Raw genomic sequence first — 115,343 nt, 5'->3', positions numbered from 1 at the left:
GGCCTGCGCGCCCACCGCGACCTGGCCGAGTCAGCGGCCGTGTGGGAGTCGCTGGACCGCGATCCCGGCGCGCTCATCCGGGGTGCGCGCCTTGCGTCGTTCCGCGACTGGCGCCCGCCCAACCCGCTCACCGTCCGCGAAAGCGAGTTCCTCACCGCGAGCCTCACGATGGAGTCGGCGGAGCTCGCCGCGACTCGCAAGGACCGGCGAAGACTCCGGGTCGGCGTCGCACTCCTGAGCGTGCTGCTCGTGGCGACGACCGCGGTCGGCATCACCGCTCTGCAGGCCAGTTCCGAGGCGACCCGGCAACGCAACACCGCGCTCTCGCAGAAGGTCGCCCAGGACGTCCAACGGCTGCGTGGCGCCGACCCGGCCCTGGCGGCTCAGCTCGCGCTCGCGGCGTACCGGCTCTCCCCCACGCCCGAGGCGCGCAGCCAGCTGCTCAGCTCGTTCACGCCGTTCTACGCCACCCGGCTGACGGGCCACCGCGGCCACGTCAACGCCGTCGCGTACTCCTCCGCACGGCAGCTGATCGCCAGCGCCAGCCACGACCGCACGGTGCGGCTGATCGACATCGCCGACCCGCACCACCCGCGTGAGCTGTCCACCCTCACCGCCCACACCGAGAGCGTCGTGCACGTCGCGTTCAACTCCGACGGCACGGTGCTCGCGACCGCCGGATGGGACCGCACGGCCCGATTGTGGGACACCACCACCGGCAACGTGCTCGCGACGCTGACCCACGCCGATCTCGTCAACGCCGTGGCTTTCGACCGGAACAGCAAGCTCCTCGCCACCGCGGGCAAGGACCGGACCGTCCGCCTGTGGGATCTCACCGACATGCGCGAGGTAGCGGTCCTGCCGCACAGCGACGCCGTTGTCTCGCTGGCCTTCAACCCGGCCGCCGACCAGCTCGTCACGGGCTCCTGGGACGGCACCGCACGACTGTGGGACCTCAACGGCAATGCCCGCCCGCTGCCCGGCCACACCGGCGCGGTGCAGGCCGTCGCGTTCAGCCCAGACGGCCAGACGGTGGCCACGGCAGGCCAGGACCGCGTGGTGCGGCTGTCACCCGTCGGCGGTGGCGAACCGCGCGTGCTGTCCGGGCACACGGATGCCGTGCGCGGGCTGGCGTTCAGCGCGGACGGCCGGCTCGCGAGCACTGGTGTCGACCGCACCGTCCGCGTGTGGGACCTAGCCAAGCCCGCCGACCCGCTGGTGCTCACCGGCCACACCGCGCCGGTCGTCGCGGCCACGTTCGCCGGCGGCGCGCTGGCGACCGCGAGCGACGATCACACCGTCCGGCTGTGGGACCTGCCCGGTGGCCTCCTGCAGGCGCACAGCGACTCCGTCTACGCCGTCGCCACGTCCGGGAAGCTCGTCGCCACCGGCAGCTACGACCGCGAAGTCCGGCTGTGGCAGGACGGCAGGCTGCTCACCGTGCTCACCGGACCTGGTGACGCCGTGAACTCCGTCGCGTTCAGCCCGGACGGCAAGGTCCTGCTGGCCGCGAGCGCCGACCACCGCGTGCACCGCTGGGACATCATCGATCCCGCGACCCCGCGGCCACTGCCCGCGCTAGCCGGCCACACCGACGCGGTGAACGCCATGGCCGTCAGCCCGGACGGCACCACGATCGCCACCGGCAGCACCGACCGCGCGATCATCCTGTGGGACGCGAAGACCGGTGCCTCCCTCGGCACCCTGTCCGGTCACGCGGACTCGGTGCAGACCCTCGCCTTCAGCCCGGACGGCCGCCGCCTGGCCAGCGGGTCCGGCGACTTCAGCGCCAGGATCTGGGACGTCGGATCGCGCCAGGTCGTGACCCACCTGACCGGCCACACCCACGCCATCAAGTCGGTCGCTTTCAGTCCGGACGGCAAGCTGCTCGCCACCGGGAGCACCGACTACGTCGTGCGCGTCTGGGACCTCACCACCGGCACCCGCACGACCGAACTGACCGGGCACACCGACACCGTGCACGCCGTCGCGTTCTCTCCGGACAGCCGCACACTCGCCAGCGCGAGCGCCGATCAGGAGGTGCGGCTGTGGCGCCTTGCCGACCACACTCCGCTTGCCACGCTGGCCGGGCACGGCGAGCGGGTTTATGCGCTGGCGTTCTCCTCGGACGGCCGCACGTTGCTCAGTGCTGGTGGTGATCGGACGGTTCGGGTGTGGGAGGCCGATGCCGAGCATGCTGCTGAACGGGTTTGCTCGACGGCGTTTCCTGCACTGTCCGAACAGGACTGGAACCGGTACTTCCCCGATGTCGGCCGCGTCCCGATCTGCCCTGCTTGAGCGGCGACAGGTTCGGCGTTGTCTAATCCTCGCCGTGGGTGGAACAACGTTGAGCGTCCTGACCCCGTACACCGCTGATCGTGTCGAGCCGGTCGTGGTGGCGGAGATGACGGCCGAAGGCATCGAGCGGGATGCCGCCAGCCCGGAGAACTGGTACTCCGCTGATGGACGGCCCTACGGCTACTCCCTCGATCGACCGGACAGTGAGACCGATCCGGCGGAACTGGATCTCATCGAGCGGGTCGCCGGCAAGGCGATGCGTTGCGACATCGGGTTGCACATCTTCGTCAGCAACCTCGAAGGTCGGCCTGTCCTGGGCAGGCTGGCGCAGCGCGTCGCGGAGCGGACCGAGGGCTGGGTCCTGGTCGAGTTCCGGACTCCGCCGTCCGCGGACTTGCTCGGGTACCTGGAGAACGCGGGCCGCTGCATCCGGGTCGACGACTACGTCTACCTCGACGCACCGGCGATGGCAGCGTGGTACGCCCACCCGAATTTCCACGTGATCAAGTAGCTGCCCTGGATCAACACGACGAGCGCGGTAGATCCACCCCGGCAAACCTCAACCCCACTCCGCTAACCACAACCCAGGTCTATCGGAATGCGGTTCTTCACGATCGACCAACGCGAACTGAAGAAAGAAAGGCTGAAGAACCGGTCAGGCACAGGGCGGCTGGAACGCCACCCCAGGCAAGTAGTGGTTCCACTCGACTTCGGTGATACGAGGCAACGCGAGCGAGCAGATCCGGTCAGCCACCCGCCCCTCGTCGACATCCCACAACCGGGTAGTCCGATCCATGCCCGCCGTCACCAGCTGACGCCCGTCCGGCCGGAACGCCACCGACCACACAGTGTTGGTGTGGCCGGTGAGCATGGCTTCCTGCTGCGGCTGACGGGGGTCGGAGATGTGCCACAGCCGAACGGTCATGTCCGCGCCGGCACTGGCGAGGGTGCGGCCATCCGGGCTGAACGCCAGCGCGTAGACGCTTTCCGTGTGACCACGCATCGACGACAGCTCGGTGCCGGTCGCGTCCCAGAGCCTCAGCGTGAGATCGGCGCCGGCCGTGGCCACCATGCCGTTCGGACCGAACGCCACTGCCTCAGCCGCGCCGGGCAACGTCTGCCTCCCTGTGAAGCCCCGGTTCCACAGCGAGATCTGGCGGTCCGGACCCATCGTCGCGATCCGGCCGTCCTGGCTGAACGACAGAAACTCGCTGACCTCGTCAGGCGCCGGGTAGGTGGCGGTGAGGGTGCCGCTCTCGACGTCCCACTCCTTCCAGGTGCGGTCACGTCCGGCGCTGTGCAGGGTGCGGCCGTCGAACACGACCGCAGAGACCCCGGCGGCGTGGCCGGGCAGCTCGATCAGCCGGCCAGACGGTTCGGTCATGTCGCGGACGAGAATGCGCTCGCCATCGCCCGCTATGGCGATCCAGCGGTTGTCGGGGCTGAACGCCACCGCGGTCACGCTGCCGAGATCGCCGGGGAACAGCGTGATCTTCTGCATGGTCTTGGCGTCCCACAGCGTGGGGATCGTGTCCTTGCCGGTCGCGGTCGCCACGCGCCGGCCGTCCGGGGAGAACGTGGCCTGGTAGGCGAAGCCGGTGTGGCCGGCGAAGTCGAGTTCGGCCATGTCCTCGACGCGGGCGGTCCGGTCCCGGCTGGTCGTGACGAGCCGTAGGCCGTCGGGGCTGAACGCCACCGCCAGCACGTCGCCGGTGTGGCCGGGGACCTGGCCGATCTCGGTCGGCGTGGCGCGGACGTCCCACAGGCGCACGCCACGGTTGACGCCGCCGGTGACGAGGGTGCCGCCCTTCCCGAACGCCAGGGCGTTGACCGCGCCCGCGTCCAGCGTGGCGACCTTCGTGCTGCCGCGCCACAGGATGGTGGTGCGGTCGGCGTCGGCTGAGGCCAGCAGGCCGTCTTCGCTGAACGCGAGCGCGACGGCGTCCCCGGTGTGACCGGTCAGCACCGCGATCTCCTTGCCGTCGCGCCACAGGCGGACGGTGTTGTCCCAGCTCGCGGTGGCGAGGGTGCCGTCGGGTCCGAACGCCACGGCCGCCACGACGTCGGTGTGGCCGGTCAGGGTCGCGATGAGTGCGCCGGTGGCCGGGTCCCACAGCCGGACCGCGCCGTCGTAGCCGCCGGTGGCGAGCAGCTTGCCGTCGCGGCTGAACGCGACCGCCTCCACCGCGTCCGGGTGCTGCAGGACCGTGACGCCGCCGGGTTTGCGCAGGCGGACGGTCCGGTCCGAGCTCGCGGTGGCGAGCGTGCCGTCCGGTCCGAACGCCACGGCGCGGACGTTGCCGGTGTGGTCGGAGAGCACGGCCTTCTCGTGTGGCTGCTCCCCCATGTCCCACAGGCGGACCGTGCGATCGTGGCCGCCGGTGGCGAGGGTCTTGCCGTCCGGGCTGAACGCCGCCGCCGCGACGGCGTCGGTGTGGCCGGCGAGCCTGGTCGCGTACGGCGTGGCGAACGAGCTCAGCAGGTGATCACGCGTGTCGGGGGACGGGGCGAGGCGGTGGGCGGCCAGGCCGAGCTGCAGCGACAGGGCCGGGTTGGCACTGCGCAACGAATCAGCTTCCGCCAGCACCTTCCGCACGAGTGCGATGTCGCGCTGGGCGGCGGCCGAGCGCTGGGCCTGCACCGCGACGACCACGGCGGTGGTCGTGAGCAGAAGCAGCACGGTCAGCACCGCCACGAGTTGGCGCAGACGGCGGGTACGGCGGGCTTGCACCTTGCGGCTCGCCTTGAGGAACGTGCGTTCGCGGCCTGTGAGGGCGTCATCGTTGCGAGCGGCCCAGTCGACTGCCGCGTCGAGGCGGGTACCGCGGTAGAGCGTGCTGGGATCGCGGCCGTCCCACTCGTCCGTGGCGATGGTCAGCGCGCGATGGACTCGCAGCCCGTCGCGGTCCTCGGTGAGCCACTCGCGCAGCCGGGGCCAGCAGCGGATCAGCGCCTCGTGGGTGATCTCGACGTCGTCGCGGTCGAGGGTGAGCAGGCGGGCTTTCGCGAGTTCTTCCAGCACCTCGCCCGCGTCGTCGTCCAGCTCGCGGCGGCTGATGCGGCGCTTCGTGTCCTCCGTGTGCGCGCCCAGGACGGTGAGCCGCAGGAAGACCTGCTTCGCGGTGCGTTGCCGGGCCGGACTCAGTGCGGTGTAGGCGTTCTCGGCACTGCACGCGATCGCGTCGCGGATACCGCCCGCTTCCTCGTACCCGGTCAGCGTCAGCTTCGTGCCGCGGCGCCGCCGCCACGTCTCCAGCATCGCGTGCGACACGAGCGGGAGCACGCCCGCCTGCCCGTTGGCATCCGCGATCACCCTCGTGATCAGGGCGGTCTCCACGATCAGGCCGGTCCTGGCGGCCGGGCGGGTGATCGCGGCGTGCAGTTCCTCCGTGGTCATCGCGCCGACCATGACCTGACCGCCGTTGAGGGCCTCGACGAGTTCGGGGTGACGGCCGCAGTGGGCGTAGAAGTCGGCCCGCACCCCGATCACGACCTTCGCCGGGTGTGCCACGAGCGCCTTGATGAACTCGGTCCGCTCGGTCTCCCTCGTGAGCGTGAAGACCTCCTCGAACTGGTCGACCACGATCACCTCGGCCTCGACGCCGTCGAGCTGCCGCAGCGGGTGCTCGCCCGGTGTGATCAGCGCGACCGGCTGGCCGAGACGTGCGACCAGACCGGCGCGCAGGACCGACGACTTGCCCGCGCCGGACGCCCCGAAGACGCCGGTGAACTGTCGTTCGTGGACGGTCGCGAGCAGGTCGTCGACGAGCTTCTCCCGGCCGAAGAACAGGTCTGCATCGTCCGGCTGGAACGCCTTGAGTCCCGCGTACGGCGGGTCCTCCTCGTCGGCGACCGGGGTCTTGGCCAGCTCCTCCCAGCGGGAGCGCCACTCGTCGACGTCACCGCCGCACGCCGTGACGTAGGCCAGCGTGACGGCGAGGGAGGGCAGCTCACGTCCGGCCGCGGCCTCGGACAGCGTGGTGACGCTGTAGTGCGCGAGCTTGCCGAGTTCGCGGTAGGTGGGGCTGCCCGCTTCCTGGCGCAGTCGGCGCAGGTCCGCCGCGAACCTGATCAGAGGCGTGTCCTCCGGGCCCAGCGGCCGTTCTCGTCTCGGCACCCGTCGAGGCTATCCGGAGATCTTGATGTTCCTCGAACATGCCCCGAACCAGGACCGATCGCGGGCCCGGCACCGTATCGCCCCGAACGGTTTTCCTAGTTGAGGGGACAACATGAAGCTCAGACCGGTGATCTTCGGGTTAGCCGCGGCGATGCTGCTGGGGAGCAGCGTCCCGGCATCGGCTGACCCGGCGACGGCCCTTCCGGCACGTCTGTCCGTGTCGGGGGCCCACGTCCTGGATCCGTCCGGGCAGCCGATCGTGCTGAAGGGGTACAACTGGGGCCACTGGGGCACTGTCCAGCCGCAGGACCCCGGCGACCACGTCGTGGCGGGCGCGAACTCGGTGCGCATCCCGCTGCGCTGGTGGGGTGTGTGGAAGGACGGCGTGGACAGCCGCGACACCACCGCGCCCGGCCACATCTCGCCGTCGCACCTGGCGGTGCTCGACCAGATGATCTCCCAGGCCAGTGCGAACCGCCTGTGGATCACGCTGTTCGTCGACTCCGACTACGGGCAGGGCGCGGGCGGGCATCCTGACAACTTCTGGACCAAACCGGAGATGAAGCAGGAGTTCAAGGAGGTCTGGCAGTTCCTGGTGCGGCGTTACAAGTCGACGCCGTACATGGGTGCGTTCGAGATCCTGCCTGAGCCGAAGCCGGCCGGGGTGAACGACGACGGCGTGCGGGCGTTCTACGACGAGATGATCGGCGTGATCAGGGGAATCGACCGCCGCACGCCGGTCGTGGTGGGCCCCAACGACAACTACAGCTGCAGCCACCTCGAAGGTGCCTACACGACGGTCGATCCGAAGGTCATCTACACCTGCAACTACTTCATCTTCGACAAGCCGCTGAACCGGATCGGGCTGATCACCGACTTCCGTTCCGCGCACGACGTGCCGGTGTGGATCAACCAGGTCGGCGTCGAGTCCGGTGACGTGGACGCGAAGTCGAAGGCCCGCAGCGTGTTGCAGGCCTTCGACGACAACGGCATCGGCTGGGCGTGGTGGACGTACCGGCTCAACGGCACCAACCCCGACACCCACGGCATCTACTACCGCGACCCGGCCGATCCCAACGGCTGGATCCTCAAGCCAGGCTGGCTCGCTCTCGTGAACGGCTTCCTCGCCGCATAACGGGTTCTTCGATGTAACGCCAGCTGAGCGCCGCCGCCGCGATCGTGAGCACCGCCGCGATCGGTCCGGCGGCGGCGCCCAGCTCCGGCCGCAACCACAGGGTCAGCGGGTAGTTCCACAGGTAGGCGCCGTACGACACGACCCCGAGCGCTACCAGCGGTTTGATCGGTGTGGCCACCTGCTCCCACTTCGACCAGGCCAGCAGCAACACGGCCGTGCATCCCGCGATCGCCGGGCCCGCCACCAGGTAGGTCAGCGGGTGGCCCCGCAGCGGGACGACGGACAGGATCGCCAGTCCGGTCAGCGCGACCGGTACGGCCCAGCGCTTGACCGACGAGCCCTTGAGCCGGACCGCGGCGCCGATCACGAAGCACACGAACCACGACGTCGGCAGCGCGTAGGCGTTGTCCGCGTGCGGCCACAGCCAGATCAGCGTGGCGGTGCAGGCCGCGAGTGCCCCGAGGCCAACGACGACGAGTGCCGCGCCGACCTTGCCGCGCACCCACGCGAACGCCAGGATCGCGGGCCACAGCAGGTAGAACTGCTCTTCGGTGGCGAGCGTCCAGCCGTGGAACGCCGCGGGGCTGACGCCGCCGATCGGCAGGTTACCGGTGAACGTCAGCAGCACGGCCGCCGTGATCGGCAGCTTGTCGCGTTCGCCCAGCGGGTCGAACACGAGCGTGACGATCACGAAGATCACGACCAGCGCGATGAGCGCGGGCAACAGCCTGCGGGCGCGTCGCGCGTAGAACCGCTTGAAGTCGACCTTTCCCCTGGTCTCCAGCTCCCTGCTCAGGACGCCGGTGATCAGGTAGCCGCTGAGCGTGAAGAACACGACAACACCGACCACGCCCGCACTGGGGAACACGTCTGGGAACGCGTGGCGCAGCATCACCAGGAGAATCGCGATGCCGCGCAACACGTCCAGTCCGGCGATCCGCTTCACCGCATCGCTCCGCGCACGAGCTTGTCCAGCAGGTCCGAATAGGACAGACCGGCCGCCGCGAACATCTTGGGCACCTGGGATTCCGCCGTCATGCCCGGCATCGTGTTGACCTCGTTGAGCACCAGGCCGTCCGCGGTCAGGAAGAAGTCGACCCTGGCCAGGCCGCGACAGCCGAGCGCTTCGTAGACCTTGAGAGCCGCGTCCTCCAGCGCCTTGAGCTCGGTGTCCGCCAGCGGCGCAGGGATCACGAACTTGGCACTGCCGTCGTACTTCACGGTCGTGTCGAACAGGCCCGGCACCTGGATCTCCAGTGGTGGCCCGGTCCGGCGGCCTTCGTCGGGGTCGTCGAGCACCGCGATGTCGATCTCCCGGCCCTCGAGCACCTCTTCCACCAGCACCCGGTCGTCCAGCTCCAGTGCCTTGCGGACGGCGGGTTCGAGGTCCTCCTCGCGGTGGACCAGCGCGACGCCGAAGCTGGAGCCGGCCGCGACGGGCTTCACCACGACCGGACCGGTGAACTCCACAGTGGACGCGTTGGTGACCAGCGTGGCTTTGGCCGTGCGCACTCCGACGGCCTCGGCGACCAGCTTGGTGGCCCACTTGTCCATCGCGAGCGCACCCGCCCGCAGCGGGGACCCGACGTAGGGAATGCCTGCCAGCTCACACAAAGCGGCCAGCGTACCGTCCTCACCGAGCGGCCCGTGCACCAGCGGCAGCACGACGTCGCACGTAGCCAGCACGTCGAGTGCGGAGGCGAGGCTGCCGGACGTCGTGGTGTCGAGTACCTGCCCGCTTTGGCCGTACCACCTGCCGTCGCGGCCGATCGTCAGCGAGACGGCCTCGTACTTGTCGGGGTCGAGTGCCGCACGCACGCTCGCCGCCGAGGCGACGGACACGTCGTGCTCGCAGTTCTGGCCGCCCCCGATCACGGCGACCCTGATACCCCTCGACGTGCCCTTGCTCAACGCATCCACCACCGCATCGACCACCTGTCCCCAGTTCTGCCCGTTCACCACCGCGTCAGCGCCTTGCCGCCCACCCGCGATAGGTCCACACATCGCCTCTGTCGCTTCGGCAAAGCTCCGTTGTCCCGGCGCCCGCTCTCCCCCGCTCACCGCACGCTCCGGCGCACCCGCGCCCCGATGCCCGTCACGATCTCGTGCGGGATCGTCCCCGCCCACGAAGCCCAGTCCGCCGCCGTCGGCTCGCCCTGATCCCCTGCCCCGAACACCACGGCCTCGTCCCCCGGCACCACCGGGTCGTCACCGACGTCCACCACGATCTGGTCCATCGAGATCACCCCGGCCACCGGCCGCCGCCGGCCCCCGAGCCACACCTCGGCCCGCCCGGACGCCGCCCGCGGCACCCCGTCCGCGTACCCGATCGGCAGCAACGCCAGCGTTGTCGCGCGCTCGGTGACGTACGCATGGCCGTACCCGACCCCGGTACCCGCGTCCACTCGCCGCAGCTGGACCACCGGCGCCGTCAGTCGCAGCGCCGAACGCAGCTTCGTCGTGCCCGACGGATCGATCCCCACCAACCCGGCACCGATCCGCACCACGTCCAAATGTGCGCTGCGGTCCGTGAGCGCTGAGCTCGTGGCCCCCAGGTGCCGCACTGACGGCCTCAACCCCGCCTGCCGCGCCATCTCGACGCCACGCGAGAACGCCCGCTTGCCCGCCGCGTTGGCCGGATGCCCCGGCACGTCCGCGCAGGCCAGGTGCCCCATCACCCCGACGACCTCGATCTTGCCGGCGAGCTCGGCGCTCCTCGCGGCGGACATCAACGAGAGCCACGAGTGCGCGGAGGCGCCGTCGCGCGCCATGCCGGTGTCGAGCTGCAGGTGCACCCGCACGGGACCGGCCTTCTCGATCACCGCGAGGTGGTGCAGGCTCGGCACGCTGAGGTCGATCCCGTACCGCACCGCCGTCCGCACGTCGGCGTCGACCGGGTTGAGCCAGCTCAGCACCGGAACGTCCACACCGGACTCCCGCACCGCCACCGCCTCGGCGATCGACGTGACGCCGATCCAGGTCGCCCCCGCGGCGACCGCCGTGCGCGCGACGTCCCCGAGCCCGTGCCCGAATCCGTCCGCCTTCACCACCGCCATGACCTCACCGCGGGCGAGCTCGACGAACCGGCGCGTGTTCTCGGCCACCGCGGCCAGGTCGATCTCCAGCGCCGGACCTGTGGCGACCTGGCGAAGGCTCGTCACGAGCGCGCCCACGCCGGCACCTCCACTGCTCCGTAGACGGCGTGGTCGGCCTGGGTGAGCAGCGCCCAGTAGCGGTCGCCGTAGGACCAGTGCCACCACTCGGTCGGGTAGTTGACCAGGCCCGCGCCGCTCAACGCGTCAGCCAGCACGGTGCGGTTGCGCCGTGCCTCCGCGTCCACCTCGGCGTTGAAGAAGCACGCGCCGTCGCTCTGCTCGGGCGTGGCATCCACCACGGTGCCCATCCACAGCTCGTCCCCCGCCGCGTCGACCAGCGTCAGGTCCACGGCCGCGCCCGCGACGTGCGGGGCGACGGCCAGCGGCGCGACGAACCGGCTGGACAACCGGTCCAGCTCGGCCTTGTCCGCGAGGGGGTGCAGTTCCCGCAGCTCGTCGGTGTAGCGCTCGATGATCGCGCTCTGGTCGGCGATGCTGCGGTGCCCCTCGATCACCCGCAGGTCCACACCGGACGGCAGCGCGGCACGCGCCTCGATCAGGCGCTGCGCGAGCCCTTCCCGCACCAGCACGTGAGAAGCGAAATCCAGCGGTACCAGTGGATCACCGTTCTCGAGCACGCGAACGGCGCGCACCACCGGATCAGCTAGCAGGATTGTCATGCGGACACGCTATGAACGCGCGACTCCGCCGAACCCGTCCTTAAGGTCGACGACGACGGCCGATCGGCCGGTTCGCGGCCCTGAACATCGGCCGATCGGCTGAGAAGCTCAGGCAGCCGGGCAGAACGCCGTGGTGAGACACGGTCCACAGTGGCGGACCCCGGCACGCCCCGTGGAAACTGGCGTCGTGACCCCATTGAGGACGATCTGACGTGCACGCCGCCGGCCTGGTGCTGCACCCGCAACGAGACTCCGCCGCCGCCGTCGAGGCCGTCCTCGGCTGGGCGGCCAACCGCGGCGTGCAGATCCTCGGCATCGCCAACGAGATCGAGCGACTCCGCTGCGAGGCCACCCCGGTCACCGCGGAGGAACTGGGCCGCCGCGCCGACCTGGTCGTGAGCCTCGGCGGCGACGGCACGATGCTGCGAGCCATGCGCCTGGCCGACGGCGAACGCGCCCCGGTCCTCGGCGTCAACCTGGGCAAACTCGGCTTCCTGGCCGAGGTGGACGTCCCCGACCTGCCCGCCGCCCTCTCCGCGATCGACGCCCACGACTTCACCGTCGAACCCCGCCTGGCCGTCGACGCCGTCTTCAACGACCAGAAGGTCACCGCGTTCAACGACATCGCCGTGGTCCGAGTCCCCGGCGACGGCAGCGCCCGAGTAGCCGTCCGGGTGGCCGGCCAGCCGTTCGTCAGCTACGCGGCCGACGCCGTCATCGTCGCCACCCCGACCGGTTCCACCGCGTACAGCTTCTCCGCGGGCGGCCCGATCACCAGCCCGTCCGTCGAGGCCCTCCTGGTCACCCCGGCCGCACCGCACTCCGCGTACAGCCGCGGCGTCGTCCTGTCCGTGCACGACGAGGTCGACCTGGACCTGCTCCCGTCCAGCGGCCGCCTCGCCGTCGAGGTGGACGGCATGGTCGCGGGCTACCTGGAACCCGGCACGCGCATCTCGCTGCGGGGCCGCCCCGGCGCCGCTCGCGTGGTGAGGTTGGGCATGACGACCTTCTACCAGCGGGCCCGCCGCAAGCTCCAGCTCACCGACTCGGCCGAGCTGTCGTGAAACTCCGCCCGTGGACCGTCGCCGACGCGGCCTGGTACGCCGAAACGACCCGTGATCCCGAGGTCCAGCGCTACACCACCGACCCGCCGACCATCACCACCGAGCAGGTCGCGGCCGCGATCGAGGCGCTGCCCGGCAACCCGGCCGCCGCGTCGTTCTGCATCGAGGACGACGGTGAGCGGTGCGGCAACGTCGCCGTCGACTTCGAGGACGGCATCGGTCACCTGTCCTACCTCGTGGCCGCTCACGCTCGGGGCCGCGGTCTCGCGGGCGCTGCGCTCACCGAGTTCGTGGCGTGGATCCTCGCTCACCACGCGGTGACCGAGCTGCGGTTGTGGACGCACCGCGACAACGTCGGGTCGCGCAAGGTGGCCGAGCGTGCCGGGTTCGTCCGGGACCCGGAACGCGACCAGGACCGGGAGATCAAAGGCTCGATCTGGCCGACGGTCGCCTACCACCTCGTTCCCTGATCTCCACCCGTGCTCGAGCGGCGCTTGTTCGGATGTCCGCGCCGAGCTACGGATGGGGGCAGGGACATGGAGTTGAACAGGCGCAAGGTGTTCGCGCTGGGGGCCGGCGCCGCACTCGCCGCGAGCACGGGGACTGCGGAGGCCAAGGCCACCGAAGCCGATCTTCCCGGCTTCCGGCACAACTACGCCCAGGTGAACGGGGTTCGCCTGCACTACGTCACCGGCGGCAGAGGCGAGCCGCTCGTGCTGTTGCCGGGCTGGCCGCAGACCTGGTGGCTGTACAACAAGATCATGCCCGCGCTGGCCACGAGGTTCCGCGTGATCGCGGTCGATCTGCGCGGCATGGGCGGGTCGGACAAGCCGCAGGGCGGGTTCGACAAGAAGACGATGGCGACCGACATCCACGAGCTCGTCAAGAAGCTCGGGTACGAGAAGGTCAACGTCGTCGGGCACGATCTGGGTTCGATGGTGGCGTTCGCCTTCGCGGCCAACTTCCCCGAGGCGACGCGCAAGGTCGCGTTCATGGACGTGCTGCACCCCGACGAGGGCTTCTACCACATCCCGCTGCTGCCGCCGCCGGGCGGATTCAGCCTGTGGTGGTTCGCGTTCAACCAGGTCCAGGCGCTGCCCGAGCAGTTGCTGGCCGGGCGGTTCCGGTACCTGATCGATTGGCTGTTCGCCAACACCGCGTTCAACCCGGCCGCGATCGACGAGCGGTCCCGCCAGATCTACGCCCGGTCGTACAACTCGCCCGACGCCATTCGCGCGTCGAACGGGTGGTACCAGGCGTTCCACCAGGACATCGTGGACGGCAAGACGTACGCCAAGCTGACGCCCCCGGTGCTGGGGCTGGCGTCGGTCTCGTCCTACGACCAGTTCCTCGCGGCGCTGCCGAACGTGGCGAACCAGTTCGAGGTCGTGCGGGTCGACGGGTCCGGGCACTGGCTCGCCGAGGAGCAGCCGGACGTGGTGGCGCGCGAGATCACCGAGTTCTTCGGCTGAGGGTGGGACATCTGATCACCGCTCGGCGGCGATCAGATCCAGCCGGACGTCAGGCCATCGCCGTCGCGGGCAACATCCTCGGCGCCGACCAGCCCAACACGCCGGTGCCGTACTTCTGGACCGACCAGTTCGACGCCAAGATCCACGTGCACGGCACCCTCCACCCGGACGCCGAAGTGTCCGTTGTGGAGGGAAGCATCGCCGAACGTCGTTACGTGGCGCGCTATCACCGGGACGGCGAGCTGATCGGTGTGCTGGGCTGGAACATGCCCAAGCAGGTGCTAGTCCGCGTTGTCGCGCAACCGCCGCAGCATCAACGCCAGGTGCAGCCGGAACCGCCCGGTCGCCGAGTCGAGCTCGAACCCGAGCACCGACTCGGCACGGGCGAGTCGGGCCGTCATCGTGCTGTGGTGCCGGTGCAACACCGCCGCGGCCTTGCGAACCGATCCGGTAGCGCGCAACGCGTCGAGCGCCGTGATCAGGTCCGGATCTGCGAGCCGGTCCAGCGCGAGCACATCGGGCAGCGCGGCGAGGTCCGCGTGATCGAGCTGTTCGGCGAGCAGGGAGAGGCTGCCCAGCCGCTCCCACCACACCACCGGCTCACTGTCCGATGTGTACCGCAAGGCCGTACGCGCGCCCTGCCACGACCGCGCCGCGTCGATCGCGGGCAGCAGCGGGCCGACGCCGACACGGGTGTTGAGACCAGTCGGCACTTCCGTGGTGAGCACGGCCCGCACGCTGCCGAGCAGGACCGACCGTCCTGCGATTTCGCCGGTCGTCGCCAAGACGCGCAGCGGGGTCGCGGCGCCGATGCCGAGCAGGTGCAGCGCGCGGGACCGTTCCGCCGTGCCAACGCCTTCGGAGAGCACGAGTTCCACCAGCGCGGGATCGCCGAGCTCGGGCAACGGCACGCTGGAGTGGTCGAGCAGGATGGCCGCGGCGATCGCGAACCGTTCCAGCAGCATGTCGTCCAGCGGAGCGGGCGTGCCCTCGCGGGCGACCCACACCTCGACGCCACCTTCGAGCGAGCGGACCACGGCACGCGCGGGCACCTGCCCGACCGCGACAGGGGCGCCGGAGTCGGCGCGCAACGACAGCCCCTGGCCGGGAACGTGCAGGCCGACCGGGCACCCGGCGAGCTCGGACGTGCTGCGCACCAGGGCGTCGAGGCCGGCGCGGTCGGTGATCAGGCGGTCGAAGAACCCGATCACGCGCACCGCGTTCTCGGCGTCGGCGTCCAGGGCGGACAGGCGCATCAGCAGGCCCTTCATGACGCAACGATAGCCCTGGGGACGTCGGCGGGGCGGTCTGTCAGGTGCGCGGTGCGGCGGCGGCTCCGGCACCTGGCGCGCGGTCCGGCGCCACCGTCACCCGCCGGGTGCGCGATCCGGCAGCGAGTCCGGCGCGCGCCACGCGCGGTCTGGCGCCACCATCACCCACCAAGCGCGCGACCCGGCAGCGGCTCCGCCACACCCGCCACACACGGACCGGCGCCACCATCACCCACCAAGCGGCAGCTCGGTAGCGAGTCCGACCCCCATCGCCCGCCAGATAGCGAGCCGTGCACCCCGATCACCCACCAGGCGCGCGATCCGGCGGCGAGTCCGCCACCCGCGATCCGGCGCCCCCACCAGGCGCCAGCTCGAAGGCGAGTCCGACCCCACCGCCCGCCAGTTGGCGAGCCCTACCCCACCATTGCCCGCCACGTGTCGGATGCTTGCACCGCAGCCCCGAGCAGAGGATCGACACATGAGCTACTCCATCGACCCCGAGCTGCTCCCCTGGCTCGACATGATCCCCGCGGTCAGCCTGCCCGACTACGACGCACTGGTGGCCACCCGCGCCAGCCAGGCCGAGATGCTCGGCGCCCTGCCGACCTACGAGCCGGCGAACCCCGTCGACGTCCGCAACACGACTGTCCCCGGCCCCGCCGACGCCCCCGACGTGCCCGTGCGGATCTACGCCCCGGCTAACCGGACCGCGGCCCTGCCCGGCCTGGTGTACATCCACGGCGGCGGGTTCATCCTGGGCGACCTGGACATGTTCCACGCGCACCTGCTGCGGCTGGTCGACGAGCTCGGCATCGTCATCGTGTCGGTCGACTACCGGCTCGCGCCCGAGCACCCGTTCCCGGCGCCGGTCGAGGACTGCTACGCGGCCCTGCAGTGGGCCGCTGCCAAGGCGGACGAGCTCGGCATCGACCCGGAACGCCTCGGCGTGGCCGGTGAGAGCGCCGGCGGCGGACTTGCGGCGGGCGTCGCCTTGCTGGCCCGCGACCGCGGCGGGCCCTCGCTGTCCTTCCAGTACCTCGGCATCCCCGAGCTCGACGACCGCCTGGACACGCCGTCGATGCAGGACTACGTCGACACTCCGCTCTGGAACCGGCCCAACGCGATCTTCAGCTGGACCAGCTACCTCGGCACCGAGCCGGGCGGCGCCGACGTGTCGCCGTACGCCGCCCCCGCACGCGCCGAGGACCTGACGGGGTTGCCGCCCACGTTCGTCGCGGTCTGCCAGTTCGACCCGCTGCGCGACGAGGGCATCGAGTACGCCCGGCGCCTCTCGCACGCAGGTGTGCAGGCCGAACTGCGGCTTTACCCCGGCACGTTCCACGGTTCCGCGCTGGTCGAGAGCGCGGAGATCTCCCGCCGGATGTTCGCCGACGAGCTGGACGCGCTACGCCGGGGACTCAAGACCGGCGCGTAACGGTGTTCGCCACGACGAGCGGGGCGAGCTGGACCCAGTCGACGTTCGGGCCTCACGCCGCAGGGTTGCCGAACGTCAGCGCACCCCCTCGCGTGGTGAGGTCGAGCGGTGACGTCGCCTCCCAGAAGCCGTCCCACGTGTAGTTGCGCAGGTACGGCGCACTCGTCGCGTTGCCACCGGCTTCGGTCGCGACCAGCGTCCGGGTGATCGTGTCGGTGTTGTACGGGTGGCCTGTGTTCTTCTCGGCCTGGGCGTAGGCGACGGTCAGGTTGTACTGACCTGCGGCCAGTCCCGTGCGCGGCACCGTCAGCGTGCCGCCGTTGCCCACGTAGCCGACGTAGGAACCGCCCGACGCCCAGGGGCGGGAGGCCACCGTCGCACCCGCGTTGTGATCGCTCACATGTTCGACGGCGGACCGCACGTCCGCCGGATCCTCCGACTCCACCACCCGCACCCCGACGGCGAGACCCGCTGCCCGCGCGGCCTCCTCGATGCCCTGCAGGGTCGCGGCGTAGCCGTAGAGGGTGGTGTTGGCGACCACGACCGTCACCGCGCTCGACTGCCCGGAGCCGAGCGCGCGAGCCGCGCGGTCGGGCCGGTAGCCGAGCCGCTCGATGGCGTCGAGCACCTGCCGGCGGGTGCCGGGATTGACCCTCGGCGAGTCGTTCAGGACCCGCGACACGGTCTGGTACGAGACGCCCGCGGCCGCCGCGACATCACGGATGCTGGGCGTGCCGTAAGACCGTCGTGTCACGCCCGACATCGTGATCGTTGCCGATCGCGCCGTCGAAGCGGCGGTCAGCGGTAGAGCGTGACCTTGGCGGTGGCGAGGTCGTACGACGCGCCCACGACGCGCAACCGGCCCGCGGCGATCGACTCTTTGAGGACCGGGGTGGCCTCGAGGGTCGCGACAGTCCTGCGGATGTGCGCTTCGAGCGCGGCCGCGTAGATGTCACCACCCCGGTCCTTGACCTCACGCGCGGCCGGCACGAGTGCGGACACCAGTGCCCCCAAAGCGCCTGCGGGGGTCTTGCCCGGATCCTTCATCGCCTCCACGGCCGCCTTCACCGCACCGCAGTTCTGGTGCCCCAGCACCATGATCAGTGGCGTGTTCAGCGCGACCACGCCGTACTCGATCGTGCCCACGGTGGGCTCTGACAGCACGTTTCCGGCGGTGCGCGTGACGAACACGTCACCGAAGTCCTCGTCGAACACCGCTTCGACGGGCACCCGCGAGTCCGCGCAACCGAACACCTGGGCGTAGGGAGCCTGCCCCGTGGCGTGCTGACGGATGCTGTCCAGGTTCTGCGTGTGCAACGTCTTGCTGGCGAGCAACCGCTCGTTGCCCGCCATGAGGCGCTGCAACGCCCCGTCCGGTGTCTTCGGCAGATCCGGCGGCACCAGCACGCCGGAGTCCGGCGTGTTCGTCGACTGGCCGGCGGCGGAACCGCACGCGGCGACGGCGACCGACAGTCCGCTCAGAGCGAGGCCGCGCAGCACAGCGCGCCTGGCAGGTGCGGACTCGGATGCGATGGCACTGTTCGCGAGATTCATGGTCCACTTTAGACACGAGGGACCCACCCCCAGGGCCGCCTCTGCATGCCTCGTCACACCCGAACTAGCAGTTCACCCAGAGTCTGTGAGCGCTAACACCGATTTGGTCTCGGTGCGGGAAGGTACTTGACGGGCGTGATGTTAGCGATAACACTCGCCGCCTATGAGGCTCCCCACAGTCGCGGCCGCCGCCCTCGTCCTCACCCTCTCCGCGTGCGGCTCGGCGCAGAAGACCGTCGACCAGCAGAGCGGGTCGAGCGAGGGCGCGCTGGTGGGCGTCACCATGCCGACCCGGTCGTCGGAACGCTGGATCCACGACGGCGACAACATCAAGAAGGCCCTCGAGGCGAAGGGCTACAAGGTCGACCTGCAGTACGCGGAGAACGACATCCCCACGCAGGCCAACCAGATCGAGAACCAGATCACCAAGGGCGCCAAGCTGCTCATCGTGGCGTCGATCGACGGCACCGCGATCACCTCGCAGCTGCAGCAGGCCGCGGACGCCAAGATCCCGGTGGTCGCCTACGACCGGTTGATCCGCCAGAGCCCGAACGTCGACTACTACGCGACGTTCGACAACTTCAAGGTCGGCGTGGAGCAGGCGAACTCGCTGCTCGCCGGACTGAAGACCCGCGGCGAGGGCCCGTTCAACGTCGAGCTGTTCGCGGGCTCGCCGGACGACAACAACGCCACGTTCTTCTTCAACGGCGCCATGTCCGTGCTCCAGCCGTTGGTCGACCAGGGCAAGCTCGTGGTCAAGTCCGGCCAGAAGGACTTCAAGACCGTCGCGATCCTGCGCTGGGACCCGGCCACCGCGCAGAAGCGCATGGAGGACCTGCTCACCTCGACCTACGGCGGCGCCAAGGTCGGCGGCGTGCTCTCCCCGTACGACGGCCTGTCGATCGGCATCCTGTCCGCGCTGAAGAGCAGCGGCTACGGCACGGCCGGTCAGCCCTACCCGATCGTGACCGGGCAGGACGCCGAGGTCGCCTCGGTCAAGTCGATCATCGCCGGTGAGCAGTACTCGACGATCCACAAGGACACCCGCCAACTCGCCGACGTCACCGTGAAGATGGCCGACGCCGTGCTCAAGGGCGGCAAGCCCGAGATCAACAACGACAAGGACTACGACAACGGCGTCAAGGTCGTGCCGTCGTTCCTGCTCCAGCCGGTCACCATCGACAAGGCGAACTACCAGAAGGAACTGGTCGACTCCGGCTACTACACCGCCGACCAGCTCAGGTAGGTCCGGTGTCCGACGAGATCCTGGTGATGCGCGGCATCACCAAGAGGTTCGCGGGTGTCACTGCGCTGCACGAGGTCTCGCTGACCGTGCGGCGCGGTGAGATCCACGCGATCTGCGGCGAGAACGGCGCGGGCAAGTCCACGCTGATGAAGGTGCTGTCCGGCGTCCACCCGCACGGCACCTACGACGGCGAGATCGTCTTCGCCGGCGAGCCGTGCGCGTTCCACGGCGTGCGCGACAGCGAGCGGCGCGGCATCGTGATCATCCACCAGGAGCTGGCGCTGTGCGGGCAGCTGTCCGTGGCGGAGAACCTGTTCCTGGGCAACGAGAGGGCGCGGCGCGGGTTCATCGACTGGAACCGCACCAACCACGAGGCGCAGGCGCTGCTCGATCGCGTCGGCCTGCGCGAGAACCCCACCACGCCGGTGAACGACCTCGGCGTCGGCAAGCAGCAGCTGGTCGAGATCGCCAAGGCACTGTCCAAAGAGGTCGGTCTGCTGATCCTCGACGAGCCGACGGCCGCGTTGAACGACGACGACTCGCAGCACCTGCTCGACCTGCTCGACGGCCTGCGCGAGGACGGCATCACCTCGGTGATCATCTCGCACAAGCTGAACGAGGTCACCAGGATCGCGGACACCGTCACCGTGCTGCGCGACGGCCGGACCATCGAGACGCTGCCCGCGGCAGGGCTCAGCGAGGAACGGATCATCGCCGGCATGGTCGGCCGGGACCTGGAGCACCGGTTCCCGCCGCGCACCCCCGACATCGGCGACGAGGTGCTGCGCATCGAGGACTGGACGGTGCACAGCCCGGCCCAGCCGGACCGGGTGGTCGTCGACCGCGCCACGGTGTCGTTGCGGCGCGGGGAGATCGTCGGGCTGGCCGGGTTGATGGGTGCCGGCCGCACCGAGCTCGCGATGAGCGTGTTCGGCCGTTCCTACGGGGCCGGCGTCTCCGGTCGTGTCGTCAAGGACGGCGTGGAGATCGACACCCGGACCGTGCAGGGCGCGATCCGTCACCGTCTCGCGTACGTCAGCGAGGACCGCAAGCGGTACGGGTTGAACCTGATCGAGGGCGTGCAGCGCAACGTCTCCGCCGCCGCGCTGGGCAAGCTCGCGCGCCGCGGGTGGGTGAACGAGGGCGAGGAGTTCTCGGTCGCGGAACGGTTCCGGCGCTCGATGGGCATCCGGACGCCCGCCGTGTCGACGCCCACCGGCACGTTGTCCGGCGGCAACCAGCAGAAGGTCGTGCTGGCGAAGTGGATGTTCACCGACCCGGATGTGCTGATCCTCGACGAACCCACGCGCGGCATCGACGTCGGCGCGAAGTACGAGATCTACTCGATCATCAACGACCTGGCCGCGCAGGGCCGCGCGGTGCTGGTGATCTCTTCGGAACTGCCCGAGCTGCTCGGCCTGTGCGACCGGATCTACGCGCTGTCCGAAGGACGGATCACCGGCGAACTGGATCGCGCCGACGCGACCCAGGAACGCCTGATGCAGTACATGACACGAGGACAGGGTTCATGACGATCAACCTGCGGCAGTCCGGCATCTACGTGGCGTTCGCGCTGATCGTCGTGCTCTTCGCGTTCCTGACCGACGGCGCACTGTTGCAGCCGCAGAACATCTCCAACATCATCGTGCAGAACTCGTACGTGCTGATCCTCGCGATCGGCATGATCCTGGTGATCATCGGCGGGCACATCGACCTCTCGGTCGGCTCGACCGTGGCGCTGACCGGCGCGATCTGCGCGGTGCTGACCGTCCACTGGGGACTGCCCTGGCCGCTCGCCGTCCTGCTGACGCTCGGCGCTGGTGCGCTCCTCGGTGCGGCGCAGGGCTACTGGATCGCCTACTTCGGCATCCCGGCGTTCATCGTGACGCTGGCCGGCATGCTCGTGTTCCGCGCACTGACCCTGACCACGCTGGGAAACCAGGGCATCGGGCCGTTCCCGGACGAGATCCGGTCGCTCGCCAACGGTTTCACCGGCGGCTACCTGGGCAACGTCGGCCTCGGCCCGCTCGGCGGCGCCGACGTGGTGAGCCTGCTGGCGGGCGTCGCGTGCGTGGCCGGGTTCGCGTTGTCGCAGTGGCGCAAGCGCACGGCCCGGCTCGGCTACGGGCAGACCGTCGACCCGATGCCGGTGTTCGTGCTCAGGATCGTGGGCCTCGCGGTCGTCGTGCTGGCCGTCGTGGTGCAGCTGGCCCGGTTCCGCAACCTGCCGTGGGTGCTGGTGCTGCTCGCGGCGCTGGCGCTCGGCTACTCGCTGATGGCCGGCAACTCCGTGTTCGGGCGGCACATCTACTCGATCGGCGGCAACCTGCAGGCCGCCACGCTGTCCGGGGTGAAGGTCAAGGCCGTCACGTTCTGGGTGTTCGTCAACATGGGCGCGCTGGCCGCGCTCGCGGGCGTGATCTTCGCGGGCCGGCTCAACCAGGCGGGCCCGACCGCGGGCACGGCGTTCGAGCTGGACGCCATCGCGGCGGCGTTCATCGGCGGCGCCGCCGTGCAGGGCGGCGTCGGCAAGGTGGTCGGCGCCATCACCGGCGGCCTGATCATGGGTGTGATCAACAACGGGATGTCGCTCATCGGCGCGCCCAGTGAACGCGTGATGCTCGTCAAGGGCCTGGTCCTCCTCGCAGCCGTCGCCTACGACGTCTGGACCAAGCGGCGAGCCTGAGATCCACTACCGGAAGGCAGACAACAACGATGTTGTTATCCCTGCGCCGTTTCGGCGTTGTCGTGGCCGTGACGGCCGCTCTGATCCCGATCCCTTCGGCCACCGCGGCGGAGTCGTCGGTGCGTGACGCGGCGAACGCCCTGTCCGTGCCGAACATCGACGACGTCCGCGGGCACCTCACCTTGCCCACCACCGGTCTCGACGACACCACGGTGACGTGGACGTCGTCGAACCGGAAGGTGATCACCCCGACCGGCGAGGTCACCCGGCCGGCCACCGGCGCCAAGCCGGCCAAGGTCGTGCTGACCGCGAAGGTCAGCCGTGGCCGCCAGAGCACCACCCGCCTGCTCACCGCCACGGTCGCGCCTCTGCCGGCCAAGGAACCGTTGGCGGGCTACGGCTTCTTCTACTTCACCGGTGAGGGCAGCCCGAACGGCGAGCAGATCTACGCCGCCGCCAGCAAGGGCAACAACGCGCTCGACTGGACCGAGCTCAACAACGGCCAGCCGATCCTCAAGTCGAGCCTCGGCGAGCTCGGCGTGCGCGACCCGTTCATCCTCCGCTCCCCCGACGGCGACAGGTTCTACCTGCTGGCCACAGATCTGAAGATCAACGGCGGACGCGGGTGGGACGCCGCCCAGCGCAGCGGCAGCCGGTCGATCATGGTGTGGGAGTCGGCCGACCTCAAGAACTGGTCACGCCAGCGCAGCATCCAGGTCTCCCCGCCGACCGCGGGCAACACCTGGGCCCCGGAAGCGTTCTGGGACGCCAAGCGGAACACCTACGTCGTCTACTGGGCCTCGAAGCTGTACGCGGACAACGATCCCGGCCACACCGGCAACAGCTACAACCGGATGATGTACGCGACCACGCGCGACTTCGTCACGTTCAGCCCGGCGAAGGTGTGGATCGACCCCGGCTACTCGGTGATCGACTCGACGGTCATCGAGGACAACGGCACCTACTACCGGTACACCAAAGACGAGCGCAACAACTCGTCGACCTCGCCGTGCAGCAAGTACATCACGGCCGAGAAGTCGACCGACCTGCTCGACCTGAGCTACGACTTCGTCGCCGAGTGCATCGGCAAGGCCACGCCGACCAGCCCCGGGCTGAACGCGGGCGAGGGCCCGACCGGGTTCAAGTCCAACACCGAGAACAAGTGGTACCTGTTCATCGACGAATACGGCGGCCGCGGCTACGTCCCGTTCGAGACCACCGATCTCGCGTCCGGCAAGTGGACCATGTCGACCGGCGCCCGCCTGCCCGCCTCTCCGCGCCACGGCACGGTGCTCCCGGTGACGCAGGCGGAACTGTCCCGGTTGACGGCTCCCCCGGCTCCGGTTCGCGCTGACAGCAAGGGTCTCGTCGCGCACTGGCCGCTCAACGCCACGTCCGGACAGGTCGCCGCGGACGCCACCGGCCACGGGTACGACGGCGCACTCGCAGGTGACGTCAGCTGGTCCGGCGGCGCGCTGCAGTTCGGCGGCCGCACCGGGCACGTCCAGCTGCCCAACAACATGCTGACCGGCGCCGCGGCGGCCACGGTGTCCGCGGACGTCCTGGTCGATCCCGGTCAGCAGACGCCGTACTTCCTGTACGGCTTCGGCAACACCGCGTCGAACGGCGTCGGCAACGGCTACCTCTTCAGCACCGGCAACAACTACCGCGGCGCCATCGCCACCGGGAACTGGAGCACCGAGCAGGGCGTCGACTCCGGCAGAGCGTTGCCGCGCGGTGTCTGGAAGAACGTGACGCTGACCGTCGGCAACGGCGTGGAGGTCCTCTACCTCGACGGCGTCGAGGTAGGCCGCAACACCAACGCGACCACCAAGCCGTCCGATATCGGCGGTGGCATCACCGCGGCGAACTACCTGGGCCGGTCTGTCTACTCCTCCGACAAGACCCTCACCGGCAAGATGAAGGACGTCCGGCTCTACAACCGGGCCCTGTCGGGCAGTGAGGTCGCCGCACTGCCGTCGAACAGCACCGTGATCAGCTCGGTCGAACTCGCCTCGCTCAAGGTGCCCGCGGTGATCGACTCCGCGGCGAACACCGTCGTGCTGCCCGTCAAGCCCGGCACCGACCTGCGCCGGCTCGCACCGCGGTTCGGCCTCGCCACCGGGTCGACCATCAAGCCCGGCGGCACGGTGGACCTGCGGAACCCCAGGAAGTTCACCGTCACCAACGCGGCCGGCGACCGTCGTGAGTGGACGGTCGAGGCCCGCGAGATGCGCAGTCCGGTCCTGCCGGGGTTCAACGCCGACCCGAACATCGTCGCGTTCGGTGACACCTACTACATGTACCCGACCGCCGACGGCTTCGACGGCTGGAGCGGCACCAAGTTCTCCGCGTGGTCGTCGAAGAACCTCGTCGACTGGAAGGACGAGGGCGTCATCCTCGACCTCGGGCCGGACGTGAGCTGGGCCGACCGGAACGCCTGGGCGCCGACGATCACCGAACGCAACGGCAAGTACTACTTCTACTTCTGCGCCGAGGCCAAGATCGGCGTCGCGGTGAGCGACTCGCCGACCGGGCCGTTCGTCGACTCCGGCCGGCCTTTGATCGCCCGCAATCCCGGCGGCGGTCAGGCGATCGACCCGGCGGTGTTCGTCGACCGGTCCGGTCAGCCGTACCTGTACTGGGGCAACGGCGAGGCCTACGTCGTGCCGTTGAACAACGACATGATCTCCTACGACCCGGCCAAGATCTCGCGGCTCACCGGCCTCGACGGGTTCCGCGAGGGCCTGTTCATGGTGGAGCGGAAGGGCACCTACTACCTGAGCTGGTCGATCGACGACACCCGCAGCGAGGACTACCGCGTCGCGTACGCGACCGCGTCGAGCCCGCTCGGCCCGTTCACGAACCGCGGCCTGATCCTGAGCAAGAACCCGAAGCTCGGGGTGCTCGGCACCGGCCACAGTTCGATGGTGCAGGTGCCCGGCACCGACGACTGGTATCTCGCCTACCACCGGTTCGCCCTTCCCGGCGGCGACGGAATGCATCGTGAAACCACGATCGACCGGCTGGTGTTCAACCGCGACGGCAGCATCGCACCGGTCGTGCCGACCCTGGAAAGCGTGGCTCCCCAGCGGATCGGATCGCACTGCCGGAACCTCGGCAATTACCCGCACTGATTGCCGCCACAACCAGTGCGCTGCGCAATTCGACTCCATTCGACGAAAATGGAGTCGAATTGCGCGTTCGATGACACAAATCACTTCCACCAGCAGAGAAGACCTGTCCGCGTTCCCCTGAAAGGCCGTACGCTTCACCGCCAGTCGTCGCTGAAGAATGGCGCAATCAGCACAACGCGGGGAATCTCTTGAGACTGTTCGATCGCCACCGCCCGATTCTGTACACACCGGCCGCGGTGCTCATCGTGGCCGCCTGTGCGACCGGTTCCGCGGATACCGCTCCCACCGGGGCCGCGGACTCCACGCCGCAGCTACCGCCGATCACCCTGCTTCCTCCTCCGCCGGACAAGGTGGAGGAGGTCGTGGATGCCCGGACCGTGGTGCTGTCAACGGGAACGAGGGCTCGGGTCCTCGGCCTCGCGGCGCCGGGAGAGTGCTACTCCGGGGCTGCGGTGAAGTTCGCGAGGGACACCCTGCTGGGCAAGCAGGTGCACTACAGCAGGGCATCGGAGTCGCTCATCTCCCTGCGCCTGCCGAACAACGACGACTACGCCGCGCTCGCGGTGAGCAAGGGCGCACTGCGCGCGGAGAAGGACGACCCGGTCCTCACCGAAGTGGAGAAGTCCGCCGCACAGGCCGGTCTCGGCCTCTGGGGACCGCCGTGCCAGGGCCACGACACCACGCCCACGCACCCCGCTCCCGCCCCGCCGCCGGTCACCTCCACCCCACCGCCGGCCGCCGCGAAGGACTGCGCCGTCACGTACCGCGTGGCCAAGGAATGGGCCGGCGGTTTCCACGTCGAGCTGATCGTCCGCAACAACACACGGACGCCCGCCACGCGGTGGACGGTGCACTGGAAGTTCCCGAGCGGTCAGCGGATCGGGGAGACGTGGGGCATGACCGCGCGCCAGTACGGTGCCGACGTCATCGCGATGAGCCCGGACGGCAACGGCTCCATCAGCGCGGGCGGTCAGGTGTCGCTGCGGTTCAACGCCGCAGGTCCGACTGCCGCCCCCACGGCCTTCGAACTGAACGGCAAATCCTGCTCACTCGGCTGACTCGGCAGCAAGCGCCGCGATGGCGTCCGGGCCGGTGCGGCAACACCCGCCGACCAGCCTGGCGCCGCGGCCGGTCCAGTCACTCACCAATGGGGCGAACCCGACCCCGTCCCCGGTCCACGTCCGCTCCCCCGCGTCCCACACCTCACCGCTGTTCGGGTAGACCACGACAGGCAGTCCGGTCACGACGCGGGCGGTGGTGACCGCCGCCGCGACATCCTTGGGAGGGCAGCAGTTCACGCCGACGGCGATGACCTCGTCGATGCCGGCCGCGACGGCGAACGCCTCCGCGAGCGGCTGGCCGGCGCACGTTCGGTCGCCGCGGATGCTGTAGGAGAGCCAGGCCGGCATCCCGCTGCCCCGGATCACCTCCAGCACCGCCTCGGCCTCGTCGGTGTCGGGGATGGTCTCGACCGCGAGCACATCCGGTTCCGCCGCGCAGAGCTCCTCGGTGCGACGCCGGTGGAAGTCCACGAGCGCCTGCCTGCTCAGCCCGTAACGGCCGCGGTACTCCGACCCGTCGGCGAGCATCGCGCCGTACGGCCCGACCGAGGCGGCGACCCAGCGCCGTCCCTCCACATCGGACGCGGCGGACCTGGCCAGCGCCACGCTGGTGCGCAACAGGCGCGCGGTCTCCGCGGGGCTGACGCCGTGGCGGGCGAACCCGTCGAAGGTCACCTGGTAGCTGGCGGTGATGGCGACCTCGGCGCCTGCCCGGTAGTAGGCGAGGTGCGCGGCTCGCACGGCTTCCGGGTCGGTGAGGAGCAGCCTCGCCGACCACAGGGCGTCGGACAGGTCGTGCCCGGCTTGCTCAAGTGCCGTCGACATGCCGCCGTCGAGCACCACCACTTTGCGCGCCAAGGCATCCGACAGGTCCACTCTGGGCACTCTACGGCCAGCGGCGCTGGAGGGGCTGGGTCAGCCGGAAGACGCCGCGCCGCGACCAGCACCCCTACCGCGCGCCAACGCATCCGCCAGCTCGACCCCGACCAGCGCCATTGGAGAGGCCTGGTCAGCCCGAAGACGCCGTACCGCATCCGCCAGCTCCACCCCGGCCCCTCCAACGCCACTGGACAGGCCCGGTCAGCCCGAAGACGCCGTCCCACGCCGAACCGCCACCAACTCCGGCGCACTAGCGCGCCGCGACAATCGCGGCGGCAACAACAACAGCGGCGCAGAAGGCCGCCCCTCGAGCTTGGCGACCAGCAGGTCCACCGCGTGCCTCCCAAGCTCCTCGACCGGCAACCGCACCGAGGTGAGCGGCGGCGACATCTGCTCGGCGAGCTCGTCGGGGCAGATCGCTACCACGGCGACGTCAGCGGGAACCTTTCGCCCCAGCGCACGCAGGCTTCCCGCGACCCAGCCGAGCGCCGCGTCGTTGTGCACCACCAGCGCGGTCATCGACGGATGTGCGCGCAGCAGCGCCTGAACGGACCTGAGCACCGGCTCCTGGTCCTCCTCGGCCGGCATGGCCGTCGCGGCGATGCCCCGGCGCATCGCCGCCGCGCTGAACCCGGCCATCGCCCGGTGGGCGAAGCCGGTGTTGCGGCGGTACACCGCGCTCGGAGCGCCGAGGAACCCGATGGAGCGGTGGCCGAGGTCCGCGAGGTGGTCGACGCACCGGGCGCCCGCGGCTTCGAAGTCGAGGTCCACGCAGGTGAGCCCCTTCGTCGCCGACGGGTGTCCGATGAGGACGGACGGCCGCGCCAGCTCCCGCAGCAGCGGCACCCGATCGTCGTCCATCTCCACGTCCATCACGAGGAAGCCGTCGACCTGGCCGCCGTCACCGATCCGCCGCAGCCCCGGTGCGCTGTTCTCCGCGGTCATCAGCAACACGTCCATGCCGTGCCGGCGCGCGCTCGTGACGACAGCCGCGACGAAACGCATCATCGCCGGCAGGTGCAGGCCCGCGCGCAGCGGCAGCACCAGTCCGATCACGTTCACCCGGCCGGCGGCCAGCGCCCGGTCCCCCGCGTGCGGGTGGTAGCCGAGTGCCCTGATGCTCTCCCGGACCTTCGACTTCGTGTCCGCCGAGATCGACCGCTTGCCGGTGAGCACGTAGGACACAGTGCTCGGGGCGACACCGGCGTGCCGAGCGACGTCCGCGATGGTGACCACACCGAACCCCTCTCGCGAACCCACTTCACCCGATGTGTCCCGTCACCATAGGGAGCATGCCGAGGTGAACTCAAGACGCATGTTTGCGTTAACATTGCCGGTCAACGATGGTCCAGACGAATCGGACTCGTCTGGAAACTTCCACAACAGAAGCGCTATGCCGCTGACCAGGCCACGCCCACGCTCCCGGCCGCGCACCGGGGCGCAAACGGGAGCGTGAGCACGTTCACATCTGTCTCACCGAAGTGCCGCGTTGCACAGCTGGCCGTTCAGCCTGAACTCGGCAGGCGGCCTGTTCGCGCCGCTGTACGTGGCGTTGAACCCGAGCCCGGTGACCGTCGCGCCGGGTGCGATGCCGCGGTTGTACTCCAGCGCGGTCGCCGAGGTCTGGCTCCACGTGGCACCCCACCCGTTGGTGATCCTCTGGTTGCCGGGGAACGAGAACGCGAGCGTCCACCCGTTGATCGCGGCGGTGCCGGTGTTGGTGATCGAGACCTGGCCGGTGAAGCCGGAGCCCCAGTCGTTCGGCACGCCGTAGGTCACCTTGCACGGCCCGGCAGGTGGGGTTCCCCCGCCACCGCCCAGGTACGGGTCGAGGTAGGCCTGCTTGGTGGTGTTGACCGTGGTCCAGTCGTCGTTGAGGATGCCGCCCGTGTCACCGGAGTTCGGGTTCCACGACCAGAACGCGAAGCTGAACCCGTTGTCGAGGTACTCCAGCAACTTCTTCAACCACACCCGGTCCCGCGGGTCGGCCAGGTCGGTGCCGAACTCACCGAGCCACACCGGCGCGATGTTGTTCTTCACCAGGTAACCCCAGTTGCGGTCCCAGATCGCCGTGAGGTTGCCGGGGAACGCCGGGTCGTTGAACCAGGGTTGCTCGAACACCGACGTCGCGTAGTCGTGCGCCGAGTACACGAGCCGGTTGGGCACGTTCAACCGGACCGGTGCGGACGCTGCACCTTGCAGGTTGCCGCCCCACCAGTAGTTGTCGCCGATGCCCTCGACGATGATCAGCCAGTCCGGGTTGGCTGCGAGGATCGCGTTGCCCGCGCGTTCGGCGGCGAGGCGCCAGTCGCGGGCTGTGTCGCCGCAGCCCCAGCACGCCGGGTCGTGCGGCTCGTTGTGCAGGTCCGCGCCGATCACGGTGGTGTTGCCCGCGTAGCGGCGAGCGAGCGCCACCCAGTCGTTGATCCAGCGCGATTCCGGGTAGGCGTCGGTGTACCAGAGCGCGGACTGGCCTGCCGAGCTCGGGCGGTGCCGGTCGAGCACGATCTTGAGGCCGATCCGGCCGGCGTGCTCGACGATCTTGTCCATGACCTGCTGGCCGGACAGGCCCGCCAGGTCGGGGTTCTTGCTGAAGTCGATGCCGTTCGGAGTGCTGCCGGAGTCGAACAGCTGGGACGCGAAGGGCAGCCGGACGACGTTGTACTTCAACGACTTGATCTGGTCGAGCATGTCGCGGTAGTTGCGCACCCACAGGCCGTGCGGGCTGTAGGTGTCGGTTTCCAGGCCGAACCAGTTGATGCCGGTCATCCGCACCGGCTGGTTGTTCGCGTCGAGCAGCCGGGTGCCATTGGTGTGCCAGTAGCCGTCGCCGGTCGCGGCCGTCGCAGGTGCGACGGCCGCGGTCGACGCCAGCACGAGCAGCAGGAGCACGTGCAGGAGTCGCTTCATGACGGACTTCTCTCCCCTACAGGGCCGGGTAGGCGTTGCGCATGAGCTCCTGGAACTGCGAGGAGAACCAGTGCCCGGACAACGGGGCGTCGCCCAGCGCACCGGACATGTTGTTGTTATTGCGCGGGTTTCCGGTGTAGGTGGGGTCGCACATCCGGTCGAAACCCTTGCCCTCGTTGTTCGGGATGTCCTTGCTCGCGCCGTCGGACTCGCCCGGCGGCTTGATCCACACGTACGCGTCGATGCCCGTCTCCGGTGCCGCCTTCGGCCGCTCTCCCAGTCCGGCACCCTTCTGGTTGCACCAGTTGCCGAGGTGGATGCGGCGGTCCGTCTTGCTGGCGTCGACGTACGCGTCCGGCGTCGTCTTCGCACCGGGCCCGGTCGGGCGGGCGCTACCGCCCCAGCCGTTGCGACTGGTGTCGATCAGCATGCCGACACCGGCGTCGAAACCGGCCGTGACCGCGCGCTGCCGGAACGCCTGCGCGTACGAAAGCTCGTCCACGTAACGGTTCCAGTCCACCCACTTCGAGGTGCGCACGCTCGTGCCGTTCACGGTGTCGTCGATGGTGAAGTACGGCTCGCGCAGTGCGCCGTAGTTGGCGGTGTTGGCGATGAATCCGTGCACGTTCGCCTTGGTGCTGCCCGAAGCGTTCGCCGCCTGGTAGAGCAACTCGGCCGACGGACCGAGGTTGTCGTCCCAGCCCAGCCAGCCGTGGTGACCGATGTCGAGGTAGTTGTAGACGTTCGGGACCGCGCCCAGCTTCGCGAGCGCGTAACCGACGCCCGTGACGTAGTTGCCGTTGGCCTTCATCACGTCGCACTGCGGGGTGAACGTCGGCCGCGGCGTCACGTTGGTGACCAGGTTCGGCAGCGAGTCGATCTCCACCACGGTCACGATGCGCAGGTTCGCGTACGCCGGCCTCGCGAGGATCGCCGCGATCGGGTCGATGTACTCCTGCTTGTAGCGGTCGATCTCGGCGGCTTTGAGCTCACCGTTGGACGCCAGCGCCGCGCAGTCCCGGCCGGGCAGGTTGTAGATCACCAGCTGGATCACGAGTGGTGTGCCCGCCGCCTGGCGCACCGCGTCGTCCAGGTGCGCAGCGAGCCCGCGGGCACCGGTCGTGCCGTTGATCGCCGCGATGCGGTCCATCCACACGCCTGTGGGCTGGTTCGCGATCCGGCTGCCGCCTGCCTCGGCGTTCGCCTTGGCCGACCAGTCCGCGTTGACGTACACCTTCGCGCCCGCGTACGGGTTGTCGACGCGGTTGCCGGGGTTCGGGTTGCCCGAGGTGGTGGTCGTCGTGGTGCTCGTCGGCGGTTGCTGGCCGGTGCACACGGTGCCGTTGAGCGTGAACGTCGCGGGCGAGGCGTTCGTGGCGCCGGAGTAGCTGCCGTTGAACCCGATGTCCGTCGAAGCGCCCGTACCCAGGTTCCCGTTCCACGACATGCTCGTCGCGGTGACGTCGGCGCCCGACTGCGACCAGGTGGCGCTCCAGCCCTGGGTCACCTTCTGCGTTCCGGGGAAGGAGAACTTCAGGTTCCACCCCGAGATCGCGTTGCCCAGGTTGGTGATCTTCACGGCGGCGCCGAACCCGCCGCCGCCCCAGTTGTTCGCCGTGTAGTCCACGCGGCAACCGGGTGCGGCGCCCGCGGGAGCGCTCAGCGCCACCCCGAACGTCGCAACGGCCGTGGCGACCACGACTCCCGTCGCGGCCCACCGCCTCTGTCCGTTGAACCTCATGCCATCTCCTCAGTGGTGTTTGATCTCCATGAGCGAGCACGCGGTGGGCGTGCATTCGAGTCGTTTCAGTCCGAGGTGCTCCATGCCGATCGAGCCGGTGAGCGCGAACCCGTCGCCGAACACCAGGTCCGGGTCGCCCCGCACGCGCCCGTTCGCGACCGCGCTGCGCCACGCCTGGTCCAGGCCCGGTCTGAGCACGAGCAGCCCGAGCCGCTGATAGGGCTGCTTCGTGCACGTGCCCCACTCCGCGACGAAGGGCTGGTAGACCTCGGCTCGGACCGGGCCGGCGAACTCGGCGAAGTCGTTGTCCCGCTTGACTTCACCGCACTCGCCGGTGAGCTCGTGCAGCCAGGCCGCGACGCCGTCGACGCCACGGGTGAGGTCCGGGACCGGTTCGGCGCGCCCCAGAACGAAGACGAGCGCGACCGAACCGATCACGAAGAGGGCAAGGAGCGCCCTCATCACGGGATGGCGCAGGATTGACCGTTGAGCGTGAAGGACGCGGGGTCTGCCACGGGTGCGGTGATCGCGGCGTTGAACCCGAAGCTCACCGTGCCGCCGGGTGCGATGTCGGCGTTCCAGGAGGCACCCGTCGCGGTGGCTTTCCCGTTCGTCACCGTGATCGTGGACGACCACGCCTGGGAGAGCCGTTGCTCCGGCGGGAAGTCCCAGACGAGCCGCCACCCGGTCACCGCTTCGGTGCCGGAGTTGGCCACGCTCACGTTCGCGGTGAAGCCACCGTTCCAGGTGCTCGGCCTGGTGTAGGTCACCGTGCAGGTGCCGGCGGTGCCGGTCCTGACCGCGACGGCCGGCGACGAGGGCGAGGCGCTGCCCGCCGCGTCCTGCGCCACCACGCGGAAGGTGTAGTCGGTGCCGGGGTTCAACCGGGAGACCGTGACGGAGTTCGTGGCCGAGGTCGCGACCACCTGGCTGCCGCTGTACACCTGGTAGCCCGTGACGCCCAGGTTGTCGGCCGACGCCGGCCAGTCGAGCCTCACCGAGGTGCCGGTGATCGCCGAGGCGACCGGGGTTCCCGGCGCGGTCGGCGGCGACGTGTCCGGGGTTCCGCCGCCGAACACGACGTCCGAGCAGCTGTAGAACGCCTCGGGGCTGTCCGAGCGCTGCCAGATCGAATAGATGATGTGCCGGCCGGTCTTGTTGGGCAGCCTGGCCTGCCAGCTGTACTCGCCGTTCGCCAGCGGCGGGTTGGTGATCCGGTCGAACGGCGTGGGCTCCAGGTCCGACCACTTGAGCGGCTGCGTCACGTCGAAGCCGTCCCTGGTGACGAACTGCTCCCAGGTGCCGGGGTGCGGCGCCCATGCGTTGTAGCGCAACGTGACCGCGGAGTTCGCCGTCACCCTCGTCACCGGCCAGTCGGCGCGGGTGAGGTTGTAGGCGTCGTACTTCGTGGTCGGCCCGCACAGGTCACCGTCCGCGATGATCTCCCGGTGCCGTCCGGCCGCGTTGCTGATCAGGTTGCCGAACCAGTCCCACAGCGGTTGCTTGCCACCCTGTGCGACCGCGGCCACGCAGGCCGGGTTGGTGGGCTGGAGGTCTCCGCCGCCGCTGCCGGCACGGCCGTCCTCGTAGCAGAGGTAGGTGCGGCTTCCCGGCCACACCATGGAACCGTGGGCGACCGCCGTGCCGCCGGTGTGCACGAGAACGGCCGCCGTCACGGCCAACACGGACAGGAGCGCGATGCGTTTCCTCATCTCGGTACTCCTCAGGAGAAGAGCTCGGCGTGCAGGGAGAATGCGGTGGCGATCTCCGCCTGTGCCCAGAACCGGTGGTAGGTGAACGTCGGCACCGGACCACCGTCCAGATAGGACTGGACCTTCGGCCACTGCGGGTCGTTGCGGAACGCGGACCGGATCGACAGGAACGACGACGTCTGGCCGATCTGGTCGCCGTTCGGCATCCGGCCGGTCCAGCCCGGCGGCACGTACGGACCCTCGCCGGTGGTGGCGTTGTAGACGTCGTCGAACCGGTTGTAGTCCGAGCGGCTCTCCGGGGTGGCGATACCGAGGCTGTCCTGGTGCGACAGCAACGACGTCAGCAGCGCCTCACCGGTCGTCCTGGCCTGGGCGTGCCCCGACTTGGCCGCGTAGTTGAGCAGCACCTTGGCGTAGGACGCGGCCACACCGACGTCCTGGTTGCGGTTGAGGACCCGGACCCGCAGGTTGGCGTTCGCGCCGGGGTTGGCCGCGTTCCACGTGTCCGGCGCGCCCGTCCACTCGAGGTCGGCGGGGATCTGGAAGTTCGTGCCGGTCGTGGTGTTCGCGAGCGCCCACGGCACCCACCTGTCGAGGATCTTCTTGGCGCGGGGGTCGCCGGTCATCTGGTACAGCGCCGCCGTGCGTTCGATCCCCCACACCTGGAAGCCGAACCACCGGTTGCTCGGCGGGTCGCGCCACACCGGGTGGGCGTCGTAGAACATGCCGTAGAACGTCGGCGTGCCTGCGGGAGGCGTGCCGTACTGGCCCTCCCAGCTGTTCGTGACACCACCGGCGAGACCACCGTCGGCCGACTGCAGCCACTGCAGCATCTCCAACTGCCGGGTCAGGCTAGTCGCCCAGTCCTGCTGTCCCGTGGAGGACAACGGCTTGAGCGCCGGCACGTTGGCGAGCGCGTGTGCCGCCAGCGGGTTCTGGTAGCCCTGGTGCGAGGCACCGTCGCCGATCCGCCACGCCCATCCCGCTGACGTGTCGGTCGCGCCGCCCCACGCGTAGTACCAAGACATCAGGTAGTGCGCGCTGTTCTTACCGGTGCCGCCAGGACAGGTACTCGGGCTGACGCAGTTGCCGATGCGCTTGAAGTACTTGTCGAACATGGCGTACCGCAGGTAGTCGCCCATTTTCGCGGCCTTGCCGATCTCAGCGGAGATCTGACCGGCGTTGCCCTGCGCCGTGGCCCATTGCTGGGCCAGCAGCGCCACCTGCACCACGCGGGCGTCCGCGTCCGGCGCGTTGGTGTACTTCCACTGCTTGGCGTAGGAGGCGTCCTTGGTGAACAGGTCCAGGAAACCGTTGGGGCCACCGTGCTTGAAGGTGTCGCACGACGGCTGCGGGATGGTCTCCCACACCGACTCCGACGAGCCGCGCTGGTAGGTGTTGATGTACGCGGGCGCCGTGGTGCCGTCGCCGCAGCGGCCGAAGCCGTAAGTGTTGTCGACGTCGAGCAGCCAGTGCATGCCGTAGACGTCATCGGTGCCGTACGCGGACTTCAGCTCGGCCGCGATCGGGTCCTGGCCCACGGGCACGTTCGCGTCCAGCACCGCCGGGTAGCGGTCCATCCGCGCGTGTTCGGGCGCGTAGGTCGCGGGCTTGGCCGCGTTGTACTTGTCGTTCGTCGGCTGATCGGCCTTGGCCGGGATGATGTACTTCTCCATCGACGCGAACGCCGACCTGAACGGCGCCCAGTCACCGGTGATCCGGCCGTAGCTCGCCTCCAGCCACAGGTAGTAGCTGAACGCCTCGGACGTCGTCTGGTGCCCGTGGTCCGGTGCCTCGACCATCAGCGTCTCCACCGAGTGGTACGGCACCAGCAGGTCGCCGAACTTCCGGAAGTAGCCGCTGGCCGGATCCTTGATCTTGGCGTACTGGGCCAGGAAGGCCTGGGTGAAGTCCGAAGTGGACGGATCGATCTCGCGCACGGCGACCGATGCCGCCGAGTGGCCGGGAGCGGTCGCGGTGAACGTCGCCGTCGCGAGCGCTCCACCGTTGTTCGCCGACGTCACCGTGACGGTCTGCTTCGCCGCACTGGTGAAGGTCAGCGTTGCCGGTGCGGCGGTGAGGTCGGCGCTGCCGGTGCGGGCGATCGTGACCGTCACCGGCTGGCTCGGGGTGGCTGCCAGCGAGACGTCGAACGTGGCCGTCTGACCCTGTTTCACGGTCAGCGTGCCCGGTGTCGCCAGCACCGCGGGCCCGGCCAGCACCTTGATCATCACCGGCGATGACGTCGTGGCCGCACCACGGTTGTCGGTCGCCCGCGCGGTGATCCGGTGATCTCCTGCCGTCGCGGAGGTCCAGGAACCGGCGAAGGGCGCGCTCGTGTCCGTCGCGATGAGCTGGTCACCTGCGTAGAAGTCGACCTTCGCCACCGAGCCGTCGGTGTCCTGCGCGGCCGCGGCCAGCGGAATCGCCGCGGGCAAGGTGTAGGTGCCGCCCGTGGCCGGCGCGGTCACTGCCACGGACGGCGGCTGGTTGGGCCCCGTGCACGCCACGCCGTTCACCGCGAAGTCCGTCGGTGGCCGGTTGGCCGAGCCCTTGCTGCCGTTGAAGCCGACCTGCGCGCTGCCACCGGACGGGAGCGTGCGCGCCCAGTCCGGGTTGGTCACGCTCACCACGGCACCGCTCTGGCTGAAGTTGCCGTTCCAGCCCTGGGTGACGCGTTGCCCGTCGGGGAACGTCCACGTCAGGGTCCAGCCGTTGAGGGTGTCTCCGTCGTTGCGGATCGACGCCGTGGCGCCGAATCCGGTGTTCCACTCGTTGGTGATCTCGTAGGTCACGGTGCAGGCGACCGCCGCCGGCGCCGCCACTGCGGGCACTCCACCGGCTGCCATCAGGGCCGCAGCCGCCAGTGCCACTGTTCGTCGAGTCATGCCGCCGCCTCTCGACATCTGGGACCGCTCCCAGAATTCACGGCACTGTAACGTGGGTAACGCCGCAGCTGGCGGCTCCAGCAAGCCCCAACGGCCGCACCGCTACGCCGGAAGTCCCTGATGGTTAGCCACAACGGCCCAGGCGGCGTTCCGCCGTTGCGCTATCTTGCTGCTCTCTTCGAGTGGATTCCTGGGAACGCTCCCAGACGAAGGCGGGGGCGCCCGTCGCCGCGAGGACGCCCCCTGTCCCGATCAGCCGCGACCGGCTCCCGCACCGGCCGTGACCACGCTCTTCACGCTGCTGGCGCCGTCCAACGGGTACGAGTACGGGATGGACTTCACCGAGCCGCCCTGATCACCCGGACCCGAGTTGGCGAAGTGGTTGTTGCGCGCCACCAGCGACCCGCCGGGCGAGCTGCCCTCACCGCGGTGGAACGGGTCTTCCGTGTTCTCGAAGTAGTTGCCCTCGACGAGGACCCCGGCCTCCACAGTGGACGCGACGCCGTAGTCCGTCACGCCGCCGTAATAGTTGTTGTAGACGTGCACCGGGTTGCCGAACCGAACCCGCGGGTGGCGCTGCTGCGTGCCGGCGAACCAGTTGTGGTGGTAGGTCACCCGGAGCTTGCCCCGGTCCTCCGACCCGTTGCCGTCGCTGTGCCCGAGCAACATCGTCTTGTTGTGGCTCGAGAACTTGTTCCAGGACACCGTGACGTAGTCGGAGCCGCGTTTGACGTCGACCGCGCCGTCGTAGCCGTTCGAGAACGAGTTGTGGTCGACCCACACGCGGCTGGAGTACTGGACGTTGATCGCGTCGTCGCCCCAGCTGCGGAAGTTGAGGTTGCGCACGATCACGTTCGAGACCTTCGAGATGTTGAGGCCCTGACCGGTGATCGCCGCACTCGAACCGACGCCCTCGATCGTCTTGTTCGAGGCGACCTTGGTCATGCTCGGCAGCGAGATCGTGCCGGACACCCGCACGACCGCCGCACTCGACGACTGGACCGCGGTGGCGAACGCGGCGGCCGTCGTGACGGTGATCGGCGCGGCACTGCCACCACCGGTCGTGCCACCGCCCTGGGTGGCCCAGCCGACCAGCCCGAACGGGGCGGCCGACACCGGCGGAACCGCGACCACGCCGGCCACCAGTGCGGCCACCGAAATTATTGTTGCCCGTTTCAGAATCATTCCACGCTCTCCCACGAGTGAGCGGCGGTGCAACAAACGTAGCGAGCGCGCAACAAATGGGTCAACCGCTTCGACGATATTCGATTCGAACAATCGACAATGATTGACAGGAAACATCATCGCCCTACCATCAAATCACCGCCGCGCATCCTCCTCCAGCGGAGCGCTAATGAAGAAACTGGCAACAACGATGTTCGCCGCCGCACTGGTCTCGTTACTCGCGCCCCAGGCGCAGGCCGCGGGCAGCACCTTCCCCACTCCGACGCGCCCGAAGCCGGTCAGCGCCTCCATCAAGGTCCCCAAGACCACTTACGACGGTGGCATGCAGCGGTTCTACGGCACCGGCAACCTCGGTTCCGGCGGCCAGAACGAGGACCAGGACCCGATCTTCCAGCTGGCCGACGGCGCGACGCTCAAGAACGTCGTGCTCGGCGCGCCGGCGGCGGACGGCGTCCACTGCCTCGGCACGTGCACGCTCACCAACGTGTGGTGGGAGGACGTCGGCGAGGACGCGGCCACGTTCAAGGGCACGTCGTCGTCGCAGACCATGACCATCAACGGTGGCGGCGCCCGCAAGGCGTCGGACAAGGTGTTCCAGCACAACGGGCCGGGCACGATGATCATCCGCAACTTCCAGGTGGACGACTTCGGCAAGCTCTACCGGTCCTGCGGCAACTGCAAGACCCAGCACAAGCGGCACGTCGTGCTGGAGAACATCACCGCGTTCTCCCCCGGCAAGTCGCTGGTCGGCATCAACACGAACTACGGCGACACCGCGCGGTTCTCGAAGATCACGATCGTCGGGGACAGCAAGAAGAAGATTGCGGTCTGCGAGAAGTACCAGGGCGTCACCAGCGGCGAACCGAAGAAAATCGGTTCAGGCTCCGACAGCACCCACTGCCTCTACCAGTCCTCCGACGTCACCTACCGCTAGAAAAAGGGCCCCGGCGCACGCCGGGGCCCTTTTTCACCACACTTCAAGAGTGTGAACTCCGATGTGTTCCAGATTCCAGTCGTCGCCGATTCCGGGTTGCGTCGGCAGCGCCACGTTCCCGTTCTCGTCGAGCGGATCGACGAGGGAGTTCCGGTGCGGCGGCACCCGGTCGAAGTCGACGTGCGGGTGCAGCAGGCCGCGTTCGTACCACCGGCCCGCGTCGGTCGCGCCGAGCACGGTGAGGCTCCCGGAACCGTTGCCGTGGATCTCGCAGTCCACGTTGAACGACTCCGCGAGGTGCACCGTCTTCAGCACCGGCGTGATGCCGCCACTGCCGGCCGGACCCGCACGCAGGATGTCGCACGCTCCCGTCGTGACCCACTCGGCGCGGGTCATGTGCTTGCCCCACGCCACCTCCGGCCCGATCACCGGGATCGACAGCTGCTCGGCGAGCCACCGGTACGAGCTGACCGACGCCTCCTCCATCGGTTCCTCGAACCAGTAGAAGTCCAGCTCCTCCAGCGCTTTGCCGAGCCTCAACGCCTCCGTCCGCGAGTACCAGTGGCTGGCATCCAGCATCAGCGCGATGGCCGGACCGACCGCCTCCCGCACCGCCCGGCACGCCTCGATGTCACGGGCGACGCTCGGCGCGTCAGGCACCGGCGGCATCCACGTGTGCAGCTTGATCGCCCGATACCCCACCGACACCAGGTGCTTCGCGAAGTCCGCGTAGTCACCCGGCGTCGCCAGACCGTCGGTGTCCCCGCACATCGTGCTGGCATAGGCCGGAACCTGATCGCGAGCACCACCGGCGAGCCGCCACGCGGGCAGCTCCACCCGGCGTGCCACCAGGTCCCACAGCGCCTGGTCCACGAACCCGAGCGCCCGGTCGGTGAACCCGCCGTGCGCACCGCGTTGCCGCCGGGCCATCAGCCGCCACAACCGTTCGCGGTCCCACGGGTCCTCACCGAGCAGCACCGGCCGCACGTGCCGGTCCAGCACGGCGGGCCGGAGCTGGTCGGGCTGCACCTGGCAGTACCCGGTGACGCCGTCGGTGTCGGTGATCTCCAGCAACGCCTCGGTGATCTCGTGCTCCGGTGCCGGATGCCTGTGGCCTTCGGCGTCCACCGACGTGGACGCCGTCGTGGTGAACGTGCGGACCGCCACCCGTTCGATCACTTCCGCTTCTCCCAGTCCTGCTGGGCGGTCGTGAGCTTCGCCGCGAGCCCGTCCAGGAACTCCTGCGCGGACATCTGCCCGAGCAGCACCTTCTGGTACAGCGGTTCGGTGTCGGTCTTGGTGATCGACGAGTACTCGGGCAGGTAGACCGGCGCGGGCACGATCACCGTCGCGGGATCCTCCAGCACGCCGAGCGCCATCTTCACGGCCGGGTTCTTCGCGATCCACTCCGCGCCGCGCACGTCGGTGTTGGCCGGGATCTGGCCGACCTTCTGGTTCCAGTACCCGTTGCTCTCCGCCGAGACGAGGAACTCGACGAACTTCCAGGACGCCTCACTGTTCTTGCCGCCCTTGAAGACGGCGAACCCGTCCGTCGGGTTCGGCACCACGGTGCGCTTGCCAGACGGCCCCTTCGGCAACGGCATCGCGGCAACACGTTCCGGGCCGAGCGACTTCATCACGTCGGCGGTGGAGCCCAGGTTGTGGTGCATCATCGCCACCGATCCGCCGGTGAACTGCGCGACCATCTGCGTGTAGTTGTTGTTCACGTCCGCCTCGGGCGTGGCCTTCTTGTACAGCCCCGCGACCTTGCGCACGAGCTCGGCGTTGCGCGGATCGGCCACCGTGCTCTTGCCGCCGTCGTAGAACTTCCCGACACCGGAGTAGGAGTAGGCCTCGGACAACAGCTGGAAGACCGACCCCGCGCCGCCGCGGATGGTGAAGCCGTACTGGTTCTCCGCGGGTTTCGTCAGCTGCGCGGCGGCCTTGGCCAGGTCGTCCCACGTGGCCGGTTCCGCGATCCCGGCCTCGGCGAACCGGTCCGAGCGGTACCAGATCACGTCGAGGTTTCCCGACGCCGGCACCGCGTAGAGCTTGCCGTCCGGCGAGGTCTGGCGGACGGTCTCCAGCAGGCCCGGGATCAGCCTGCCCTTGAGGGAACCGCTCTCCAGCCGTTCGTCAGCCGGTTCCAGCGCACCCTGCCCCGCGAGGTGCGCCAGGTACGACGTCGTGACGCCGCCGACGTCCGGCGTCGACCCGCCCGCGATGGCGGTGTCGTACTTCTGCTGCACCGACGAGCTCGGCACGCCGACGTACGCGATCTTGATGTCCGGGTTCGCCGCCTCGAACCGCTTGATCAGCTCCTGGTAGATCGGGGTGCGGCCGGGGCCGCCGTTGTTGTCCCAGAACGTGATCGTCGTCGGTCCGTCCTGCCCCGCCGAGCATCCGCTCAGCACGAGCACCAGCGCGACCAGCAGTCGTCTCATGTCTGCTCCCTCATCCCTTGACCGCGCCCGCGCTCAGTCCCTGCACGAGGAACCGCTGCACCACGGCGAAAACCAGTACGACCGGCACCGCGGCGACGACGCCGCCCGCCGCGAGCGCCCCGAAGTCGGTGTTGAACTCGCCGAGCGCGTAGCTCAGTCCGACCGGCAGCGTGAACTTGTCCTGCCTGCTCGCGAACATCAGCGCGAACAGGAAGTTGTTCCAGGCGCCGATGAACGCGAACGAGCCGACGGCGACCAGCGCCGGCCGCAGCTGCGGCAGCGTCACCGCGAAGAACGCGCGCAGCCGCGAACAGCCGTCGACCATCGCGGCTTCTTCGAGCTCGACGGGAACGTTGCGCACGAACCCGCTCATCAGGATCAGCGCCAGCGGCAGCTGGAACGCCGTGTCCGCGATGACGAGGCCGGCGAGGCTGTTCAGCAGCCCGGCGCTGCGGAAGATCACGAACAACGGGATCAGCATCATCGCGCCGGGGATGAACTGCGTGCACAGCAACGCCAGCAGGAAGACGCGCTGACCGCGGAACTTGAAGCGTGCCAGCGCATAGCCGCCCATGAGCGCGAACACGGTGACCACGACCAGCGTGCCGAGCGCGATGATCAGGCTGTTCTGGAAGAACAACCCGAACCCGATCCCGTTCCACACGGTGTCGAAGTGCTCGAACGTGATCGGCCACGGCACCAGCGCGGTCTCCCCCGGCGGCCGGAACGCGAAGACGAGCATCCAGTAGAACGGGATGAGCGTGAACAGCAGGTAGAGCGCCAGCGGCAGGTGCAGCCGGAAGAACCGGCTCGGGTCGCGATGCCTCCTGCGCCGCGGTGGGGCCGGTGGCGGCACGTCGACGGTCTCCGGGCGGGTGAGTGTCTGGGTCATGCCCGGCTCCCGAACTTGGACAGCCTCAGGTAGAGGATCGAGAAGAACAGCAGGATCACGAAGCCGGCCATCGTGAGCGCCGAGCCGTAGCCGAAGTCGTGCGAGTCGACGGCCTTGCGCGCGACGTAGAGCGGCAACGTGGTCGTCTGGTTCGCCGGGCCGCCGCCGGTGAGCGTGTAGATGAGGTCGACGTTGTTGAACTCCCACACCGCCCGCAGGAGCGTCGACAGCACGATCGCGTCGCGCAGGTGGGGCAGCGTGACGCTGACGAACCGGCGCCACCGCCCGGCCCCGTCGACGGAGGCGGCCTCGTACAGGTCCTTCGGGATGGTCTGCAGGTCCGCGAGCAGCAAGATCGCGAAGAACGGCACCCCGCGCCACAACTCGGTGACGACGGTCGCCGGGAACACCGTCGCCGGGTCGCCGAGCACCGACGTGCCTGGATCGCCGATGCCCCACTGCGCGAGCTGCTGGAAGATCCCCGTCGACGGGTTGTAGAGCAGGATCCAGATGCCGGTCGTGAGCACGCCGGACACCGCCCAGGGCGAGAACACCAGCGACCGCGCCATCGCGCGGCCGACGAACGACTCGTTGACGATCAGCGCGAGCACGAGCCCCAGCAGGAGCTGCAACCCGACCTCGACGACGACCCACTTGGCGCTGAACGCGAGGCTCTGCCAGAAGAGCTCGTCCTCGAACAGCATCCGCCGGAAGTTCTCGAACCCGATGAACCCGTTCTTCCACGGTTGCGTGACGGTGTGCTGGCGGAGGCTGAACCACCCGACGCTGGCGATCGGGTAGACCAGGAACACCGCCATCAGCAGCAGCGTCGGGGTGATCAGCGCGTAGGGCGCCCACGTTCTGGTCCTCACGCGGGGTTCCACCCACTCAGGTAGGCGCTCTTCGTGTGCCGCCGCGCCTGCTCGTCCGTCAGCTGCGGCCGGTCGGTGCCCGAGCCCGCGCCGGGCCCGGTGTTGCGGTACTCCGCGAACCTGGCCTCACGCCAGGGGAATCCGGACATGTCGGTCCACGGCGCGCGCTTGATCGCGGCCGGCAGCTCGGTGTCGCGGATGACGACCTGGGCGATGGCGTCCAGATCTCCACCGGGATGCCATGGCCTGCCCAGGAAGTAGGTGTTTGCCGGTGCGTCGCTGCGCACCCGCGAGTTCACGATGAGGAAGCCGTACGGGTTGTCGCGGCGGGTGCTGGCAGCGGTCAGGTACCCGTTCGGGTCGCCACCGCGGTTCAGCGCGGTGATCGTGGCCCGCTCGAACACCGCGGTGGCCCGGCCGAAGAGAAAGTCGACGTCACCGGTGATCGCGCAGTCGCGGTAGTACTGGCGGGACCGCGTGCCCACGTTCGGGGTGTCGGCGTACAGCGTGTCCTGGTGGCCTTCGAAGTGCACGCGGTCGAAGAACATCCGGTCGCCGGTGGCCTTCACCGCGACGGCCTGCGTGGCCGTGATCTCCGGGTGTTTCCTGCGGTCGAAGGAGTTGCGGAAGGTGATGTCGCGGGCGGTGAAGTCGTCCGCGGCGATGGTCGCCGTGGCGCTGCCGGTCGTGCCGTAGGTCGTGCCGTCGGGCTTCTTGGTGCCGCTGGCGTTGTCGTACTCGATCACGACGTCCTGCGCGCGTCCGGTGGCACCGCGCAGGGTAAGCCCCCGCTTGCTCGCGGGGATCTTGACGACCTCCCGGTACACGCCCTTCTTCAGGGTGATCACGGCACCGGCCGGTGCGGCGTCGATCGCCGCCTGCACGGTCGCGAAGTCCGCGCCCACCACGAGATGGCGCCCGGCCGGCTGCGCGCCCGCCTTCAGGTTCTTGACGCGGTGCGCGGGCTCCAGCCCTCGGTTCAGCGTGGGCGTCCAGCCGGCGTCCGTGCCGAGGGCCTTGTCCGGAAACGCCGTGTTGTAAGCGTTCACCAGGCTGACCGGCCTGCCGTCGACGAGGTTGCCGATGTCGGTGAGCGCCGTGCCGCCCCAGTTGTAGACGATCTTCTCCGGCGCGATGCCGCGGATGAAGTTGTTCTGCGCGTAAATCTGGGATCGCACGCCAACGCCCCAGCTGTACACCTGTGCACCCTCGTACAGGTTGTTGTAGACGTGCACCTGGCCGAACCGGACGCGGGGCGCGCGTTCCCCGACGTTGCGGAAGACGTTGTGGTGCACCGAGACCCGCAGCTTGCCGGGATCCGTCGTCGAGGTGTTGGACGAGCCGATCAGCATCGTCTTGCCGTGTTCGGTGAACACGTTGCGCGACACGGTGACCAGGTCGGCGCCCGAGGTGATGTCGAGCTGGCCGTCGTGCACCTCGTACGGGCGGCCGAAGTAGAGCGGGTGGGTGCTGTCGGTGTCGGGTTCGTCGGTGAACGTGTTGTGGTCGACCCAGACTTGCTCGGATCGCTGGACGGAGACCGAGTCGTACAGCGAGTTCCAGTTGCCGGGTGCGGCGCCGGGGCTGTTGTCGTCCGGATCCCAGGCGGGGAAGCAGTCACGGGTGTCGCGGAAGGTCAGGTTGCGCACGATCACGTTGCGCACGCCGTGGATCCGCAGGCTGCCACCGGTGATCCCGGCACCAGGTCCGGCCCCGATGATCGTGGTGTCCGAGCCGACGCCGAGACCGATCACCGCTGCCTGGTTGCGCGCGGAGGCGGCCCGCGCGTCCTCCAGCGGTCCTTCCGGCTCCCGGTCGCGGCCCCAGACCGCGGGGTCGTAGGCGGCGAGGTAGGCGGGCAACGTGTAGCCACCGGTCGCGTAGTCCGTGCAGGACAACGGTTCTCCGCCGGGTCCCGTGTTCGCGTCGAGCACGCCCTTGATCCGGATGATCCGCGGCGCCGGTGCGGCCAGTGCCGCGACGAGCTCCGCTCGGGTGCGCACGGTGTGCACGTGGTCGGCTGGTGCGGCCGCGCCGCCGGTCGTCCCGGAGCCGCTCGAGGCCCATCCGTCCCCCGCCGCCAGCACCTGCCTCGCCGGATCCTGACCGGCGTGCGCGGGTGCGCTCACCAGTCCCGTGCAGGCGCAGGCCAGCACAAGCGCACGTACGAACAATCGCATGGCGCGTTACCCTTCGAATGGTTTGTTCATATTCATGAACGCCGTCCACGAGCGTGAACCGGATATTACGAACGCATGTGCCGGGCGTCAATCAAATGAATGCGTTCGACAATTCGACCTGGAATTCGACGGGAATTCGAATCGAAGCGGTCGAATTCACCGCCCGCCTGCCGCCCGGATGCAAAGTGACGCGTGCATCACGATCCGCTCGGTGGCCGAACGGCGTTTCGACGCCTCTACCAGGTCGTTCGATGCGATTCGACAGCGACATCGTCGAACGAGACCCATCGGTGCCGTATTGACCGCGACGCGATCGGGGTCCTACTTTCCCGCCATTGCCCAGCTCAACGCACCACCGCGGCACCGGGGGAAGAATGAGAAGCAGCCTCGCGGCGACCGTCGCGATTTTCCTGATCACCGGATGCACCGGGCCGCCCACGCCCGCTGTTCCGCAGCCGTCCACGCACCGCCTCATCGCACCGCCGACCCTTTCCAACACCTTGACCGTCCAAGGCGTGCAGGACGGCCGCACCGTCCTGCTGTCCGACGGCGTGCGGATCCGCATAGCCGGGCTCGCCGCACCCGAGGAGTGCTGGGCGGGCGCCGCCACCGCGTTCGCCAAGGCGTTCCTGCTGGACAAGCTCGTCAAGGTCGACCAGGGAGACCCGGCCGTCGTCGACGAGGCGCCGCTGTGGCTCGACGACGGCACCGAGTACGCGCTGTTCGCGGTCAGCCAAGGGGTGCTGCGGGGCGACTCGCCGCACGATCCCGCCTTCCGGGACGCCGAGGCGGCCGCGACGAAGGCGGGACTCGGACTGTGGGGTGCGCCGTGCCGGGGTCAGGCCAAGCCGCCCACCAGCACCGCACCGCCACCCGTCAGCACGACGCCCTCGCCCGTGCCGGCCACCACCCCGCCGGCCGCGTTCGGATGCTCCGTCAACTACCGGGTCACCTACCGCTGGAACGGCGGCTTCAACGCCGACGTGACGATCACCAACACGGGGACGGCGCCGATCTCCGGGTGGACGCTGCGCTGGACGTTCACCCGCGGCCAGGTCGTGACGGACATGTGGAACGCCACGGGCCGGCAGTACGGCGCGGAGGTCAGCGCCACCAACATCCCCCAGTCCGCCACTATCCCCGCAGGTGGGACACAGGTGGTCGGGTTCACCGGGAGCCACCGGGCCGACAATCCCGCCCCGACAGCGTTCTCGGTGAACAGCCACCCGTGCCCGGTCCGGTAGCGCTGTGCGGATGTGGCCGACCAACGACTGCCGACTGCCGACTGCCGACTGCCGACCGCTTCCGTCCACTCCGGACCGGACCGGCCCGTCCTCGATCGTGCCGCCTGTGCGCTGAAGTTCAGCCACCGTCCTTGCCGGTTGGATTTCCTGACGATCAATGGCCCCTCGCCCGATTGATCACCTCGTGGCTAATGTCGGCGTGCGGCCGCAACCGACCTTCCACAAGAACGAGGTGAAAAACGTGCGAGCAATTTCGACGTTCGTGTTGGCCGCGGCCGCGGTGGTGGCCACCGCAATGCCGGCCGCAGCACAGGTCGAGGCCGCTGTCGCCCTTCAGCCGCAGGCACGGCTGGAGGCGCGCGGTGCCGCTGTCACCGTGCCACTGCGGGTGATGTGCCAGAACGGCGCGTCCGGATCGTTGTGGGTGCAGGTCACCCAGAACGTGCGCGGTGAGCTCGCGATCGGCGACAAGTACACCGCGAGCGTGCCGTGCACCGGCAGTTACCACAAGATCGACATCACGGTGGTGTCGCGCACGAAGGCGTTCCGGCAAGGTGTCGCATTCACTTCGGCGGCTCTGAACGTCTATCTCCCGCCGGACAATTCCAGCCTGGTCGAACAAGACCGGGAAATGATGCTCGTCCGGTAGACCACCACCGTTCTCGGCGCTGGATGTGCGGACCACGAGCTCCGGCGGGCACTCGCCTGCCGGAGCCCGTGCGCGGCGCCCGCCGACCGTCATCGTCGCGGCACGCTCGAACAGGAGGGCGGACGCGCCGCCCGCCCTCCCCCGCGGTCATTTGCCGAGGTTCTCCAACGAGCGCTGGGCGACTGCCAGGCCGTCCTTCGGCGTGACGGCCCCGTCGCAGATCTCGCCGATGATCGTCCCGAACACCTTCTGCATGCTGCCCCACTCGGGCGTCATCGGTGGCGTGTAAGCGAACTCGGCGGACTCCTTGAACGCGGCCATGCTCACGTCCGAGACGGCCCACGCCGGGTGCAGGAACTCCTCACTGTCCTGCACCTCGCGGTTGGCCGGCGCGTCCTGGCCGGTGGCCGCGATCGGCTTCTGCCCGTCGGCACTGGTGAGGAAGCCGAGCACCTTGAACGCGAGCTCGGGGCGCCTGCTCGACTTGGTGATCGCGAGACCGCTCTGGAACGAGATCGTCGCCTGTTTGGTGTTCTTGAACAGCGGCGCGATGCCCCACCGCACCTGCGGCGACTCCTTGAGGGAGGCGACGTTCCAGAACCCCGTCATGATCATGGCGGCGTTGCCCTGAGCGAAGAGCTGGTCGGGACTGGAGATCTTCAGCGCCTCGTAGTCCCGTTTGGACGGCGCGACGCGGTGCTTGTGCACCAGATCGACGTAGAACTGCATGGCCTTGACGTTCTCCGGTGAGTTGATCACCGGCTTGCCGGCGTCGTCGAGGATCCTGCCGCCGTTCTGCAGCATGAACGCCATCCACCACGGCCACCAGTCACCGGCCGCGAAGCCGTACCGCATGGCCTTGTCGCCTTCGCGGACTGTCAGCTTCTGGGCGGCGGCCAGGAAGTCCGGCCACTTCCAGTCGGCGGTCGGGTAGGCGACGCCGTCCTTGTCGAAGAGATCTTTGTTGTAGTACAGGACCATCGGGCCGTTGCGATCCGGCAACGCCCAGGTCTTGCCGTCCCGGTCGTAGGAGTGCGCGGCCCGCTCGCCGAACCTCTTCACGAGGTCCAGCTTCTCCGTCTCGATGAAGTTGTTCAGCGGCAGCAACTGGTTCCTGCTGCTGTAGGTGTGGACGGATTCGGCGACCTGGATGATGTCCGGCGGGTTGCCCTCACTGATCATCGTCTGGATCTTCTTGCCGTAGTCGCCGTTGTTGGGGACGTGCAGGAGCTTGACGTTCACGCCGTCGACGCGGTCACTGGCGAGGTCGACGCGCTGCTGGTAGGTCTTGGCGTCCTGATCGCTGCCCCACACCGCCACCGTCACCTCGGGTTCGGGCGCCGGTGGCGGTGTACCGGTGGCACAGGCCGCCGTGACCAGGCAGGTCACGGCTACGACGATGGCGGACACGGCTCTGCGCGGGCGGAGTTGCCCCATGAGTGGTTCCTCGGACTTTCAGACGAGCAGATGGGTACGAGAACGCGGGCGATCGCCGACCGCCTCAGACGCATGACCCTGTTCCCCGTGCAGCGCTCTGACCGGGCACAGTACGTGATCTTCATTCGCCTGTGAAGAGGTTTCCCCCGACGGCCATCGGCCGCCAAACCCGTTGTGCACCAAGGATGTTTGCGCGAACAACCTTGATCAGGCCAGCAATCGACGACGGCGGTCCACGCGCCGATCAGCAACACAGCGTGACAATCAGGCAACATCACGAACCGGAAACCGGCCGTTGACGCACCCGCGCCGCCGAGACAGTATGTCAACGCTCACATCGGCGGTGCACCCTTTCCCCAAATTCCCCCTGCACATCGGAAAGTTCGCCATCAACCGCACTGTTAACGTTCACACAGGCGCTGTCGCGCAGCGGCGCCACCAACCAGAAGCGGACGCGCAACTGATGTCCAGATCCCTGCTCCTGATCCCGGTCGTGCTGGCCGCGCTCGTGACGCCGGCCCACGCCGCCACCGGCGGCAGCCTCGAAGTGCTGACCTACAACGTGGCCGGCCTTCCCGAAGGCCTCTCCTCCGGCAACCCGGCCGTGAACACCCCGTTGATCAGCCCACGTCTCGCGCCGTACGACGTCGTCAACGTCCAGGAGGACTTCAACTACCACGCAGCCCTGTACGCGGGCGACAACCACGCCCACCGCACCCCGACGAGCGGTGGGGTTCCGTTCGGCAGCGGCCTGAACACGCTGTCCCACCTGCCTTACAACGACCTCGAACGCACGAAGTGGTCGTCCTGCAACGGCACGGACTGCCTGACGCCCAAGGGGTTCACCCACCAGCGGCTCAGGCTGGCCGACGGCGTGTACGTCGACCTGTACAACCTGCATCCCAACGCGGGCACGGAGAACGCGGACCTCGCCGCGCGCCGGTCGAACATCACCCAGCTCTCGCGGTACATCGCCTCGAACTCGGCGGGCAACGCGGTCATCGTCATGGGTGACACCAACACCCGCTACACCCGCGAGGCCGACAACATCCGCGAACTGGTCACCACCAACGGTCTGACCGACGCGTGGGTGCAGCTCGAACGCGGCGGGCAGGCACCTGCGGCCGGCAGTCCGGCGCTGGTGTGCGACGCGGCGGCGGTCACCGATTCCTGCGAGGTGGTCGACAAGATCCTCTACCGGGGCAACCGGCAGATCAGGCTGACCGCGCGGGACTACCGCAACGACAACGCGGCGTTCCTCGACGCCCAGGGCAAGCCCCTCTCCGACCACTACCCGATCGCCACCCGGTTCGACTGGACGGCCGACGACGGCATCCGGCTCAGCGCCGAGTCGGGCGGCCCGCACGGCACGCCGTTCACCGATCTCGCCGCCGTCGATCTCGGCGCGGTGCGCACGCTGAGCCTGCGCGGCGGCAGCCGGTTGGACCAGGTCGCGGTCACCCTCGCGAACGGCACGACGTTCAGCCACGGTGGCAACGGCGGTACGGCGGCGACGCTCACGCTGGAACCAGGCGAACATCTCGTGTCGGCGAAACTGAGTCAGGGCAAGTACGACGGCCACACTCGGGTGTTCTCCGCGGCGTTCACCACGAACCGGGGGCGGACGCTCTCGGCGGGTCAGGCGACCGGGGAGACGATCACCGTCACCGCGCCCGCGGGGTGGCGCATCGCCGGGTTCACCGGCCGGTCGGGTAACGAGGTCGACCGGCTCGGCGCGATCTTCGTACCGGTCTGACGCGAGTGGACCCCGCGCTCGGTGAGCGCGGGGTTTCCCGCACTGCCGCGAGATCACCCGTGCGAGACCAGCGGCTCGTTGCGTGCCACTGGAAGCAGCCTGCCGTCGAGCACCACCTCGACGTCGTGCAGCACCGTGACTTCCGCCGTCCGGCCCTGGCACGTGACGACCACTGTCTTCTCACAGCCGAGGCCACGCAACGACACCGCCTTCAACTCTCCCTCGTCCCACCACAGGCCGACCACCACCCCGCCGCGTGCCCGCAGCCCCCGCACCACGCCCGTCGGCCACGCCGCAGGCAGTGCGGGCAGCAGCCGCAGCTCGCCGGTGTGGCTCTGCAGCAACATTTCCGCGATCGCCGCGGTGGCGCCGAAGTTGCCGTCGATCTGGAACGGCGGGTGCGCACACAGGAGGTTGCGGTACACCCCGCCGCCGTGCGGGCTGCCTGTCGTGGCGTCGGTCAGCACCATCGACAGCAACGCGTGCGCGCGGTCGCCGTCGCCGAGCCTGGCCCACAGCGCGGCTTTCCAGGCCAGCGACCACCCCGTACCCGCGTCTCCCCTGGCGGCGAGGGCCCGTTCGGCGGCCTCGGCCAGACCGAGCGACAGCCGGGGATCGATCTGCGCACCGGGGTACAGCCCGAACAGGTGGGACAGGTGGCGGTGGCCGGGCTCGGCCTCCACCACCTCGTCGGCCCACTCCAGCAACCGGCCGTCCGATCCGACCGGTGGCGGCGGCAGTTCGATCTCCCGGATGCTGTCCACCACGTCGTCGCGCACTCCCAGAACTTCTGCGGCCTCGAGGAGATTGGCGAACAGATCCGCCGTCAACGCGAGGTCCATCGTGGCCCCGGCACCGACCGCGACCGGTGTGCCGTCCTCGGTCAGGTAGTGGTTCTCCGGCGACGTCGAAGGCGCCGTGGTGAGCCGGCCGTCCCGCGAGATCAGCCAGTGCAGGCAGAACTCGGCCGCGCCACGCAGCACCGGCCATGCGTGGTCGCGCAGCCAGTCCACGTCGCCGGTGAAGGCGTAGTGCTCCCACAGGTGCCGGCACAGCCACGCCGCCGCCATCGGCCAGTTCGACCACGCCGGGTCGCCGCCGCCCTCCCCCACCGGTGTGGTGAGGCACCACGGGTCGCTGTTGTGGTGCGCCACCCAGCCCGGCGCGCCGTAGAGCGCCTTCGCCGTCACCGCACCGGACTCGGACAGCCGGGAGACGAACCCCAGCAGCGGCTCGTGGCACTCGGGCAGCGCGGTGACCTCGGCCGGCCAGTAGTTCATCTGCAGGTTGATGTTGAGGGTGTAGTTGCCGCGCCACGGCGGATCGGTGTGCGGGTTCCAGACTCCCTGCAGGTTCGCGGGCAGAGTGCCCGGCCGTGAGCTGGTGATCAGCAGGTAGCGGCCGTACTGGAACAGCAGCGCGGCCAGCGCCCTGTCGCCCCCCGGCTGGCCGATCCGCTCGTCCGTCGGCCGGTCCGGCGACGGGCCCAGCTGCAGGCTCACCCGGTCGAACAGCGACCGGTGGGCGCTGACCGCCTGGTCGCGGAACTTCGTCCAGCCCAGCCTGCGTGCCCGTTCGGCCCGCGCGAGCGCCAGGCGGGAGCACTCGGCAGGGTCGGCCGCCGGTGCGGTGCCGGGGCCGCGGTAGCCCACCTCGGTAGCGACGTAGACGGTCTCGCCGTCCACCGCGACGACGGCCGCCCACGCCATTCCGGACGGCACCCGGCCGCGCACTCCCACGATGCCGCCGGACGAGGTGAAGTGCTCGCCGGGCAACGAACCGCGCAGCAGCGGGCCGGCCTGGGCACCGGTGACCCGCATCGCCAGGACGTGCAGGCCCGCGTGGCACACGGCCTCCCGGCGCACCACCGCGTCCCCCGTCCGGTAGGAGACCGAGTAGACGCCGGTGCGCAGATCCAGCTCGCGCCGATACGACTCCACCCGCCCGGGACCAGCGACGAGCATCACCTCGGCCAGCGGCAGGTACTTGGCCGTGTCCGGTCCCTGGATGCGCCGGAGAACCTCTTCCGCCGCAACGGGATCGCCGGCCAGCACGTGCGCACGGGCCTGGGCGACCAGATCGGGGTCACCGGACGGCGGGGGCGACGGCGCCCCCGTCCACAGCCGGTCGTCGTTGAGCTGCACCAGTTCGGTGTCGATGCCGCCGAAGCACATCGCGCCGAGCCGGCCCGTGCCCAGCGGCAGGGCCTCTTCCCACGCACCCGCGGGCGCCGTGAACCACAGCCGGGTCACCTCAGCACCCGCACTCCGTAGCGGGGCAACTCGGTCACGCCGCTGACCCGTTCGCCGCTGAGCAGGTCGGTGTACGAACCGTCCACCACGACCTTCGCAGGCTCCGGCCGGTGGTTGATCACGAACAGCAGCTCGCCGCGGCGGACCACCTCCACGCCCTCTGCCTGCGGCGACGCCGTCACCCCCGCCTGTACGGCGACGTGCGCGAGCAGCGCCCGCATCGCGGCCGGCTCCGGCCTGGTCGCCACGTACCAGGCGGTGCCCTCGCCGAAACTGTTGCGCAGCACCACCGGCGTGCCGGCCAGCTCACCTTCGGCCACCGTCGCGACCGTCTCCGCCGTGGTGGCCTGCAGATCGTCTGCCCAGAAGTCCGCGGTGAAGTCGCCCAGCAGCTTCGAGGTGCACGTCAACGGGTCGCGCTGGGGCAGGAACTCGTCGATCCGCAGGCCCATCAGGTCGGCCAGCAGCGCCGGATAGCCGCCGGCCCGCACGTGGTCGTGCTCGTCCACCACCCCGGAGAAGAAGCCCATCACGAACGTGCCGCCATCGTCCACATAGGACGTGATGTGGTCCGCGTCCGAGGCCGTGAGCAGGTAGAGGTTCGGCGCGAGCACGATCCGGTACTTCGACAGGTCGTCGGACGGCCGCACGAAGTCGGCGACTATGCCCAGCCGCCACAGCGGTTCGTAGAAGTGGCGCAGCCGCGCGAGCAGGTCGAGCTCGGCCGGCAGGTGCGCGCCGCTGACGGCCCACCAGTTGTCCCAGTCCATCAGGATCGCGACCTGCGCGGGAACCGGCGCGCCCACGACGTCCGGCAGCTCGGCGAGATCCTGAGCGAGCGCGGTGACCTCGCGGAAGACCCGGCTGTGCGGACCGCGGTGCGGCACCATGCCGGAGTGGAACTTCTCCGCGCCCGCACGGGAAGCCCGCCACTGGAAGAAGCACACCCCGTCCGAGCCGCGCGCGATCGCCTGCAGCGACTGCGTGCGCAGATGACCCGGCGGCCGGCGCGCGCCGTGGGAGCCGCTCGCGGACTGCTCCATCAGGAACCACGGCCTGCGCCCGGCAAGGCCTCGCATGAGGTCGTAGCTCATGGCGGTCTCCACGTGGGCGGTGGGATCGGTCAGGTCGGGATACCAGTCGTGGGACACGAAGTCCTGCTCGGCCGCCGCCTGCCAGTAGTCGAGAGGGGCGAACAACCCCATGAAGTTCGACGTGATCGGAACGTGCGGCGTGAAGTTGCGCAGGATCTCGCGTTCGGCCCGCAGGCACTGGAGCAACGACTCGGAGCAGAACCTCTTGAAGTCCAGCACCTGGGTGGGGTTGCGCAGGTACGGCGCCGCACGCGGCGGCAGGATCTCCGCCCACTCCCCGTAGTGCTGGCTCCAGAACGCGGTCGCCCAGGCCTCGTTCAGCGCGTCGAGCGTCTCGTACTTCTGGCACAGCCAGCGCCGGAAGTGCTGCGCGGTCCCGTCGCAGTAGCAGACCTCGCAGTACTCGTTGTTGACGTGCCACAGCTTCAGCGCCGGGTGCCCGGCGTAGCGGCGGGCCAGTGCCGTGGTGATGGCTCGCGCGTACTGGCGGTAGACCGGGGACGAGGGGCAGTAGTGGTTGCGCGAACCGTGCGACATCCGCACCCCGTCCGCCGTCACCATCAGCGTGTCCGGGTGGCGCAGACTCATCCACGGTGGCGGCGACGCGGTCGGCGTCGCGAGGCTCACGCCGATCTCGTTCTCGTGCAACAGGTCCAGGACGCGGTCGAGCCAGCCGAAGTCGAAGACGCCCGGCGACGGCTCCAGCCTGCCCCAGGAGAACACGCCGACGGTCACCAGGTTCACCCCGGCCTCCCGCATGAGCGCGACGTCCTCCAGCCACACGGCCTCCGGCCACTGCTCAGGGTTGTAGTCGCCTCCGTAGACCAGGCGGCCACGCGTCACGTCGGACAGGTTCGGCACGGTGGCGTGGTCCTCTCATCCCTTGATGGCGCCGAGAATGACGCCCTTGGTGAAGTGCTTCTGCACGAACGGGTACACGAACAGAACCGGCACGACGGCGATGACGACCACGGCCATCTTCACGGCGAGCGTCGGCAGCGGCGCGACGCCCTCGATCACCGCTTCTCCGCCCGTGCCGGGGATCGGCTGGCCCTGCAGGACGTACTGCCGCAGCACCAGCTGGATCGGCCACTTGTCCGGGGTGTTGAGGTAGAGGAACGCGCTGAAGAACGCGTTCCAGTAGCCGACGGCGTAGAACAGGGCGATCACCGCCGTGACGGCTCTGGACAGCGGCAGCACGATCCGGGCGAGGATGCCGAACTCGCTCGCGCCGTCGATGCGGGCGCTGTCGACGAGCTCCTGCGGGATGTTCATGAAGAACGACCGCAGCACCACGAGGTTGAACGCCGCCACCGCGCCCGGCAGCACCAGCGCCGCATAGGTGTCGAGCAGTCCGAGCGAGCTCACCAGCAGGTAGGTCGGGATCATGCCCGGCCCGAACAGGAACGTCAGCAGCACCACGAACAGCAGCGGCCGGTGCGCGAACGAGCCCGGCCGCGACAGCCCGTAGGCCGCGAGCAGCGTCAGCACCGTGCTGAAGAGCGTGCCGAACACCGCGAGCCCGGTGCTGACGAGCACCGCCTTGCTCACCACGCCGCCCGAGAGCAGCTCGGTGTACGCGGCGAGGCTGAACCCGTCCGGCACCATGACGAGCCCGCCGGACTTCGTGATCGCCGCCTGCGGGGAGACGCTGGTCAGGATCACCACGTACAGCGGGAACAGCACGGCGAACACCACGACGGCGACGATCACGCCCTTGGCGGCGCGCCCGAACAGCGTCGGTTCCTCGTCCCACAGCGGGCGGCGCCGGACGGCCACAACGCTCATCGCTGGTACACCCCCTGCTGGCCGAACACGTGCGCGAGCCTGTTCGCCCCCAGCACCAGCAGCAGACCCACCACGCCTTTCACCAGGCCGGCGGCGGCCGCGTAGGACCAGTCGTTGTTGACCACGCCGGTGAAGTAGACGTAGGTGTCGAGCACCTCCGCTGTGTTCGCCCCCACCGCGTCGCGTTGCAGCAGGAACTGCTCGAAGCCGACGCTCAGCGCGTCGCCGAGCCGCAGGATCAGCAGCAGCACGATCACCGGAACCAGCGCGGGCAGCGTGACGTGCCAGAGCCGGCGCCACCTGCCGGCCCCGTCGACCGCGGCGGCCTCGTACAGGCTCGTGTCCACGGTGGACAGTGCGGCGAGGAAGATGATCGTGCCCCAGCCCGCGTCCTTCCACACCGACTGCAGCGTCACGAGCCCGAGGAACAGGTCGGGGTTGTTCATGATGTCGACCGTCTGCGCACCCTGCTCGCGCAGGAACGTGTTGATCGCACCGGTGCCGCCGAAGATCTGCTGGAACAGCGTGATCACCAGCACCCACGAGAAGAAGTGCGGCAGGTACACCACGCTCTGGACCAGCATCCGCAGCCGGGCGCTGAGCAGGCTGTTGAGCAGCAACGCCAGCAGGATCGGCACCGGGAAGTAGAACACCAGCTGGAACAGCGTGATCGTGACGGTGTTGAGCGCGGCCTGCCAGAACGCGGCGTCGGTGAAGATCCGCTCGAAGTTGTACAGGCCGACGAACGGACTCGTCACGATCCCCGTGTACGGCGAGTAGTTCTGGAACGCGATCACGTTGCCCAGCAAGGGCACGTAGTGGAACACCAGGTACAGCAAGACCGCGGGCGCCACCATCACGAGCAACGGCCAGTCCCGCCGCAGCCGGCGCCGCCACGCGGGAATGCGGCGGCGCCCGGCCGGCTCGGCCGCGGCCTCTGGTGCGGGCACGCGGGTCAGCACATCAGCGGCCGGCATCGGCCAGGACCTTCGTGTGGAACTCGCGGAGCTGGTCGCCGCCCTTGCGACGCCACTCGTCGGCCAGCTTCGTGACGTCCTCGACCGGCGTGCGACCGAAGATGATGTCGAAGGTCTTGTCCTGGAACTCCTTGCCGAGCTTGGAGAACTCCGCCGGCTCGTCGACCTTCAGGCCGAACTCGAGCGGCTTGATCTGGTGCGAGTACGTGTCGGCGTACCAGGCGTGCTGCGCCTTGACGAAGTCCGGGTACGCGGGGTTGGTGATGATCTGCGGCGGCCCGGCGAAGAACCCGTAGGTGAGGGTGATCTCCTTGCGGCCCAGGTCGTTGAGCTGCGGCTCGCCCTGGGCGTCGCGCGTGCTGTGCGTGCCGTCGGTGCCGTAGTTGACCAGGTGGTACTCCTGCGTGCCGATCGGGCTCGCCGCGAAGTTCACGATCCGCAGCAGCTCCTCGACCCGTTCCCTGGGCAGGTCCTTGCGGAACATCGTGATCATGCTGGTGGGCGTGGACACCGGGTACGTCGGCTTGCCGCCGTCGTGGTTGAACAGCGGCAGGGCGGCCATGTCGAAGCTCGGGTTCGACGGCCGCTGGGCGGCGAGCGCCTCCTTCCACGCGCCGACCCCGTCCTGGACCATCAGCATCTGGCCGCTCGCGAAGAGCTCCTTGTGCTTGCTGGTGCCGCTCAGAGCGCCCGCCACGTAGTCGGGGTGGGCGTAGCCGGCGGCGCACAGCGACCGGGAGAAACTCACCGCCTCGACGTAGGCCTCCGTCTCCAGCTGGTTGACCACCTTGCCGGACGCGTCGCGGCTCCAGTCCCCCTTGCCACCGAACATGCGCACCATCGCGCGGAAGACGTCACCGAGGGCCCACTGCCTGGCCGCGGGATCGGTGATCTTCTTGCACAGCTGCTCGAACTCGGCGGCCGACTTCGGCGGTGCGACGCCGAGCCGTTCGAACACGTCCTTGCGGTAGAAGATGGTCTCCGCGAAGGGCGAGCCGGGGAACGGCACTCCGTAGAGCCGCTTGTTGAACGCGCAGCCCAGCCAGTTGTCGGTGGGGATGTTGGCGAGCATCGGATACTTGCGGACCTCGTCGCCCTTCAGGAGGTCGGTGAGGTCGGTGAACACGGTTCCGACGCCTTCGGTGAACCTCGGCGGGACGGTGAACGACGGCATGACGACGATCTCCGGCACCTGCCTGGCCGCCATCATGGCGCTCAGCTTCTGCTGGTAGTCGTTGCCGCTGACCTGCTCGAACTTGATCGTCGCGCCGAGTTTCGAGTTGACCGCGTCGTAGTAGGCGTTCTGGCCGAGGCCGGGCGGCACCGGCCAGAACGACGGGGTCATCGCGGTCAGCTGACCACCGCCGCCCGGCTTGTCCTTGATCGCCTGGACCAGCTGCGACGGGTACCTGAGGTACGCCGCCGGCGACCCGTTCACCCCGGCGAGGTCCGGCTTCCCGAATTCCACCGGAACGTGAGCGGGCAGCACGCCCGCGAACTCGCCGTTCCCGAGCGCACTGCCGGTCTGCGGGGCGGACGGGCTGCTGCACCCCGTCACGCCGCCGATTGTCGTCGCGAGCACGCCCGCGCCGACCAAACCGAGAAAACCTCTGCGGTCCATGCTTGTGCCGTTCTCACCGAGCACGTCAACGCTCCTTCGCGTCCGACTTCTCAAGAGGAATTGGGGAGTTCCGCGCTCTCGCGCCGGAACAACGGAATGCGGTCGAGCGACCCGGCGGCCGGACGACCCGTTCGTGTCTGCCGGGCTCGTGGACCGGGGCAACGGGCAGATCAGGGCCGAACATGAACCCGTTGCCGAACGCCCGCGCCGTGGCGCCGTCCGCAGAGGGGCCGATGCCGGGGCCTCGCGCCTCGACGCGGAGCGCCTGGTGTTCTGCACGCCACTCCCTCGTCGAAGCGTTTCGATTGCCGTCACGGTCATGCCGCCACACTTCCGGGAGAGATCAGCCGCGGCGCGGGCGCTGGGCGGTGCTCGCGCGGCCGGACAATCTCGGCGGCAGCAGCGTCAACGGTGCCGTCGGATGCCCGTTGAGCCTGGCGAAGAGCAGTTCCATCGCCTGCCGTCCCAGTTCCTCCGCCGGCAGCTGCACCGAGGTCAGCTGCATCTGCTCCGCGAGCTCGTCCGGGCAGATCGCCACGACGGCCACGTCGTCGGGAACCTTGCGCCCCAGCGCGCGCAGGCTTCCCGCGACCCAGCCGAGCGCCGCCTCGTTGTGCACGACGAGCGCGGTCATCGCCGGTTGCGTGCGCAGCAACGAGCGCACGGAGATCAGCACCGACTCGTAGTCGTCCTCGGCGGGCAGCGCAGTCGAGGCGATGCCGCGCCGCATGGCGGCCGCACCGAACCCGGCCATCGTGCGCTGGGCGTAGCCGGTGTTGCGCTGGTACACGACGCTCGGCGACCCGAGGAACCCGATGTAGCGGTGGCCGAGGTCGGCGAGGTGGTCGACGCACCGCGCACCGGCGGCCTCGAAGTCGAGGTCGACGCAGGTGAGTCCCTTGACCGCCGCCGGACGTCCGATGAGGACGGACGGCTGTGCCATCTGCCGCAGCAGCGGAACGCGGTCGTCGTCCAGTTCCACGTCCATCACCAGGAAGCCGTCGACCTGGGCGCTGCCCGCCACCCTGCGCAGACCCTGCGCGCCCTGGTCCGCCGTCACCAGCAGCACGTCCATGTCGTGCCTGCGGGCCGTGGTGACCGCCGCGGTCACGAACCGCATCAGCACGGGCAGGTGCACTCCCGGGCGCAGCGGCAGCACCAGCGCCACCACGTTCGCCCTGCTGGTCGCGAGCGCCCTGGCTCCGGCGTGCGGGTGGTAGCCCAGCAACCGGATGCTCTCCCTGACCTTCGTGCGGGTCTGCGGCGAGATCGACCGCTTGCCCGTCAGCACGTACGAGACGGTGCTCGGCGCCACGCCGGCATGCCTCGCCACATCCGCGATGGTGACCACGTCGGCACCTCCGAGTGTTGAAGCGTTTCGACAACATTCACGACGGACAACCGAAGGCGAGGCCGGCCAGCCGGGTGCCCGGCGTGGAGAACACGATGACCAGGTCCTGAGCACCGGCCGCGCAGCGGACCGGCAGGCTGACGTCCTGCCAGGTGCCGAGGCCGGACTCCACCGGGACCGTGAACGTGCACAGCACCTGTCCCTGCTCGTGGTGACCCAGCCTCAGCTCGGCCTCCCCTCCGCCGGAGAGGCGGGCCGTGCAGTGGGTGGTCTGCTCGCCGAGCAGCACGTCCCCCAGCAGGATCCAGCCACCCGCCTCGGTGCTTTCGACGACGGTGCCGCGCTCCGCGGTCTCGTCGACGAGGGTGATCCCCGAGCAGTCGTCGAACCCTTCCGCGCGGACGGCAGGGCCACGCGGGCCGATTCCCTCGCCGATCACCAGCACCTCGCCGCCTGCCAGCGGCCTGCGGGCCGACGGACCCGCCCACAGGTCGTGCACGGACGTTTCGACGACCGCGCGGTCGCCCACGACGTCCCAATGCCAGAAGTCCTTGCCGTGCAGCAGGAACCGGACCACCCGGCGCTCCCCCGGTTCGAGGGGCACGCGTTCGAACGCGAGGAGCCGGCGCAGCGGCTGCACGACCCTCGACTCCCGTTGCCTGCCGTAGAGCTGCACCACCTCGGCGCCCTGCCGGTCACCGGTGTTGGTGACCTCGACCGAGACCTCGAACCGCTCGTCCTGCCACACCGAGGCCGCGGAGACGGTCAGCTGGCCGTAGGAGAACCTCGTGTAGCTCAGTCCGTGCCCGAACTCGTAGAGCGGGTCGCCCTCGAAGTACAGGTACGTACCGCGGGACCGGATGATGTCGTAGTCGAGCAGGTCCGGGAGCTGGCCGGCACCGCGGTACCAGGTCTGGGTGAGCTTGCCGGACGGCGTGACCTCGCCGAACACGACCTCGGCGAGCGCGCGGCCGAACTCCTGTCCGCCGTGCGATGCCCACAGGATCGCCGGAACGTGCTCGTCCTCCCACACCAGCGCGTACGGATAGCTGCTGACCACGACCAGCACGGTCCGCGGGTTGACCTGCCGCACCGCGCGGACCAGGTCCGCCTGCCGGGGCGGCAGGTCGAGATCGGCGCGGTCCTGGGTCTCACGGCCGTTGATGTGCGGGTCGTTGCCCACCACGACGATCGCGACGTCCGCAGCCGCGGCCTGGGCGAGCGCCTGGGCCGGCCCGGAGCGATCGACCCCCAGCCGCCACCGCGTCGCCTCGTTCTCCGCGCCGACCAACCCGACTTCGTCGTCGTGCAGCGCCAAGTACTGGTTGAGCACGGTGTTGCGCAGCAGGCACGTGTCGCCGGTGAGCCAGACGAACTCGAACAGTTCGAGGACGTCCCACCCGCCCGGCATCGCGCTCTCGGTGACGAGCACGCCCTCCCGCGTCGAGGCGAGGTACTTGCCGGTAAGAACGCTGCGCAGGGTGACCACGTCCTGGCCCCACTCGAACAGGTCGAAGGCGCAGGCGTCGCTCCGGTGCTCCGTCAGGCCGACCTGGCCCTCCGGCGACACGGCGAGAAGCCGACCGTCCCCGGCGCGAAGCGAGATCCGGTCGACGCCCTCGGCGAACGTCGTCTCTCCACTGTGGAGCTCCGAGATCCCTGCCAGCGGTGTCACGGAGTACGGCAGCGTGCCGCAGTACCAGTCCTCGAACAGCACATCGGCGTGCGTGCCGATCACGGCGATCTTCGCGCTGCTACGCGAGTCGAGCGGGAGGATGTCGTCGTTTTTGAGCAGCACGATCGACTGGCGGGCCGCTTCCAGCGCGAGCTCTCGGTGCTCCGGCGCGTCGATCACCTCCTCGGTGATCGCCGCGTACGGGTTGAGCTCCGGCGGGTCGAACTCGCCGAGCCTCATCCGCAGGGTCAGCAGGCGGCCGGCCGCCCGTTCCACGTGCTCCTCGGTGATCAGCCCGCGAGCCAGCGCCTCGGTCACGTGCGCGATCGTCTTCGCGGGGTCGGCGTCGTGGTCGGTGAAGCTGTCGACCCCCGCCCTCAGCAGCGCGGCGTGCCCGGCGACCTGGTCGGCGTGATAGGCCTGCTGACCGGCCACGTTGGACGGCGCACCGGCGTCGCTCACGACCGCGATCTCGGCGTCCGTCCAGCTCCGCAGGTGGTCCTCGATGTACGGCGTCAGATGCGCCGGTCTGCCGTTGACGAGGTTGTAGGACGGCATGACGGCCACCGCCGCACCCGCCGCGAGCGGGCCGCGGAAGCACGGGAACTCGTACTCGTGCAGCACGCGGGCCCGCATCACCGACGACGTGGCGCACCGGTCGGTCTCGTTGTTGTAGCCGAGGAAGTGTTTCAACGTCGGCGCGGTCTTCAAGTACACCGGGTGATCGCCGCGCAGGCCGTTCGCGTACGCCGTGCCCATCACCGAGGTGAGCAACGGGTCCTCGGCGTAGCCCTCCTCGTTGCGTCCCCAGCGCGGATCGCGCAGCGGGTTCACCACCGGCGCCCACACGTTGAGCCCGTGTGCCACCGGGTCCTTGTGGTGGAAGCCGCGCACCTCGGTCCCGGTCGCGTCGCCCACGGCCCGCACCAGGTCCGGGTTCCACGTGCTGGCCAGGCCGATCGCCTGCGGGAAGACCGTCGCGCGCCCGAGCCAGGCGACACCGTGCAGCGCCTCCGTGCCGGTGCGGAACACCCCGATGCCGAGCCTCGGCACCGCGGGCTGCCACTGGTGCAGCATCGCGATCTTCTCCGCGGTGGTCAGCCGCCCGAGCAGATCGGCGATCCGTTGGTGCAGCGGCAGGTCGCGATCGCGGAAAGGTGTTTCCCCGCTGGGTTTCTCGATGCTCAAGGCAGGCCCTTCTTGGTCACCGAGGCTGCGTCGAATCGCTTCGACCGGACGTCGTGAAAGTGGCACGGACCACAGTGGGCCGTCAAGGAGCGGAGAGGCCGTTCGACTTGTTCGACACGCTTTCTGTCGAATGCGCGGCCCGATTCGACAATTCTCTACAGGGAAACCGCTTTCCGCATTGCGCGCCAACACATTCGGCTCTTGCGCGGCCGCAGCGGACCGGGTCATCGTAGCCGCCGTGGATCTGCGCGGAGGACTTACCCGACTATCGCGATCTTCGCCCTGGGGCACGTTCCGCGAGCGGTACATTCCGGGGACCAGGCACCGATCCGTCGCCGCCAAGATCTGGCAAGCCGCACCAGGAGGAAGCACGTGCCCGTCGTCGACATGTCCGAGGAAGACCTGCTCCAGCACCGCGTCACCACGCCGGAACCGGCCGACCTCGACGAGTGGTGGGCGACGCAGCTCGCCAAGACCGATGCCGACGCGGCACCCGCCGTGCTGACACCGCACGAGCCTGACTTGTACCAGCCGTTGTCGGTGTACGACGTGGAGTTCTCGGGTGCCCACGGCCACCGCGTACGCGGCTGGTACCTGCGCCCGCCCGCCGACGGCCCGCTGCCGGTGGTCGTGACGTACATCGGTTACGGCGGCGGCCGCGGCCTGCCCGCCCAGCACACGTTGCTGCCGAGCCTCGGCTTCGCGAGCTTCGTCATGGACAGCCGCGGCCAGGGCGGCCGGTGGTCGGTCGGTGCCACCGCCGACGCGGGCGCGGGCACCGGTCCCGAGCACCCCGGCGTGATGACGAGGGGCATCGCGAGCCCGGAGGACTACTACTTCACCCGCTTGTTCCTCGACGCCGCGCGAGCGGTGGACGTCGTGGCCGAACTGCCCGGCGCCGACCCGGACCGCATCGCCGTGACCGGCGGCAGCCAGGGCGGCGCACTCGCACTGGCCGCCGCGGCGCTGCGCGGCGACCGGGTGAAGGTCTGCCACTCCGACGTGCCGTTCCTGTGCGACCTGCATCGCGCCGTGCGGATCGGCACCACCACGCCGTACACCGAGATCAGCGACTTCCTCGCGCAACACGACGCCCTCGTGCCCGCCGCGCTGGACACGTTGCGGTACGTGGACTGCGCGTTGCTGGCCAGGCGGATCACCGCGCGGTCCCTGTTCAGCGTCGGGCTGATGGACGTGACGTGTCCACCGTCCACTGTGTACGCCGCGTACCACGAGGTCCGCGCTCCGAAGGAGATCACGGTGTCGCCGTTCGGCAAGCACACCACTCCCACGAGCCACGTCGAGACGCAGCTGCGTCACCTGCGCGAGCACCTCTGAGGCGCGACAGGCCGAATCCGCGAACCGGCGACCCGGTCCGCGGATTCGGTCCCCGCACAGGTCAGGGCGAGGCGAAGCTCGGGTGCGGTGGCTGGTTGTAGGCGGTGTTCTGCCACGCCACGGCTTCCCGGTACCGCCGGTCCTCCATCAGCGACGGCCGGCGGATGGTCGTCGGCTCGGTGGTGGAGTAGATGCGCAGCGCCCCGCTGTCCGAGGTGCGCCAGACGACCTCCTCGCGCCAGTCGCCGAGGATGTCGGCCTGCAGCGCCGGCGTGGACTTGGTGCCGTTGTTGGAGGCCACGCCCGAACCGGTGAGCAGCCGCGTGTCGCCGTTCGGGCCGTACTTGTCGATCGTGGTGCCGTTGAGGAGCTCGCGCTGCGCGTCGCCGTCCCACCAGATCACGAAGTTGATCGAACCCGGCTTCCGCGCGGCGACCTGGCCGCCGGTCGTGGCACTGCGCAACCCGCCCACCGAGGCCGACCACGCCTCCGCACCGGGATTGCCCGCCCAGATGTCGGCGGCGACGGCCCTTCCGTTGTCACAGCCGCACGACGGCGCACTCCAGATGATCTGACCGGTGCGCGCGTCGCCCATCCAGTGCGAGACCTCGCTCGTCCACTCCGACGGTTTGAAGACCTCGAGGCCGGGCCTGGACGGGACGAAGTCGCCGACGTGCAGGGCGTCGCCGTGGTGGGTGTTGTTCTGCCACAGGCCACTGCCGTTGTCGTCGATCGCCATCGAGCCGTAGATGATCTCGTCGCGGCCGTCGGCGTCGACGTCGGCGACCGAGAGGTTGTGGTTGCCCTTGCCCTCCCAGGCCGCCCGGTTCGACTGGGACGCCGAGTCGAACGTCCACCGCCTGGTGAGCCGGCCGCCCCGGAAGTCCCACGCCGAGATCACGCTGCGGGTGTAGTAGCCGCGGGCCATGACGATGCTCGGCCGCGCACCGTCCAGGTACGCCGTCGCGGCCAGGAAGCGGTCGACCCGGTTGCCGTAGTTGTCGCCCCAGGACGAGACGGTGCCGCGTGGCGGCACGTAGCTCTCGGTGTCGAGAACCGCGCCATCGGTGCCGCGGAACACGGAGAGGAACTCCGGTCCGGTGAGGATGTAGCCGTCGGCGTTGCGGTGGTCGGCGTTCGCGTCGCCGATCACCTGCCCGGTGCCCGACCGCGTGCCGTCGGCGGTCTTCACCGCGATCTCGGCCTTGCCGTCACCGTCGTAGTCGAAGACCTGGAACTGCGTGTAGTGCGCGCCCGCACGAATGTTGCGGCCGAGGTCGATGCGCCACAACCGGGTGCCGCTGAGCGTGTAGGCGTCTAGGTACACGTTGCCCGTACGGCCCTTGTGCGCGTTGTCCTTGGCGTCACCGGGATCCCACTTGAGGACGAACTCCCACTCGCCGTCGCCGTCGAGGTCCCCGACCGATGCGTCGTTCGCCACGTAACCGGACGCCGGGACCTGCAGGGGAACGTCCCGGCTCGTCGCCAGCGTCCCCACGGACCGCGTGGCCGCCGATTCCACGCCTCCGCTCACCGGACGCACCGAGTAGGACGCGGTCGCGGGCGCACCCGCGTCGAGGTAGCTCGTCGCCGTCGTCACCGGCGCGCGGTTGACCCGCACACCGTCGCGGTACACGTTGAACGCCACCTCGGCGGCGTCGGAGCCGAGCAGCCGCCACGACACGAAGTTCCCGTTGCCGTGGACCGACCGGATGCTGACAAGCCCGCGGTCCGAGGTGGAATGCGCCCCGTCCGCCAGTGCCGGAACGCCGCTCGCGGTGAGAACCACCGCGAGCAGCACCGAAAGCGTCGACCGTGACATGTCCGTTCAACCACCCGAAACCGAGTAGCTGTTGGTGGTGAAGTTCTTGCCGCCGCTGGACGAGGTGATCTCGTACCCGAACTGGACCTCGCCGACGGTGACGTCGCCCCACCAGCCGCGGGTGCGGATCCAGTTCAGCACGGCCTTGAGGTCGACCGAGCCCGACGACGTGTTGGACGTGCGCAGGAACGAGAACACGGCGTTGGCGCCGTTCGAACCGCGGTAGACGTCCCAGGTGTGCCCGCCGACGCTGAACGTGCCCTGGCGCGACCCGATGGCGCCGACCGCGCCGGTCCTGTTCATCCAGATCATGACCTCGTAGGCGTTGTTGTTCGCCCAGATGTCATACGTGGTCGCGTAGGCGCCCGAGCCCGGCACGCTGACGTTGAAGTTGCTCGTGAGCGAGCCGATCGCGCTGAGCCGCCGATTGAGGGCCCTGCCGGCGTGCGGGTACGACTTCACCCCGCCGGTGTTCGGGTGGTTCGCCCACACACCCCAGTTGCTGTAGGAGTTGGCCCAGATCGACTGCGCACCCGCGCCGCCGCCCCAGATGTTGTTGCGGACGATGTAGCCGCCGTTGTTCCAGGTTCCCCATTTGTCCGAGGACGACCAGGCCGCCGCCGACGCGGTCGGGACGCCCAGTGAGAACGCCAGTGTCGCGACCAAGGCCGCCACCAGCACACGCGTGATCTTGTTCATGGACCATGTCCTTCCGTGCACCACTGAACGGAAATGTGATCCGCGAAATCGAAGCGGTTCACCAGAAGGAACATTAGCGTCGAATGAATCGAATACGACGCGGCTGAATTTTTCGACCTGTATTCGACGCCGATGTGCGGACAGCGGCCCATCAGCCGCTAAAGTTGCGAGTACAAGGACACGCCAGCGGGAGGCCGGTTGATCACCATCAAGGACGTCGCCCAGCACGCAGGCGTGTCCGTCAGCACGGTTTCCTACGTCCTCAGCGGCAAGCGGCCGATCTCGCGGGCGACCTCGCAGCGCGTGCGCCGCAGCATCAGCAAGCTGGGTTTCCACCCCAACGCCGGGGCGAGAGCACTCGCGAGCAGTCGCACGAACGTCCTCGCGCTCGTCGTGCCACTGCGGACCGACCTCAACCTCCCGGTCATCATGCAGTTCGTGTCGTCGATCGTCACGACCGCACGCGCACACGACTACGACGTGCTGCTGCTGACCAAGGAGTCCAGCGCCGACGAGGTGCACCGGGTGATCGGGTCGTCGATGGCGGACGCGGTGATCGTGATGGACGTCGAGGCACGGGACCCGCGCATCCCCGCGTTGCGGGAGCTGGACGTGCCGGTGGTGCTGGTCGGCGTGCCCACCGACCCTGACGGGCTCGGCTGCGTCGACCTCGACTTCACTGCGAGCGGCGCCCGGACGGTGGCGCACCTGGCCGACCTCGGGCACCGCTCGCTCGCGCTGATCGGCTCCCCGCCGGCCGTCTACGAACGTGAAACCGGCTATGCGACGCGCTTCCTGTCCGGCTTCACCGACTGCGCGCGGCAGCGCGGCGTGACCGTCCACGTGCACCCGTGCGCGCCGTCCTACAGCGCGCTCAGCGCGTGCCTGGACGACCTGCTGCGGCCTGAGCTCGCGGTCACCGGTCTCGTGGTGCACAACGAGGCCGTGCTCGCAGACGTCGTCCTGGAGCTGCGGCGGCGGGACCGGCGCGTGCCCGAGGACATCTCGGTGATCGCGCTGTGCCCGGACGCCATCGCCGCCGCCCAGCCGGTGCCGCTCACATCGATCGCGATCCCGGCCGAGGAGGTCGGTTCGATCGCGGTGGAGATGCTGATGCGAGGGCTGGCGGGCGAGCAGCCGTCCGAGGTCCGGCTGCTCGCCCCTCAGCTGATCGATCGGGGCAGCACTGTTACGGCACCGCGCACGGCCGACCGTTCAACGCAAACGACACCGGTCTCGCGATCGCGCTGATCAATCTGGGCAGCACGGTCACACCACCGCGCACGGCCGGCCGTTCAACGCGAACGACACCGGTCTCGCGTTCACGCCCGTCCAGCTCGCGGTGAACCCGAACCCGACGATGGCGTTCGGCTTGATCTCCTTGTTGTAGCCCTGGTCGGCCACCGACACCTCGGCACCGTTCTGGGTGAGCCTGCCGTTCCAGAGCTGGTTGATCACCTGACCGTTGGCGAACGACCACCGCAGCACCCACCCGCTCACGGCCGCCGATCCGGTGTTGGTGATCTCGACACCGCCCTGGAACCCGCCCTGCCACTGGTTCGCCACGGTGTAGCGCACCGAACACCCGGTTCCCGGCGGCGAACCCGTAGTGGTCGTCGTAGTCGTCGTGGTCGTGGTCGTTGTCGTGGTCGTTGTCGTGGGCGGACTTCCGGTCGTCTCCCCGAGCACGATCCCGCGCCCGTTGGTGCCGAGGTAGACACGCCCGTAGACCCGCGGATCACCGGTGATCGCTTCCTCGATGTTGCCGTACTGGTGCCGATCGTCGTTGATGCGCACCCAGTTCGCGCCCGTGTCGTCGGACCGGAAGACCCCTTGGACACCACCGATCTCACCGATCAGGTACAGCGCCGGGTAGGCACGGCCGGGGGCCGCCCTGCCGAAGCCGATGTTGAGCGAGTCCGCGACGCCGGAGACCTTCACGAAGCTCGCCCCGGAGTCCGTGGAGTGCCAAAGCCCACCCTTGCCGGTGAGCCATACGTCACCCTCGCGGCCCGCGACGGCCTTGAAGCGCGCCGACTCGGGCAGACCGGGAGCGGCCGTCGCGGTGAACGTGGCACCGCCGTTGACGCTCACGTAGAACTTCCCGGCGGAGAACCCGTAGAACTTCAGCGGGTTCACCCGGTCCGACTCCACCACCGCGCCCGCGGGGATGCCGGTCGACGCCGCCCACGACGTGCCGAAGCCGGTCGTGTGGTGCACGCCGGTTCCGCCCGGGCTCCAGACGAACCTGCTGCCGTCGGCCGCCGCCGCCGCGGAACCACCGCCGGTGACGCCACCCGGTTCCTGGCCCTGGAACCAGTTCGCGCCGCCGTCGGTCGAGAACGCCACCCGGTTGTCGTTGGGCCTGCTGGTCTTGTCGAACTCACCGACGCGCACGATCGTCGCGGGACTCAGCTCGGCGTAGTCCAGGCTGCGCGTGGTGGTGAAGTAGGGCTGGGTGAACGTCCTGGCAGGCACCGCGTCCAGCCGGTCGTGCCGGAACCCGCCGATGTCGCCCAGCGCGCTGATCAACGGCGGGCCGGACGGCGGGCTGATGAGGTCGTTCACCGCCGTTTCCTCCAGCCCCGCCGCCATCGGCCTGATGGTGAACTGGGTGCCGCGGTCCCACGCGGTGAGGTCCGTTGTGCCGTAAAGCGTCGCGCCGGTGCCGTACATCATGCGGTCGGAGTCGAACGGGTCGATCTCCAGCGACTCGGTCATCCAGCCGAGTTTGGGCGACGTCTCCGGCGGCGCGGGGTTCGCGCCGAGGTCGAGCCACGGCGACGCGCTGATGTCCATCCTGTACCGGAAGCTGCGGCTGGGATAGCTCGCCCAGTCCCAGACCCGCGTCCACGTGGCCCCGTAGTCCGTGCTGCGGAAGAACACCACGTCCGGCCACCACAGGACCTGCGTGGCGACCATGAGCGTGCCCGGCCGCTGACGGTCGACGGTCAGCCCGCTGTAGCCGAAGGTGTTGCCGGCACTGCTCGACGGCACCGGGCTGATCTGCGTCCACGCGCCGGTCGCGGTGTTCAGCTTCCAGACGTCGCCCTTGCCGCCGTCGTACGGACCGCCGGTGTCGCTCGTCGCGAGGTAGAGCGTGTCCCCTTCGAGAACTCCCTTGTGCGGCAGGAAACCCGTCGGTTGTCCCGCCACTCGCTCCCAGGTCGTACCGCCGTTCGTGCTGCGGTAGACGTTGTTCTGCTTGTCGGCCACACCCACGTAGATCGTCTGCGTGAGCGCGCCTGATGATCCGGTGCGCGGGTCGAAGGTCACCCACAGCACGCCCTGGTTGTCGCTGAGATAACCGTTGGGGTCGCTGGGATCCTGGACGTAGTTGCCGGCGTTGGGGAACGATGCGACCTTGCCCCACGTGGCACCGAAGTCCGTGCTGCGCCACAGGCCGTTGCCACTCGGCGCGCCGAGGTACAGCACGCTGTTGCGGTTCGGGTCGATCGCGAGCCGCTCCCCCATGCCCCGGCCGGGCATGTTGCCGCCGACCTTGAACGGCAGCGGTGTGGTCTGCCACGTGGTGCCGCGGTCGGTGGAGCGCAGGATCGCGCCGTTGTCCGGGTCCCAGCTGTTGGTGTACATGCCCGCGGCGACGTACACGCGGTTCGGGTCGACGGCATCGGTCGCGAGGCTCGCCACGCCGTTGAGCCCCCAGTTGTCGAGGCCGACGTGGTCCAGCAACGGGATCCATCTGTTCGTTTGCCGGTTCCACCGGTACGCGCCGCCGATGTCCGTCCGCGAGTAGATCAGGTTCGGCTCGCGCTGGTTGAACACGATGCCGGGAACGAAGCCCCCGCCCGCGATTTCGACGTTTCCCCACGAGTACGAGTCGGCCGCGACTGCGCGGTGATCCGCGCCCGCCGTGTGCGCCACCACGACGAGCGCGGCCGTCGTCACCGCCGCAAGTGCGCCTGCGAGAGCTCTCCGCATCGAGAATTCCCTTCTCGGCTATTTTCGCGAAGTGTCCAGCGACGCACTCGGCAATTCAAACAGAACCCATATTTCGAATCGATTCGACCGCGAATTCCGCGTTCAGCCGGTCGGCGCCTTGGCGAACACCTCGATCTCGCCGAGGGTGAGATACCCGGACGGCCGCGCGGTGAGGACGACGCGGACGGCGGTCGCGGGTGGTGACGGGTTCAGCGCGACCTCCGTCCGCGCGGCGGTGACTTCGACGTCGCCGCCCTGATCGAAGACCTCGCGGACGCGTGCGTCGACGTGGCCGGGCCGCCCACGGCAGGCTGCACTACTCCCCCGCGATTCCCGTCAGCGTGCGGTAGGTGAAGCTGTCGAAGTCGGCCCACGCCCCACCCGTCGAGCCGGTCGCGAACAGTCCGATGTGGACCCCGGTGAACCCGCCCGCGATCTGCGTGCTGAGCACGCGACCGTCGAACGGCGCACCCAGTGGCCGCCACGCCTCCGATCCGGCCGCCACCCACGCCTGACAGCTCTGGCCGGAAGCCTCCAGGCCCAGCCGCACGGCACCGGACGGGAGCGTCGTCCGCGCGAGCACCTCGTCTTTTCCCGCGACGCGGCACACGAGCGTGACCTCACGGCCGGCGCCGAGCAGCAGCCGGACGTGGTGGTCCTCGTTCTGGCGCAGCACCAGCCCGGCGGCCTCGCCCGGCTCGGCGGGCGAGAACTCGAGCGAGCACGACGCGTGAAAGTCCTGGTGCTGCTGGCGACGCAGGACGAGGCTCGGCGTCACCGCGGCGGTCATCGGCTCCGGACGCGGGCGTAGTCGCAGGTGGCCGGGCCGGTCGGTGAGCGACCAGAACACTTCCTCCGGTGTGCGCAGGAACATCCACTCCGGCCCCAGCTCCGGCGCGTCGAAGTCGTCCGTCTCCGCGGGCTCCGGCCACGGGTGTGCGGGCAGATCGGGAACGGGATACGCGGCCTCGACGCGTCCGGTGCCCGGGCTGAACACCGGTCCGCCCTCCTCCCACGACACCGGTACGAGAAAGGTCTCGCGGCCGAGGTTGTCGAAGTAGCCGCCGTGCGGACGGGTCGCGAGCAGCACCGCGTACCACTGACCGTGCTGCGTTCGCACGAGGTCCGCGTGCCCGGTCGCCGCGATCGGGTGAGCCCGGCCGAGATGGCGGTGGGTCAGCACGGGGTTGAGCCGCGAGCCGCGATACGGGCCGGTGACCTCGTCCGCCGTCGCCACCACCACGGAATGCTCGAAGTCCGTGCCGCCCTCGGCGCACACGAGCACATATCGATCATCCACTTTGTACAGATGCGGAGCTTCGAGCCACAACGAGGGCTGCACCGCGCCGCGGAACACCACGTGCTCGTCGCCGACCAGCGAAAGCGACCCCGGGTCGAACTCACGCAGGTAGATCTCGTTCCGGCCGTCCCGGATCTCCCGGGTCGCGGTCCACCACGCCCTCCCGTCGTCGTCGAAGAAGAGCGACGGGTCGAATCCCGCGGCCTCTGGCAGCCAGTGCGGCTCGGACCACGCGCCGGCCGGATCCGTGGCCGTCACGACGAAGTTGCCGCTCTCCCGCGTGCCGTGAACCAGCGTGCAGACCACGTAGAACACGCCGTCGTGGTGCCGGATCGTCGGCGCGTACAAGCCACCGGACGCACGCACGCCCTGCAACGGCAGCTGGGACGGCCGGTCCAGGACGTGCCCGGCCTGCTGCCAGTGCACCAGGTCGCGGCTGTGGAAGACCGGCAGCCCGGGGAAGTACTCGAAGGTCGAGGTGACGAGGTAGTAGTCCGGTCCCACCCGGCACACCGACGGATCGGGGTGTGAGCCGGGCAGGACCGGGTTCGAGAACTGTGCCAAGTGGACGCTCCAGCTACGGGTTGATCCTGGTGTACGCGGGTTTCGGCCTCAGGCTCGTGTCGAAGAGGCAGGCATCTCCCTCGCCGGGGAACGTGCCGGGCACCCACGAGTGACGGTCGGTGAAGCCCCACGTCGTGAACTCGACGCACCGGGAGACGGCGTGGCAGGCGTCCCAGACCTGTTTGTAGTAGTTCGCCTGCGTGTTCAGCTTCGCCGAGTCGGCCGGCAACGGGATGCGGACGTCGGCCTCGGTGATCGCGACGTCGACGCCCAGGGCGGCGAACCGCTCGATGTTCTGCCGGAGGCTCGTCGGGAAGCCGTACTGGATCGACAGGTGGGTCTGGATGCCGACACCGTCGATCGGCACGCCTTGTTGCCTGAGCGTGCGCACGAGGTTGTAGAGGGCGTTGCTCTTGGCGTTGACGCCCTCGGTGTTGTAGTCGTTGATGTAGAGCCTGGCCGACGGGTCGGCGGCGCGGGCCCAGCGGAACGCGTCGGCGACGTAGTTGTCGCCCAGCCGCTGCTGGAAGATCGACTGCCGGCGCGAGCCGTCCTCGTTGAACATCTCGTTCACGACGTCCCACGCGCGGATCTTCCCGCGGTACCGGCCCATCTCCGTGCCGATGTGCTGCTGGACCACGCTGCGCAGTTCGCCGGAGCCGAGGTTGTTCAGCCAGCCGGGGTACTGGCTGTGCCACACCAGCGTGTGCCCGCGCACGGACTTTCCGTTCTGCTGCGCGTAGTTGACGATCGTGTCGGCGCCGGACCAGTCGAACTGACCGCGGTTCGGTTCGACCACGGCCCACTTCATCTCGTTCTCCGGCGTGATGCTGTCGAACTCGCGGGTGAACACCGATCGGTAGTCGGCCTCACCGCTCAGGTGCTGGGCCGCCACCGCGCTGCCCACGTACCTGTTCGTCTTGTCCTTCAACGGTCCCGCTGCCGATGCCGGAGCGACCGGCACGAGCAGCAACGCGGCGACCGCGACCGCTATTCGAGTGATCATCTGTGTCATCCCTTCACCGAACCCGTCAGCCCGCCGACCATCCGTCGTTCGGCGAGCACGAAGAACGCGAGCGCCGGGAGCATGGACAGCGCGGTGAAGGCGAGCACCTTCGCGGTGTCCTGAGTGTGTTCCGACTGGAACATCGCGACGCCCAGCGGCAGCGTGAAGTTGGCGGAGTCGTTGAACACGAGCAGAGGCAGCAGGTAGAAGTTCCAGCTGGTGACGAACGCCAGCACGGACACCGTGATCAGCGCGGGGCGGGAGAGCGGCAGCAGGATCCGCCAGAAGAACCCGAGCTTCGCCGCGCCGTCGAGCAGCGCCGCGTCCTCCAGCTCACCGGGGATCGCCCGCATGAAGGGGCGCAGGATCACGATCGTGACCGGCAGCGAGAACGCCGCCTCCGGGATCGCGACACCGAGCGGGTTCTCCAGCAGCCCCAGCTGACGCAGCCACAGGTACAGCGGCAGCGTCGCCACCCCGATCGGGAACAGCAGCCCGAGCGTGAACACCGCGTAGAACGCCTCACGGCCCTTGAACACGTAGCGGGACAACGCGAACGCCGCCATCGAGCCGAACGCGACAGCCAGGACGGTGGCGATCACGCCGATCAGCGCGCTGTTGCCCAGCAGCCGCCAGAACTGCGGCGAGGCGAGCACGTCGCGGTAGTTGTCCCACACCCACGGGCCGGGCAACCCTGCCGGTGACGAGTTGATCTGCGCGGTGGTCCGGAACCCGCCCAGCACGACGAAGAGCAGCGGCACCACCGTCACGCCGATGACGGCGAACGCGCCGAGGTATCCGACCGCGTTGCGACGCATCATCCCACCGCCCCCTCCGTGTCACGGCGCAACGCGAACCGCTGGTACAGCAACGCGAACAGGAAGCAGATGATGAACAGGATCACCGCGACCGCACTGCCGAACCCGAACTCGTAGCGCTTGAAGCCGTGGTCCACCAGGTAGGTCGCCATGGTCGTGGACGCGTTGGCCGGTCCTCCCAGCGTCATGATCCAGACCAGGTCGAACAGCTGCAGCGACCCGATCACCGACAGGAAGATCCAGATCCGGATCGTCGGGCCCAGCAACGGCAGCACGACGTTGCGGGTGATCTGCCAGCTCGACGCGCCGTCCAGCGCGGCGGCCTCGCGCAGCTCCACCGGAACACCCTGCAACCCCGCCAGCAACAGGATCACGCCGAACCCGATGTACTTCCACGTGATCACGACGAACAACGTGCAGAGCACGGTGGCCGGATCAGCCAGCCACTGCCGCACGAGCCAGCCCAGGCCCACGCCGCGCAACACCTCGTCCACGAACCCGCCCGGCTGCAGCAGGAGCAACCAGATCACCGCCGTGACGGCCTCGGACAGGACGTACGGCGCGAACACCACCATCCGCAGGACCGTTCGGCCGCGCAGCCTCCGGTCGAGCAGCAGGGCGAGGCCGATGCTCAACGGCAGCTGCACCACGATGGAGAGCACGGCGATGAGCACGTTGTGCCCGATCGCGCCCTGGAACACCTCGCCGGAGAGGGCGTCGGCGTAGTTGCGCAGGCCGACGAAGTCCGTGAGCGGGCCGAAGCCGTTCCACGAGTAGAGGCTGTAGAACCCGGCCACGCCGATCGGTACCAGCACGAACCCCGCGAACAGCAGGAGCCCCGGTCCGAGCAGGAAGGCGAGTTCGAGCCGGGTGCGGCTCCGAGAGCGCCGCAGCGTGCCGCCGGCCGCCGGCGCATGCGGCGCGGGGACGGTCTCCTGACGTGTATCGATCGCGGTGCTCATCACTTGTTCCCGGCAGCCGCCTGGCTCACCGACTGCACGATCGTCGCCGGACTTCCCTGCCCGGCGAAGAAGTTCGCGATCGCGTCGTCGAGAGCCTGGCCCACGTTGGTCGGGAAGGCGGTGTCGAAGTAGAACTGCACGTGCGACGCCTTCGCCATGTGCTCGGCGATCGTCTTGTGCGTCTGGGTCTTCAGCGATGCCACCGCGGCCGGGTGCACCGGCAGGCCTGATCCGGTCGCGGCCAGCTTCTTCTGGACGTCCTCGCCGACCAGGTGCTGCAGGAAGCCCTCGCACGCCTTGGCCGCGCGGGTCGTGCAGGAGAAGCCGTCACCGCCGCCGAGCAGCGCGCTCGGGTCGCCCTGCCCGCCCGGCACCGCCGGGAACGGGAACCAGCCGAGCTTCGAGTCGAGGGCCTTGTCCTCGGTGAGCGCCGTCATCACGTCCGGCTCCCAGTCGCCCTGCAGCTCCATGGCGGCCTTGCCGTTCGCGAGCAGACCGGCCGAGCTGCCGGCGCCCTGCTGGGCGGGGGTGCCGACGAACCCGTCCTGGAACGGCCTGGTGTCCAGGAACGCCTTGAGGTTCTCGCCCGCCTTCGTGAAGCACGGGTCCGCGAGCTCGGTCTTGGCCACCGCGTTCTTCAGCGCGTCGGCCGAGCACTGCCGGACCGCGAAGTAGCCCCAGTAGAACGCGTCCGGCCAGCGGTCCTTGCCGCCGATCGCGATCGGCACCAGGCCTGCCGCCTTCAGCTTCGCCACGGCACCGTTCAGCTCGTCCACAGTGGACGGCAGACCGGTGATCCCTGCTTGGGCGAAGAGATCCTTGCGGTACCAGAAACCGACAGCGTGCATCTGGTACGGCAGCCCGTACTGCTTGCCGCCTGCCTGCCAGCCCTTGCCGTACTCGCCGAGCGACGCCTGCGCGATCTCGGCGATCTTGCCGGAGCGGATCTGCGAGGCCAGCTGACCACCGCCCCACTGCTGGAAGAGGTCCGGCGGCGTGCTCGACTGCAGCGCCAGCGGCACCTTGGTCTGGAACTGCTCGTTCTGGATCGGCTCGACCGTGAACGAGACGTCCTGGTGAGCCCGGTGGTAGTCGTCGGCGATCTGCTGCCACAACGACTTCATCGGCTCGGTGGTCCGGTTGTGCCACCAGGTCAGCGCCGCCGGTCCGCCGGCAGGGCCGCTCGTGGTGCAGGCGGCCAGCAGGAGCGTGACCAAGGCAAGCGAAAGTGCGTGCACAGAACGCATTGGGTCCACTCCTGACGACGTCGGCCGAGTTGGACTGGGTGTGACGATGCGTGCGACGCCAGTGAGAATCCACCCTCGAAACCGCCGTGTCAATCGTTGTCGATAACGTTTTACACGGCTACTCTGGGCCGGTGCCTCCTCGCTCTCGCGTCACCATCCGTGACGTCGCGGCTCACGCCGGCGTCTCGGTCGCCACCGTGTCCAAGGTCCTCAACCAGCGCTACGGCGTCTCCGCCGAGACGTTCTCGAGGGTGACGGAGGTGATCAGGGAACTCGGCTACGAGGCGAGCCTGGTCGCGCAGAGCCTGCGCAACCACCGCACCAACGTCATCGGGATCCTGGTCGCCGACATAGAGCCGTTCAGCACCGAACTGCTCAAGGGCGCGGCGGACGCCATCCGAGGCACCGGCTTCGAACTCGTCGTGTACTCGGCGGGCGGCCGGACCGGCGATCCGCAGGGCTGGGAACAGCGCTACCTCACCCGCCTGAGCGGCACCCTGGTCGACGGCGCCGTGCTGGTCACCCCCGCGGTCGATCTCGAAGGCCTGCCGGGCACCCCGGTCGTCGCGGTCGACCCGCACACCGGGCGGTCACCGTTGCCCACCATCGACTCCGACAACCTGCGCGGCGGGCAGCTCGCGACCGAGCACCTGCTCACCCTGGGCCACCGCCGGATCGCGTTGCTGACCGGCCGCGAGGACCTGAAGTCCGCCCAGCAACGGGAAACCGGCTACCGCCGCGCGCTGGCCGCCGCCGGGGTGCCGGTGGACGAGGACCTGATCCGCCGCGGCGACTACGACCACGACGTCGCCGCCGAATCAGCGCGCGAGCTGCTGACCGGGCCCGACCGGCCCACGGCCGTGTTCGCCGCCAACGACATCACGGCCATCGCCACCATCGAGACCGCCCTCTCGCTCGGTCTCCGGGTACCAGAGCACCTCTCCGTCGTCGGGTTCGACAACATCCCGGAATCAGCGCTGTGCGATCCCCCGCTCACCACGGTGCGACAGCCGATCCGCGAGATGGGCCGCCGCGCGGTCACGTTGCTGGTGCAGCTGATCAACGGCGACGAGCCGGACGAAACACACGTCACGCTCGGCACCGACCTGGTCGTGCGGCACTCGGCCCGGCGGCTCCCGTGACGACCGAGGCCACGTCGGACTGGCGTGACCCGGGACTTCCCGCCGCCGAACGGGTCCGCGACCTGATGGCCAGGATGACCGCGCGGGAGAAGATCGCGCAGCTCTGCGGCATCTGGGTCGGCATCGACTCCGGCGGGGAGATGGCACCGCACCAGCACGACTTCGCGGTGGCACCACCCGGCTTCGACGACCTGACGCCGCACGGCATCGGCCAGCTCACCCGCGTGTTCGGCACCCGCCCGATCGCACAGGAGATCGGCGCGCACAGCCTGGCGCGAACCCAGCGGAAGATCATCGCGGGCAACCGGTTCGGCATTCCGGCGATGGTGCACGAGGAGTGCCTCACCGGCCTGGCCGCGTGGCAGGCGACGGCGTACCCGTCCCCGCTGTGCTGGGGCGCGACCTTCGAGCCGGACCTGGTGCGGCGCATGGCTTTCCGCATCGGCACCTCGATGCGCCGGCTCGGCGTGCACCAGGGGCTCGCCCCCGTCCTCGACGTCGCGCGCGATCTGAGGTGGGGCCGCGTCGAGGAGACCATCGGCGAGGATCCGCACCTCGTCGGCACGATCGGTGCCGCGTACGTCGCCGGTCTGGAGTCGGCGGGCGTCGTGGCCACGCTCAAGCACTTCGCGGGCTACTCGGCCTCCCGTGCCGGCCGCAACCTCGCGCCGGTGTCGATCGGCCCGCGCGAGCTCGCGGACGTGATCCTCCCGCCGTTCGAGATGGCACTGCGCGCGGGCGCCCGGTCGGTCATGAACTCCTACACCGACATCGACGGTGTCCCGGTCGCCGCCGACGCCTCTCTGCTGACAGACCTGCTGCGCGGTGAGTACGGCTTCACCGGAACCGTGGTGGCCGACTACTTCTCCGTGGCGTTCCTGCACAAGCTGCACTCCGTCGCGGCAGGCCGGGAGGACGCCGCCGGGCAGGCGCTGGCCGCCGGCATCGACGTGGAACTGCCCACTGTGGACTGCTACGGCGATCCGCTGCTCGCCGGCCTCGAGTCCGGCCGGGTCGACCGCGCGCTGGTGGACAGGGCGCTGGAACGCGTGCTGCGGCAGAAGTGCGACCTCGGACTGCTCGATCCCGGCTTCTCCCCCGACCCCGGGACCGATCTCGCCCTCGATGATCCCGAGTCGCGCGCACTGGCCCGCGAGGTGGCCGAACGCTCGGTCGTCCTGGTGCACAACGACGGCGTGCTGCCGCTGACCGACCGGCGCCGGATCGCCGTCGTCGGACCGCGGGCTGACGACCCCGGCGCGATGATGGGCTGCTACTCGTTCCCGTTGCACGTCGGCGTGCACCATCCCGACGTGCCGATGGGCCTCGACGTGCCGACCGTCCTGGACGCCTTGGCCGCCGATCACGACGTGACGTTCGCGCTGGGTTGTCCCGTGCGGGGCGGCACCGACGAGGAGATCCACCATGCCGTCGACGTCGCCCGGCGGTCGGAGATCTGCGTCGCCGTCCTCGGCGACCAGGCCGGTCTGTTCGGTGGCGGCACGTCCGGCGAGGGGTGCGACGTCGCCGACCTCAGGTTGCCGGGCAGGCAGGAGGAACTGCTGGAAGCCCTGCTCGCGTCCGGGACCCCGGTCGTGCTGGTGCTGTTGTCCGGCAGGCCGTACGAACTCTCCCGCCAGATCGACCGGCTCGCGGCGGTCGTGTGCGGCTTCTACCCCGGCGAGGACGGCGCCGCCGCACTGGCCGGTGTCCTCAGTGGACACATCAACCCCTCCGGCCGGCTCCCGGTGAGCTTTCCCGGCGCCGGCGCCGGCCAGCCGTCGACCTACCTCTCCGCTCCGCTCGGCGCCCGCAGCGAGGTCAGCACGGTCGACCCCACGCCGCTGTTCCCGTTCGGCCACGGGCTGTCCTACGCTCCCGCCACCTGGACGACTGTGTCCGCCGTGGCGCACGAATGGCCGACCGACGGCACCTGCCGTCTCGTCACGACCCTGCGCAACGACACGGAAACCGCCACCACCGAGGTCGTCCAGATCTACCTGCACGACCCGGTGGCCGAGGTCGCCCGGCCCGTCCAGCAGCTGATCGGCGCGGTCAAGGTCGATCTCCCGCCCGGTACGACGCGCACCGTCACCGCGACCCTGCACGCGGACCTCACCGCCTACACCGGCCGGGCGGGTCACCGCCAGGTCGATCCCGGCGAGGTCGAGTTGCGCGTCGGCAGGTCGAGCGCCGACATCGACACCACCGTGCGCTTCACGCTGACCGGGCCGCGACGCCGCGTCGGGTTCGATCGCACCCTCACGCCGGCGTTCGACATCGACTGTTAGCGCTAACATTGCGGTCTCGACCCCGACGAGAGGCCGCTGATGCACCGTTTCGACACCGCCACGCCCACGGTCAGCCGCGAGCACTTCGGCAGAATCGGCGACACGGACGTCCACCGGTACACACTCGCCAATCCCGGCGGGATCACCGTCCGGCTGCTCGATCTCGGCGGCGTGGTCCAGTCGCTCGAAGCACCGGACCGCCACGGCGCACCGGCGAACGTGGTGCTCGGATTCCCCGGCCTCGACGGCTACGCGGCGAACAACCGGCCGGACGCGGGCCGCGTGTTCTTCGGCGCCCTGATCGGCCGCTACGCCAACAGGATCGCCGGCGCGACGTTCATCCTCGACGGCCGGGTGCACCGCGTCTCCGCGAACGAGAACGGCAACTGCCTGCACGGCGGCGCCGAAGGCTTCGACACGCAGGTGTGGCAGGCAACCCCGTTCACCGACGGCGACGCCGCCGGGGTGCGGCTGACCCACGTCAGCCCGCACGGTGACCAGGGCTTTCCCGGCCGCGTCACGACCACCGCGACCTACCGCCTGGACCAGCGCGACCGGCTGACCATCAGCTACCACGCGGAAACCGACGCGCCCACGGTGCTGAACCTGACCAATCACACCTACTGGAACCTGGCCGGCGAAGGTTCCGGCGACGTCCACGACCACCTGCTGACGATCCGAGCCGGATCGTTCTGCCCGATCGACAACACCCTGATCCCGGCCGGTCCGCCCGTGCCGGTCGGCGGTACGCCGTTCGACTTCCGCGAGCCGGCACCGATCGGCGCGCGCATCGGCGGTTCCGACCCGCAGCTCCGGATCGCGCACGGGTACGACCACAACTGGGTGCTGGACGAGTCCGGTTCGCTCGGCTTCGCCGCACAGGTGCACGACCTCGACTCCGGCCGGGTGCTCACCGTGTGGACCACCGAACCGGGCCTGCAGTTCTACTCCGGCAACTTCCTCACCGACGCGCTCGCCGGCACGAGCGGCAGGCCGTACCGTCGCGGCGCGGGATTCGCAGTGGAGGCACAGCACTTCCCCGACTCGCCGAACCGCCCCGACTTCCCGAGCACGGTGTTGCGCCCCGGCCAGACCTATCGGCAGGAAACGGTCTACGAGCTGACCGTCCAATGAGGACCGAAAATGGTCGAATTCGACTCGAACACTGTTATTGACAACAATTCGCGCAATCGCCTGGATTGCTGACACCGGTAGCGGATCGCCGTAGCGTTCACCAGACCCCTGAACGAACGCGCGGGAGGAACGATGGCATTCGCGCTCGTGTCCGCGATTCTGCTCAGCTTCCTGGTCGCCACACCCGCCCCGATCGCGGCCACGATCGACGGTGCACGAAAACACCAGCAGATAGACGGTTTCGGGTTCTCCGAGGCGTTCGGCCGCGGCGAGATCATGCACGGTTCGCAGGGCCTGTCCGCGCCGAAACAGCGCGAGATCCTCGACCTGCTGCTCTCCCGCACGACCGGAGCCGGCCTGTCGATCCTGCGGCTGCACATCGGTTCGACCGCGGCCGGTTCCATCCAGCCCGCCGACCCCGGCGGGCCGGCCGCGGCACCGCGCTACGTCTGGGACCGCGACGACGAGAGCCAGGTGTGGCTGGCCCAGCAGGCCAAGGCGTACGGGGTGAACCGCTTCTACGCCAACGCCTGGAGCGCACCCGGTTACATGAAGACCAACGGTGACGAGGCGAACGGCGGCAGCCTCTGCGGCCTGGCCGGAGCGTCCTGCACGAGCGGTGACTGGCGCCGCGCCTACGCGAACTACCTGGTGCAGTACGCGAAGTTCTACGCGCAGGAAGGCATCAAGATCACCGATGTCGGGTTCACCAACGAACCCGACTACACCACGGGCTACTCGTCGATGCGGTTCACTCCGGCACAGGCGGCCGAGTTCACCAAGGTGCTCGGGCCCATCGCCTCGACCGCCGGCCTGAAAGTCGCCTGCTGTGACTCGTTCGGCTGGAACCAGCAAAGTGCCTACAGCAAGGCAATCGAGGCCGACGCGACCGCACGCGGCATCGTCGCGACGCACACCGGCCACACCTACGCGAGCCAGATCACCGGACCGCTGCCGACCTCGCGCCGCACGTGGATGTCGGAGTGGTCGCCGAACGGCACGACGTGGAACGAGAACTGGGACGACGGCGGCAGCTATGACGGCATGACCATCGCCAAGGCCGTGCACACCGCGCTCACGACGGGCAACGTCAACGGCTACGTCTACTGGTACGGCGCCTCCGTGGGCGCGACCCGCGGCCTCATCCAGATGAACGGCGACGGCTACCGCGTCTCCAAGCGGCTGTGGGCGCTGGCGAACTACAGCCGGTTCGTCCGGCCGAACGCGACTCGCATCGATGCGACGACGACTGACAGCGGGTTGTTGCTGTCCGCGTTCCGCAACACCGACGGCTCTCTCGCCGTCGTCGCCCTCAACACGGGCAGCACCGCCACCTCGGTCTCCTACGCGCTCAGGAACACCGGTGTCACCACCGCCACCGCGACCCCGTACCTGACCAGCACCACCGGCGCCATGACCGCCCAACCGTCCGTCCGCGTCACCGGCGGCACGTTCACCGCGACCGTGCCCGCCCGCGCGCTGATCACCTACAGGATCACCTCATGACGAACACCTTGCGCCTCAAGGCTTTGCTCGTCTGCGCCGGGCTGCTGGCGAGCACGCTCCTCGCCCCGCCCGCCGGCACCGCCCTGCCGTCCCGCTTCCAGTGGCGGTCCAGCGCCCAGCTGATCGGCCCGAAGTCCGACGCCACGCACAGCATCCGCGCTGTCAAGGACCCGTCGGTGGTCTACCACGACGGCCGCTGGCACGTGTTCGCAAGCAGCGTCAACAACAACGGCTCGTACAACATGGTGTACCTGAACTTCACGGACTGGTCCCAGGCGAACAACGCGCAGCACCACTACCTGGACCAGTCCGCGATCGGCGCCGGTTACAAGACCGCGCCACAGGTCTTCTACTTCGCGCCCCAACGGCTCTGGTACCTCGTGTTCCAGACCGGCGACAACGCCGCGTATTCGACCACATCGGACATCAGCAACCCGCGATCGTGGAGCGCGCCGAAGAAGTTCTACGCGAACGGCATGCCGCAGATCATCAAGGACAACATCGGCAACGGACACTGGGTCGACTTCTGGGTCGTCTGCGACAGCGCGAAGTGCCACCTGTTCTCCTCCGACGACAACGGGCACCTGTACCGGTCCGAGACGTCCGCCACCGGTTTCCCCAACGGCATGACCAACACCGTGATCGCCATGCAGGACAGCAACAGGTACCGCCTGTGGGAAGCCGCCAACGTCTACAAGCTCACCACCGAGAACAAGTACCTGCTGATCGTCGAGGCGATCGGCGGTGACGGCCGCCGGTACTTCCGCTCCTGGACGGCGCCCGGGATCACCGGCCCGTGGACCGCGCTGGCCGACACCGAGAGCAATCCCTTCGCCCGCGCGAACAACGTCACGTTCAGCGGCACCGCGTGGACGAAGGACATCAGTCACGGCGAGATGGTCCGCGCGGGCGTCGACCAGACCATGGCCGTCAACCCGTGCAACCTGAGCTACCTCTACCAGGGCAAGGACCCGAACGCCGCCGACCCGTACAACCTGCTGCCCTGGCGGCTCGGCCTGCTGACCCAGACCGGCTCGACCTGCTAGACCCCGGCGGTCCGCCGCCCGGCGACGAACCACAGCACGCTGCCCAGGAAGGGCAGGGCGAAGATCACGAGCACCCAGAGGATCTTCGCACCGCACCCGACCGGCGCGGCCAGGACGCTGATCAGCGCGCTCACCCAGAAGATCAGGAGGGCGACGGCCCCGAGCACGACGAGCACGAGGCCGCCGCCCTCCAGGGGCGTGATCGGCTGATCGGACAGGGCGTGCACGAGCTGAGGTGACATGTCACCGACGGTAGGTCCGTTCGGAGGCATCGGGCATCGGCCTTAAGGAGGATCGTCCGTCCTACCCGGAGTGGACAACCTCGGGCTGGGCACCGCCGTCAGGCGGGCCGGGCAGCACCCTCAGCGCCGCCGCCCCACCCCACCCGGCGCCAACTCCTGAGCAAGCTCAACAGCAGCCCTCGCCGGATCATGATCGAAGCGGCTGCCGAACGCGTCGTGCACCCGCCACCCCGCGTGGGTGAGCGCACGCCAGCGCGCGAGATGCGCCAGTGCCCCCTCAGGGTGCGGGCGCGTCTCCACCGCCACCGCCTCTTCCTTCGCTCCCACCACGAGATCCACCCGCCACTGCCCCACCGGATACCCCGTCCGCACGGTCAGCCCGGCAGCCACGAGCTCCTCCGCGAGCCGAGCAGTCCAGGCGTCGTCGGGTTCGACGCCCGCGGTCTCGGTCGGTGGCGTGTCGGCGTGCTTCAGGTACTCGCCGACGAGGCCGGGCGGTTCGGGCGCCGAGGTGATCACGTGCGCCAGCCGGCGGGCGCGGGTCGTGAGCACCGCGAGCAGGTTGGGGTCGTTCACGAACCGCCACGAGCCCGGCTTCTCGTCGGCCGCCAGGCTGATCACGACCTCGTCGAACTCGCCGCCCTGGACCCCGTGCACGGTGCCGACGCGAACGCCGCCGCTGGTGATCTCGTCCAGCGTCAGCTCGCTGAGCAGCGCTTCCTCCAACGCGTCTGCCTGCGCGCGGAACGGCGTCACGACACCGATCGAGCGCACCCCGGCCGCGACCCGCTTGCGCAGGTGGGCGAGCACCGCGTCGACCTCGATCTGGTTGACGCCCTTCGACGACCGCTCCCCCGGCACGTGCTCGGTGTCGATGCAGTCGACGTCCGCGATGGACGGGTGCGTGGTCAGCAGCGCGATCTTGCCGTCGTAGAACCTGGTCGCGGCGAACCCGATCAGGTGCGGCGCGCAGCGGTGGTGCTCGTCGAGCCAGTGCACACCTGCGGTCGCGGTCGCCGCGTCGAACAGGCTGACCTTCGGCACGTCCAGCCGGTCGCGCAGGTCCTGCGTGCCCTCCGCGTCGACCGCCGCCTGCACGGCCTGGTCGCTGACGAACGACACGTGCCGCAGCTGCCGGGGATCGCCGCCGATCACCGCGGACCGCCCGCGCAGCAACGCGGGCGCGGCGAGCGGCTGGTCCACGTGGCTGGCCTCGTCGATGATCACCAGGTCGAACATGCCCGGCACCGGCGGCAGGATGTCCTCCACATCGGACAGCGTGCCGACCCACAACGGCAGCGCCGCCACCAGATCCACACTGTTGATCTCGGCCAGCCCGCGCCGCCTGGCAGCCCGTCCTGACCGCAACGCCTTCGCCAGCGCGGCCACCGCCCTGCGTGCACCCGATCCCCGGCGGCTGACCGAGTACTCCTTCAGCCACGCGGCAGTGGCTTTCCTGTTCGCGGCGTCCTGGTCGGCGAGCAACGGCCGCAGCTCACCGAACGTGGTGCCCCCGCTCGCGCCGATCCTGACGGCGGCCGCGGTCTGTTCGGCGGCTTCGATCCCGGCGACGAGATCCTCCGTCGGCGCTTCTGCCGCCCCGGTCAGCCTGCGCACCTTCCTGAGCGCCCATCCGGTGCGGAGTCCACTCAGGAACCCGGTGCGCGGAGCGAGAAGTCCTCGCAGTTCCTCGAAGTCGACGTCCGCCGCGAACGCCTTGGGCGCCACGACCCGATGCGCCGGCATCAACGCCTGATGCTTCCTCGCCACTTCGGCAAGTCTCTCGTCGTTCAACGCTTGTCCGACCGAACGTTCGACACGACTGACAGCAGCCGCCGCAGCACGTCGTTCCCGATCGAGCTCCTTCAGCCGGTCAGGCCTGCCGGTGGCGTCGAGGCCGTCGCCCAGCTCTCGCGCCATCTCCTGCCGCAGCTCGGAGTCACCGAACAACACCGGCACCGGCCCGCCCGCCCGGCGCAACGCGGCCCCGAGCACGTCAGCGGCGTTGCGCGTACGACTGGCGAGCAGGACAGATTTACCCGCCGCCACAGCGTCCAGCGCCAACGCGGCGAGGGTGTGGGTCTTGCCCGATCCTGGAGGTCCTCCGACGACAGTGATCCGTGCGCGGCGAGCGTGCTCAACGGCCCGTTGCTGACTGTGGCTGAGCGGCAACGCGGAACCGGCCGGCGCCTCCCGCTCGTCCGCTCGCTCACCCCAGCCGTACAGCGCCGCGAACGCCGTCTGGTCCACCTCGACCGCGGCCGCCCACTCGACCAGCGCCGTCCCGTGCTGGGTGTTCACGACGGGCTCACCGGCGTGCAGCCCCACCCCCATCGCGACCACCAGCTCCTGGCCGGCGATCAACGGCAACGGATCGCCGTGCACGATCGGCACGTCCCCGAACCCCGCCTGCCGCAGGGTCTCGGTGATCCACTCCTCGGTGGGCGCGATGGCCGCCTCCCGTTCGGCGGCCTTCGCCCAGTCGTCGAGCAGCGGGAACACCCCGGCGTCACCGGCAACGTGAAAGTCGTAGTTCGCCCCGGTGCCGTGCTGCAACCGCACCGGCCGCGACACCAACGGCAGGCACACCCGCCGCCGCTGACCGGCGACCAGCGCGGGCCCGGCCAGAAACGCCCAGCCCAGCCGCAGCAACCGGTCCTCCTGGTGCAGCGCGTCGAACGCCGCGAGGTGCTGCACCCCGGCACGCGCGTGCCGGGGAGCTCTCCAGGTGATCGGCGCCTGCTCCTGCGTCGCCGTCATCGCCTGCCACCACGGCCCGTGGTCACCGAGCCAGAGCAGGCCCGCCGCCTTGGAGAGGTCGAGCTGGACCTTCTCCGGCTGCTCGGCGGCACTCAAGCGGGCGAGGGTGCGCAGCACAGCCGGAACGTTCACGGCGTACATCGTGCCATCAGGACTGATGACACGATGTACGCCGGTCAATCAGTTAGAGCGTCAGGCTCCACGTGTCGATGGTGCCGACGTCGGCGGTGGCCGCGTCACGGACCTGAAGCTTCCAGGTGCCATTGCGGGTCTCCGACGACAGGTTGACCGTGTAGGTCTGGTCGATGTTGTCCGCGCTGCCGCCCGTGCGGTTGTGCAGCGAGTACGCCGTACCGTCCGGCGCGATCAGGTCGACCACGAGGTCACCCTTGTAGGTGTGCTTGATGTGCACCTCCACCTTGCTGCTGGCCGACGCGGTGCCGGTGCAGCCGCTGACCGTGATGGAGCTCGACACCGTCGCGTTGTCCGGGATCGCGACGTCCGTGCCGTTGGTCTGCGTGGCACACGAAGCCGAACCGACGGTCCACGTGAACGACGTGCTGCCCGAGCCACCCGCCGAAGCGGTGGCCGTGACGGTCACGTTGTACGTGCCCGCGGCCGTTGCCGTGCCGGTGACCAGACCGTTGGAGGACCCGATCGACAGGCCGGTGGGCAGCCCGGTGGCCGACCACGTGTACGGCGCGGTGCCGCCGGACGCGGACAGCTGCAGGTTCGCCGTGCCGTTCAGCGCCGTGCTCTGGGCGCCGGGGTTGGTCACGGAGACACCGGGAACACCACCGGAGTTGGTGCGCAGCAACAGGTTCGCCGAGTTGGCACCGGGGTTGGTGACCTTGTTCGGGGTGGCTGAGGCCAGAACCGCGGCGTGCACCTCGGCCGGGGTCTTGGACGGGTTGTCGCCGAGGTACAACGCGGCCGCGCCCGCGACGTGCGGGGAGGCCATCGACGTGCCGCTCATCGTGGCGGTGCCGGTGTTGTTGTTGTACGAGGCGGAGACGATGTCCTGGCCGGGTGCGAACAGGTCGCTGCACGTGCCGTAGCTGGAGAACGACGCACGGGCGTCGGTCCGTGCGGTCGCCATGACGTTGATCGTCTCGGTGACCCGCTGCGGCGAGTACTTGCAGGAGTCGTCGTTGAAGTTGCCCGCCGCCACGACGTAGGTGACGCCGCCGCGGATCGACGCGCGGACAGCGTCGTCCAGCACGCGGCTCGGCTCGTTCGCCGTTCCGGTGTAGAGGCTCATGTTCGCGACCGCCGGCAGGACGGCGTTCGCGGTGACCCAGTCGACGCCCGCTGCCTCGGTGGCCACGGAGCCGCCGCCGAGGCAGTTGAGCACGCGGACAGCCTTGAGCTTCACGTTCTTCGCCACGCCGTACGTGGCACCGCCGACGGTGCCGGACACGTGCGTGCCGTGACCCTGGCAGTCCTTGCCGTTGCGGCCGTCGGTGAACGCGTCGAATCCGAACGTCGCCCGCCCGCCGAAGTCGGCGTGGTCGTAGTTGATGCCGGTGTCGATCACGTACGCCGTCACGTTCGCGGCGCCCGTGCTGTAGCTGTACTTGTTGTCCAGCGGGAGATCGGCCTGGTCGACCCGGTCGAGGCCCCACGACGGCGGGTTGAGCTGGTCGGTCAGGACCTGCACGGTCCGGTCCTGCTCGACGTAGAGCACGGACGGGTCGGCCGCCAGGTGCTTGGCCTGCTTCGCCGTCATGTTCGCGGAGAAGCCCTTGAACGCGGCCTTGTAGGTGAAGCCGATCTTGCCGCCGTAGCGCCCGACCAGCCCGTCCGCGTTGCCGCGGACGGCCTCGCGGGCCATGGCGTTGTCCTTCAGAACGACGATGTAGCTGTCGCGGACGGCGTTCGGCGCGCTCTCCGCGAGGATCTGTCCCTCCGGCTGTGCGGCGACAGCCTGTGGGAGCGCTAACACCGTGCCGACGGCGGCAATTGCCGCCACACCGAGCGTGCGCAGGGTGCGTTGTCTCATCACTGCTCCTTGATCGCAGGGAACCGCGTGCGAACGCGAGCCGGCCCTCGACGGCTCATGCAGGTGCGTTCACACGCGGTTGCGAAACAGCGTTAGTCCGCTAGTGCGGACGTGATGAGTCTTTAGTTGCGACAACGATGAGAACAAGCGACTTTCGTACGGTTGTCAGCCGGCGAGCGCGAAAAGATCCTCGGGCCGGCCGGACTGCTTGAGCAGTGCGAGCGACTGCTTCTCCAGTTGACGGATCCGCTCGCGGGTCAGCCCGAGCTCCTCCGCGACCTCCTGGAGGGTGCGCTCACGGCCGTCCTCGAGCCCGAAGCGCAGGCGCATGATCCGCACCTGCCGTTCGGGAAGGACGTCCAACAGGGACCGCACGCCCTCGGAGAACGCCTGGCGTTCCACGATTTCGGGCGCGGACACCCCGTCGGTGTCCTGGATCAGGTCGGCCAGCACCGAGCCGCCGTCGTCGCCGACCGGCGTCTCCAGCGACACGCAGGTACGTGCGGCGTCACGAAGATCCTGCACGCGCGTCGGCGAACACTTGGCCTCGGCGGCGATCTCCTCGACCGTCGCCTCGCGACCGAGGGTCAGCGACAGCTTCTGCCCGATCTTCTTGAGCTTGTTGACCTCTTCCACGACGTGCACCGGCAGGCGGACCGTGCGGGTCTGCTCGGCCAGACCACGTTCGATGGCCTGACGGATCCACCACATCGCGTAGGTGGAGAACTTGTAGCCCTTGGCGTAGTCGAACTTCTCGACCGCGCGGATCAGGCCGAGGTTGCCCTCCTGCACGACGTCGAGGAACGGCAGGCCGCGGAACGAGTGCTTCTTCGCGACCGACACGACCAGGCGCAGGTTCGCGCGGATCATGTGTTCCTTGGCGCGCTCGCCGTCGGCGACGAGCCGGCGCAGCAGCCGTGCGTCGCGCGTCGTGTCACCGGTGCGCAGCAGATGTGCGGCGTACAGACCGGCCTCGATGCGCTTGGACAGGTCGACCTCTTCGGACGCGGTCAGCAGCGGCGTGCCGCCGACGTCGCGCAGGTACTGGCCGACCAGGTCCGCATCCTGCGCGGACGCGGCCTTCTTCTGGATTGCAGGCATGGCGAATCCCCCGTTCCGCTGGCAGGAGTGGCAGCCGGAAGTGGCTGCACTTGTGTGTAACGGTTCAGAGCCCTTGGTCATTCCGCGGTTCGGCCTGTGACCTCAGCCTCACCGACATGATCGCGTGGTGCTCGACGTGGAGCACCTCGATTTCCCAGCCCGGGACGTGCACCACGTCTCCCGGCTCTTCCGGGATGCGGCCGAGAATCACCAGCACGAGACCGGCGATCGTCGCGTACGAGCCACGCGGCGGTTCGCGCAGTTCGACGCCGACGTCTTCCAGGTCGTGCACCGGGAACGTACCGGGCAGCTCGATCGTGCCGTCCGGCCGGGCGTGCACCGCGACCACGTCCGAGTCCGTCTCGTCGTAGATCTCGCCGACGATCTCCTCGAGCAGGTCCTCCAGCGTCACCATGCCGTCGACCGCGCCGTGCTCGCCGACCACCAGCGCCATCTGCTCGTGCTCTGCCTTCATGCGCCGCAACGCGTCGGTGACCCTCAGCGAGTCCGGCAGCACCATCGGGGCGCGCACCACGTCGGTCAACGTCACGTCGTCGTCGAGCAGGTCTCGCAGGTTCACGACGCCGATCACGTCGTCGAGGTGACCGTCCTTGGTCACCGGAGCCCGCGAATGGCCGGACCTCGCCAGGGCTTCCCTGGCGACGGGGGTCGCCAAACCCGCGTCCAGCACGGTCACCAGCCGGCGCGGCACCAGCACCTCGCGCAGCCGCCGTTCGTGGATCTCCAGCGCGCCGGTCATGATCGTGCGCTGCTCCGGGTTCAGCTGCTGCTGCACCTCGACGAGATCGCGCAGCTCCTGCGGTGACATCTGTTCCTCTTCGGCGTCCGGGTCACCGCCGAAGATCCGCACGACCAGGTCGGTCGCCTTGCTGAGCAACCACACGGCGGGCCGTGACACCGCGGACAGGAAGTCCAGCGGGCCCGCGATGATCTTCGCCCAGGGCACCGCGTACTGCATCGCCAGCCGCTTGGGTGCGAGCTCCCCGAACACGAGCGTGACGAAGGTGAGAGCGATCGTCACGAGTGCGATCGCGACGCTGTTCGCCGCACCGTCGAGGAACTGCAGCAGCGGCACGAGCGGCTGCGCGAGCGAGACCGCCGCGGTCGCCGACGCCAGGAACCCGGACAGCGTGATGCCGATCTGGATGGTCGCGAAGTACCTGTTCGGATCACGCGCGAGCCGGACGAGGGTGCGGTGTCCTTCGCGTTCCAACGACCGCAGCTGGCCCTCGCGCAACGACACCAACGCCATCTCGCTGCCGGCGAACGCCGCGTTCAGCAAGACCAGAACCCCTACCAGCGCGAGGTTGAACCCGTAGCCGTCCACACGTTTGGGTTAGCACGCGCGGTGGTATTTCGCGACCTGACGGCCTTCTTGAGCAGCCAGGACGGCCATCGCCACAACCGAGGTGGGGATCAGATGGAAACTCCAGAGGTGCTCGGCACCTCCACGAGAGCCCAGTACGCCCTGCCCGACGACAAGACGGACCTCGCGGCGGTGCGTGCGTGGGCCGGGAAGCTGCTGGGGGACCTGTCCGAGGACGTTCGGCTCGATGTGTTGCTCGTGTGCACCGAACTCGCCAGCAACGCCTACGAGCACGCCTGCGGGCCACGGTCGGTGCGGGTGCAACGGCTCGATGAGGTCGTACGGGTAGAGGTCGACGACGGCACGCCAGCCGACCTGCCGCGGCTCGGTGAGTCTCGGCTCGGTGACCTGCGCGGACGCGGCCTGGTGCTGACCGCGGCGATTTCCCGGTGCTGGGGTACGAGAGAGGCGGACGGTGGCAAGACCGTGTGGGCGGAGATCCTGATCGCATAGATCATCCGTGCGTTTCGCACAGGAAAGTCATGACATCGCGCGGATGGGGCTTGCCGGGCGTTTCTTCGATTCTCAATGCATGACAACCAAGACTTCACCGGTTCTGCCGGCGGCGCTGTGGGTGCGCGACCGCTGGCCTGCCTTGATCGCGCTCACGGTGTCGTTCGACTTCTGGCAGACGCCGCTCGTGCCGCCCGTGTGGGCGCTGCTGCTGTGCCAAGCGGCGTATCTGTTCTGGGGCCGTCGTGCGCCACGGGTGCAGCTCGTGGTGTTCGGTCTGTACACGGTGCTGGCGGCGGCGACGGTCGTCGTCTCGCCGTACGCCGGTGTTCTGCTGATCGCTGCCGGATGGGGCGCGCACGCCGTGTGGGACCTGGGGCACCACATCCGCAACGCCGTCGTGCCGCGCTGGTGGTCGGAGTTCTGCGGGGTGTTCGACCTGGTCGTTGCGGTCACGATCCTGCTGAAGTGGCTCTAGTCTGATGGCGATGAACGATCTTCCGCGCACCCTGCTCCGCGGGACGGTCCACGCACTGTGGGTGGCCTGTCTGGTCGTGCCGCTGATTTCGGTGCTGCGCGAGCAGTCCGTCATGCGCTGGTTCGGGATCCTGGGGCTGCTGGTGCTGGCCGTGGCATACGCGGTGGCGTTGCGGGACGGGAAGCTCTGGGTGCTCGTGGCCGCGACGCTGGCCTCGATCCCGCTCGTGGCACCGGCCGGCCCCGACGAGCTGTCCACGTGGGCGTGGATCGGCGGTGCCGCCGCCGGGTTCGCTCCGCTGCTGATGAACGGCGTCTGGCGGTGGATGGCGGCCATCGGCTCGGTCGTCCTCGCGGGGCTCGTCGGGTTCTTCGTGACCCGTGACCACACGACCTACCAGATGATCGCGGCCGCGGTCGGGCTCACGATCATCGCCATGGCCGGGCTGCCGACGTGGTTCGCGAACCTGCTGGAGCAGGCGCGGGCGGGCCGCGAGGCACGGGCGGAGCTGGCGGTGAGCGAGGAACGGTTGCGGTTCGCCCGTGACGTGCACGACCTGCTGGGCCACCGCCTGACCGTGATCGCGTTGAAGGCCGAGCTGGCCGGGCGGCTCGCGGACACCGATCCCGCGCGGTCTGCCTCGGAGGCGTTCGAGGCGCAGCGGCTGGCGTCCTCGGCGCTGGAGGAGGTGCGGGACGCGGTGCACGGCTACCGCGCGGTGGATCTCCCCGAGCAACTGGAGGCGGTGCGCAGCGTGCTGCAGGAGGCCGGGATCCGGTGCAGCATCACGGACGTTCCAGTGCACGGCGAGAACGCCACACAGCTCGCGCTGGCGCTGCGTGAGGCGTGCACGAACGTTCTCCGGCACAGCACCGCGACGTGGTGCATGATCGACCTCGTCGAGCAGGACGGGGAGATCCGGATGACCGTCACGAACGACGGCGCCGGGAAACCTTTCCACGAGGGCAACGGGATTCGGGGTATGAGCGAGCGACTCGCGGTGGCGGGCGGACGGGTGTCCGCCGATCACTCCGACGGTGACTTCACGCTGCAGGTCGTGGTGCCCGCGTGATCAGGGTGCTGCTGGCGGACGACGAGGAGCTGATCCGCGACGCCCTCGCCGCGCTGCTCGACCTCGAACCCGACCTGGAGGTGGTGGCCCGCGCCGGTGACGGCCGGGCCGCCGTCGAGGCCGCGCGGGCCCACCGCCCCGACGTCGCCGTGATCGACATGCAGATGCCGTTGCTGGACGGCCTGGAGGTCACCCAGGAGCTGGCACGCGTGCTGCCGTCGTGCGCGGTGGTGATCCTGACCGGCCGAGGCAAGCCACCGCACCTGCAGCAGGCGCTGCACGCGGGCGCGAAAGGCTTCCTGCCCAAGGGATCCCCCGGCGGCACGCTGGCCGACGTGATCCGCCGCGTGCACGCGGGCTCCCGCTGGGTCGACCCGGCCCTGGCCGCCGAGGCGCTCGCCGCACCGCCGTGCCCGCTGACCCAGCGCGAGCTGGAGGTGTTGCGCCTCACCGAGTTCGGCACCCCGGTGGCGGAGATCGCCTCCCGCACCTCGTTGTCCGCCGGTACCGTCCGCAACCACCTGTCCGCGGCGGTCACGAAACTCGGCGCGGCCGGCCGGGCCGAGGCGTTCCGGCTTGCTCACGACCACGGCTGGCTTTAGCTTGCGGGACAAGAAGATCGTCTATTGGGGGACGTGTTGAGCACGAACGCGATCAGGCTGATCGAGATCTCGCTGACCGCCGAACAGGCCCGCTCCCGCGCCGTCGCGGTGACGTCCTGGCTGCTCGACCGAGGCGTGATCACGCCGAACTGGGAGCGGGACGCGGAGCTGTCGCCGAGCGAGTTCCGCGCCGGCCCGCAGTGCGCCGCGGTCGCTCCCGGCTCGTTCGGTCACGGAGGCGTGGATGTGGTGGTGGAACGCCAGGTGCACCACGCCGTCGAGAACTACGAGCCGCCGACGTGTCCCGGCTGCGGCTACCCGGCGATCTACTTCGACGCGCACCACGCGCTCATCGAACCGTGGCTCTTCGAGCGCGCCGAGGCCTCGGTCCGGTGTGTCGCTTGTGGACGTTCGTCGCTGGTCGGCAACCTGGGCGGGCACTGGTCGTTCCACATCGGCGATCTGGCGGTGGTGTTCCACGACTGGCCGCCGCTGACCGAGGAGTTCGTCGCGGAGCTGGGCGCGGTGATGGGGCCGCGCACCCGCATGGTCATCGCCCACCTGTGATCTTTCTATTGGAGCGCTAGAAACCTGATGTGAGCACGTCGAACGCGTGCTGCCGGTGCTCGGCGAACAGCTCCAGCGCACCCTCCACGTTGCCCAGCCGCAGCGCCGCCGCCAGGTCGCGGTGTTCCTCCCGGATCTGCTGCAGATAGCCGTCCGAGCTCACGTTGACGCGCGTGATCAGGAACAGGTGCACCTGCGACCGGATCGCCTCCCACGCCTGAGCCAGCCGTGAGTGGTTCGCGGCGGCGTACACGGCGTCGTGGAACGCGATGTCGCACCGCACCATCTCGTGCGGGGTCTCGGCGCGGTCCATCTCGGCGGCGGCCTTCTCGATCGACGCCAGCGACTCATCCGAGGCCTGGTCCACGACCCGGCGCACGGCCAGCACCTCGAGGGCACCGCGCAGGCTGTCGAGCTCGGCGACGTCCTGCACGGACAACGCCGTCACGGTCGCGCCCCGGTGCCACTCGGCGCGCACGATGCCCTCGCGTTCGAGCTTCTGCAGTGCCTCGCGGACCGGCCCGCGGCTCACTTCCAGCGCCTCGGACAGCTCGATCTCGCGCAGTGCGCTGCCCGGCGGGTAGCGGCCGTCGAAGATCGCCTCGCGGATCGAGTCGGCGACCTCGGTGCTCAGGCCCCGTCTGCGGGCCGGGCCCATCTTCGTCATGACGCAATGTTAACAAAGCCCCAACTTGTTTGATTGTCACAATGTTAACATTCCTACAAGCATCCAGCGTCGAGATCGTGAGGATCCAGCCCGTGACCATCCCCCGCTTCCACCTCGCCATGCCCGTCGACGACCTCGACGCCGCCCGGCGCTTCTACGGCGTCACCCTCGGCCTCCCCCAGGGCCGCAGTTCCGACACGTGGATCGACTGGAACCTGCACGGCCACCAGTTCGTCACGCACCTGGCACCGAAGGTCGAGCGGGTGCACAACCCGGTGGACGGCCACGACGTGCCGGTGCCCCACTTCGGCCTGGTCCTGACCGTCCCCGGCTTCCACGAACTCGCCGGCAAGCTCCAGGAAGCAGGCACGACGTTCGTCATCGAGCCCTACGTCAGGTTCCAGGGCGAGCCCGGCGAGCAGTGGACGATGTTCCTGCTGGACCCGGCGGGCAACGCGCTGGAGTTCAAAGCCTTCGCGGACGACTCCCAGGTGTTCGCGGCGTAGGTTCCAAATAATCTTGCACGACGCGCAAGTTTCTGTAGCGTGGAGGTGACGCCGAGCCACGACCCGATCACCACGGGTCAGACAGGGAGAGGCCACCATGACCACGGCAGAGCGGCAGCGCAACGCGCAGGAGCTCACCCGTCCGCAGTTGCCCGCCGAGCTCACGAAGCGCGGCGGGTGCCCGTTCGACCCGCCCGGCGAGCTGACCGAGTTGAGCGGGCACGGCCGGATCCACAGGATCGAGCACAACGGCGAGGTGATCTGGCTCGTCACCGGGCACGACGAGGCGCGGGCGGTGCTCGCGGACGCGCGGATGAGCTCGGATCGGATCAACAGCCCGCGCGCCAGGGCTCTCATCTCCCCCGAGCTGCACGCGGAGATGTTCCCGCCGGAGCGGCGGGCCGGGTCGTTCATCTTCATGGACGCCCCCGAGCACACCCGCTACCGCAGGCTGCTGACCGGGCAGTTCACCGTGCGCAGGATGCGGGACCTGACGCCGCGCGTGCACGAGATCGTCACCGCGCAGCTCGACGCGATGATCGAGAAGGGCCCGCCGTCGGACCTCGTGCAGGACTTCGCGTTGCCGGTGCCGTCACTGGTGATCTGCGAGCTGCTCGGGGTCGACTACGGCGAACGCGAGGAGTTCCAGCGCCGCACCTCCAGGCTGCTCAGCCTGGACACCACGATCGACGAGCAGATCAAGGTCAGCGCGGACCTGCGGCAGTTCATGCAGTCGCTCGTGCGGGAGAAGCAGCGCGACCCCGGCGACGACCTGCTCTCCGGGCTCGTCCGCGACACCGACCTCGACACCGACGAGCTGACCGGCATCGCGAACCTGCTGCTCATCGCCGGTCACGAGACGACGGCGAACATGCTGGCGCTCGGCACGTTCGCGCTGCTCGAACACCCGGAGCAGCTCCAGAAGCTGCGGGAGCACCCCGAGCTGACCGAGAACGCGGTCGAGGAGCTGCTGCGCTACCTGTCGATCATCAGCATGGGCGTCTCCCGGCACGCGTTGGAGGACGTCACCATCGGCGGCGCCACGATCCGTGCCGGCGACACCGTCGTCGTGTCGGTGCCCGCGGTGAACCGCGACGAGAGCCAGTACCCGGACCCGCACGAGCTGCAGGTCGACCGGCCGCGCGGGCACCACGTGGCGTTCGGGCACGGCATCCACCAGTGCCTCGGCCAGCAGCTGGCCCGCGTGGAGATGACCGTCGGCTTCACCGAACTGCTGCGCAGGCTGCCCGACCTGCGCCTGGCCGTGCCCGCCGACGAGGTGCCGCTGCGCACCGACATGGCGATCTACGGCGTGCACGCACTGCCGGTCACCTGGTGAAACCGGCGCCGAGCTGGTCGATCATCTTCCCGACCAGCTCGGCCGCCGTGTACCGCTCCGAGGCCTGGGGCGTGTCCAGCCACCACTGCACGACCGCGCGCATCGACGCGAGGAACGTCGAGGCTGCCACCGCCGGGTAGGGGTCCTCGTCGGCGTCCACCCCGCACCGCACCGCGATCGCCGCGGTCAGCTCCTGCTCCCGTGCGGAATAGGCGTTGAACAGGTGCGGCAGCAGGGCCGGGGTCCGGCGCAGTTCACGCAGCTGGCGAAGCCGGTCGAGGTCGACGTGCCGCGGGTAGAGCGAGTTCAGCGCCTCCCGCAACGCGACCAGCACCGGCTCGCCGGCGGGCCTCAGGGTGAACGCCTGGACGAACGCCTCCGCCATCGTCGAGTCGCCGGCGACGACCGCTTCTTCCTTCGAGGAGAAGTAGTTGAAGAACGTCCTCAGAGACACCCCAGCGGCGTGCGCGATCTGCTCGACGGTCACGCCATCAAGGCCGTGCTCGACACACAGGCTCCACGCGGCGTCGCCCAGCGCCGCCTTGGTAGCCGCTTTCTTGCGTTCGCGCAGGCCCGTCATGGTCAAAAGATTAGTGCTGTCGCCGTTAACATTCGCTGGTCACCGTACTTGTACCGGAAATTGGTTTAGACCTTGTGGCCGGGTGACCGCCTCACTACGGTCTGTGAGAACGCTCTCACAAGCCTAACGGAGGACCGGGTGCGTCTACTCGGAGTCGTCGTACTGACCGGCGCCCTGCTCACCGCCGGCCAGGCCCAAGCCGCTCCCACGCAAGCGGCACCAGCGCCTACGGTCACGCTGATCACCGGCGACCAGGTGCTCACCGGCCAGCGCGCGGTCAGACCGGCACCCGGCCGTGAACAGGTCGTGTTCACCACCTACAGCGCGCAGGGCCACGAGTACGTCGTGCCGTCGGACGCCATGCCGCTCATCGCCAGCGGCAAGCTCGACGAGCGCCTCTTCGACGTCACCGAGCTGGCCACGTACGACGGCGCCCTCCCGGTGATCGTCACCTATCCCGAGGGCACCGCCCACGCGCAGTCGGGCCTCAGCCTCCCGAGCATCAACGGCGTGGCGTTCGACGCCGCCAAGACGCCGATTGCCGGAATGTCAACATCCCGCATGTCAACAAGCGGAATGTCAACATTCAGCATGTCGGCATCCGGCATCAAGCGGGTCTGGCTCGACGCGAGGCGCACCGCGAACCTGGACCGCAGCGTCGCCCAGATCAACGCCCCCGCCGCCTACGCCGCGGGCTTCAAGGGCAAGGGCACCACGGTCGCCGTCCTCGACACGGGCGTGGACCAGACCCACCCGGACCTCGCGGACCGCGAGATCGGCGAGCGCAACTTCACGACGTCCCCGGACGCGATCGACCACTACGGTCACGGCACGCACGTGGCGTCGATCATCGCGGGCACCGGCGCGAAGAGCGGCGGCAAGTACCACGGCGTCGCTCCCGAGGCGAACATCCTCGACGTGAAGGTGCTGGGCGACAACGGTTCCGGCCAGGACAGCCGGATCATCGCCGGCATGGAGTGGGCCGTCGAACAGGGCGCCCAGATCGTCAACATGAGCCTCGGCGGTTTCGACACCCCCGAGATCGAGCCCCTCGAGGAAGCCGTCAACCGCCTCACCGCGGACAAGGGCACGCTGTTCGTGATCGCCGGCGGCAACCGCGGCCCGAACGGCAGCACCATCGGCTCGCCGGGCTCGGCCGACGCCGCGCTCACCGTCGGCGCGATCGACGACCAGGACCAGATCGCCGAGTTCTCGAGCCGCGGCCCGACCAGGGCCGGCTCGCTCAAGCCGGACCTCACGGCGCCGGGCGTCGGCATCGTCGCCGCCCTGCACGCCGACGGCAAGATCGGCCCACCGGTCGCCGACGGCTACACCTCCCTCGACGGCACCTCGATGGCGACCCCGCACGTCGCGGGCGCGGCGGCGTTGCTCCGCCAGCAGCACCCCGACCTCAAGGGCACCCAGCTCAAGGCCCGCCTCACCGGCAACACCACCCCGACCGCGAAGCTGACCCCGTTCGAACAGGGCACCGGCCGCGTCGACGTCGCCAAGGTGATCACGCAGAAGGTCAGCACCGCGCCGACCAGCCTCACCTTCGGCTCGCACCGCTGGCCCCACACCGGCAAACCCGCGCTGACCAAGGAGATCACCTACACCAACGCGGGCACCGAACCGATCACCCTCGACCTCACCACCGACACCACCGGCACGCTCTTCAGCGTCTCCCCCGCGAAACTCACCGTGCCCGCCGGCGGCGAGGCGAAAGCAACGCTCACCGCGGACATCGCCAAGCAGCCCAACGGCGGCGTCTTCGGCGGCGCCGTGGTCGCCTCCGGTGTCCGCACCTCGGTGGTCGTGGACCTCGAGCCGGAGAGCTACGACGTCAAGCTAACCGCCACCGACCGCAACAGCGCCAAGGTGTCGCCCACCTACGCGTTGCTGATCAACGTCGACACCGGCGCCCGCATCTACCCGAACGACGACACCGACGTAGCCCGCCTGCCCAAGGGCCACTACATCCTGGCCGGCGGCATCATGTCCTCCTCCGGTGCCTACACCCACGACGCCATCAACTTCCCCAACCTCACCGTGACCGGCCCGGCGACGATCGACCTCGACGCCAGGCTGGCCAAGCCGGTCGAGGTGAAGCTCCCCGTCGCCGCCAAACTGTCGTTGCTGCAGACCGGTTTCGAACGCGTCGTCAACGGCGCCAGGTACACCGTCGGCAACTTCTCGGTAGGCGGCAGCGTCGCCCACCTGGGCCACGCGAGCGTCGGCCCCGACTCGAACGAGGTGACGAGCAAGGTCGCGACGTTCTGGACCGCGGGCTCGGACTTCTACGGCCTCGCCTGGTACCGCAAGGGATCAGCGCCCAACGGCCTGAACAAGACGATCACGCAGAAGGACCTCGCGACCGTGAAGGTCGACATGCCGGCGTTCAAGGCGGGCCAGAACGGCACCATCGGCCACACGTCCGCGCCCTACGGCAAGGCCGACTGGGGCTGGGGCTCCCTGGACAACATGGTCCCCGGCCCGCGCACCGAGTACTACGGCGGCGAGGGCGGCGACTGGTCGCGCAGGTTCAACCTGTTCGACGCGACCGGCAACATCGGCGCACTGGCCGGCCCGCTCAAGCACTACAGGCCGGGCAGGACCTACGTGGAACCGTTCAACCGCGCCGTGTTCGGCCCGGCCCTGCCCGAGTCACGCGACTTCCCGCACACGTTCCGCAATGGCAATCTGGTCCGCATCACGATCCCCCTGTACGGCGACAGCGCGGGCAACGCCGGCTACGGCCCCACCAGCGGGGCCAAGACAACCCTGTTCCGCGACAACGTGAAGGTCGGCGACTCGACCTCCGCAGGCTGGGGCATGTTCGACGTAGAACCGGGCGCCGGAAACTTCCGCATCGAAGCCACGGCAACCCGTGACAACCCGTTGAGCAGCAAGGTGTCCGGCGTCTGGACCTTCCGCAGCGACACCACGACAACTCACACCGCACTACCGCTGTCGGTGATCCGCTTCACCCCGCAACTGGACGACAACGGCACCGCCCGCGCGGGCCAGATGCTGGCCGTCCCGGTCTCGACCCAGTCGCAGACCGACTCGGTGCGCATCACGTCCGTCGAGGTCTCCTACGACGGCGGCACGACGTGGCGCGGCACCCCGATCACGGGCAACCGCGTCCTGCTGGCCCACCCGAAGGACGCGAAGTCGGTGTCCTTGCGCGCCAAGGCGTCCGGCCACGGCCAGACCGTGGAGCAGACGATCATCAACGCTTACCTGCTCCGCTGACGCCCGACGGCCCCGTGTGCTCGCTCGCGAGCACACGGGGCCGTCCCAGCAGGCTCTCGCCGGGTCGAGTCCACGAACGCGGGGCGTCTCGGCAGCCCTCGCCTGTCGAGCCCACGAGCCCGCGGAGCCGTCCGAGAAGCCCTCGCACTCACCAAGCTCACGAGCACGTGGGCCTTCCAACAGCCCGCGCCCGTCGAGCCCACGAGCACGCAGGTCATCCCCCCAGCCCCCCGTCGAACCCGAGTGCACGCAGGTCAACCTCAGAGCCCCCGCCCGACGAACCCACAGACACGCGGGCCCTCCCCGCAGCCCCTCGCCCCTCGAGCCCGCCCGTCACCCAGCCGGGTGAACTCCGTCCTGACCCACGCCTGCCGCCGTCTATCAGATGCCCGGAATCCATGATCACCCGCTCCCGCAGAAGGAAAGGGGGCGGGCGGCGGCGCGGCAACGGACTAGAGAGCGAGGGCGAGCACCACATCGAACTGAACCCGGTACCACTCATCCACCTCACGGCCACCCGGAGCCGGCCCGGCCTGCCGAACGAAGTCCTTGACCAACGAGTCCCGCACCCCGAACACGGTGTCGCCGTCCAAGTAGGAGTCCCCACGCACGAAGATGTGCGTGACCAGCGTCCGGAACCCCTCGGCCCGCACCATGAAGTGCAGGTGCGCGGCCCGCATCGGTGACCGGCCCGCCGCCTCCAGCATCCGGCCGACCGGACCGTCGTGCGGAATCGGGTACGGCGAGGGCAGCACACCCCAGAACCCGTACCGCCCGTCGGCGTCCGCGCGGAGGTGCCCGCGCCCGGCCACCCTGCCGTCGACGTACTGGACGTCGTAGAACCCGTCCTCGTCCGCCTCCCACACCTCGATCAGCGCCCCGGCCACCGGCTTGCCGTCGGTCCCGGTCACCGTGCCCTCGACCCAGCACGGCGTGCCCGCGGCCCCCGCCGAGATGTCGCCGCCCTGCGCGATCTCCGGCGAGCCCTCCACGAAGAACGGGCCGAACACTGTCGCCTCGGTCGCGTCGCCGACTGCCTCGTTGTTGACCGTGATCGTCTGCATCGACACGCCCAGCACGTCGGACAGCAGGATGAACTCCTGCCGCTTGTCGTCGGTGATGTGGCCGGCCTGGGGTGAGGAACTCGATCGCGTTCGCCCACTCCGCCTCGGTCAGCCGCACCTCCCGCACGAACGCGTGCAGGTGCCGCGTCAGCGCCTGCATGACCTCGCGCAGCCGCGGGTCGGGTATGCCGTCGAAGGAGGCCACGACCCGGTCCGTCAACTGCTGCTCGCGCTGCTCCTGCTCTGTGGTCATGACTGCCAGAATGGCACTGATCAACAAAGGGGGCTCGCGCGTGGCAACCAAGGGGCTCGCATGCGGGATCCAAGGGGCTCGCGTGAGGGAACTGAGGTGGCCCGCGCAGCAACCGAGGGGCCTCGCGCAGCAACCGAGGGGGGCTCGCATGCGAGAACTAACCGACGAGATCGTCGTCGACTGGACCGCCCCAGCACCACCACCCAACCCCGACCCCGCACTACAAGAAGCCCAAACCCTGATCAAAACCCGCCACGTAGCCGAGATCGCAAAACACCCAGACGGCCGCCTGGCAGTCCTAACGTGGTCAGACCCAAAGATCGACCCAGGCCTGATCAACCCAGCCCTGCACATCATCGACAACGGCAAAGTCGAAGACCTGGGCCCAACCCCGGCAGACGCCCGATCACCGGTCTGGTGGGGCGACAAGATCGTCTACCTGGCCCTGACCCCGCCCCACCTGCAAGGCGGACTGGCCGTCTTCGACCAGCACCACCGCAACCTCACCGAGGGCATGCCGGCCTGCCCCACAGACCTGGTGCAGGACAACGGCAACGCCCCGCTGATGATCGTCGCGACCGGACTGGACACCGAATTCCACCGCCTCGGCACAGGCCCGCTCGCCCGCATCAAGGGCTCCAGCAAACACGCCGGTCGAACCGACCTGAGCAACAACATCCCGTGGGGCACCCAAGAACGCCTCCACTACAAGGCCAAAGACGGACTAGAGCTGGACGGCCTCCTGGTCCTCCCGGTCCACAACGACAGAGACGACGGCCCGTTCCCGCTCATCACGATCGTCCACGGCGGCCCCTACGATCGGTACGCCGACGACCTCCAGCTGGGCTGGGTCCCGTCCGCACAATGGTTCGCGCATCAGGGTTTCGCGACCTTCCTCCCCAATCCCCGCGGCGGACAGGGCCACGGCCACGAGTTCGCCGCCGCCGTCGCGAAAAGGGTCGGCCTGGAGGAGTGGCACGACATCGAAACCGGCATCGACCTGCTGATCAGCCAGAACGTGGCCGACCCGGACAGGCTCGGGATCGCGGGCTGGAGCCACGGCGGGTTCATGGCCGCCTGGGCCACCACGCGGACCGACCGGTTCAAGGCGGCGTTCGTGGGCGCGGGGATCTCCGATTGGCCGAGACTCGCGGAAACCGGTGAGTGGGGTGCCTTCGAGGCCGCGCTCAGCGACAGCGCCGAACACAGCCCGCTCACCTACGCCGGCCGGATCCGCACGCCGATGCTGATCGTGCACGGTGCCGAGGACACGAACGTTCCGGTGGAGCAAGCCGAGCTGCTGCACCGGGCCGTCGCGCACTCCGAACTCGTCGTCTACCCCGGTGAAGGGCACGTGCTGGCCCGGCGTGAGCACAGGCTGGATCTGCTGAACCGAACCAGAAGGTTCTTCGCCAACCTCTGAAACTTGCGCAAAACTTACGCAAACCCCGCAAGCCCAAAGCAAACTGGCGCAAGCGGACTCATCGAGATCGAATCAATTTATTGGGCACGTTCGGGTTCGAACCTCCCGAACCGGGGTCCGTTCTGCCGCTGGTGATAGGCCTTGTGCACCCTGAGATACTGTTCAGATACCGGAAGTGCGACTCGTCTTTCCTGTTCAGAGGGCGATGTCGCAAATTTGCGCAATCACGTCGACATATTGCGGTAATCTGCTAGGCACTTCTACGGTGAGGCGCGCCACACCCCCTCGCGTCCCCACCGAGAAGGGCCAAGCACGCCATGTCAACGACGACTCGCGTTCGCTCCCTGCTAGCCCCGATAGCCGCGTTGGTCCTCACCGCGGGAACCCTGACGATCGCCCCTGCCGCGCAAGCCGCGGCGGTGAGCCTGGATCTGCAGAAGCAGACCCGCATCGACCAGGTCACGCTGACCGCCCCGCGCAACGGCACGGAAACCTTCGCCGTGCAGACGAGTCTCGACGGCAGAGGCTGGTCGACGCTCGTCGCGGAATCGCCACACACCTACAAGGACCGCAAGGTCACGTTCAAGGTCGACCCGACGCTGGTCCGGCACGTCCGCGCCACCAAGACGACGGCGAAGCTGGAGGTCCACGAAGCCGCTGTCAGCGCGCTGCTCGCGGCGACCTACAGCGCGAGCAGCACCAACCAGGGCTACGTCGCGAGCAACGCCGGTGACGGCAACCAGGGCACCTACTGGGAGAGCGCGAACAACGCGTTCCCGCAATGGATCCAGGCCGACCTCGGGGCCGCTCTCAGGGCCGACCGGGTCGTGCTGAAGCTCCCATCCCCGAACTGGGGCACCCGCACCCAGACCCTCGCCGTCCAGGGCAGCACCGACGGCACCAACTTCACGGATCTGGTGGCGTCACGGGGATACGAGTTCAACCCGGCCTCCGCCAACACGGTCACCATCGACTTCACCGCGGCCACCACGCGGTACGTCCGGCTGCGCATCACCGCGAACACCGGCTGGCCCGCGGGCCAGATCAGCGAGTTCGAGGTGCAGGGCCCGACTTCCGGTGACACCCAGGCGCCCACCGCGCCGGGCAGCCTCGCCTACACCCAGCCGCAGGCCGGGCAGATCCGGCTGACCTGGAACGCGAGCACCGACAACGTCGGCGTCACCGGCTACGACGTCTACGCCAACGGCAGCCTGCGGACCACCGTCACCGGCACGACCTACACGGACAGCCAGCCCGACGGGCTGCGGGTGACCTACCACGTGATCGCGAAGGACGCTGCCGGGAACCAGTCCCCCGCCAGCAACTCCGTGACGCGCGAAGGCTCCGCCGGCACGAACCTCGCGCAGGGCAAGCCGGTCACCGCTTCCGGGTACGTGCACACGTTCGTCCCGGCCAACGCCAACGACGGCAACGTCGGCACCTACTGGGAGTCCAACGGGTTCCCCGGCACGCTGACCGTCCAATTGGGATCGAACGCCGACCTCAGCTCCATCGTGGTCAAGCTCAACCCCGACTCGGCCTGGGGTGCTCGCACGCAGAACGTCGAGGTCCTCGGCCGTGAACAGAGCGCGACCGGCTTCACCAGCCTCGTCGCGGGCCGCGACTACCGCTGGGATCCGGCGAGCGGCAACAGCGTCACGATCGGCACCTCGGGACGTGTCGCCGACGTGCAACTGCGGTTCACGACCAACACCGGTGCGCCCGGCGCGCAGGTGGCGGAGATCCAGGTGTTCGGTACCCCTGCCCCGAACCCCGACCTCACCGTCACCGCGACGTCGTTCACGCCGGCCGGCCCGGTCGAGACCGACCAGATCACGCTCAACGCGACCGTCCGCAACGCCGGTACCGCACCGTCGGTCGCGACCGACGTGACGTTCTTCCTCGGCACCACCAGTGTCGGGACCGCCCAGGTCGGCGCGCTCGCGGCCGGTGCTCAGGCGAACGTCAGCACCACGATCGCGGCCCGTCCGTCGGGCAGCTACTCCTACACCGCCAAGGTCGACGAGACCAAGAAGGTGGCGGAGCAGGACGAGACCAACAACGCGCGCCTGCACCCCGATCAGCTCGTCGTCACCCCGGTGCCGAGCTCTGACCTGGTGTCGGTCCCGTCCTGGTCGCCGAGCAACCCGAGCAACGGCCAGACCACGACGTTCACCGTCGCGATCAAGAACCAGGGCACCATCGCGTCCGCTGCCGGTGCACACGGCATCACGGTCACGATCCTGAACAGCAGCGGCGCGACCGTCCGCACGTTGACCGGCAGCCACAACGGCGCGATCAACGCGGGTGCCACTACCGCCGCGGTCAACCTCGGCACGTGGCCTGCCGCCGACGGCCGGTACACGGTCCGCACGACGATCGCGAACGACGGCAACGAGATCCCTGCCAAGCAGGGCAACAACACCAGCGAGCAGTCGCTGTTCATCGGCCGTGGTGCCAGCGTTCCGTGGCAGCACATCGAGGCCGAAGACGCCGTCACCGCCGGTGGCGCGCAGGTACTCAGTCCCAACAGGACGATCGGTGACCTCGCGGGTGAGGCCTCCGGCCGTCGCGCCGTCACGCTCAACAGCACCGGTGCCTCGGTCGAGTTCACGACCGGCGCCCCGACCAACACCCTCGTCACCCGCTTCTCCATCCCGGACAGCGCAGGCGGCGGCGGCATCACGTCGAACCTCAACGTCTACGTCAACGGCACGTTCCACAAGGCCATCGACCTGACGTCGAAGTACATGTGGCAGTACGGCAACGAGGCCAGCCCGGGCAACTCGCCGGGAGCGGGCGGCCCGCGCCACATCTACGACGAGGCGAACGTCATGCTCAACTCGACGTTCCCGGCGGGCACGAAGATCAAGCTGCAGAAGGACGCGGCCAACACCACGAACTACGCGATCGACTTCGTGAACTTCGAACAGGTGTCGGCGGCCGGTAATCCTGACGCCGCACGCTATGCCGTGCCCGCCGGGTTCACCCACCAGGACGTGCAGAACGCGCTCGACCGGGTGCGGATGGACACCACCGGCACGCTGATCGGCGTCTACCTGCCCGCGGGCACCTACCCGACGCAGCAGAAGTTCAACGTGTACGGCAAGGCGATCCGGGTGATCGGCGCCGGACCCTGGTTCACCAGGTTCCAGGCCCCGACGACGCAGGAGAACACCGACCTCGGCTTCAGCGCGCAGTCGGGCTCGAGCGGGTCGACCTTCAGCGGGTTCAGCGTGTTCGGCAACTACACGCAGCGCAACGACGGGCCGGGCAAGGTGTTCGACTTCGCCGGCGTGCAGAACATGACCATCGAGAACATCTGGGTCGAACACATGATGTGCCTGTTCTGGGGCAACAACGTCGACAACAACGTCATCAAGGACAGCCGCATCCGCGACATGTACGCGGACGGCCTCAACATGACGAACGGGTCGGCGGGCAACCGGGTCGCGAACATCGACGCTCGGTCGACCGGTGACGACGCGTTCGCGTTGTTCGCCGCGACCGACGGTGGTGGCTCGGGTCAGCAGAACAACATCTTCGAGAACCTGTCGGTGCAGACCCCGTGGCGCGCGGCCGGACTCGCGGTGTACGGCGGCAAGAACAACATCTTCCGCAACATCTACGTGTCCGACACGCTCACCTATTCCGCGGTGACGATCAGCTCGCTCGACTTCGGTTACCCGATGGAGGACTTCGGGCCGGAGCCGACGACGTTCAGCGGCCTCACGCTGGTGCGCTCCGGCGGCCACTTCTGGGGCGCGCAGACGTTCGGCGCGATCTGGATGTTCTCGGCTTCCAAGAAGTACACCGGAATCCGGCTGAGCGACGTCGAGATCATCGATCCGACGTACAGCGGAATCATGTTCCAGACCAAGTACAACGGTGCCGCCGAGAACATCTTCCAGGACACGGTGCTGTCCAACGTGAGCATCTCGGGCGCGCGCAAGAGTGGCGACGAGTTCGACGCCAAGTCCGGCTTCGGCCTGTGGGCCAACGAAATGCCGGAACCGGGTCAGGGCCCTGCTGTCGGCTCGGTGACGATCAACGGTATCCGCTTCAGCAACAACTTCCAGGACATCAAGAACACCACGTCCACCTTCACGATCAACATCACCTGATCTTCCCTGCCGTGTAGAGGACAATTCAATGAAAAACACGCTCTTGAAGCGTGCGGTGAGTGCTGCGCTCGTCACCGCACTAACACTCTTCGGACTGACACCCACGGCAGGTGCAGCGGTCGTAAGGCTGTCCGCGAATCTGACCGCCAGCAGCAACAACGGGGCCTACGGCGCCGGCAACGCCGGTGACGGCAACCAGGGCAGCTACTGGGAGAGCACGAACAACGTGTTCCCGCAGTGGATCCAGGCCGACCTCGGCGCCGCGAAGGACGTCAGCAAGGTCGTGCTGCGCCTGCCCGCGAACTGGGGCGAGCGCACGCAGACCCTTGCGGTGCAGGGAAGTCAGAACGGCACGCAGTTCACCGACATCGTCGGCTCGAGCGGGCGTTCGTTCGCGCCGGGCTCGAACAACACGGTGACGCTGGACTTCCCGGTGAGGTCGGTGCAGTACGTGCGCGTCACGATCACCGCGAACACCGGCTGGCCCGCGGGTCAGCTCAGCGAGTTCGAGGTGCACGGCGAGTCCGGTCCCGTCGACCCGCCGCCCACCGGCGACGACCTCGCGGCCGGCAAGCCGGTCGAGGAATCCGGTCACGTGCACAACTTCGTGCCGGGCAACGCCGTTGACGGCAACGTCGGCACGTACTGGGAGTCCAACGGCTTCCCCGGTCACCTGACCGCCAAGCTCGGCTCGAACGCGGACGTCACCTCGGTCGTCGTCAAGCTCAACCCCGACGGCGCCTGGGGTGCGCGCACCCAGAACTTCGAGGTGCTGGGCCGGGAGGCGAGCGCCACGGCGTTCGCGACCCTGAAGGCACGGGCGGACTACCGGTTCGACCCGGCGAGCGGCAACAGCGTCACGATCCCGGTCACCGGCCGGGCGACGGACGTGCGGCTGCACTTCTACTCCAACACCGGCGCGCCCGGTGGCCAGGTCGCCGAGTTCCAGGTGTTCGGTGCCGCCGCACCGGCTCCCGACCTCACCGTCACGAACCTGACCTGGACGCCCGCCAGCCCGAGCGAGGTCGACACGATCAACCTCACCGCCACGGTGCGCAACGGCGGCACGGTGGCGTCCGGCGCCACCACCGCCAGCGTCACGCTCGGCGGCACCGTCGTGGGCACCGCCCAGGTCGGCGGGCTCGCCCCTGGAGCCACCACCAGTGTCAGCGTCGACGCAGGTCGGAGGGGAGCCGGGTCCTACGTCGCCGCGGCGACGGTGGACCCGGCCAACCAGGTCGCGGAAACCAACGAGGGCAACAACACCTTCACCTCCGGCTCTCCCCTGGTCGTCGGCCAGGCGCCAGGACCGGACCTGCAGATCCTCGGCGTCACGCCGAACCCGTCGAGCCCGGCGGCAGGCCAGCAGGTGACGTTCGCGGTCCAGGTGAACAACCGCGGCACCTCGCAGGCCGGCGCATCGGTGACCCGCGTGGCCATCGCAGGCAGCACGTTGAACGCCAACACCGCGGCGATCAACGCCGGTCAGACCGTGACGGTCAACGTCGGCACGTGGACCGCCGGCAACGGTGGCGCCACGGCCACCGCGACGGCGGACGCGACCAACGTGGTCGCGGAGACCAACGAGACCAACAACACCGCGACCCAGTCCATTGTGGTCGGACGCGGCGCGGCGGTGCCGTTCACGAGCTACGAGGCGGAAAGCGGCCGCTACCAGGGCCAGCTGCTGGAGGCCGACGCCAAGCGCACGTTCGGGCACACCAACTTCGGCTCCGAGTCCTCGGGGCGCAAGTCGGTGCGGCTCGACTCGCAGGGTCAGTTCGTGGAGATCACCTCGACGGTCAGCACGAACTCGATCGTCGTGCGCAACTCGATCCCGGACGCGGCCGCCGGCGGCGGCCAGGAAGCGACGATCAGCCTCTACGCGAACGACCAGTTCGTGCAGAAGCTGACCCTGTCGTCGCGGCACAGCTGGCTTTACGGCAGCACCGACGACCCGGAGGGCCTGACCAACCGGCCGGGCGGCGACGCCCGCAGGTTGTTCGACGAGTCGTCCTCATTGCTGGCCAGCAGCTACCCGGCCGGCACCCGCTTCAAGCTCCAGCGCGACGCGGGTGACAGCGCGCAGTTCTACATCATCGACCTGATCGATCTGGAGCAGGTCGCACCCGCTGCGCAGAAGCCCGCCGAGTGCGCGTCGATCACGCAGTACGGCGCGGTGGCGAACGACCAGACCGACGACGCGGACGCCATCCAGCGCGCCGTCACCGCGGACCAGAACGGCACGATCCCGTGCGTCTGGATCCCGGAGGGCAAGTTCCGCCAGGAGAAGAAGATCCTGACCCAGTTCGGCAGCGGCGGCTTCAACCAGGTCGGCATCAGCAACGTCACGATCCGCGGCGCGGGCATGTGGCACTCGCAGCTGTTCTCGCTGACCCAGCCGCAGGACGCGGGCACGATCAACCACCCGCACGAGGGCAACTTCGGGTTCGACATCGACGACAACACGCAGATCTCCGACATCGCGATCTTCGGTTCCGGCCGGATCCGCGGCGGTGACGGCAACGCGGAAGGCGGCGTGGGCCTCAACGGCCGGTTCGGCAAGAACACCAGGGTCACCAACGTCTGGATCGAGCACGCCAACGTCGGTGTGTGGGTCGGCCGCGACTACACGAACCTGCCCGACCGCTGGAACCCCGGCGACGGTCTGCAGTTCAGCGGCATGCGGATCCGCGACACCTACGCCGACGGCATCAACTTCACCAACGGCACGCGCAACTCCACGGTGTTCAACTCGTCCTTCCGCACCACGGGCGACGACGCACTCGCAGTGTGGGCGAGCAAGTACGTGAAGGACCAGAACGTGGACGTGGGCAGCGGCAACGCCTTCCTCAACAACACGATCGCGTTGCCGTGGCGTGCCAACGGAATCGCCATCTACGGAGGTTCGAACAACCGGGCCGAGAACAACGTCATCACCGACACGGCGAACTACCCGGGCATCATGCTGGCGACCGACCACGACCCGCTGCCGTTCGGGGGCACGACGTTGCTCGCCAACAACGCCCTCTACCGCACGGGTGGCGCGTTCTGGGGTGAGGCGCAGGAGTTCGGCGCCATCACGCTGTTCTCGCAGAACCTGGCGATCCCCGGCGTCGTGATCCGCGACACCGAGATCCTGGACTCCACGTTCGACGGAATCCAGTTCAAGGGTGGCGGAAGCGGCATGCCGGACGTGCAGATCACCAACGTCCGGATCGACAAGTCGAACAACGGCTCGGGCATCCTCGCGATGGCCCAGGCCCGCGGTTCGGCGAGGCTGACGAACGTCACGATCACCAACTCGAGGGACGGCAACATCCTCATCGAGCCGGGCGGGCAGTTCGTCATCAGCTAGGCGATTGATCGTTACGACCACCTCCGGCCGGGTACTCCCTGGTCGGAGGTGGTTTCTCATGTCCACGGTCGTAGTCGGGTTCGACGGGTCCGAGCAGGCACGACGAGCGGTGCGGTGGGGCGCGGAGGAAGCCGTGCGAGCCGGGGCGCGGTTGCAGGTCGTGCAGGGCGTGCGCGCACCGCTGCCCGAGCCGGTCTTCACGCCGATGTCCATGCCGATCCCGGAGTTCGTGACCGAGGAGACGATGGCGCGAGCCGCGGAGGACCACCTCGGCGAGCTCGCGGAGGAGGTCGGGCGGGACTGGCCCGGTCTCGAGGTCGGCACCCGCGTCCGCCTCGGCCGCCCGGTCGACGTGCTCGCGGGCGAACCGGGAGACCTGCTGGTGCTCGGGTCGTCCGGCCGCACGGGCATCGCCGAGATGTTCCTGGGCTCCACCGCCGCCGAACTGGTCTCGATCGGCGGCCGTCCCGTCGTCGTGACGCGTTCCGGCCCGTTGGACGGACGGGTCGTCGTCGGTGTCGACGGTTCCGAGACCTCCGCGGACGCGATCACGTTCGCGTTCGACTTCGCCGAACGCCACGGGCGTGAGCTGCTGGCGATCTACGCGTGGAACGACATCGGCTGGGCCGAGATGCCCGAGCAGGACTTCGACCACGTGCGCGTGGACCTCGCGAAAGTCCTCGAGGACCAGCTGGCCCCGCACCGGTCGCGCCATCCCGGCGTGCACGTGGCACAGGAGGTGGCGTTCGACGCGCCCGCGCGGTCGTTGCTCCAGGCGGCCGACGGCGCTGCTCTCCTGGCGGTCGGCAGTCACGGCCGCGGCGCCGTAAAGCGTGCAATTCTCGGTTCGGTGAGCCACGCTGTGCTGCACCACGCGCCGTGCCCGGTCGCCGTGGTCCATCGGAGGTGACGTGAGATGCGCGGCTTAACGACCGTGCTGCTGTGCCTGATGTTGGCGGCCTGTGGTCAGCCGGCGCCACCAGGAGCTCCTGCGTCGAGCACTCCGGCTACCGACACGTCCACGCCGAGCATCCCCGCGCCACTGCCGCCCTCGTCGACACCGCTTTCAACGACGACTACGCCATCACGGGCTCTGGAGCCCGGAACGACGGTGCGGGGCACGGTGTCTCCGGGCGTCGAGAGCGGGTGCGTGCTGCTGAACACCGGCACCGCCCAGTACCTGCTGCTCGGCGCCGACCCCACGATCGCGGTGGCCGGCGCCGAGGTGGAGGTGACCGGGACGGCCGAGCCCGGGGCGATGACCACCTGCCAGCAGGGCACGCCGTTCAGGGTGACGGAGACCCGGCGGATCAATCCCTGAGGGCTTTGCGGAGGAACGCCGCCGCCTGGTCGATGGCGGCTTCGGCGGCATGCGTGCCGCGCAACGCGTTGAGCATCACGAAGTCGTGGATCGCACCCGCGTACCGGACAGCGGTGACGGGCACGCCCGCCTCGCGCAGCTTGTCGGCGTAGGCCTCGCCCTCGTCGCGCAACACGTCGGCCTCGGCGGTGATCACGAGCGCCTGCGGCAGTCCGGTGAGTTGTTCTTTGGTCGCGCGCAACGGGGACGCGGTGATCTCGGCGCGTTCCACCGGGTTCGTCGTGTACTGGTCCCAGAACCACTGCATGGCATCGCGGCGCAGGAAGTAGCCCTCGGCGAACTGCAGGTACGAGTCGGTGTCGAAGGCCGCGTCGGTCACCGGGTAGAACAGCACCTGCGCCTTGAGGCCGAGGTCGCCGCGTTCCTTGGCCTGCAACGTGAGTGCGGCCGCCATGTTGCCGCCGACCGAGTCTCCGGCGACGGCGATGCGGGTGGCGTCGAGGCCGTGGTGGCGACCCTCGGCCAGGATCCATTGTGCCGCAACGTAGTTCTGGTTGATCGCGACCGGGTAGCGGGCTTCCGGCGAGAGCGAGTAGTCGGGGAAGACGACGGCGGCGCCGGTCCTGGTCGCGAGCTCGCGAACCAGGCGGTCGTGGGTGTGGGCGTTGCCGAACACCCAGCCCGCGCCGTGGATGTAGAGGATGACCGGGAGCTCACCGGTGGCGCCGGCCGGCTTCACGACGCGGATCTTGAAGCTGTCGAGCTCGATCCACTGCTCGTCGACCTCGGGCTTCTCGATCTCCCCCGACTGCACGTCGTCGACCGCCTTGCGGCCCTCTTCAGGGGCGATCTCGAACAGGAACGGCGGCTGGGCGGTGGCGGCGGCGAACTCGGCGGCGGCGGGCTCGAGGACTGGGCGCTTCATGGCTTCCTCCTGGCGTTCCGGGGTGGATGCCATAAGCTATTGCGCGATTAAATCGTGCACAACGTAACTGTCGCCTCACCCCCGCCGGGAATAGCCATGAGGGTGACCTTCATGGACCTCAGGTCCATGAAGGTCACCCTCATGGACCTCAAGCGACCGTGAAGGCCGCCGTCGCGCCGGTGAACCCGGTGATCTTCCCGGTCCAGCCGCTCTTCTCGTCGCCGTGGTGCACGATCCGGTAGGTGCCCGCGGGCGTGTCCGCCGGGATCTGCCAGGTGATCGTGGCGTTCGAGAACGCGATGCCGACCCGTTCCCACTTGTAGCGCGTGGACCAGTCACCGTCGTCGGCGACGCGCGTCCACTGGCCGTTCACCTGCCGCTGCACCTCGAGGAAGGTGTGGTTGCGGTGCAGGTTGTTCTTCGGGTGCCCGGTGACGAACACGGCCGTGGCCGTCTCGCCGCGCTGGTACGAGCCCTTCGGCGCGGACAGCACGTCGCCGTACTTCTTGTCCGCGGGCTTGTCGTCGAGCACGACGCCGGTCTGCAGGTTGATGTCGGTGAACGGCGGCTTGCCCGGATTCGGACCGGCGGGCAACGCGTTCCCCGCCTTCATCGACGCCGCGAGCTTCGAGAACTCCTGCTGGTACGCGGGCGCGGTGTTGCGGCCGAACAGCGTGGAGCCGCCCTCGTACTGCTGCGAGTCGAACTCCTCCGGCGTCGTGACGTACTGGCTGTAGTCGTTGGCGTAGCCCTGGATCAGCACGTTCTGCACCGGTACGCCGAGCTCGGCCGCGACGGCCTTGCGAATGCGCAGACCGGCGGTGATCGTGACCTCGGAGGGCATCGCGACGAGGTGCAGCTGCCCGATGCGGATCAGCTGGATCGGCACGATGTTCGGCGTCGCGCCGATGAGACCCGTTGGCACCAAAGAGGCCTTCGGGTACTGGCAGTCCCGCAGCCACTGCGGGACCTCCATCTGCAGCGGCTCGAACAGCTTCTTCCACGGCGACTGCATGCCCTCGGAGAAGCCGGGGATCGCCGGGCCGTCCTCGACGCTGCCCGCGATCGTCGACGCGCCGACGACTCCGGAGCACGTCGTGCCGGGCTGACCGGTCGAGGTGAAGCGGCCGTCGACCTGGACCGCGGACATGTCCACGAACCGCATGCGGTAGTCGACGCCGGAGTTCAGGGCCTGCTGCGGGCCGTTGAAGATCTCCTGCGCCTTGCGGTTCTGGCGCTCGCCGATGATGCGGGCGTTCTCCCACTCGTTCTCGGTGGGGCCGGAACCGGGCTTCAGGTTGAGGTTCGGCGACATGTCGCCGGCGTTGGTGTTCGGGAACGCCGCCACGAAGCCCGCGGTGTTGTCCAGGTAGCGCACGCCTTCGTCGTCGTGCTCCCACTGGTAGGCCGCGTAACCCTTGTTGTCCGGGCTGATCAGCGTGTTGGCGTTGGTGATCGACGTGTTGTGCGTGGCGAACCAGCTGATCGCGCCGACGTCGTTGCCGGATTGCTTGAACTTCAGCACGGTCATCTGCGGGTCGATGCCCTGCGGGAACGCGGCCTTGTCGGGGTTCTTGTCGAACGCGACGCGCGACCGGTTCACCGACGCGTTCGTGAGCTCGCCGATGCCGAGGCTGATCGAGCCCGGCTTGACGTCCTCGTGCGCCTTGACGACCGACTCGGCGATGCCGTCGACCACGGCGGCGAGCGCCTGGGGCTGCATGCCGAGGATCGAGAGATTGTAGGCCAGGTTGTGCGACTGACCGCCGGGACCGGAGTGCGTGTGCGTGGCCGACAGCAGCAGGTTCTCGCGCGTGTAGGTGCTGCCGTACTTGGCCTGCAGCTTGGTGAGCACGCCTTCCTGGACCGCGCGGAAGATCATCGCGAGGTCGGCGTTGACGTACGCGACCCGCTTGTTCGTGGTGCGGTCGACCACGACGTAGGCCCGCGACCGCAGCCGCTGGTGGATGCCCGTCGTCTTCTGGTCGAACTTCGAGTACCCCATCATGCCGTTCTCGGCGGCCGGGCCGGTGACGTCCGAGATGCCGCGGCCGACGAGGTAGGGCTCGGGTTCAGCCCACGCGAACGGGCCGCTGACCAGCGCCGCACCGACGAGTGTGGCGACGACCGTCAAGATTTTGGTCCGCATGGACACCCCGCTAAGTGAATGGGATTCACATTTCGGGTTGAACGGTAGGTGATCCAGACCACTTTGAGCAAGTGACTGCGAGTGCATTGGCCGTGACGACGAGCAAGATTCCAGTCCAGTGGCGGAGCCCGAGGTGCTCGTCGAGCAGGACCAGTCCCACGAGCGCGGCCAGCACCGGGTGCACGCTGCACGCCAGCCCGAAGAACCGCGCGGGCACCTTCCGGAGCGCGATCACGTCGGCGGCGTAGGGCACCACGCTGCAGAACACGCCCGCGCCGACCGCGTACAGCACGGCCATGCCGCTGAACTGCCCCTGGACGATCAGCCAGGCCGCGACCGGCACGTAGAGCAGCGCGGACACGCTCGTCGCCGCGGCGGGCGCCTGCAGACCGGGCAGCCGCGCCCCGACCAGGCGGTTGAGCAGGATGTACGCGGCCCAGCACGCCGCCGCGAGCAGGCCGGCGCCGATGCCCAGGTAGTCGCTGCTCGGGCCGGGCTGCACGAGCACGTAGACGCCCACGGCCGCGATGAGCACGAAGAGGACGTCCTTGCGGGTCCGCGAGCCCGCCAGCGCGACCCCGAGCGGCCCCAGCACCTCCAGCGTGACCGCGAGACCCAGACCGATGCGGTCGACCGCCGTGTAGAGGCTGAGGTTCATAGTCGCGAACACCAGGCCCAGCGCGATCGTCGGCCACCACTGCGCCCACGTGAATCTTCGCGGGTCCGGCCGGGCGACCGGCAGCAACACCGCGGCGGCCACGAACTGCCGGACGGCCACGACCCCGGCCGGTCCGATCGTGGCGAACGCGTGGGCGCCCACCGCGGCGCCGAGTTGGCTGCTGGCCGCGCTCGCGGTCATCGTCGCGAATCCACCGAGGCTCTTCATGCCGCACAGCCTGCGATCCCGTCTTTGATACGGGAAATGCATCAGCCGCGTGAGTTATACGCTGAACGCATGGATCTGCGGCAGCTGCGGGC

86 protein-coding genes and 1 pseudogene (2 of these 87 cut by a window edge) are annotated in these 115,343 nt (G+C 69.1%); 38 read left to right on the top strand and 49 right to left on the bottom strand.

Features of this window, described 5'->3' with window-relative positions:
* Both ACIA8G_RS04005 and ACIA8G_RS04000 read left to right on the top strand, forming a co-directional pair.
* Positions 1 to 2,298, top strand: the 3' portion of a protein-coding gene (locus ACIA8G_RS04005; RefSeq protein ID WP_396416749.1) for a helix-turn-helix domain-containing protein. 1,245 nt of this gene lie to the left of the window's left edge; 2,298 of the gene's 3,543 nt are visible here — the last part of the coding sequence; its start codon lies off the left edge, out of view; it ends in the stop codon at positions 2,296 to 2,298.
* Between the two features lie 49 nt (positions 2,299 to 2,347).
* Positions 2,348 to 2,809 (top strand): hypothetical protein, encoded by a 462-nt coding sequence (locus ACIA8G_RS04000; RefSeq protein ID WP_396416748.1) that lies wholly within the window; start codon positions 2,348 to 2,350, stop codon positions 2,807 to 2,809.
* Between the two features lie 144 nt (positions 2,810 to 2,953).
* On the opposite strand, the gene ACIA8G_RS03995 is transcribed toward ACIA8G_RS04000, so the two are convergent.
* Positions 2,954 to 6,415, bottom strand: a complete 3,462-nt coding sequence (locus ACIA8G_RS03995; RefSeq protein ID WP_396416747.1) for a helix-turn-helix domain-containing protein — start codon at positions 6,413 to 6,415, stop codon at positions 2,954 to 2,956.
* A gap of 112 nt (positions 6,416 to 6,527) precedes the next feature.
* Here ACIA8G_RS03995 and ACIA8G_RS03990 point away from each other — a divergent pair, with 112 nt between their 5' ends.
* The gene (locus ACIA8G_RS03990) at positions 6,528 to 7,550 is read left to right on the top strand and encodes a glycoside hydrolase family 5 protein (protein WP_396416746.1); all 1,023 of its coding nucleotides are present in this window, start codon (positions 6,528 to 6,530) and stop codon (positions 7,548 to 7,550) included.
* Here ACIA8G_RS03990 and ACIA8G_RS03985 read toward each other — a convergent pair.
* From ACIA8G_RS03985 to ACIA8G_RS03970, 4 genes are all read right to left on the bottom strand, one after another.
* Positions 7,504 to 8,496 (bottom strand): acyltransferase family protein, encoded by a 993-nt coding sequence (locus ACIA8G_RS03985; protein WP_396416745.1) that lies wholly within the window; start codon positions 8,494 to 8,496, stop codon positions 7,504 to 7,506. The genes ACIA8G_RS03990 and ACIA8G_RS03985 overlap by 47 nt on opposite strands.
* Positions 8,493 to 9,512 (bottom strand): D-alanine--D-alanine ligase, encoded by a 1,020-nt coding sequence (locus tag ACIA8G_RS03980; RefSeq protein ID WP_396416744.1) that lies wholly within the window; start codon positions 9,510 to 9,512, stop codon positions 8,493 to 8,495. The genes ACIA8G_RS03985 and ACIA8G_RS03980 overlap by 4 nt, the downstream gene beginning before the upstream one ends.
* Positions 9,513 to 9,607: 95 nt before the next feature.
* Positions 9,608 to 10,723, bottom strand: a complete 1,116-nt coding sequence (gene alr / locus ACIA8G_RS03975) for an alanine racemase (protein ID WP_396416743.1) — start codon at positions 10,721 to 10,723, stop codon at positions 9,608 to 9,610.
* Complete coding sequence (locus ACIA8G_RS03970) at positions 10,708 to 11,325, bottom strand: M15 family metallopeptidase (RefSeq protein ID WP_396416742.1); 618 nt, start codon at positions 11,323 to 11,325, stop codon at positions 10,708 to 10,710. Before ACIA8G_RS03970 ends, alr begins: the two co-directional genes overlap by 16 nt.
* Before the next feature lie 212 nt (positions 11,326 to 11,537).
* On the opposite strand from ACIA8G_RS03970, the gene ACIA8G_RS03965 reads away from it, so the two are divergent.
* The 4 genes and pseudogenes from ACIA8G_RS03965 to ACIA8G_RS03950 all read left to right on the top strand — a co-directional run.
* Positions 11,538 to 12,389, top strand: coding sequence for an NAD(+)/NADH kinase (locus ACIA8G_RS03965; RefSeq protein ID WP_396416741.1), 852 nt, complete (start codon positions 11,538 to 11,540; stop codon positions 12,387 to 12,389).
* A complete protein-coding gene (locus ACIA8G_RS03960) occupies positions 12,386 to 12,859 on the top strand; it encodes a GNAT family N-acetyltransferase (RefSeq protein WP_396416740.1) in 474 nt (157 codons plus the stop codon). Before ACIA8G_RS03965 ends, ACIA8G_RS03960 begins: the two co-directional genes overlap by 4 nt.
* 66 nt (positions 12,860 to 12,925) lie before the next feature.
* The gene (locus tag ACIA8G_RS03955) at positions 12,926 to 13,861 is read left to right on the top strand and encodes an alpha/beta fold hydrolase (protein WP_396416739.1); all 936 of its coding nucleotides are present in this window, start codon (positions 12,926 to 12,928) and stop codon (positions 13,859 to 13,861) included.
* Between the two features lie 41 nt (positions 13,862 to 13,902).
* Positions 13,903 to 14,151: pseudogene (locus tag ACIA8G_RS03950) on the top strand (oxidoreductase C-terminal domain-containing protein); the annotation flags it as partial.
* On the opposite strand, the gene ACIA8G_RS03945 reads toward ACIA8G_RS03950, so the two are convergent.
* On the bottom strand, positions 14,143 to 15,132 hold the full coding sequence (locus tag ACIA8G_RS03945) for a PucR family transcriptional regulator (protein WP_396416738.1): 990 nt from the start codon (positions 15,130 to 15,132) through the stop codon (positions 14,143 to 14,145). The pseudogene ACIA8G_RS03950 and the gene ACIA8G_RS03945 sit on opposite strands and share 9 nt — an antisense overlap.
* A 478-nt stretch (positions 15,133 to 15,610) precedes the next feature.
* Here ACIA8G_RS03945 and ACIA8G_RS03940 point away from each other — a divergent pair, with 478 nt between their 5' ends.
* Positions 15,611 to 16,567, top strand: a complete 957-nt coding sequence (locus tag ACIA8G_RS03940) for an alpha/beta hydrolase (protein WP_396416737.1) — start codon at positions 15,611 to 15,613, stop codon at positions 16,565 to 16,567.
* Between the two features lie 52 nt (positions 16,568 to 16,619).
* Here the strand turns inward: ACIA8G_RS03940 and ACIA8G_RS03935 are convergent, their stop codons facing one another.
* Positions 16,620 to 17,321: a LacI family DNA-binding transcriptional regulator gene (locus ACIA8G_RS03935; protein WP_396416736.1), complete on the bottom strand. Its 702-nt coding sequence runs from the start codon at positions 17,319 to 17,321 to the stop codon at positions 16,620 to 16,622.
* Positions 17,322 to 17,365: 44 nt separating this feature from the next.
* Positions 17,366 to 18,121, bottom strand: a complete 756-nt coding sequence (locus ACIA8G_RS03930; protein WP_396416735.1) for a carbonic anhydrase — start codon at positions 18,119 to 18,121, stop codon at positions 17,366 to 17,368.
* 163 nt (positions 18,122 to 18,284) lie between these two features.
* On the opposite strand from ACIA8G_RS03930, the gene chvE reads away from it, so the two are divergent.
* The 5 genes from chvE (at position 18,285) to ACIA8G_RS03905 (ending at position 26,248) form a co-directional block, all read left to right on the top strand.
* Complete coding sequence (gene chvE / locus ACIA8G_RS03925; protein ID WP_396416734.1) at positions 18,285 to 19,367, top strand: multiple monosaccharide ABC transporter substrate-binding protein; 1,083 nt, start codon at positions 18,285 to 18,287, stop codon at positions 19,365 to 19,367.
* Between the two features lie 26 nt (positions 19,368 to 19,393).
* On the top strand, positions 19,394 to 20,899 hold the full coding sequence (gene mmsA / locus ACIA8G_RS03920; RefSeq protein WP_396417311.1) for a multiple monosaccharide ABC transporter ATP-binding protein: 1,506 nt from the start codon (positions 19,394 to 19,396) through the stop codon (positions 20,897 to 20,899).
* A complete protein-coding gene (gene mmsB / locus ACIA8G_RS03915; protein WP_396416733.1) occupies positions 20,896 to 22,053 on the top strand; it encodes a multiple monosaccharide ABC transporter permease in 1,158 nt (385 codons plus the stop codon). The genes mmsA and mmsB overlap by 4 nt, the downstream gene beginning before the upstream one ends.
* 29 nt (positions 22,054 to 22,082) lie before the next feature.
* Entirely contained in the window at positions 22,083 to 25,190 is a 3,108-nt protein-coding gene (locus ACIA8G_RS03910; protein ID WP_396416732.1) for a family 43 glycosylhydrolase, read from the top strand.
* A gap of 188 nt (positions 25,191 to 25,378) precedes the next feature.
* Positions 25,379 to 26,248, top strand: coding sequence for a cellulose binding domain-containing protein (locus ACIA8G_RS03905; RefSeq protein WP_396416731.1), 870 nt, complete (start codon positions 25,379 to 25,381; stop codon positions 26,246 to 26,248).
* Here ACIA8G_RS03905 and mmuM read toward each other — a convergent pair.
* The 8 genes from mmuM to ACIA8G_RS03865 form a co-directional block, all read right to left on the bottom strand.
* A complete protein-coding gene (gene mmuM, locus ACIA8G_RS03900; RefSeq protein WP_396416730.1) occupies positions 26,237 to 27,127 on the bottom strand; it encodes a homocysteine S-methyltransferase in 891 nt (296 codons plus the stop codon). The two genes, ACIA8G_RS03905 and mmuM, sit on opposite strands and share 12 nt — an antisense overlap.
* A gap of 204 nt (positions 27,128 to 27,331) precedes the next feature.
* Entirely contained in the window at positions 27,332 to 28,366 is a 1,035-nt protein-coding gene (locus ACIA8G_RS03895) for a LacI family DNA-binding transcriptional regulator (RefSeq protein WP_396416729.1), read from the bottom strand.
* Positions 28,367 to 28,603: 237 nt separating this feature from the next.
* Positions 28,604 to 30,040, bottom strand: coding sequence for a cellulase family glycosylhydrolase (locus ACIA8G_RS03890; protein WP_396416728.1), 1,437 nt, complete (start codon positions 30,038 to 30,040; stop codon positions 28,604 to 28,606).
* A gap of 16 nt (positions 30,041 to 30,056) precedes the next feature.
* Entirely contained in the window at positions 30,057 to 31,781 is a 1,725-nt protein-coding gene (locus ACIA8G_RS03885) for a glycoside hydrolase family 6 protein (RefSeq protein WP_396416727.1), read from the bottom strand.
* 9 nt (positions 31,782 to 31,790) lie between these two features.
* The gene (locus ACIA8G_RS03880; protein WP_396416726.1) at positions 31,791 to 32,243 is read right to left on the bottom strand and encodes a hypothetical protein; all 453 of its coding nucleotides are present in this window, start codon (positions 32,241 to 32,243) and stop codon (positions 31,791 to 31,793) included.
* Positions 32,243 to 33,493 (bottom strand): lytic polysaccharide monooxygenase, encoded by a 1,251-nt coding sequence (locus tag ACIA8G_RS03875; RefSeq protein WP_396416725.1) that lies wholly within the window; start codon positions 33,491 to 33,493, stop codon positions 32,243 to 32,245. The genes ACIA8G_RS03880 and ACIA8G_RS03875 overlap by 1 nt, the downstream gene beginning before the upstream one ends.
* Before the next feature lie 11 nt (positions 33,494 to 33,504).
* Positions 33,505 to 36,381, bottom strand: a complete 2,877-nt coding sequence (locus tag ACIA8G_RS03870; RefSeq protein ID WP_396416724.1) for a glycoside hydrolase family 48 protein — start codon at positions 36,379 to 36,381, stop codon at positions 33,505 to 33,507.
* A gap of 252 nt (positions 36,382 to 36,633) precedes the next feature.
* Entirely contained in the window at positions 36,634 to 37,536 is a 903-nt protein-coding gene (locus ACIA8G_RS03865) for a polysaccharide lyase family 1 protein (RefSeq protein ID WP_396416723.1), read from the bottom strand.
* Between the two features lie 199 nt (positions 37,537 to 37,735).
* Here ACIA8G_RS03865 and ACIA8G_RS03860 point away from each other — a divergent pair, with 199 nt between their 5' ends.
* A complete protein-coding gene (locus ACIA8G_RS03860; RefSeq protein ID WP_396416722.1) occupies positions 37,736 to 38,500 on the top strand; it encodes a pectate lyase in 765 nt (254 codons plus the stop codon).
* Between the two features lie 33 nt (positions 38,501 to 38,533).
* On the opposite strand, the gene ACIA8G_RS03855 is transcribed toward ACIA8G_RS03860, so the two are convergent.
* The 5 genes from ACIA8G_RS03855 to ACIA8G_RS03835 are packed head-to-tail and all read right to left on the bottom strand — an operon-like array spanning position 38,534 to position 44,888.
* Positions 38,534 to 39,679 carry an enolase C-terminal domain-like protein gene (locus tag ACIA8G_RS03855; protein ID WP_396416721.1) on the bottom strand — a complete coding sequence of 382 codons (1,146 nt, stop codon included), beginning with the start codon at positions 39,677 to 39,679 and terminating at the stop codon, positions 38,534 to 38,536.
* Complete coding sequence (locus tag ACIA8G_RS03850) at positions 39,676 to 40,944, bottom strand: ABC transporter substrate-binding protein (protein ID WP_396416720.1); 1,269 nt, start codon at positions 40,942 to 40,944, stop codon at positions 39,676 to 39,678. Before ACIA8G_RS03850 ends, ACIA8G_RS03855 begins: the two co-directional genes overlap by 4 nt.
* Positions 40,945 to 40,954: 10 nt before the next feature.
* Entirely contained in the window at positions 40,955 to 41,836 is an 882-nt protein-coding gene (locus ACIA8G_RS03845) for a carbohydrate ABC transporter permease (RefSeq protein WP_396416719.1), read from the bottom strand.
* On the bottom strand, positions 41,833 to 42,708 hold the full coding sequence (locus ACIA8G_RS03840; protein WP_396416718.1) for a carbohydrate ABC transporter permease: 876 nt from the start codon (positions 42,706 to 42,708) through the stop codon (positions 41,833 to 41,835). The genes ACIA8G_RS03845 and ACIA8G_RS03840 overlap by 4 nt, the downstream gene beginning before the upstream one ends.
* Positions 42,705 to 44,888 (bottom strand): pectinesterase family protein, encoded by a 2,184-nt coding sequence (locus ACIA8G_RS03835; RefSeq protein ID WP_396416717.1) that lies wholly within the window; start codon positions 44,886 to 44,888, stop codon positions 42,705 to 42,707. Before ACIA8G_RS03835 ends, ACIA8G_RS03840 begins: the two co-directional genes overlap by 4 nt.
* Positions 44,889 to 45,262: 374 nt before the next feature.
* On the opposite strand from ACIA8G_RS03835, the gene ACIA8G_RS03830 reads away from it, so the two are divergent.
* Together ACIA8G_RS03830 and ACIA8G_RS03825 are read left to right on the top strand one after the other, a co-directional pair.
* The gene (locus ACIA8G_RS03830; protein ID WP_396416716.1) at positions 45,263 to 46,132 is read left to right on the top strand and encodes a cellulose binding domain-containing protein; all 870 of its coding nucleotides are present in this window, start codon (positions 45,263 to 45,265) and stop codon (positions 46,130 to 46,132) included.
* Between the two features lie 157 nt (positions 46,133 to 46,289).
* Entirely contained in the window at positions 46,290 to 46,781 is a 492-nt protein-coding gene (locus tag ACIA8G_RS03825; protein WP_396416715.1) for a hypothetical protein, read from the top strand.
* A gap of 147 nt (positions 46,782 to 46,928) precedes the next feature.
* Here the strand turns inward: ACIA8G_RS03825 and ACIA8G_RS03820 are convergent, their stop codons facing one another.
* Positions 46,929 to 48,218 carry an ABC transporter substrate-binding protein gene (locus ACIA8G_RS03820; RefSeq protein ID WP_396416714.1) on the bottom strand — a complete coding sequence of 430 codons (1,290 nt, stop codon included), beginning with the start codon at positions 48,216 to 48,218 and terminating at the stop codon, positions 46,929 to 46,931.
* A 463-nt stretch (positions 48,219 to 48,681) separates the two neighbouring features.
* On the opposite strand from ACIA8G_RS03820, the gene ACIA8G_RS03815 reads away from it, so the two are divergent.
* On the top strand, positions 48,682 to 49,974 hold the full coding sequence (locus ACIA8G_RS03815) for a jacalin-like lectin (RefSeq protein ID WP_396416713.1): 1,293 nt from the start codon (positions 48,682 to 48,684) through the stop codon (positions 49,972 to 49,974).
* Between the two features lie 53 nt (positions 49,975 to 50,027).
* Here the strand turns inward: ACIA8G_RS03815 and ACIA8G_RS03810 are convergent, their stop codons facing one another.
* From ACIA8G_RS03810 to ACIA8G_RS03780, 7 genes are all read right to left on the bottom strand, one after another.
* Positions 50,028 to 52,226 (bottom strand): glycosyl hydrolase family 95 catalytic domain-containing protein, encoded by a 2,199-nt coding sequence (locus tag ACIA8G_RS03810; RefSeq protein WP_396416712.1) that lies wholly within the window; start codon positions 52,224 to 52,226, stop codon positions 50,028 to 50,030.
* Positions 52,223 to 54,181 carry a beta-galactosidase gene (locus ACIA8G_RS03805; protein ID WP_396416711.1) on the bottom strand — a complete coding sequence of 653 codons (1,959 nt, stop codon included), beginning with the start codon at positions 54,179 to 54,181 and terminating at the stop codon, positions 52,223 to 52,225. Before ACIA8G_RS03805 ends, ACIA8G_RS03810 begins: the two co-directional genes overlap by 4 nt.
* 15 nt (positions 54,182 to 54,196) lie before the next feature.
* A complete protein-coding gene (locus ACIA8G_RS03800) occupies positions 54,197 to 55,108 on the bottom strand; it encodes a carbohydrate ABC transporter permease (protein WP_396416710.1) in 912 nt (303 codons plus the stop codon).
* Positions 55,105 to 56,085 carry an ABC transporter permease gene (locus tag ACIA8G_RS03795; protein ID WP_396416709.1) on the bottom strand — a complete coding sequence of 327 codons (981 nt, stop codon included), beginning with the start codon at positions 56,083 to 56,085 and terminating at the stop codon, positions 55,105 to 55,107. Before ACIA8G_RS03795 ends, ACIA8G_RS03800 begins: the two co-directional genes overlap by 4 nt.
* The gene (locus ACIA8G_RS03790) at positions 56,072 to 57,730 is read right to left on the bottom strand and encodes an extracellular solute-binding protein (protein WP_396416708.1); all 1,659 of its coding nucleotides are present in this window, start codon (positions 57,728 to 57,730) and stop codon (positions 56,072 to 56,074) included. The genes ACIA8G_RS03795 and ACIA8G_RS03790 overlap by 14 nt, the downstream gene beginning before the upstream one ends.
* A 319-nt stretch (positions 57,731 to 58,049) precedes the next feature.
* Positions 58,050 to 59,057: a LacI family DNA-binding transcriptional regulator gene (locus ACIA8G_RS03785; protein WP_396416707.1), complete on the bottom strand. Its 1,008-nt coding sequence runs from the start codon at positions 59,055 to 59,057 to the stop codon at positions 58,050 to 58,052.
* Positions 59,058 to 59,094: 37 nt separating this feature from the next.
* Complete coding sequence (locus ACIA8G_RS03780) at positions 59,095 to 61,920, bottom strand: glycoside hydrolase family 3 C-terminal domain-containing protein (protein ID WP_396416706.1); 2,826 nt, start codon at positions 61,918 to 61,920, stop codon at positions 59,095 to 59,097.
* A 372-nt stretch (positions 61,921 to 62,292) separates the two neighbouring features.
* On the opposite strand from ACIA8G_RS03780, the gene ACIA8G_RS03775 reads away from it, so the two are divergent.
* Positions 62,293 to 63,258, top strand: a complete 966-nt coding sequence (locus ACIA8G_RS03775) for an acetylxylan esterase (RefSeq protein ID WP_396416705.1) — start codon at positions 62,293 to 62,295, stop codon at positions 63,256 to 63,258.
* A gap of 61 nt (positions 63,259 to 63,319) precedes the next feature.
* Here the strand turns inward: ACIA8G_RS03775 and ACIA8G_RS03770 are convergent, their stop codons facing one another.
* The gene (locus ACIA8G_RS03770; RefSeq protein WP_396416704.1) at positions 63,320 to 65,080 is read right to left on the bottom strand and encodes a rhamnogalacturonan lyase; all 1,761 of its coding nucleotides are present in this window, start codon (positions 65,078 to 65,080) and stop codon (positions 63,320 to 63,322) included.
* A gap of 6 nt (positions 65,081 to 65,086) precedes the next feature.
* Entirely contained in the window at positions 65,087 to 65,779 is a 693-nt protein-coding gene (locus ACIA8G_RS03765; RefSeq protein WP_396416703.1) for a hypothetical protein, read from the bottom strand.
* 198 nt (positions 65,780 to 65,977) lie between these two features.
* Here ACIA8G_RS03765 and ACIA8G_RS03760 point away from each other — a divergent pair, with 198 nt between their 5' ends.
* Positions 65,978 to 67,030, top strand: coding sequence for a LacI family DNA-binding transcriptional regulator (locus ACIA8G_RS03760; RefSeq protein WP_396416702.1), 1,053 nt, complete (start codon positions 65,978 to 65,980; stop codon positions 67,028 to 67,030).
* Positions 67,031 to 67,048: 18 nt separating this feature from the next.
* Here ACIA8G_RS03760 and ACIA8G_RS03755 read toward each other — a convergent pair whose 3' ends face one another.
* The 6 genes from ACIA8G_RS03755 to ACIA8G_RS03730 all read right to left on the bottom strand — a co-directional run bounded on the left by ACIA8G_RS03755 (position 67,049) and on the right by ACIA8G_RS03730 (position 75,618).
* Positions 67,049 to 69,721, bottom strand: a complete 2,673-nt coding sequence (locus tag ACIA8G_RS03755) for a cellulose binding domain-containing protein (protein ID WP_396416701.1) — start codon at positions 69,719 to 69,721, stop codon at positions 67,049 to 67,051.
* A 316-nt stretch (positions 69,722 to 70,037) separates the two neighbouring features.
* Positions 70,038 to 71,585, bottom strand: a complete 1,548-nt coding sequence (locus ACIA8G_RS03750) for a glycoside hydrolase family 43 protein (RefSeq protein WP_396416700.1) — start codon at positions 71,583 to 71,585, stop codon at positions 70,038 to 70,040.
* A gap of 13 nt (positions 71,586 to 71,598) precedes the next feature.
* Positions 71,599 to 72,591, bottom strand: a complete 993-nt coding sequence (locus ACIA8G_RS03745; protein ID WP_396416699.1) for an endo-1,4-beta-xylanase — start codon at positions 72,589 to 72,591, stop codon at positions 71,599 to 71,601.
* Between the two features lie 5 nt (positions 72,592 to 72,596).
* On the bottom strand, positions 72,597 to 73,412 hold the full coding sequence (locus ACIA8G_RS03740) for a carbohydrate ABC transporter permease (protein ID WP_396416698.1): 816 nt from the start codon (positions 73,410 to 73,412) through the stop codon (positions 72,597 to 72,599).
* Positions 73,409 to 74,371: a carbohydrate ABC transporter permease gene (locus tag ACIA8G_RS03735; protein ID WP_396416697.1), complete on the bottom strand. Its 963-nt coding sequence runs from the start codon at positions 74,369 to 74,371 to the stop codon at positions 73,409 to 73,411. Before ACIA8G_RS03735 ends, ACIA8G_RS03740 begins: the two co-directional genes overlap by 4 nt.
* Positions 74,371 to 75,618 (bottom strand): extracellular solute-binding protein, encoded by a 1,248-nt coding sequence (locus ACIA8G_RS03730; RefSeq protein ID WP_396416696.1) that lies wholly within the window; start codon positions 75,616 to 75,618, stop codon positions 74,371 to 74,373. Before ACIA8G_RS03730 ends, ACIA8G_RS03735 begins: the two co-directional genes overlap by 1 nt.
* Positions 75,619 to 75,749: 131 nt before the next feature.
* On the opposite strand from ACIA8G_RS03730, the gene ACIA8G_RS03725 reads away from it, so the two are divergent.
* The 5 genes from ACIA8G_RS03725 to ACIA8G_RS03705 all read left to right on the top strand — a co-directional run bounded on the left by ACIA8G_RS03725 (position 75,750) and on the right by ACIA8G_RS03705 (position 82,737).
* Entirely contained in the window at positions 75,750 to 76,760 is a 1,011-nt protein-coding gene (locus ACIA8G_RS03725) for a LacI family DNA-binding transcriptional regulator (protein WP_396416695.1), read from the top strand.
* On the top strand, positions 76,757 to 79,051 hold the full coding sequence (locus ACIA8G_RS03720; protein WP_396416694.1) for a beta-glucosidase: 2,295 nt from the start codon (positions 76,757 to 76,759) through the stop codon (positions 79,049 to 79,051). The genes ACIA8G_RS03725 and ACIA8G_RS03720 overlap by 4 nt, the downstream gene beginning before the upstream one ends.
* 39 nt (positions 79,052 to 79,090) lie before the next feature.
* Entirely contained in the window at positions 79,091 to 80,185 is a 1,095-nt protein-coding gene (locus tag ACIA8G_RS03715; protein WP_396416693.1) for an aldose epimerase family protein, read from the top strand.
* A 132-nt stretch (positions 80,186 to 80,317) separates the two neighbouring features.
* A complete protein-coding gene (locus tag ACIA8G_RS03710) occupies positions 80,318 to 81,691 on the top strand; it encodes a glycoside hydrolase (RefSeq protein ID WP_396416692.1) in 1,374 nt (457 codons plus the stop codon).
* On the top strand, positions 81,688 to 82,737 hold the full coding sequence (locus ACIA8G_RS03705) for a non-reducing end alpha-L-arabinofuranosidase family hydrolase (RefSeq protein WP_396416691.1): 1,050 nt from the start codon (positions 81,688 to 81,690) through the stop codon (positions 82,735 to 82,737). Before ACIA8G_RS03710 ends, ACIA8G_RS03705 begins: the two co-directional genes overlap by 4 nt.
* On the opposite strand, the gene ACIA8G_RS03700 is transcribed toward ACIA8G_RS03705, so the two are convergent.
* The 5 genes from ACIA8G_RS03700 to ACIA8G_RS03680 all read right to left on the bottom strand — a co-directional run bounded on the left by ACIA8G_RS03700 (position 82,734) and on the right by ACIA8G_RS03680 (position 90,190).
* The gene (locus tag ACIA8G_RS03700; protein ID WP_396416690.1) at positions 82,734 to 82,979 is read right to left on the bottom strand and encodes a PLD nuclease N-terminal domain-containing protein; all 246 of its coding nucleotides are present in this window, start codon (positions 82,977 to 82,979) and stop codon (positions 82,734 to 82,736) included. The two genes, ACIA8G_RS03705 and ACIA8G_RS03700, sit on opposite strands and share 4 nt — an antisense overlap.
* Before the next feature lie 120 nt (positions 82,980 to 83,099).
* A complete protein-coding gene (locus ACIA8G_RS03695) occupies positions 83,100 to 85,871 on the bottom strand; it encodes an AAA domain-containing protein (protein WP_396416689.1) in 2,772 nt (923 codons plus the stop codon).
* 52 nt (positions 85,872 to 85,923) lie between these two features.
* A complete protein-coding gene (locus tag ACIA8G_RS03690) occupies positions 85,924 to 87,741 on the bottom strand; it encodes a S8 family peptidase (protein ID WP_396416688.1) in 1,818 nt (605 codons plus the stop codon).
* 165 nt (positions 87,742 to 87,906) lie between these two features.
* Complete coding sequence (locus ACIA8G_RS03685) at positions 87,907 to 88,842, bottom strand: RNA polymerase sigma factor RpoD/SigA (protein ID WP_396416687.1); 936 nt, start codon at positions 88,840 to 88,842, stop codon at positions 87,907 to 87,909.
* Positions 88,843 to 88,906: 64 nt separating this feature from the next.
* On the bottom strand, positions 88,907 to 90,190 hold the full coding sequence (locus ACIA8G_RS03680; protein WP_396416686.1) for a hemolysin family protein: 1,284 nt from the start codon (positions 90,188 to 90,190) through the stop codon (positions 88,907 to 88,909).
* A gap of 93 nt (positions 90,191 to 90,283) precedes the next feature.
* Between ACIA8G_RS03680 and ACIA8G_RS03675 the strand changes: the two genes are divergently transcribed.
* The 5 genes from ACIA8G_RS03675 to ACIA8G_RS03655 all read left to right on the top strand — a co-directional run bounded on the left by ACIA8G_RS03675 (position 90,284) and on the right by ACIA8G_RS03655 (position 93,401).
* Positions 90,284 to 90,682 (top strand): ATP-binding protein, encoded by a 399-nt coding sequence (locus tag ACIA8G_RS03675; protein WP_396416685.1) that lies wholly within the window; start codon positions 90,284 to 90,286, stop codon positions 90,680 to 90,682.
* Between the two features lie 79 nt (positions 90,683 to 90,761).
* Entirely contained in the window at positions 90,762 to 91,160 is a 399-nt protein-coding gene (locus tag ACIA8G_RS03670) for a hypothetical protein (RefSeq protein ID WP_396416684.1), read from the top strand.
* A gap of 10 nt (positions 91,161 to 91,170) precedes the next feature.
* On the top strand, positions 91,171 to 92,232 hold the full coding sequence (locus ACIA8G_RS03665) for a sensor histidine kinase (protein ID WP_396416683.1): 1,062 nt from the start codon (positions 91,171 to 91,173) through the stop codon (positions 92,230 to 92,232).
* Positions 92,229 to 92,834 (top strand): DNA-binding response regulator, encoded by a 606-nt coding sequence (locus ACIA8G_RS03660; protein ID WP_396416682.1) that lies wholly within the window; start codon positions 92,229 to 92,231, stop codon positions 92,832 to 92,834. Before ACIA8G_RS03665 ends, ACIA8G_RS03660 begins: the two co-directional genes overlap by 4 nt.
* 33 nt (positions 92,835 to 92,867) lie before the next feature.
* Positions 92,868 to 93,401: a hypothetical protein gene (locus ACIA8G_RS03655; protein ID WP_396416681.1), complete on the top strand. Its 534-nt coding sequence runs from the start codon at positions 92,868 to 92,870 to the stop codon at positions 93,399 to 93,401.
* A 16-nt stretch (positions 93,402 to 93,417) separates the two neighbouring features.
* Here ACIA8G_RS03655 and ACIA8G_RS03650 read toward each other — a convergent pair whose 3' ends face one another.
* Positions 93,418 to 94,068, bottom strand: coding sequence for a GntR family transcriptional regulator (locus ACIA8G_RS03650; protein WP_396416680.1), 651 nt, complete (start codon positions 94,066 to 94,068; stop codon positions 93,418 to 93,420).
* A gap of 119 nt (positions 94,069 to 94,187) precedes the next feature.
* Between ACIA8G_RS03650 and ACIA8G_RS03645 the strand changes: the two genes are divergently transcribed.
* Together ACIA8G_RS03645 and ACIA8G_RS03640 are read left to right on the top strand one after the other, a co-directional pair.
* Positions 94,188 to 94,574: a VOC family protein gene (locus ACIA8G_RS03645; protein WP_396417310.1), complete on the top strand. Its 387-nt coding sequence runs from the start codon at positions 94,188 to 94,190 to the stop codon at positions 94,572 to 94,574.
* A 97-nt stretch (positions 94,575 to 94,671) separates the two neighbouring features.
* Complete coding sequence (locus ACIA8G_RS03640; protein ID WP_396416679.1) at positions 94,672 to 95,913, top strand: cytochrome P450; 1,242 nt, start codon at positions 94,672 to 94,674, stop codon at positions 95,911 to 95,913.
* Here ACIA8G_RS03640 and ACIA8G_RS03635 read toward each other — a convergent pair.
* A complete protein-coding gene (locus tag ACIA8G_RS03635; RefSeq protein WP_396416678.1) occupies positions 95,903 to 96,493 on the bottom strand; it encodes a TetR/AcrR family transcriptional regulator in 591 nt (196 codons plus the stop codon). The genes ACIA8G_RS03640 and ACIA8G_RS03635 overlap by 11 nt on opposite strands.
* Positions 96,494 to 96,631: 138 nt before the next feature.
* Here ACIA8G_RS03635 and ACIA8G_RS03630 point away from each other — a divergent pair, with 138 nt between their 5' ends.
* Positions 96,632 to 99,748 (top strand): S8 family peptidase, encoded by a 3,117-nt coding sequence (locus tag ACIA8G_RS03630; protein WP_396416677.1) that lies wholly within the window; start codon positions 96,632 to 96,634, stop codon positions 99,746 to 99,748.
* A gap of 452 nt (positions 99,749 to 100,200) precedes the next feature.
* Here ACIA8G_RS03630 and ACIA8G_RS03625 read toward each other — a convergent pair whose 3' ends face one another.
* The gene (locus tag ACIA8G_RS03625) at positions 100,201 to 100,812 is read right to left on the bottom strand and encodes a hypothetical protein (protein ID WP_396417309.1); all 612 of its coding nucleotides are present in this window, start codon (positions 100,810 to 100,812) and stop codon (positions 100,201 to 100,203) included.
* Between the two features lie 401 nt (positions 100,813 to 101,213).
* Here ACIA8G_RS03625 and ACIA8G_RS03620 point away from each other — a divergent pair, with 401 nt between their 5' ends.
* The 4 genes from ACIA8G_RS03620 (at position 101,214) to ACIA8G_RS03605 (ending at position 110,880) form a co-directional block, all read left to right on the top strand.
* On the top strand, positions 101,214 to 102,488 hold the full coding sequence (locus ACIA8G_RS03620; RefSeq protein WP_396416676.1) for an alpha/beta hydrolase family protein: 1,275 nt from the start codon (positions 101,214 to 101,216) through the stop codon (positions 102,486 to 102,488).
* Positions 102,489 to 102,805: 317 nt separating this feature from the next.
* Positions 102,806 to 106,612, top strand: a complete 3,807-nt coding sequence (locus ACIA8G_RS03615) for a discoidin domain-containing protein (protein WP_396416675.1) — start codon at positions 102,806 to 102,808, stop codon at positions 106,610 to 106,612.
* A 28-nt stretch (positions 106,613 to 106,640) separates the two neighbouring features.
* On the top strand, positions 106,641 to 109,970 hold the full coding sequence (locus ACIA8G_RS03610; protein WP_396416674.1) for a CARDB domain-containing protein: 3,330 nt from the start codon (positions 106,641 to 106,643) through the stop codon (positions 109,968 to 109,970).
* Between the two features lie 58 nt (positions 109,971 to 110,028).
* Complete coding sequence (locus tag ACIA8G_RS03605) at positions 110,029 to 110,880, top strand: universal stress protein (RefSeq protein WP_396416673.1); 852 nt, start codon at positions 110,029 to 110,031, stop codon at positions 110,878 to 110,880.
* A gap of 56 nt (positions 110,881 to 110,936) precedes the next feature.
* Here the strand turns inward: ACIA8G_RS03605 and ACIA8G_RS03600 are convergent, their stop codons facing one another.
* Positions 110,937 to 111,092 (bottom strand): hypothetical protein, encoded by a 156-nt coding sequence (locus ACIA8G_RS03600; protein ID WP_396416672.1) that lies wholly within the window; start codon positions 111,090 to 111,092, stop codon positions 110,937 to 110,939.
* Between the two features lies 1 nt (position 111,093).
* Here ACIA8G_RS03600 and ACIA8G_RS03595 point away from each other — a divergent pair, with 1 nt between their 5' ends.
* The gene (locus ACIA8G_RS03595) at positions 111,094 to 111,291 is read left to right on the top strand and encodes a hypothetical protein (RefSeq protein ID WP_396416671.1); all 198 of its coding nucleotides are present in this window, start codon (positions 111,094 to 111,096) and stop codon (positions 111,289 to 111,291) included.
* On the opposite strand, the gene ACIA8G_RS03590 is transcribed toward ACIA8G_RS03595, so the two are convergent.
* From ACIA8G_RS03590 to ACIA8G_RS03580, 3 genes are all read right to left on the bottom strand, one after another.
* Positions 111,281 to 112,216 carry an alpha/beta hydrolase gene (locus ACIA8G_RS03590; protein ID WP_396416670.1) on the bottom strand — a complete coding sequence of 312 codons (936 nt, stop codon included), beginning with the start codon at positions 112,214 to 112,216 and terminating at the stop codon, positions 111,281 to 111,283. The genes ACIA8G_RS03595 and ACIA8G_RS03590 overlap by 11 nt on opposite strands.
* Before the next feature lie 148 nt (positions 112,217 to 112,364).
* On the bottom strand, positions 112,365 to 114,365 hold the full coding sequence (locus ACIA8G_RS03585; protein WP_396416669.1) for a neutral/alkaline ceramidase: 2,001 nt from the start codon (positions 114,363 to 114,365) through the stop codon (positions 112,365 to 112,367).
* A 25-nt stretch (positions 114,366 to 114,390) separates the two neighbouring features.
* Positions 114,391 to 115,251 (bottom strand): EamA family transporter, encoded by an 861-nt coding sequence (locus tag ACIA8G_RS03580; RefSeq protein ID WP_396416668.1) that lies wholly within the window; start codon positions 115,249 to 115,251, stop codon positions 114,391 to 114,393.
* A 69-nt stretch (positions 115,252 to 115,320) separates the two neighbouring features.
* Here ACIA8G_RS03580 and ACIA8G_RS03575 point away from each other — a divergent pair, with 69 nt between their 5' ends.
* A protein-coding gene (locus tag ACIA8G_RS03575) for a LysR family transcriptional regulator (protein WP_396416667.1) crosses the window boundary here: on the top strand, positions 115,321 to 115,343 show its beginning. It continues 826 nt past the right edge of the window; 23 of the gene's 849 nt are visible here — the first part of the coding sequence; the start codon lies at positions 115,321 to 115,323; its stop codon lies off the right edge, out of view.

This window comes from Lentzea sp. NPDC051213 (assembly GCF_044455585.1).
In the GTDB taxonomy this organism is placed as follows: domain Bacteria; phylum Actinomycetota; class Actinomycetes; order Mycobacteriales; family Pseudonocardiaceae; genus Lentzea.
The sequence above is the reverse complement of the archived record's forward strand: the minus strand, read 5'-3'. Positions and strand labels throughout refer to the sequence as shown.

What these genes read in the sequence shown, in the direction of transcription:
- ACIA8G_RS03675 (WP_396416685.1), top strand. Translation starts at nt 90,284, where the DNA reads ATGGAAACTCCAGAGGTGCTCGGCACCTCCACGAGAGCCCAGTACGCC.
- ACIA8G_RS03800 (WP_396416710.1), bottom strand. Translation starts at nt 55,108, where the DNA reads ATGAGCGTTGTGGCCGTCCGGCGCCGCCCGCTGTGGGACGAGGAACCG.
- ACIA8G_RS03875 (WP_396416725.1), bottom strand. Translation starts at nt 33,493, where the DNA reads ATGAGGAAACGCATCGCGCTCCTGTCCGTGTTGGCCGTGACGGCGGCC.
- ACIA8G_RS03825 (WP_396416715.1), top strand. Translation starts at nt 46,290, where the DNA reads ATGGCCCCTCGCCCGATTGATCACCTCGTGGCTAATGTCGGCGTGCGG.
- ACIA8G_RS03815 (WP_396416713.1), top strand. Translation starts at nt 48,682, where the DNA reads ATGTCCAGATCCCTGCTCCTGATCCCGGTCGTGCTGGCCGCGCTCGTG.
- ACIA8G_RS03590 (WP_396416670.1), bottom strand. Translation starts at nt 112,216, where the DNA reads ATGAAGCGCCCAGTCCTCGAGCCCGCCGCCGCCGAGTTCGCCGCCGCC.
- ACIA8G_RS03645 (WP_396417310.1), top strand. Translation starts at nt 94,188, where the DNA reads ATGCCCGTCGACGACCTCGACGCCGCCCGGCGCTTCTACGGCGTCACC.
- ACIA8G_RS03830 (WP_396416716.1), top strand. Translation starts at nt 45,263, where the DNA reads ATGAGAAGCAGCCTCGCGGCGACCGTCGCGATTTTCCTGATCACCGGA.
- ACIA8G_RS03580 (WP_396416668.1), bottom strand. Translation starts at nt 115,251, where the DNA reads ATGAAGAGCCTCGGTGGATTCGCGACGATGACCGCGAGCGCGGCCAGC.
- ACIA8G_RS03635 (WP_396416678.1), bottom strand. Translation starts at nt 96,493, where the DNA reads ATGACGGGCCTGCGCGAACGCAAGAAAGCGGCTACCAAGGCGGCGCTG.
- ACIA8G_RS03835 (WP_396416717.1), bottom strand. Translation starts at nt 44,888, where the DNA reads ATGCGATTGTTCGTACGTGCGCTTGTGCTGGCCTGCGCCTGCACGGGA.
- ACIA8G_RS03610 (WP_396416674.1), top strand. Translation starts at nt 106,641, where the DNA reads ATGAAAAACACGCTCTTGAAGCGTGCGGTGAGTGCTGCGCTCGTCACC.
- ACIA8G_RS03735 (WP_396416697.1), bottom strand. Translation starts at nt 74,371, where the DNA reads ATGAGCACCGCGATCGATACACGTCAGGAGACCGTCCCCGCGCCGCAT.
- ACIA8G_RS03765 (WP_396416703.1), bottom strand. Translation starts at nt 65,779, where the DNA reads ATGAACAAGATCACGCGTGTGCTGGTGGCGGCCTTGGTCGCGACACTG.
- ACIA8G_RS03685 (WP_396416687.1), bottom strand. Translation starts at nt 88,842, where the DNA reads ATGCCTGCAATCCAGAAGAAGGCCGCGTCCGCGCAGGATGCGGACCTG.
- ACIA8G_RS03700 (WP_396416690.1), bottom strand. Translation starts at nt 82,979, where the DNA reads ATGTCACCTCAGCTCGTGCACGCCCTGTCCGATCAGCCGATCACGCCC.
- ACIA8G_RS03820 (WP_396416714.1), bottom strand. Translation starts at nt 48,218, where the DNA reads ATGGGGCAACTCCGCCCGCGCAGAGCCGTGTCCGCCATCGTCGTAGCC.
- ACIA8G_RS03730 (WP_396416696.1), bottom strand. Translation starts at nt 75,618, where the DNA reads ATGCGTTCTGTGCACGCACTTTCGCTTGCCTTGGTCACGCTCCTGCTG.
- ACIA8G_RS03605 (WP_396416673.1), top strand. Translation starts at nt 110,029, where the DNA reads ATGTCCACGGTCGTAGTCGGGTTCGACGGGTCCGAGCAGGCACGACGA.
- ACIA8G_RS03930 (WP_396416735.1), bottom strand. Translation starts at nt 18,121, where the DNA reads ATGAATCTCGCGAACAGTGCCATCGCATCCGAGTCCGCACCTGCCAGG.
- ACIA8G_RS03665 (WP_396416683.1), top strand. Translation starts at nt 91,171, where the DNA reads ATGAACGATCTTCCGCGCACCCTGCTCCGCGGGACGGTCCACGCACTG.
- ACIA8G_RS03910 (WP_396416732.1), top strand. Translation starts at nt 22,083, where the DNA reads ATGTTGTTATCCCTGCGCCGTTTCGGCGTTGTCGTGGCCGTGACGGCC.
- ACIA8G_RS03885 (WP_396416727.1), bottom strand. Translation starts at nt 31,781, where the DNA reads ATGAGGTTCAACGGACAGAGGCGGTGGGCCGCGACGGGAGTCGTGGTC.
- ACIA8G_RS03690 (WP_396416688.1), bottom strand. Translation starts at nt 87,741, where the DNA reads ATGAGACAACGCACCCTGCGCACGCTCGGTGTGGCGGCAATTGCCGCC.
- ACIA8G_RS03860 (WP_396416722.1), top strand. Translation starts at nt 37,736, where the DNA reads ATGAAGAAACTGGCAACAACGATGTTCGCCGCCGCACTGGTCTCGTTA.
- ACIA8G_RS03850 (WP_396416720.1), bottom strand. Translation starts at nt 40,944, where the DNA reads ATGAGACGACTGCTGGTCGCGCTGGTGCTCGTGCTGAGCGGATGCTCG.
- ACIA8G_RS03890 (WP_396416728.1), bottom strand. Translation starts at nt 30,040, where the DNA reads ATGAAGCGACTCCTGCACGTGCTCCTGCTGCTCGTGCTGGCGTCGACC.
- ACIA8G_RS03990 (WP_396416746.1), top strand. Translation starts at nt 6,528, where the DNA reads ATGAAGCTCAGACCGGTGATCTTCGGGTTAGCCGCGGCGATGCTGCTG.
- ACIA8G_RS03880 (WP_396416726.1), bottom strand. Translation starts at nt 32,243, where the DNA reads ATGAGGGCGCTCCTTGCCCTCTTCGTGATCGGTTCGGTCGCGCTCGTC.
- ACIA8G_RS03845 (WP_396416719.1), bottom strand. Translation starts at nt 41,836, where the DNA reads ATGACCCAGACACTCACCCGCCCGGAGACCGTCGACGTGCCGCCACCG.
- ACIA8G_RS03770 (WP_396416704.1), bottom strand. Translation starts at nt 65,080, where the DNA reads ATGTCACGGTCGACGCTTTCGGTGCTGCTCGCGGTGGTTCTCACCGCG.
- ACIA8G_RS03755 (WP_396416701.1), bottom strand. Translation starts at nt 69,721, where the DNA reads ATGCGGAGAGCTCTCGCAGGCGCACTTGCGGCGGTGACGACGGCCGCG.
- ACIA8G_RS03715 (WP_396416693.1), top strand. Translation starts at nt 79,091, where the DNA reads ATGCACCGTTTCGACACCGCCACGCCCACGGTCAGCCGCGAGCACTTC.
- ACIA8G_RS03870 (WP_396416724.1), bottom strand. Translation starts at nt 36,381, where the DNA reads ATGACTCGACGAACAGTGGCACTGGCGGCTGCGGCCCTGATGGCAGCC.
- ACIA8G_RS03945 (WP_396416738.1), bottom strand. Translation starts at nt 15,132, where the DNA reads ATGAAGGGCCTGCTGATGCGCCTGTCCGCCCTGGACGCCGACGCCGAG.
- ACIA8G_RS03955 (WP_396416739.1), top strand. Translation starts at nt 12,926, where the DNA reads ATGGAGTTGAACAGGCGCAAGGTGTTCGCGCTGGGGGCCGGCGCCGCA.
- ACIA8G_RS03795 (WP_396416709.1), bottom strand. Translation starts at nt 56,085, where the DNA reads ATGCCGGCCGCTGATGTGCTGACCCGCGTGCCCGCACCAGAGGCCGCG.
- ACIA8G_RS03670 (WP_396416684.1), top strand. Translation starts at nt 90,762, where the DNA reads ATGACAACCAAGACTTCACCGGTTCTGCCGGCGGCGCTGTGGGTGCGC.
- ACIA8G_RS03615 (WP_396416675.1), top strand. Translation starts at nt 102,806, where the DNA reads ATGTCAACGACGACTCGCGTTCGCTCCCTGCTAGCCCCGATAGCCGCG.
- ACIA8G_RS03940 (WP_396416737.1), top strand. Translation starts at nt 15,611, where the DNA reads ATGAGCTACTCCATCGACCCCGAGCTGCTCCCCTGGCTCGACATGATC.
- ACIA8G_RS03640 (WP_396416679.1), top strand. Translation starts at nt 94,672, where the DNA reads ATGACCACGGCAGAGCGGCAGCGCAACGCGCAGGAGCTCACCCGTCCG.
- mmsB (WP_396416733.1), top strand. Translation starts at nt 20,896, where the DNA reads ATGACGATCAACCTGCGGCAGTCCGGCATCTACGTGGCGTTCGCGCTG.
- ACIA8G_RS03710 (WP_396416692.1), top strand. Translation starts at nt 80,318, where the DNA reads ATGGCATTCGCGCTCGTGTCCGCGATTCTGCTCAGCTTCCTGGTCGCC.
- ACIA8G_RS03745 (WP_396416699.1), bottom strand. Translation starts at nt 72,591, where the DNA reads ATGATCACTCGAATAGCGGTCGCGGTCGCCGCGTTGCTGCTCGTGCCG.
- mmsA (WP_396417311.1), top strand. Translation starts at nt 19,394, where the DNA reads ATGCGCGGCATCACCAAGAGGTTCGCGGGTGTCACTGCGCTGCACGAG.
- ACIA8G_RS03620 (WP_396416676.1), top strand. Translation starts at nt 101,214, where the DNA reads ATGCGAGAACTAACCGACGAGATCGTCGTCGACTGGACCGCCCCAGCA.
- ACIA8G_RS03650 (WP_396416680.1), bottom strand. Translation starts at nt 94,068, where the DNA reads ATGACGAAGATGGGCCCGGCCCGCAGACGGGGCCTGAGCACCGAGGTC.
- ACIA8G_RS03585 (WP_396416669.1), bottom strand. Translation starts at nt 114,365, where the DNA reads ATGCGGACCAAAATCTTGACGGTCGTCGCCACACTCGTCGGTGCGGCG.
- ACIA8G_RS03740 (WP_396416698.1), bottom strand. Translation starts at nt 73,412, where the DNA reads ATGATGCGTCGCAACGCGGTCGGATACCTCGGCGCGTTCGCCGTCATC.
- chvE (WP_396416734.1), top strand. Translation starts at nt 18,285, where the DNA reads ATGAGGCTCCCCACAGTCGCGGCCGCCGCCCTCGTCCTCACCCTCTCC.
- ACIA8G_RS03705 (WP_396416691.1), top strand. Translation starts at nt 81,688, where the DNA reads ATGACGAACACCTTGCGCCTCAAGGCTTTGCTCGTCTGCGCCGGGCTG.
- ACIA8G_RS03970 (WP_396416742.1), bottom strand. Translation starts at nt 11,325, where the DNA reads ATGACAATCCTGCTAGCTGATCCGGTGGTGCGCGCCGTTCGCGTGCTC.
- ACIA8G_RS03625 (WP_396417309.1), bottom strand. Translation starts at nt 100,812, where the DNA reads ATGCAGACGATCACGGTCAACAACGAGGCAGTCGGCGACGCGACCGAG.